A 112134-nucleotide genomic window follows, 5' to 3' on the forward strand; every position below is an offset into this window, starting at 1 on the left:
GACCTTCCCGCCCGCCGTCACCACCCGCCAACGCAAGATCCTCGACGCCCTGAACACCCCACGCGCCACGCACTAACCAATTGAGCCAACTCAGGTCCAGGGACAGGGCGAGGGGCTTTCCCGATCGACCGAAGTGTCCGCGGCCCATGTGATCATCGATTTTGTCACCAAGCCCCCGGAGGAGACGACGGTGTCGACTGACATCTATGGCGTGCGCGTCCTGGCCGTCCACCCCGACGAGCTCAGGATCAGCTTCCGCATCTTCGTGGTCTACTACGACACGCACAGCCAGACGTACGGTCCCGAACCGGACGATCCGACCTTCTTCTTCTCCCTGCTCTGGGAGCGTGGCCCGCTCCATGACCGGATCGACGTCGCCACGAGCTTGGACGGCGAATGGATCGATGCCAACACCCGGCGCTTCGTCTCAGGCGTCGAACGACTCGCCACCCGCAACCACCCCCCGTCCCCGGAGCAGTGGAAGGAGCTGTGCGACTTCTACTACGAGCACGGCGGCTACTGGCAGGACGAGGACCTGCTGGTCCAGTTCGACTACGACGTGTACGTCACCGACCGGCGCTGGATTGAGTCGTTCAGCGAGGGCGACGCCTGGGGGACGACGGCGTTCCCGTACAACGCGGATATGTGGACCGCCGAGGACGCGCCGAACATCCCGGACCTCACCGCCCCCGCCCTTACGGTGAGCCCCTTCGACGTGACGACGGGTGACATCAAGTACGACGGCGTCATCGGGGCGGAGTTCTCCGATGACGGCCGGTACCTGGCGCTGTGCAGCGACAAGGGCCGGGTCTGGGTATACGAGACCACCGGTTGGTCACAGGTCGTCCACGTCTCGTCCGGGGTGGAGTGGATCTTGCCACTGATGGCGTGGGTACCCGGCGAACCCGTCATTACCCTCAAGAACTACTGCTCGAGACCGGACGAAGACGATCGGACGCAGTGGGCCTACCATGTGGACGCCCGCGCCGAAGTCGGAGCCCCATTCCAGCCCGGCCGCATACGCTCACGCGGCGGGGGCTACTGGACAGGCAACTACAACAACCGCGACGGCGGGATCGACATCTGCGCTCCCGACCGTCCTCCCATCCCGACCAGCGTTGCGGGCGACGGCTGGGATCCCATCCAGTGCGAGTCCTTCGCGGGCGATGGCAGCCACCTGTTTCTGGGCGCCAGGGAGAACCTCTACGTCCTCGACCCGGCGACCGGCCGGATCAAGGACAAGGTCATGAAGGCGTCCACCTGCCTCTTCAAGCTCGCCGCCAGCCCGGACGGCGCCTACCTGGCGGCGAGCAGCTTCAGCCGCAAGCTGCCCTACCTGGACGTCTACGGCCACAAACGGCCGCACGAGCTCTGCGTATGGCGGACCTCCGACATGAAGATCATCATGGGCCGGCAGCTCACGACGTGGGTCAAAGCCATGGCCTGGTCACCGGACGGCCAGTGGCTGGCCGTCACCGTGGAACCCACCACGCGGAGCCTGTCCCTCAACGGCAGGTCACAACTCATGATTTACCGAATGGGCCCGAGCCAGCCTCCCTTCCCGGTCGAACAAGCGGACGGCCAAGCCGGTGCAGACAGCAGTGGTGGGGGTACTGGTTCAGCTCCTGGCTGACGGCGCGGATTCCGGGGCGTTCAGCATGGTCTGCGGCAGGTAGGCGGATCGGACGCGCAAGTCCCAGCCGTGCACTTGGACCGCCAGCGCGGCCAGTGCGATGGTCTTGTGCGGCAGGAGGCTGCGGGGCGGCGCATCGGAGGATGTGCTCTCCCGGTACTGGATGAGGCGATGCTCCAGGGCCTGTTCAAAGGCCGCCTGGTCATCTTCCAGGAGCACGCGCAGTAGGCGCTGATCCGGCATCAGTGCATGGAGGGCATCCAGCTGCCGCGTTGCCTGGGCCCGTTCGTCAGGGTTCGGCTTGCACAGCGCAACCGCCGGCCAGTCCCTGGGCGAACGCCCTGTGGCCGGGGTGAGGTAGCCGCACAAGGCGTCCATCTCCGCCAGCTCGCCCGGGTCCGACTCTGATTCCAGGTGCGAACACGGCAAGCCGTTACGGATTTCCGGCGCATAGTCGCCGCGCAGCATCAGCCCGATGACCAGGTCCCGTTCCCAGATCATGCCGCTGATCACAGCCAGAGCGAATGCGTCCAGCCAGGTCCCCGCGGTGACCGCCTGCTCCACTACATGACTGAAGTCCACTTCGGCGCTGCTGAGCGTCTCCTCGATGAGAGTGAAGAAGATCTCTTGATCACCTTTGGGGTAGCACCCCAGGCTCAGGAATCCCATGGCGCACTCGGCCGCGGTGCGCAGGACGACGTCCGAGGGGGCGGTGCGGGGCTCGGGGTCCGCCACCGCGCGGGCGGCCACGTGGTCGAGGAGCTCGTCGCGCATCCGCCGCAGCCGCTCATCGGAGCAGTAGTCGTATTGCATCGTGTGCCAGCGACCAAAGGCCCGCCGCCCCGGGTCCTGCAGAGCCTGCTCGATCCGCTGCCCACTCACCTCATGCCGGGCCACATCGCTCATCGTCACGAGCGCCATCATGGCAGCCGCCACGGACATGGTGAAGCGCAACTTCACTGCTCAGGGCCGAACCGGCGCTACCGGCCAGGGAATCATGCTGATCTCGCCCTGGCGGCGAACCGCCCCCTTCAAGAACCGCAAACCCGGCTCCGCTAAGCTCCACCGGGTGCTGCCGCGCGCCCAGCTGAGCACCGAATGTCGAGTCAGCACCGCCGTTAGCCCGCACACCCGTCCCGGAGGGGTGCGCCCGCGCGAACGGCGAGATCGCGTGACAGGCAATCTCGCGCAGAGTTGCCGGTTGACGACCGTAAGCCACCTATAAGGCGAGCGCAGCGAACCTGCAGCCGACCCGCTAGTGTCTTGAGTCGTTAATTTGTTGGCAGTATGCGGCGAGGGTTTCGAGGATCTCGTCGGCGGTCTTGGTCCACACGAACGGCTTGGGGTTCTTGTTCCACTCGTTGATCCAGCCGCGGACGTCGCGTTCGAGTTCGACGACGCTGCGGTGGGCCGAGCGGCGCAGTTTGCGGTTGGTGAGTTCGGCGAACCAGCGTTCGACCAGGTTGAGCCAGGACGAGCTGGTGGGGGTGAAGTGCAGGTGGAACCGGGGATGGCGCAGTAGCCACTTCTTGACCTGCTCGGTCTTGTGGGTGGCGTAGTTGTCCAGCACCAGGTGCAGCTCCAGATCCTGGGGGACGGCGGCGTCGATGAGCTTGAGGAACCGCAGGAATTCTTGATGGCGGTGGCGGCGGTAGTGCTGGGCGATCACCGAGCCCGACGACAGGTCCAGGGCGGCGAACAGGCTGGTGGTGCCGTGCCGGACGTAGTCGTGGGTCATCCGGGCCGGGGTGGTGGGCATGATCGGCAGGATGGGGGCGGTCCGGTCGATGGCCTGCATCTGCGACTTCTCGTCGACGGCCAGGACCAGGGCGTTCTCGGGCGGGTTCAGGTACAGGCCGACCACGTCGCGGACCTTGTCGACGAACTGGGGGTCGGTCGACAGTTCCAGGTCTGCACGGTGTGCGGCTTGAGTCCGAACGCCCGCCAGATCCGCGAGATCGCCGACTGCGACATCCCGGTCGCCGCCGCCATCGACCGCGTCGACCAGTGCGTGTCGGCACAGGGTGTCTCCTTCAGCGTCGCTGTGACCACCCGCTCGACCTGCTCATCGGTGATCGTGCGGGGCCGGCCCGGCCGCGGCTCATCGGTCAGCCGCTCAAGCCGGCCGGACAGGAACCGTGACCGCCACTTCGACACCGTGTTCCGCGAGGTCCCGGCCTGCTCGGCGACCTGCGATCGTGCCGCCCTCGGCGCACAACAGCACAATCCGAGCCCGCAACGCCAAAGCCTGCGAGGTCTTGCGGCGACGCACCCACCCGGTCAGCACCGACCGCTCCTCGTCGGACAACACCACCGGTTCAAGCTTCGGGCTCGGCATCCCCACAGCCTGCCGACTACCAAAGAATTATTGACTCAGAACACTAGTGCGCCTCTTGCGGCGCTTGTCGATGCAACCTCGTATGCTCGCGGCCACGTTGTCGAAGGGATCTGCCGTGGAAGACCCGACAGGTATCGCAGCGCTGACCAAAATCCTGCCTTCAGATCTCGGTGCGGACGAGGAAATCGATTGGTCGGCAGCAGAGGTGCAATGGGGCACGCGGTTCCCGCGTGACTACATGGCCTTCATGTCCATCTATGGCGCCGGCTCGTTCGGCGCCGCGGACGGACGGGGCGGCGGGGGCGTCGTCCTCATGCCGTTGCCCAAGGAGAGCATCTACCTGGATGATGAGACCTTCGAGGAGGAGACGCACAACGCCCGTGACGCCTGGGAGATGCTGGGAGGTCAGGAAGGCCTCGACATCGACCCGAACCACATCCTCGCCTGGGGCGTCACCTCAGGCCCCGACATCCTGTGCTGGCTGACCACTGATCCCGACCCCGACCAGTGGCCGGTCCTGGTTTGCGGCCGACACACTGACGAGGACTTCACGCTGTTCCCCTGCGGCATGGTGGAATTCCTCCGCATGCTGATCCTGGACGAGCACGACCCTTACCCCCTCAGCATCGACCTGCGGGACGTTTCGCTGCGCTACGTGCACAGGCTTGAAAGACAAAAGCGTTGAGCCGCGTGGTGGACGGATCAGCAAGCCTGAGCACTGCCAGCCGACCGGTCCGGGCACTCGTTCGCGAGAACGGTGCCGGTCGTCCAGATCTTCGAGCGGGACGTGACGGGGCCGTGGTGGCCCGATGACGCCGATCTCCGGCACATTCTGTGGTGTCCCAACGAACCCTGGGATCCACCCGCTCAACAGGCCGATGTCAGCCCCGCCGTGGAGTTGCGGTGGCGTCGAGTGAGCTTCCCCTGGTTCCACGGACACCCGATCTGAGTTGACCTTGATCAACTTGGGAAGGAAGTGTCTCGTGCACCACCTCACCCGCCGGAGTTCGCGCCGCGCCGTCGAGCTGGCCCGGACCGGCGACAAGTCGGTCACCGCGCTGGCCAAGAGTCTCGGTATCAGCCAGACGTGCCTGAGTAACTGGATCCGTCAGGCCGGCATCGACGAAGGCCACCTCGACGGCCTGAGCGCCGGCGAGCACAAAGAGCTGGTCGAGCTGCGCCGAAGGCGCGGCAACCGGAGCTGGAGAACGAGATCCTCATGTTGGCAAAAGCCCCCTTGTGATGATCGCAAGGGGGCTTTGAGCTGGGAGCCGGCGAGGGGACTTGAACCCCTAACCTTCTGTTTACAAGACAGATGCTCTGCCAATTGAGCTACGCCGGCGCGGGCTCGTCCCGCATCGTAGTCGACTTGGTGGGGGGCTCGCTCGGGGTGGCTGACGAAGTTTCGGGTGGGGTGTCGATGTGCGGGGAGGGCGTTCGTGTAGAGGGTGGGAGGCCGGCGGTGGGTCGGCCGTCGCTCTGGAGGGAAACCTCATGGGAAAGCTCGTTCTGGTCGATCATCTGACGCTCGACGGGGTGATGCAGGCGCCCGGGCGGCCTGATGAGGATGTGCGGGACGGGTTCGCGCATGGGGGGTGGGCCGTTCCGGGGAACGACGAGGTCATGGGGTCCGTGTTGGGGAAGGGCATGGGGCAGGGCGGGGCGCTGCTGTTCGGGCGGCGGACGTACGAGGACTTCCATGGGTTCTGGCCCCGTCAGAGCGGCAACCCGTTCACGGACGTGCTGGAGCGGGCGCGGAAGTACGTGGTGTCGAGGACGCTGCGGGAGGCGCCGTGGGGGAACTCGGTTCTGCTGAAGGACGTGGGGGACGTTGAGGGGATCGAGGACGACCTCACCGTGTTCGGGAGCGGGGTGCTCTCGCGGGAGCTGATGCGGCGGGGGCTCGTCGACGAGTGGCTGCTGATGATCCATCCGCTGGTGCTGGGGACGGGGCGCAGGTTGTTCGACGGGGTCGAGGTGGGGCTGCGGCTCGTGGACTCGGTGACCACGACGACGGGGGTCGTCATCGCGACGTATCGGGGCAGGGAGGAAGCATGAGGCTGTACGCGCTGAACATGATCCAGCCGGTGGGCGAGAAGCCGCCGCCGGAGGTGCTGGAGAAGGTGATGGCGGAGCTCGGGGAGATCCGGCGCGACCTGGAGTCGCGGGAGGCGTGGGTGTTCGGGAAGCCGCTGCACGGGCCCGAGGCGAGCACGATGGTGCGGTTGAGGGGCGACGAGGTGGTCGCGACGGACGGGCCGTGGACGGAGGGCAAGGAGTTCATCGGCGGACTCATGATCATCGAGGTGGAGGATCTGGACGCGGCGTTGGCGGTGGCGGCCAGGTATGCGCGGGTGACGGGGCTGCCGATGGAGGTGCGGCCGTTTCAGAGCTGATCGAGAGCGTTTTCCGCGAGGAGCATGGGCGGGCCGTGGCCGTCCTGGTCCGGGTGTTCGGTGATGTCGATGTCGCCGAGGAGGCGGTTCAGGACGCGTTCGCGGAGGCGGTGCGGAGGTGGCCGGTGGACGGCCCGCCGCCCAGCCCGGCGGGGTGGATCATCACGACGGCGCGGAACAGGGCGATCGACCGGCTGCGGCGGGAGTCGGCTCGGGCGGGCAAGCATGCGCAGGCGATGGTGGTCGGCGAAAACGAACCGGTCGAGGAGGGGGTCGTGCTGGACGAGCGGCTCCGGCTCATCTTCACGTGCTGCCATCCGGCGCTGGCGTTGCAGTCGCGGGTGGCTTTGACGTTGCGGCTGCTGGGCGGGCTGACGACGGCGGAGATCGCGCGGGCCTTCCTGGTGCCGGAGAAGACGATGGCGCAGCGGCTCGTGCGGGCGAAGGGGAAGATCCGGGACGCGGCGATTCCGTACCGGGTGCCGGAGGAGGCGGATCTTCCGGGACGGCTTTCCGGGGTGCTCGCGGTCATCTACCTGGTGTTCAACCAGGGATATGGCGGACGGGAGGACCTGGCTGCGGAGGCGGTACGGCTCGGGCGGGTCCTGGCGGAGTTGATGCCGGACGAGCCGGAGGTTCAGGGGCTGCTCGCCTTGATGCTGCTGATCGAGTCGCGGAAGCGTGCGCGGATGGCCGGTGGTGAACTGGTGCTTCTTGCCGATCAGGATCGCGGGTCGTGGGACCGCACGCTTGTGGAGGAGGGGCTGGCGCTCGTCCGGTGGTGCCTGAGGCGGAACCGGCCGGGGCCGTACCAGATTCAGGCGGCGATCAATGCGGTGCACGGTGACGCGGCGCGGGTCGAGGACACGCGGTGGGACGAGATCCTGCAGTTGTACGACCAATTGATGGCGGTGGCGCCGAGCCCGGTGGTGGCCCTCAACCGGGCTGTGGCGGTCGCCGAGGTCGAGGGTGCCGAGGCGGCGTTGGCGGTCGTGGACGGGCTCGATCTCGGCCGCTACTACCTGTTCCACGCGATCCGCGCGGATCTGCTGCGGAGGCTGGGAAGGCGGCGGGAGGCCGCGGCGGCCTACGACGAGGCCATTGAGCGGACGGATAATGAGGCCGAGCTGGCCTTTCTCCGGGGGCGCAGGGTCAGGAGCGGAGGCGGCTGACCTCGTAGAGGGCGATTCCGGCGGCGACCCCCGCGTTGAGGGACTCGGCCTTCCCCGGCATCGGGATCGTGACGAGCATGTCGCACGTGTCGGCGACCAGACGTCCGAGGCCCTTGCCCTCCGAGCCCACGACCAGCACGAACGGACCGGACGCGATCTCCAGGTCGGCCACGGCGACGCCGCCGGCGGCGTCGAGGCCGGCGACGAAGCAGCCCGCCTTCTGGTAGGCCTTGAGCTGGCGTGTGAGGTTCGTGGCCTGCGCGACGGGAACGCTGGCGAGGGTTCCGGCGGACGTTTTCCAGGCGCCCGCGTTGACCCCGGCGGCGCGCCGCTCCGGCACGACGACTCCGGCGGCGCCGAACGCGGCGGCGGACCGGACGATCGCGCCGAGGTTGCGCGGGTCGGTGATCCCGTCCACGGCGACGATCAGCGGCGCGGTCCCGACGAGCAGGTCATCGGGGTGCGCGTACCGGTACGGCTTCACCTGGAGCGCGATGCCCTGGTGGACGGCGCCGTCCGTCAGCCGGTCGAGTTCGTTCTTGCCGGTCTCCAGGAGCGGGACGCGCCGGTCGGCGGCCAGCTGGATCGACTCGCGGACGCGTTCGTCGGTGCTGGACATCACGTAGAGCGCGGTGCCGGGGACCCCCGCGCGCAGCGCCTCGACGACAGGGTTGCGGCCGGTGACGAGTTCGGGGACTTCGCCGTTCGCGCGCCGTGCACCCGCGGGACGTCCCCCGGCACGCTCCTTGGAGTCGGCGGCCTTCGGGCGCCCGCCCGGCCCCAGCGTGTGGGTGCCGGTGCGCTTGGCGCTCTTGACGGCGCGCGCCTTCTGGCGCTTGCCGTGCCAGTGCCGGTCCTCGGCTTTGGGAGTGGGTCCCTTGCCTTTGCGCTTGGCCATTGTCTCGGTACGCCCCTCGCGACGGTTGCGGCTCGCCCTCGTGGCTGTCGGGCGGGTCAGGTCTCTGCGCGACGGCAGCGAACCCCCGCGAACCTCCGATTTTATCCGCCGCGCAAGGTGCGCAATGCACAATGGGCGCCGCGCGGCGGTGTCATTCGTGCTTGAGTTCCCAGCGGGGGCCCTGCGGGGTGTCCTCGACGACGATGCCCGCGTCCGACAGGCCGTCGCGGATGGCGTCGGCGGACGCGTAGTCCTTGCGGGCGCGGGCCGCCTGCCGCTGCTCCAGCGCGACGGCGACGAGGGCGTCCACGACGGGACGCAGGTCCTCGTCGCCGGCCTGGTTCCACTGGGGGGACATCGGGTCGATGCCGAGCACGTCCGCCATCGCCCTGACGTCCGCCAGGTGGCCGCGCACCGCGTCGTGATCACCGGATGCGAGGGCGCTGTTCCCCTCCCGGACGGTCTCGTGCAGTACCGCGAGCGCCTGCGGGACGCCGAGATCGTCGTCCATCGCGCCCGCGAACCCGGCGGGGACGGCCGCGGCGGGCTCGGCGGCGCCGACGACCTCGGACGCCCGCGTCACGAACCCTTCGATGCGCTGGTAGGCGGAGACGGCCTCGGCCAGGGAGGCGTCGGTGTAGTCCATCAGCGACCGGTAGTGCGCCGAGACCAGGTAGTACCGCACCTCGACGGCACGGGCCCTGCCGAGCAGATCGGGCAGCAGGACGACGTTGCCGACGGACTTGCTCATCTTCTCGCCGTCCACGGTGAGCAGCCCGTTGTGCAGCCAGTAGCGGGCGAAGCCGTCGCCGGCGGCGCGGGACTGAGCGATCTCGTTCTCGTGGTGCGGGAAGATCAGGTCGACGCCGCCGCCGTGGATGTCGAACGCGGCGCCGAGGTACTTCGTCGCCATGGCGGAGCATTCCAGGTGCCAGCCGGGCCGTCCGGGGCCCCACGGCGTCTCCCACGTCGGCTCGCCCGGCTTGGCGCCCTTCCACAGCGCGAAGTCGCGCGGGTCGCGCTTGGCGTCCTCGTTGGGGGTGTCGCCGGCGGAGCGCATGTTCTCCAGCCGCTGGTTCGACAGCGCGCCGTACTCGTCGGCCCACGACTTGACGTCGAAGTACACGTCGCCGCCCGCCGCGTACGCGTGCCCCTTCTCGATCAGCCGGCGCATCAGGACGATCATCTCCGGGACGTGTCCGGTCGCGCGCGGCTCGATCGTCGGGGGCAGGCAGCCGAGCAGGTCGTAGCCCTGCGTGAAGACCCGCTGGTTGCCCTCGGCGACGGCGAACCACGGCACGCCCCGCTCCGCCGACACGGCGATGATCTTGTCGTCGATGTCGGTGACGTTGCGCGCGAACGTCACCTCGTAGCCGGACGCGCGCAGCCAGCGCAGCAGCACGTCGTAGATGACGCCGGAGCGCAGATGCCCGATGTGGGGTGAGGCCTGCGGAGTCGCACCGCACACGTACATCCCCACGCGGCCCTCTTCCAGGGGCTCGAACGTGCGGACGCTACGGGTACCGGTGTCGTAAAGGCGCAAACTCACGGGGCCAGGTTATTGGATCGGCGTGCGGCCGTGTGTGCTCTCGGCCGGGAGGGCCGCGTGTCCGGTCAGGCCGAGCAGCGGAGGCTCATGGGCGATCAGCCTTCGCCGTCGGGCCGTGCGGCGTCGAGCCGTGTGTCGTGGAGTCGTGTGTCGTGGAGTCGTGCGGCGCGTGATTCGAGATAGCGCCGTTCGGGGATGCTGGTCGTGCTGCGGGCCGCCTGCCGGTACATCTCCCGCGCGCCGCCCGCATCGCCCGCCATTTCACGAAGGTGGGCCCGGACGGCGGTGAGCCGGTGGTGTCCGGACATGCGGTCGTCGTCGTCCAGGGGCCGCAGGAGTTCGAGGCCCGCCGACGGGCCGTCCACCATCGCCAGGGCGACGGCCTCGTTCAGCGTGACCATCGGGTTCGGGGACACGTGCGCCAGCAGCCGGTAGAGCGCGAGGACCTGCGGCCAGTCGGTGTCCCCGGGCCGCGGCGCCTCCGCGTGGACGGCGGCGATCGCGGCCTGGAGCTGGTACGGGCCGGGCGGCGACCAGGTGAGGGCCTCGGTGATCAACCCGGTCCCCTCCTGCATCGCGTCCCGGTTCCACAGCGCCCGGTCCTGCTCGGTGAGCGGGATCAGCAGGCCGTCCGGTCCGCTCCGGGCCGCACGGCGGGCGTCGGTGAGCAGCATCAGCGCGAGCAGCCCGGCGACCTCGCCGTCGTCGGGCAGCAGCCGGTGCAGCGCCCGGGTGAGCCTGATCGCCTCCGCGGTGAGGTCGGCGCGCTGCAGGTCGGGGCCGCTGGACGCGGTGTACCCCTCGTTGAAGATCAGGTACAGGACGTGCAGGACGGCCCGCAGCCGCTCGTCCCGTTCGTCCGGCGCAGGCATGCCGAACCGCGCCCCCGCCGTCTTGATCCGCTGCTTGGCGCGGCTGACCCGCTGCGCCATCGTCGCCTCCGGGACGAGGAACGCGCGGGCGATCTGCGCCGTGGTGAGCCCGCCGACCGCGCGCAGCGTCAGCGCGACCTGCGATGGCGCCGACAGCGCCGGATGGCAGCACAGGAACAGCAGCGTCAGCGTGTCGTCGTGGTCGCCGGGACGGTCGCCGGCCGGCCCGGGGGCGTCGTCCCGCCCGGACGGTTCCCGGGCGAACACGGCGGCCTCACGGTCGCGGCGGGCCCGTTCGCTGCGCCACTGGTCGGTGAGCCGCCGCGTCGCGACGGTCAGCAGCCACCCGCGCGGATTCTCCGGAACGCAGGCCCCGGCCCCACCGGCCTGTTCTGTCTCCGGGCCATCGGTCCCCGTCTCCCCGGTCGCCGTCTCCCCGGCCGCCGTCCATTGGACGGCGGCGGCGAGCAGGGCCTCCTGGACGGCGTCCTCGCAGGCGTCGAACGCCCCGTGCCCGTGCCGCCGGACGAGCGTGCCGAGCACCTGCGGCGCGAGAGTGCGCAGCAGGTCCTCGACGTCCGGGGGCACGGCCACGGACATCGTCACATCTCCGTCCCGGACTCGTTCATGATCGCCCTGACCTCCATGTACCCGCCGAACCGGACGTCCGGCCAGCGCGACGCGATCTCCACGGCCCGCTCGAGCGACTCGCAGTCGACGGTGATGTGCCCGGCGAAGTGCTCCTTGGCCTCCAGGAACGGCCCGTCGGTCACGGCCGGCTGCCCGTCCTTCCGCCGGACGGTCTTCGTCGTGGACGGGTCGGCCAGCGCGTCCCCGCCGACGAGTTCGCCCGACCCTGTCAGCTCCTCCATGATCGCGCCGACCTCGCCGAACAGCTCGTCGCGCTCCTGCTCGGTCAGCTCCTCGACGAAGCCGGGACGGTTGTAGATCAGCAGCATGTACTTCATGTGTGCACTTCCCATCGGGCTCGGGCGGCGGCCCGGACGGGCCGCTCGTCACAGCAGGATCGGAGCGGCGGACGCGTTCTCGACATCCCACGCGGAAAATCTCAGGAAAGTTCTGTCAGGTTCCTGACGCGGTGGCACAGCGCCGTGAACGCCAGCGCGTCCGGCGTCTGCGCGACGACGGTCACCAGGTCCATCCGGCCGGCGCACGCGTGCACGGTCACCAGGCCGTTGTCGATCGTGACATCGTCGACGGCCTGCCAGGGGAGGCGCTCCCCGTCCTTCTCGACGCCGTCCAGGTCGACGGTGAAGGGTCCGATCCGCACGGCCTCCCCGCCCTTCACCGCCGCCAGGTGACGCGGGAGGATCCGGGCCGTCACCTCCTCGGCGACGGCCACCCCGAGCGCCCGCACGTCCGGGAGATCATCGCCGAGCAGCAGCACGCTGCCGTCGTCCACGACGATCGTGAAGCGCCAGCGGGTGCGCCCACCCGGGCCGGTCCGCACTCCGGACACGGTGACGGAGACCAGTTCGTCCCACGCGTAGCCGGCCTCACCGCCCGCGCCGGACACGGAGATGCCGCCCGTGTGGAGGCGGGCGACACGGTCGCGGACGCGCGGACGGTCGCGTCCCACGATCCAGCCGACGGCACCCGCATACCCCATGGAGAGCAGCAGCGCCGGTACGCCCACCCACCACAGGCGGTCATGCAGGTAGACGATGGCCGCCGGTATGAGCGCCAGCGACGCCAGGCCCAGCAGCAACAGCCAGGCCCACGTGCGGCGGTTGCCGGCCCGGCCGTCGAACGTCCGGACCGGTTCGCCGAGCCGATCCCGGGGAGACGTCACCGTCGCGCCCTATCCGGCCGCGAGGGACCACATCTCACCCACGGCCCCGCCGTCCGGCATCATTGCCTCCCCCGGGCTGTCGACATCCCGAAACGCGTTGCCCACACCGCGCTGCCCCATACCGTACGTCTCCTCCCATATCGCTCGCAGCGAGAAGTGATCATTGGTAAGTGGGGAGCCGCGGCCGTGCCGGGCTGGCTAATCTCGCCTGAGGACCCTCAGGCGCCCTTCCCCGGAACGAGAGACATGCCATCTGATCCCACGCGGCCCGGCGGCCCCCGGTACACCCGCACCCAGCGGCGGCTGCTCACCGCCCTCGCCGGCCTCATCGTCGCCGCGCTGGCGGGCGGCGCCTTCGCGCTGACCTACGACGTGCTCCGCGAGCTGGCCCTCGCCGGCCGCGCCGGCCGCCGCTGGGCGCCGCTGTACCCGGCGATGGCGGACACGCTCACCGCGATGACGATCCTGTCTCTCGTGATCACCCGGAACGCCCGCTGGTGGACGCGGCTGCTGCGCTGGGCACTGCTGCTGCTCCTGGTGTCGGGAGGCGCCGCACTGTCCGTCCAGCGCTCGGTCTGGGGCTTCTCCTCACTCCCCGAGGACGCGGTCCGGGCGGGCGTCGCCGTCGCGCCGCACGTCATGCTGGTGATCGCCGTCTGGCTGTGGCTGACGATGTTCAAGCAGATCCGCGTCGCCCGTCCCGCCGGCGAGGAGATCGCGCCCGCCGAGATGCAGCGCGGCCACGTCAAGGTCCTGGAGCCGGCGGCACCGGAGCCGCTGGCCCTGGCCGCCCCGGCGGAGCCCGAGGAGCCCGAGGACCCCGGACCGCGATCGCCCCTGGCCTTCCTGGACGACCCCGAGCCCGAGCCGCTCATTCCCTTCCCCCGCGACCCCGCGCAGCCCCTCCCGCCGGACCCCGTGCCGCCCGGCGAGGCCCCGGCGACCGACCTGGCAGCGCAGGAACCGCACCCGCACGAACCCGCCGTGGACGAGCCCGTCGCCCACGAACCGGCCGCACCCGAGTCGGCCGGGTTCGAACCCGCCGGGCACGGGGCCGCCACGGGCGAGGACGTGCGGCAGGAGCCCGCGGCGTATGAGGGGTTCGTGATCGAGAGCCTGTCGTCGGAGCCGGCGCCGCCGCCGGACGCACTGCCGGACCCGAGACCGCCCCTGGACGCGCCACCGGACCCGCCGGCCACCCCGCCCGCGCTGCTCCCCACGGACGTCGAACTGGTCAGGAGCCGCGACCGGGACGAACAGGAGGCTCGTCCGGTCGCATCGACGACGCGCCCCGACATCGCCATGCCCGCGGCATACGGCGCGGAAGAGGACGATCACGACACGGCCCCCTCCGATCGCGCCGAGGACCCCGACGCCGGCGAAACCCCGGACCACGAAACCCCGGACGGCGAAACCACGGGCGGCGAAACCACGGGCGGCGAAGGCCGCGAGCCGGTCAAGGACTGGAACCCGCCGCCGTCGGGCAATTTCCGCAGCGGCCCCACCCCACCCGCCGACTGAGCCGCCGCACACGCGAAGCCGCCGCGAACGACGCGAGGTGGGGCGCGTTCGGGGCGTCCGCGGGCCCCGGGCGGATCTGACGGCCGCGGGCCTGATCAGAACGCCGGACACTGGGGAAGATATGTCTCCATGACGTCCGTTTCATGGGTTGAGGTCGATGAGAACAGCGGCTTCGGCGTCGAGAACCTGCCGTACGGTGTCTTCTCCCGGCCGGGGGAGCTTCCCCGTGTCGGCGTGGCCATCGGTGGCCATGTCCTCGACCTGGCGGAGTTGTCCTCCACGGGCCTGGTGGAGGATCGCCGCTGCTTCGCGTCGGGGTCGCTGAACGCCTTCATGGTGGCCGGACGCACCGCCTGGGAGACCAACCGCGCCCGCCTCGTCGAACTGCTCACCGACGAGTCGTACCGCGAGCGGGTGGAACCGCATCTGATCCCGGTCACGGACGTGGAACTGCTGCGCCCCTTCGAGGTCGCCGATTTCGTCGACTTCTTCTCCTCCGAGCACCACGCCATGAACACGGGACGGATCTTCCGCCCGCAGGGCGAGCCGCTGACGCCCAACTGGAAGCGGTTGCCGGTCGCCTACCACGGACGCTCCGGCACGGTGTTCCCGTCGGGGACGCCGATCATCCGGCCGTCCGGGCAGCGCAGGACTCCGGGCGATCCCGAGCCGTCGTACGGGCCGTCGATGCGGCTCGACTTCGAGGCGGAGGTCGGGTTCGTCGCGGGAGTCCCGTCCGTCGCCGGGCACCGCGTCCCGGCCGAGGCGTTCCGCGACCACGTGTTCGGGTTCGTGCTGGTGAACGACTGGAGCGCCCGCGATCTGCAGGCGTGGGAGTCGCAGCCGCTCGGCCCGTTCCTCGGCAAGTCGTTCGCGACGTCGGTCTCGACGTGGGTCGTGCCGGTCGCGGCGCTGGAGCCGGCCCGCGTGTCCCCGCCCGTCCAGGACCCCGTTCCGCTCCCCTATCTGCGGTCCGAGGAGCCGTGGGGCCTGGACCTGCACCTGGAGGTCCTGATCAACGGCCAGGCCGTGGCGCGGCCGCGGTTCGCGTCGATGTACTGGACGCCGCCGCAGCAGCTCGCGCACGCGACGGTCAACGGCGCTCCGCTGCGCACCGGGGACCTTTTCGCCTCGGGCACGGTCTCAGGCCCCGAACGCGACCAGCGCGGCTGCATGCTGGAACTCAGCTGGAACGGCCAGGAGCCCCTCGAACTGGCCGACGGAACCGAGCGCACCTTCCTGGAGGACGGCGACACGGTCACCATCCGCGCCCAGGCCCCGGGCTCGTCCGGCTCCCGCATCACGCTGGGCGAGGTGATCGGGACCGTCCACCCCGCCCGCCCATGATTCCGTCGGGTCGCGGCGAAGATCGGCGGGGTCAGGCCGGGACCACCAGGGCGTTGGCTATGGCGGCCAGGCCCTCGCCCCGGCCCGTGAGGCCCAGGCCGTCGGTCGTCGTGGCCGAGACGGCGACGGGGGCGCCGCCGAGGGCCTCGGCCAGGACCTTCTCGGCCTCCGCCCGGCGTTTGCCGATCTTGGGCCGGTTGCCGATGACCTGGACGGCGACGTTGCCGATGGTGAAGCCGGCCTCGTTCACGAGGCGGGCGACCTCCCTGAGGAGGGTGACGCCGGAGGCACCCGACCAGCGCGGGTCGGCGGTGCCGAAGACGGCGCCGAGGTCCCCGAGGCCGCAGGCCGACAGCAGCGCGTCGCAGGCGGCATGCGCGGCGACGTCTCCGTCGGAGTGCCCGGCGAGCCCGTGGCCCTCACCGGGCCATTCGAGCCCGGCCACCCACAGCGGACGCGGCTGCGACGAGAACGGGTGGACGTCGGTACCGACGCCCACCCGTGGAAGCACTGCGCTCAACTCGTCCGGCCGATCAGCTGGCCAGCACCTCGTCGAGCAGAGCCTCCGCCTTGTCCTCGTTGGTCTTCTCCGCGAGCGCGAGCTCGCTGACCAGAATCTGGCGCGCCTTGGCGAGCATCCGCTTCTCACCCGCCGACAGGCCGCGCTCCCTGTCGCGCCGCCACAGGTCGCGGACGACCTCGGCGACCTTGTTCACATCGCCGGAGGCGAGCTTCTCAAGGTTCGCCTTGTACCGGCGGGACCAGTTGGTGGGTTCCTCGGTGTAGGGGGCGCGAAGCACCTCGAACACCTTCTCCAGACCCTCCTGGCCGACGACGTCGCGGACACCCACGTCCTCAACGTTTTCGACCGGGACCTGCACTGTCAGGTCGCCCTTGTCGACCTTCAAGACCAGATAGGTCTTTTCCTCACCTTTGATGGTGCGAGTCTCGATGGCCTCGATCCGAGCAGCCCCATGGTGGGGGTAGACGACGGTGTCGCCGACCTGGAAAGTCATGTGACAAGTACCCCTTCCGCTAGAACCAGGGTACCACGGAAACCTGCGTGGCCGAACCGGCGTTCCCGGCATATGCGCAGGTCAAGCTGCATATTGGGGTATTGACAAAGCCCTTTAATGGTGCATCGCCATCCAGTTCCCCGTACTCAGGGTAGCCGGAGAACCACCTTGATCTCGCCGGACAACCCTTACCGGTAAGGGGCCCCGGTTACAAGCATCCCCCCTGCCGGCCTCGCGGATGCGGCCCATACTGGAGGTGAGCAAGCCGGGCACTGCGGGTACGAAGCGGCCGGACGACCCGAATGGGACGGCAACCCACGGGAACCACCCCTTAACGGGACGCCGCCCCGGCGGGCACCCGGCTCATGGGAACGGCGGCGCCCGGCGGAACCGGGACGGGAGGCCGGGATGGGAGGTGCGGCGTGAGACCGGACGGCGGCGATCCGGAGCCCGACGACTACGGGCTTCCCCGCATTGACGTCGTCGTGCCCGATGACGCCCGCGAGCTCGAACGCGACATGCTCGCCTACCGCCGTGAGGAACGCCGCAGGCGGCGCCAAGCACGGGTCCGCCGCGTCACCCGTCCGCTGACCCGGTTCGGCGTCGCCATCCCGATCATCGCGGGGGCGCTGCTGATCGCGCTGCTCAGCGGCGTGCTGATGACCACGTTCGGGCCGAAGCCGGCACCGCGCCCGACGAGCGCCCAGCTGGCGCCGCGCCCGTCCGCCGGCCCCGGCGACGTCGGCGGGCTCCTGCCGCACCACGACGTCGACCTGGTGACCGGTGAGCGCACGGTCACGCCGCTGCGCGACCTGCGTCCGGGCGTCATCGGCATCGTCCCTCCCGAGTACGAGTGCGAGAGTGTGGTCGCGGAGCTCGCGGGCAGGACGCAGGAGAGCGTGCTGAACTTCTGGCTGGTCGCCGACCCGCGTCCGGCCGGCGAGCAGAAGGGGACGTCCCTGAAGGAACTGAGGGCGTGCGCGGGCACCGCCCATTACGGAACACCGCTGATCCTCGAAGACCGTGAGGGCGTCCTGGCGGAGGCGTACGCGCCGGCGCCCGGCTCGCCGGGTGCGGCCGCCTCCGGTCTGACGGCCGTGTTCGTGCAGCCGGACGGCGTGGTGAACGAGGTCGTTCAGGCGCCCGAGGCCGGACCGGAACTCTCCGAGAAGGTCCGGGCTCTGAGCGCCGGCTGACGGTCCGGGGTGGTCCCTCGCGCGAGGCGTGCGCGTGTCGGCGACCCCGAGGCGGGACTTGCGGGCGGGTCTCGCTACGCTTCCTCTGGCGTATCTCACGCCACTCTCACAACGCCAGCCTTTGCTGAACGACATTCGCGAGGAGACCGACGCCGTGATCCGAAACAGCCGCCGAATGGTCACGCTCGCCGTCGCGGGCGCCGTCGCCATCGCGCCGGTGATCACCGGCTGCGGCGCCGGCATGGAAGCTCAGTCCGCCGCCCCCACCCGACTGACCGAAGGCGTCAATCTGTCGGTGCCCAAGGGCGACCCCGCGGTGCAGATCAACCTGCGCAACATGTTCGTGCTGGGACCGAAGCCCGGCCAGGCGGTCCCCGCGGGCACGTCGCTGGCGCTCTACGGCGTGCTGATCAACGAGGTCGAGGGCAGGCAGGACCGGCTCGTCTCCGTCTCCTCGCCGCTCTTCGGCTCGGCGAAGATCGACGGCGGCGGGATCGCGCTGCCGCCCGCCGCGCCGGACGGGACGGGCAGCGTGACCAAGCTGCTCGGTGACGCGTCCGCGACCCCCGGCCCCACCCCTCAGGGTCAGACCGCCCGGCCGGGGAGCACGCCGACCGGAGCGCCGACGCAGGAGCCCACCGGCCCAGGCGCCACACCGGACGCGACCTCCAGCCCGACGTCCGGCAACACGGTCGGCCCGGCGGAGAGCGGTCCGCCGGTCATCACGGGTGAGGGGCAGCCGCGGGTGGTGCTGGCCGGCCTCAAGAGAGAACTGCTCGCCGGGGCGCCCATCACGCTGCGGATGCAGTTCGAGAAGGCCGGTGCCGTGGAGTTCCAGGTGCCGCTGATCTCGCAGCAGGGCGAGTACGCCACCTACCCGCTGCCCACGCCCGCCGGCCGGACATCGGCTTCACCGGGCGCCCCGCAGCCGTCTCCGGGCACCGAGCCCGCCCAGCCGGGCGCGTCCGCGTCACCGGGCGCCTCGCAGTCCCCCGGCACCTCGCAGTCCCCCGGCGCCTCGCAGTCCCCGGGCGCGGCCGGCCACTGACCCCGTCTCGCACCGCGAGGACGGCACACCGCCGGACAGAGCAAGAGAAGGAACGGCCCGTATGGCGCTCTCGCCGTACGGGCCGTTCTGCGTGCTCACGAGTTGTGCGTGCTGATCAGGGCTCGAACTTATAGCCCAGGCCGCGGACGGTGACGATGTAGCGCGGCGTTGACGGGACTTCCTCGATCTTGGCGCGGAGGCGCTTGACGTGCACGTCCAGCGTCTTGGTGTCCCCCACGTAGTCGGCGCCCCACACGCGGTCGATCAGCTGCATCCGGGTCAGGACACGGCCGGCGTTGCGCAGCAGCACCTCCAGCAGCTCGAACTCCTTGAGCGGCAGCTGGACGGGTTCACCGGCGACGCTGACCACGTGCCGTTCGACGTCCATCCGGACGGGACCGGCCTCCAGCGTCGCGGGCGACAGCTCCTCGACCTCGCCCTGCCGGCGCAGGACGGCCCGCATCCGGGCGACCAGCTCGCGCGTCGAGAACGGCTTGGTGACGTAGTCGTCGGCGCCGAGCTCCAGGCCGACGACCTTGTCGACCTCGCTGTCCTTGGCGGTCAGCATGATGACGGGGACGCTGGACTTGGCGCGCAGCTCCCGGCACACCTCGGTGCCGGGAAGCCCGGGGAGCATGAGGTCGAGCAGCACGAGGTCGGCACCGTTGCGCTCGAAGATGTCCAGCGCGTCGGGGCCCGTGGCGGCGACGGCCACCTCGAAACCCTCCTTGCGCAGGTTGTACGACAGTGCGTCGCTGAACGACTCTTCGTCTTCCACGACGAGCACGCGGGTCACGGTGTTGCCTCCTGGGCGGTGTTCTGTGGGTCTTCCTCTACGTCCGCGTCTTCCGCCGCGTCCGCGTCCCTTCTCACGTCGGCGTCTCTGCCGGCGGCCGGGCCGATCGGCGCCGCCGCGTCTGCTCCGGCGGCGGGATCCCGGCTCCTCGCGGGGTCTCTTCCCGCGGCCGCGCCGGCGGCACGAGGCGGGACGGCGGCGTCGAGCAGCGGCAGCCGGATCGTGAACGTCGACCCGTGGCCCTCCTTGCTCCACACGGTCACCTCCCCGCCGTGCTTACCGGTGACGTGCTTGACGATGGCGAGCCCGAGGCCGGTGCCGCCGGTCTGGCGGGACCGGGCCGGGTCGACCCGGTAGAAGCGCTCGAAGATCCGCTCCACCTCGCCGTCAGGGATGCCGATGCCCTGGTCGGTCACGTTGACCTCGACCTGCCCGTCGTCGCGCATCCGGGTCGCGACGACGACGCGGGTGCTCTCCGGGCTGTACGCGACGGCGTTGTCGACCAGGTTGCGGAGCGCGGTGACGAGGAGTTCCTGGTCCCCCCGCACCCGCAGGCCGTCCTCGCCGCCGACGGTCAGCTCGATGTCCTTGGCGGACGCCTTGAACTGGCAGCGCTCCAGCGCCTCGGCGGTCACCTCGTCCAGCGTGACGGGACGCAGATCCGGGAGCGGCTCGTCCCCCTGGACGCGCGACAGCGTCATCAGGTCCTGGACGAGGTTCGTCAGCCGCACCGACTCGTACTGCATCCGGCCCGCGAACCGCCGGATCGCCTCGGGGTCGTCGGCGGCGTTCTCGACCGTCTCCGCGAGCAGCGACAGCGCGCCCACGGGCGTCTTGAGCTCGTGGCTGACGTTCGCCACGAAGTCGCGGCGGATCGCCTCGGTGCGGTGCATGTCGGTGAGGTCCTCGGCCAGCACCAGGACGAGCCCGTGCGACCCGAGCGGGGCCACCCGCACCGCGAACCAGCGTCCGTCGGCACGGCTTCGCGCGCCCGTCGGACCGACCTGGATCTCGGCCTCGCGGATCTCCCCGTCCCGCCGGACGAGCCGGGCCATCGCCAGCACCTCGTCCACCACGAGCCGGTCGCCGCTGACCAGCCCGAACGCCCGCGCGGCCGAACTGGCGCGCAGGACACGGTCCTCGCCGTCCACCACGACGGCGGACGACCGAAGGACGCTGAGCACCGAGGCGACGCCCGGCGGCAGACCGCCCACCGGCGCCGCGGGAACCGCCGCATGCTCGGCCCGCTCGCTCACTCGCACCGCCAATCCAGTCGCGAGCCCGATCGCGAGCCCGGCAAGCCCCGTCAGGATCGCGATAATCTCGACCTCCACACCACGGATCGTAAGCGGCATCCGGACTCCTCCCACCCGGAGTCGCTGGTCACGGCGATCTCGTTCCCCGAAAGTTCACCTTCCTATCCGGACGCGTTCACGCCGGCAAGGCAGGCTGTGGCGTGGGCGAGTCCGTCCGAACGTCCCCAACGGCCCCCGGAAACTCCCCGAACCCCCGCCCGTTTCGCCCTCATTCCTACGAAGGATTCTGAATTGCGCGACGCCTATCACGAGGAGCTCGACTCCCTCGCCGACCGGCTGGTGGAGATGACCCGCCTCGTCCGCTCCGCGATGGCCCGCGCGGTGACCGCGCTCCTGGACGCCGACCTGCGCCTGTCCGAGGAGGTCATCAGCGGGGACGACCACGTCAACAAGATCGACGCGGAGATCGAGGAGATCGTCTTCGACCTCATGGCCCGGCAGCAGCCCGTGGCCGGTGACCTGCGCACCCTCATCACCACGCTGCGGATGAGCGGCGACCTCGAACGCATGGGCGACCTCGCCGTCCACATCGCCAAGACCGCCCGCCGCCGGCACCCCGAGTCGGCGGTCCCGCCCGAGCTTCAGGCCACCGTCCTCGAGATGGGGCAGATCGCCGAACGCATGATCGCCAAGGCGGGCAGCGTCATCGCGTCACAGGACGTCGAGATGGGCCTCGAACTGGACGGCGACGACGACCAGATGGACCGCCTCCACCGCCGCCTCTTCGACCTCCTGCTGTCCCCCAAGTGGACGCACGGCGTCGAGCCCGCGGTCGACATCACCCTCGCCGGCCGCTACTTCGAACGTTTCGCCGACCATGCCGTCCACGTGGCGGAGAACGTCGTCTACCTGGTCACGGGCCAGCGCCCCGAAGAGATCAACGACCTCTGACGCGGCCGGGCCCGGGTGCGGAGGGCCGCCGGCGCCCGGCGGCCCTCACCGGCTACTTCCTTCTGCCGCGCCTGGGCTTGGACTTGGACTTGGCGTCCTTCGGGAGCGGCGGGGCGGGGGGCTTGGGGCCGCCCTTCTTCGCGGCGCCCTGGTTCTTGACGGCTTCGATGGCGGCCTTGGCGGCGGCCGGGTCGAGGTACTCACCGCCGCGCTTGAGGGGGGCGAAGTCGTCGTCGAGCTCGTAGACCAGCGGGATGCCGGTGGGGATGTTGAGGCCGACGACCTGCTCGTCGGTGAGGTCGTCCAGGTGCTTGACCATGCCGCGCAGGGAGTTGCCGTGGGCGGCGACCAGGACGGTCTTGCCGGCGGCCAGGTCGGGAACGATCGCGTCGTACCAGTACGGCAGGAAGCGATCGACGACGTCGGCGAGGCACTCCGTACGCGGGATCAGTTCGGAGGGCAGTTCGGCGTAGCGGAGGTCGTTGACCTGGGAGAGCGGGTCGTCGTCCTTGATGGGGGGCGGCGGGGTGTCGTAGGAGCGTCGCCAGGTCATGAACTGCTCTTCGCCGAACTCCTCGCGCGTCTGAGCCTTGTTCTTGCCCTGGAGGGCGCCGTAGTGGCGCTCGTTGAGACGCCAGGAGCGCTTGACGGGGATCCAGAGGAGGTCGGCCACGTCCAAGGCGATGTTGGCGGTGCGGATGGCCCGCTTCAGCAAAGAGGTGTGCACCACGTCGGGGGTGATGTCGGCGTCGAGCAGCAGGTCGCCGCCCTTGGTCGCCTCACCCTCGCCCTTCGCGGACAGGTCGACGTCCACCCAGCCGGTGAACAGCCCTTCCGCGTTCCAGACGCTTTCGCCATGCCGGAGCAATACCAGGGTCGCCATGACATCAGAGCCTATCGGCCCGGTCAGGGTCACCGGCCGTCGGCGGGGTCGCGGTTGGCGGGGTCGGCGAAGGAGGCGAACGCCTGGAGGTTGGCGAGGCTTTCGCCGCGCTTGACGCGCCAGTCCCATTCGCGCTGGATGGACGTTCTGAACCCGCGTTCGAGGGCCTTGTCGAAGTTCTCGTCCGAGTAGGTGAGGACGCAGCCGAGGAGACGGTCGATCTCGTCCGGGGACACCGACTCCAGGGCGACCCTCCCGACGAGGTGGACGTCGCCGACGTCGTCCAGGGCGAACGCGACCCCGTACATGCGGCCGTTCTTCTCCAGGAGGAAGCGGTAGAACTCGGCGTGGTTCTCGTCGGGGCGGCGGCAGAAGAACGCCTCGACGTGCAGGCTGTGCTCACCGACGATCAGCCAGGTCATGGTGGCGAGCTTGTGCTGTCCGGGGAGCTTGACGAAGAACGCGTTCTCGCGGGGTTCGTCGAACTCCAGCCCGGCGGCCTCCAGGGTCTCCCGGATGGTCTCAACCTGATTCACACCTGGCTCCTCGCGGGGAACGACGCCCCCGGTTCACATCGCTCATGCTGTGGCCTCCGCGGTGACGGGTGCGGCCCGGACCGCCGGAATCGACATGGCACCGGTATACACGGCGCCGCTGTACACATCGAGGAGGTTGTCGACCGTGGCGTCCCATCCGAAGCTGTGCCCGTGCCGGACGGCGCCGCGGGAGAGCCGGGCGTGCAGGCCGGGTTCGGCGTGCAGGCGGCGAAGGACGGCGGCGTAGTCGGCGGGATCGTGGCCGCGGATCAGGACGCCGGACTCGCCGTCGGCGACGGCGGTGCACAGGCCGCCGACGCGGGACGCGACGACGGGTGTCCCGCAGGCCTGGGACTCGACGGCGACGAGGCCGAACGACTCGCTGTGCGAGGGGACGACGGTGACGTCCGCGGCCCGGTACCAGTCGGCCAGCTCGGACTGCGGGCTCGGGGGTTCGAACCGCATGACGTCGCTGATGCCGAGTTCGGCCGCGAGGTTCTGCAGGCCCTCGGGGCGGCACCGTCCGGAGCCGCTCGGGCCCCCCACGACGGCGACGACGAGCTGCGAGCGCAGGGCCGGGTCGTCCGCCAGCATGCGGGCGACGGCGCGGAGCAGGACGTCGGGTGCCTTGAGCGGCTGGATGCGGCCGACGAACAGCAGCACGTACGCGTCGCGGGGCAGGCCGAGGCGTCGGCGGGCGGGCGCGGTCCGGTGCGGGAGCAGGCCTGCGCCGCGGGCGAGCAGGGGCGATTCGGGGCGGAAGAGGGAGAGGTCGACGCCGGGGCTGACGGTCGCGACGCGGGACGGGTCGGCGCCGTACAGGTCGACGAGTTCGCGGGCTTCTTTGGCGGTGTTGGCGACGAGCTGGTCGGACGACGCGACGACCTGTTCCTCGCCCAGGACGCGTTCGGCCGGTTCCGCCTTGTCGCCGTCGGCGAGCGCGGCGTTCTTCACTTTGGCCATGGTGTGCATGGAGTGGACGAGCGGGACGCCCCAGCGCTGCTTCGCCGCCCAGCCCGCCTGGCCGGACAGCCAGTAGTGGGTGTGGAGGAGGTCGTAGTGGCCGGGGTCGTGTGCCGCCTCGGCGCGCAGGACGCCGGAGGTGAAGCCGCACAGGTGCCGGGGAAGTTCGGTCTTGTCCAGTTCCTCGAACGGCCCGGCGACGACGTTGCGGACCAGGACGCCCGGCGCCAGCTCGACGACGGGAGGCATGGCGCGGCAGGTCGCACGGGTGAAGATGTCGACCTCGACGCCTCGCGCGGCGAGGCGCTTGGCCACCTCGACGATGTAGACGTTCATGCCGCCCGCGTCGCCGGTACCGGGTTGATCAAGGGGGGAAGTATGAACACTGACCGTCGCAACTCGGTTGATACGACGCGACACCGGACACCACCTCCGGTAGTGCAACCTATCGACCGCGTTGGGTGTTCCCTCAGGAAGGGGGCCAACCGTCACTTCTCGCCACAGTGACCGACCTCACCGGCGCCCCGCCCCCGCGGGCCTGGGAGGCTTGGTCCCATGCGTAAGACCGCGGTAGTGACCGGAGCAAGCAGTGGGATCGGGGCCGCCACGGCCAGGCGCCTCGCGGCGGAGGGATTCAACGTCGTGCTCGCCGCGCGGCGCCGGGACCGGCTGGACGCCCTCGCCAAGAAGATCGCCGAGGACGTGCCGGGCGCCGGCAAGGTCGTCTCGATCACGCTGGACGTGACCTCGCAGGAGTCGGTGGACGCCCTCGCCGCCGCGATCGACGGCTGCCACGTGCTGGTCAACAACGCCGGCGGCGCCATCGGCCTCGACCCCGTCGCCACCGCCGATCTGGGCGAGTGGCAGGCGATGTACGACACCAACGTCCTCGGTCTCGTGCGCGTGACCAAGGCGCTGCTGCCCAAGCTGATCGAGAGCGGCGCCGGGCACATCGTCAACGTCACCTCGCTCGCCGCGCACGTCCCGTACGAGGGCGGCGGCGGCTACAACGCGGCCAAGCACGCCGCCTTCGCGGTCAACGACGTGATGCGGCTCGAACTGGTCGCCGAACCCGTCCGCATCACCGAGATCGCCCCCGGGCTGGTGAAGACGGAGGAGTTCTCGCTGGTCCGGTTCCACGGGGACGAGGAGAAGGCCGCCAAGCCGTACGAGGGCGTCCCGGAGCCGCTGGTCGCCGAGGACGTCGCCGACTGCGTGGCCTGGGCCGTCACCCGTCCCCCGCACGTCAACATCGACCGCATCGACGTCCAGCCGCGCGTGCAGGCCGCCCCCCACAAGCTGCACCGCGAACAGTAGAGGCTCACCTGGGGCGGGGCGCGACCGCCGTCCAGGGGAGGGTCAGTTCGCCGAGGCGCCAGCGGTGCCTGCCGCCGTAGGGCGGGCGGGCGAGGACGGGATGGGTCCGGGCGAGCAGCGTCACCGCCTCGATCCAGCGGGCGCGCGGGCCGAACGCCGAGTGCGGGGCGGCGGCCGCCCAGCAGCGGTCGAACGCCACGAGCAGATCGTGCACGGGCTCGCCGGGGACGTTGCGGTGGATCAGCGTCTTCGGGAGCCGCTCCGCCAGGGCGGACGGGCGGTCGAGCGTCGGCAGATGGGCCGCGAACGTGATCGTCCGCGGACCGCCCGGGGTGAGCGTCACCCAGACCGCGCGGCGTCCGATCTCGTCGCAGGTTCCCTCGACGAGGACGCCGGCCGGGTCGAGGCGGGCGCGCAGTTCGTCCCAGGCGCGCCAGGCCGCGGGCTCGTCGTACTGCCGCAGGACGTTGAACGCCCTGATCAGGACGGGCGGGCGCTCGACCGGCAGTTCGAAGCCGCCGCGCAGGAACGTCAGGCCGCCGTAGGGGTCGTCGTCGCGCCGGGATTCCGCGCCCCGTCCGGCATCGGACGCCCTGAGGGCGGCGAGGAAGTCAAGTCCGGCGGCGACCCGGCCCGGGTCTATCTCGATGCCGGCGACCTCCAGGCGCGGCGAGACGGCGCGGAGCCGGGTGAAGAGCTCGAACGTCGTGATCGGGGAGGCGCCGTAGCCGAGATCGACGGCCAGCGGTGCGGTGTCCCGGCCCGGCTGGGCCCGGCGCGCTGGGGCCGAGCGCAGCGGGCCGGTCTGGGTGGCGGTGATCCAGCGGTCCACGCGGCGCAGCCGGTTGGGGGCGGTGGTGCCGCGGGTCACCTCGCCCCGCGGCTTCTTGACTGGGGGCACCGGGTAATTCTTCCGTCTCGCCCCCTATGCCTGGTACGCCCGATGCCTTGTACGCCCGCGAAAACCCGACCCCGCCGAACGAGATTCGGTAAGCCAGTGGTTACGGTGCTGTCGACACCGTCCCCCGAGGAGTGCCGATGCTCGACCTGGCGACCCTGCACGAGGCCATCGCCGCCGCCGTCCCCGACCGCGAATGCCTGGTCTGGCGCGACCGCCGGATGACCTGGCGCGAGGTGTCCGACCGGACACGGCGGCTGGCGAACGTCCTGCACGGCAACGGGCTCGGCCTGCACGGCGACGGGTCCGGCGCGCGGACGCCCGAGCCGTGGGAGTCGCCCCACGATCACCTCGCCCTCTACCTGCACAACGGGCCGGAGTACCTGGAAGGCCTGGTCGGCGCGCACAAGGCCCGGCTCGCGCCGTTCAACGTCAACTACCGGTACGTGGACGACGAGCTGGCGCACCTCTTCGGGGACGCCCGCCCGGCGGGCGTGATCTACCACGCCCGGTTCGCGCCGGTGATCGGACGGGTGGTCAAGCGGCTCGACCGGGCCCCGCTGCTGCTCCAGGTGGCGGACGAGTCCGGCGAGGAGCTGCTGCCCGGCGCGCTGGACTACGAGGAGGCGCTCGCGCAGGCGTCCTCCGAGCCCCTCCAGGACGTGCGTCCCGAGGCCGGTGACCTGCACATCCTCTACACCGGCGGGACGACCGGGATGCCGAAGGGCGTGCTGTGGCGGATCGGCGACCTGATGCTCGGCCCGCTGGGAATGCGGCACCGCGACGGCTCCCCCGTCACCGATCTCGGTGATGCCGTCGAGATCGCCGTCCGGAGCGAGCACCGCGTGCTCGTCGGCCCGCCCCTCATGCACGGCGCGGGGACGTGGTCATCGCTGGGCGGCTGGTGCGGAGGCGCGTGCGTGATCTTCCCCGACCGGGTGGACGGCCTGGACGCCGCCGACCTGATGGCCACGGCGGAACGCGAGCGCGTCACCCGGATGCCGCTGGTGGGGGACGCCTTCGCCCGCCCGATCGTCGAGGCGCTGGAGGCTCGCGGCCACGACCTCGGCTCCCTGCGGACGTTCGTCAACTCGGCGGCGGCCATCAGCCCCGCCGTCAAGCGGCGGCTCCTCGAACTCCTCCCGCACTCCCGGATCGTGGACATCCTCGGTTCGTCGGAGTCCGGTTTCCAGGTCGCCCGCAGCGGCTCGTCCGCGACGACGTTCATGCCGGCTCCGGGGACGGCCGTCCTCAGCGCCGACCGGTCGCGCCGCCTCGCGCCGGGCGAGGACGAGATGGGCTGGCTGGCCAAGGGCGGCGGCTCGATCCCCCTCGGTTACCTCGGCGATCCGGCGAAGACCGCGGCCACGTTCCGCATGCTGGACGGCGAGCGGCTCGTCGTCCCGGGCGACCGGGCGCGGCTGCTCGCGGACGGAACCGTCGAGGTCCACGGGCGGGAGGCCACGACGATCAACACCGGCGGGGAGAAGGTGTTCGCCGAGGAGGTCGAGAACGTCCTGCGGGGGCTGCCCGGTGTCACGGACGCCCTGGTGGTCGGCCGTCCGAGCGAGCGCTGGGGGACGGAGATCGTCGCGGTGATCCGTCCCGCCGGGGCCTCGGGCGACGAGGAGCTGCGGGCGGGATGCGCCGTCCATCTGGCCCGCTACAAGATCCCGAAGGCGTTCGTCCGGACCGATCACGGCCTGCGCCTGCCCAACGGCAAGGCCGACTACGCCGCCGCCCGCGCCCTGCTCGACTGAACAGGGGCCCGACCGGCAGGGAACTCGACCGGCGGCGGCTCGACCGAACGAAATTCCGTTCTGGACGGACGGCACCGTTCCGCGAGATCCTTGCGGCATGCCGGACCTGCACAGCCTCCTCGCCGACCTGGCCGCCGAGGGCGACTCCGCCGACGCTCTCGTCGCGCCGCTGCCCGCCGCCCGCTGGGCCTGCCCGACACCGGCCGAGGGCTGGACGATCGCGCACCAGATCTCCCACCTCGCCTGGACGGACGCCCAGGCCGTCGTCGCGGCGACCGACGCCGGCGCGTTCGCGAAACTCATCGAGGAGGCCCTGGCCGACCCGGCCGGCTATGTGGAGGCCGGGGCCGCGGAAGGCGCCGCCGAAGACCCCGCCCGCCTCCTCGCCCGCTGGCGGGACGGGCGGCGCCGCATGGTCGGCGCCCTGGCCGCCGTCCCGGCGGGCACGCGCCTCCCCTGGTTCGGGCCGCCGATGAGCGCGGCGTCCATGGCGACCGCGCGGCTCATGGAGACATGGGCGCACGGCGAGGACGTCGCCGACGCGCTCGGCGAACGGCGCGAGCCCACGCACCGGCTCCGGCACGTCGCCCACATCGGCGTCCGGACCCGCGACTTCTCGTTCCGCAATCGCGGCCTTGAGCCGCCCGCCGAGGAGTTCCGCGTCGTCCTGAAGGGCCCGGCGGGCGAGGAGTGGACGTGGGGTCCGCCGGACGCGGCGCAGTCGGTCACCGGCCCCGCGCTCGACTTCTGTCACCTGGCCACCCAGCGGCGCCACCGCGACGACCTCGCCCTCACCGCGTCCGGCGCGGACGCCGACCGCTGGCTGGACGTCGCCCAGGCGTTCGCCGGCCCGCCCGGCCCCGGCCGTTCCCCCGCGACGACCTGAGCCAAGACGTCCACGGCGGACGCCGCACGTGAGATCGGGCACTACTCGGGGCGTTCGCGTTCAGCCCGGCCGGGCTCGGAGATGTGTAGCGGTATGACGATTCTCATTGCGTACGACGGCTCTGACGACGCGCAGGCCGCGATCGAGTTCGCGGCCCGGCACGTCAGGCCCGAGCCGGCCGTGGTCATGACGGTGTGGGAGCCGCTGCTGGCGCAGATCAGCTGGGCGCCGCTCGCCGCCGCGACGCCGGTGGCCGCCTGGCAGGAGGGTGACCGGTACGAGGAGGAGAAGCAGGCCGAGCGGCTCGCGCAGCACGGCGCCGACCTCGCGCTCGCCGCCGGGCTGACCGAGGTGGCGACGCGCGCCGAACGCGGCGGCGGGCCGGTCTGGGCCGCCATCGTGGACGTCGCGGACGAGCTGAACGCCTCGCTGGTCGTCACCGGGTCGCGTGGCCTGGCGGGCGCCCGGTCGGTGATCCTGGGCAGCGTCTCCACGCGTGTTCTTCATCACGTCCGGCGCCCGACGCTGGTCGTGCCGCCCCCGAAGGAGGAGGACTGACCGGGGCCCCGGACCGAGTGGGCTACGGCATGCCGAGGACGCGTTCGAAGGCGGCGTAGGCGTCGGAGGTGAACAGGACGAACCGGACGTCGGTGACCTTCGTCGGGGCGGAGCGGACGGTGCCGACGGCGATGCGGGCGGCGTCGTCCACTGGCCAGCCGTAGATGCCCGCCGACACGGCGGGGAACGCGATGGAATCGACGTCGAGTTCGTCGGCGATGCGCAGGGATTCGCGGTAGCAGGAGGCGAGTTGGGCGGTCCGGTCGTCGGACGCGGAGTAGACCGGGCCGACGGTGTGGATGACCCAGTCGGCGGGCAGCCGTCCGGCGGTCGTCGCGACCGCCTGGCCGATCGGGAGGCCGCCGCCGTAGTGCGACGCGCGCAGCCGGCGGCACGCGTCCAGGATCTCCGGACCGCCCCTGCGGTGGATCGCGCCGTCCAGACCGCTGCCGCCCAGGAGGGACGAGTTGGCCGCGTTCACGACCGCGCCGACCTCCTGCTCGGTGATGTCGCCCTGGATAAGAGTGATCTTCATGTCCGCCGTTCCTCCGCCGCGACCGAACCCCATCAGAGGAGAAGAATTCTCTCCCGGGCCGGTCGCGAAACGCATGCGGGCGGTTCCCGGCGGTACGCTCATGGCGGACGAGGCTCCGGGGGCGGTGCGACTCGTCCGACGTCGTCCGGCCAGGATGCGGGGGTTCGATGCGGAAGGCCGGGCGTGACCACTGAAAGAGTGACTGCCTATCCTGCTGTCAAGACGACCACAAAGGCGTGAAAGTCGTGGAGGTACCCCCTTGAAGATTCTCCTCGCCGGAGCGACCGGAGTCGTCGGTCGCCGGCTGATCCCGCTGCTCGTCCAGGCGGGCCACGAGGTCGCAGGGACGACGCGCCGGCCCGGCCGTGCCGGGATGCTGCGCGACCTCGGCGCCACGCCGGTCGTCGTGGACGTCCTCGACGCCGCCGCCGTGCGCAAGGCCGTCGCGGCCGAGCGTCCGGACGCGGTGATCCACCAGCTCACCGATCTCAGCGACGAGGACTTCGAAGCCAACTCGCATCTGCGGATCGAGGGCACCCGCAACCTCGTCGAGGCCGCCCTGACCGCGGACGTCGAGACCATGATCGCGCAGAGCATCGCGTGGCTGTACCGGCCGGGAGAGGCGCCCGCCGTCGAAGTCGATCCGCTCGACGCGTCGCTGCCGCCGTACGCGGGCGTCGCGGCGCTCGAGAACGCCGTCGCGGAGATGCCGCGCGGCGTCGTGCTGCGGTACGGCGCCCTCTACGGGCCGGGGACGTGGTACGCGCCCGACGGTGCGATCGCCGAGCGGGTGCGGGCGGGCAGCCTGCGCCTGGCGCCCGCGTGGACGTCGTTCGTGCACGCCGACGACGCGGCGTCCGCGGCGCTGGCGGCGCTCGACTGGCCCGCCGGCGCGGTCAACATCGTCGACGACGAGCCGGCGACGACGGCCGACTGGCTGCCGGTCTACAGCGCGGCGCTTGGTGCGCCGACGCCGGGGAGCGCCGGCAAGCACGCCGCCACGACGGGCCGTCCGGTGTCGAACGCCAGGGCTCTGAGCCTCGGCTGGAAGCCGCAGGTCCCGTCCTGGCGCACGGGGTTCTCCCAGATGGACGGCACCGCGGCGATGAACGGCGCCGCCCGGGTCGACTGACACCCCAGGTAGGACATTTTCGGACGGAACGTGACAAATAGGCCGCTGGACGGATCAGCCGGCCGCCGGGCAGGTCAGCCGAACTGGAACGAGCGCTTGGCCAGCCCGAACCAGTAGCCGTCGATGACGGACCGGCGTCCCGCGGGCGTTTCCGCGTCGGCGCCGAGCGCCATGAACAGCGGCGCGAAGTGCTCCGTCCTCGGGTGGGCGATGCGAGCCGCCGGGGCCTTGGCACGGAAGTCGAGCAGGGCGTCGACGTCGCCGCCCGCCACGGCCTTCTCCGCCCACTCGTCGAACTCCGCCGACCACGCGGGCGGCGCGATGTCCGATGGGAGCCCCATATCGATCTCTCGCAGGTTGTGCGTGGTGAAACCGCTCCCGACGATCAGGACACCCTGATCACGCAGGGGTGCGAGGGACCGCCCGACCTCGAAGAGCCGCGAAGGCTCAAGGGTGGGCATGGACATCTGCAACACGGGGACGTCGGCGTCCGGATACATCTCCACCAGCGGCACATAGGCGCCGTGGTCCAGCCCCCGCGTCTCGTCCTGGCGGATGCCGGGGATGAGTTTGCGCACTTCATCGGCCAGTTCAGGGGCACCGGGCGCGTCGTAGCGGACCTTGTAGTAGCGCTCGGGGAAGCCCCAGAAGTCGTACACGAGCGGCACCTGGCGGGTCGCGCCGATGCTGAGCGGCGCCTTCTCCCAGTGCGCGGACACCATCAGGACCGCCTTCGGCTTCGGCAGTCCGGCGGACCAGCGGGCGAGCTCGTCGATCCACACGGGGTCGTCGGCCAGTGGCGGCGCTCCATGGCTGAGATAGAGAACGGGCATCCGGGTCATGTCACTCCCCTTACTTGAGGATTCAACGATACTCCCGAATACTTGAACATTCAAGTCTTGAGTGCTCAACCGATTTCGGTAGGCTGGAGGACATGACGGACACACGATGGCTCGACGCCGACGAGCAGGAGACCTGGCGCGCCTTCCTGTGGACGTCGCGCCTGCTCAACACGGCCCTCGACCGCCAGCTCCAACGCGACTCCGGGATGCCGCACACCTATTACATGATCCTGGCGATGCTGTCGGAGTCACCCGGACGCGCCCTGACCATGACCGAACTGGCGGAGATCGTCTACTCGTCCCCGAGCCGCCTCTCCCACGCCGTCAACCGGCTGGAGGAGGCGGGCTGGGTACGCCGGACCAAGCACGCCACCGACCGCCGCACCACGATCGCCGAACTGACCGACGAGGGCTACGCCGTCCTCGTCGAGGCCGCCCCCGGCCATGTCGCCGAGGTCAGACGCCGCCTGTTCGACCCCCTGAGCCGCGAGCAGACGCTGGAGTTCCGCGCCACCCTCCGCGCCCTCCTCGACGCCCTGGACCCCGACCACGAGGCCCCCTGCGCCCGCGACACCGGCTGATCAACGCCTCCCGCCGGCGGTCACCCGGACGGGGCGCCGAACTCGACCTTGTGGGACTTCGCGTCGGGGTGGGCGGCGGCGAGCAGGCGCATGCCCTCGTCCTCCAGCGCGGCGCGCTCGGGACCGGGGACCAGGGCGAACGGGTCGATGTGCAACGTCGCCTCGCCGCGCTTCTTCTCGATCTTCCATAGGCCGTGGACGAAGCCGTCCACGAGGAACGTCGCCCGGATGATCCCGTTGACGGTGAAGACGCGCTTGCGGTGCTCCTCGGTGATGATCCGGGCCCGGTCCGCGTGGGACAGCAGCAGGTTGTCGAAGTCGGGCACGAACCGGACCGGCGCCGGCGTGTCGGGGCCGGGACGCGGCGCCTCCGGCACGTCGTACAGCTTCCGGCCCCTCTCGTCCTGGAACACCACGAGCTTGGGCATCAGCCGCTCGACGACCTCGCCGAGCCGCGTCAGGCCCGACCAGTGCTGGACGTCCCGGACGCTCGCCGGCCCGAACGCCGCCAGGTAGCGCAGCACCATCTCGTCCAGCACCATCCCGTCCACGGACGGGCCCGGCACCACCGGTCCGCCGAGCCACGCGTCGAGGGTCGTGTGCCTGGCCATCCCCGAGGCGCCCCAGATCCCGCGCGGGGGAACCTGGACGAGCGGCAGGCTGCAGCGAGCCGCCCAGCCGAGAAGCGCGGCGTCCGCGTCCGGCCACCGCTCGGACAGCATCGTCCGCAGTTCCTTGTCGGTGCGCGGCTCGTCCTCCAGCAGGGCCCGCGACGAGGCGGCGAGGGCGGTCAGGTCGATGCCGTCGAGTTCGCGTGCCCTGGTCTTCAGATGGTTGTCCAGGATCACCTGTGTCAGCGGGCGCAGCGCGCGGGCGTCGCGGGCGCTGACCAGGTGGAGCGTCCCGCGCATGAGGACGATCCGCAGCGCCCGGCGGCCGGTCATCAGCTCCCCGACCTCGTCGAAGGCGAACCCGGCGAGGCGGCTCCACAGCCCGATGTACGGCGGGTTGGGCGCCTGCGACTGCAGGCCGACCAGATGCTCGATCGCGTCCAGGGCCGGCATCGCCCGCCGTTCCAGGAGCATCTGCCGCGCCAGCAGCGCCCGGTTCAGCTCCCGCCGTCCCAGCACCGGTACGTCAGTCGTCATAACGGCCCCGCAGCTCCTGCCAGGTGGGCGCAGGGCCCGGCAGTTCCTGTCCGTCCGTCAGGTGCAGCGCGTCCAGCATCAGGGCGAGGTAGCGGTGCTGCAGCCGGTTCATGCGCTCATCGTCGCCGATGCGGATGCCGTGCAGATACTCCAGCATCACCGAGATGTCGCCGACCTCGATCTCGGGACGCAGCACGCCCGCCTCCCGCGTGCGTTCCAGGAGCCGCTTCGTCGCGAGGTGGATCTCCTGCCCCTTGCGGCTCATGTCCTCGGTGACGTCGAAGCTCCCGGCGAGCCGCATCGTCAGGGAGCCGGCGCCGATGTCCAGGCAGCGGCGCATGAACCCGGCGAACGCGTCCCATGCGTCGCCGTCGTCGTCCAGCGCGGCCGTCACCTGGGTGAGGTAGCGGTCCATGCCGTCGATGGCGAGCTTCTGGAGCAGATCCTCCTTGCTCTTGTAGCGGCGGTACAGCGCGCTGATCCCCACCCCGGCGTGTTCGGCGACCGCCGAGATGGGCGCCCCCGGGTCGGCGGTGAACACCGCCCGCGCCGCCTCCCGGATGAGTTCGTCGTTGCGCGCCGCCTGCGCCTTGCGCCCGCTCATGGGCGCCTGTGCCGTGGTCTCCATGCACCCCATATTAGGGGAACAAATAATTCCGTTCTATCCCCTCGACCGCCCGGCCTTGACGCCGGACCTTTGAGCGCTCATTATGAACAGACGTTCATGAACAGACGTTCATACAGGAGGGGACATGGAAGACGGCAAGGCGGAGATCGTCAACGTCGCGCAGTACGAGGCGTGGAACGGGTACGAGGGGCGGCACTGGGCCGACCACTACGACCGGTACGACGCCGGGAACGGCGGGTTCAACGGGTTCCTGCTGGAGGGCGCGGCGATCGGACCGCGCGACCGCGTCCTCGACATCGGCTGCGGAAGCGGGCAGGTCACCCGGCTCGCGGCGGGCCGGGCCCGGCTCGGCGGCGCGACGGGCGTGGACCTGTCCGCGCCCATGCTCGACCGTGCCCGGTCCCTCGCCGAGGAGGAGGGCGTCACGAACGTGGCGTTCGAGCAGGGCGACGCGCAGGTCCACCCCTTCCCCGAAGGCGGCTTCGACGTCGCGGTCAGCCGGTTCGGAATCATGTTCTTCGCCGACCCGGTCGTGGCGTTCGGCAACATCCGGCGTGCGCTGCGCGAGGACGGCCGCCTGGCGTTCCTGTCGATGGCGCCGATCAGCGAGAACGAGATCGGGACGGTCCTGGCCGCCCTTCCGCCGCTGGAGGAGTCCCCGATCGGGCATCACGGGCCGCTGTCGCTGTCGGACCCGGACCGCGTCCACGAGGTCCTGGAGGGGGCCGGCTTCCGGAATGTGGCCTGCCGCTCGGTGAAGGCCGAGCAGATCGAAGGACGGGACGCGCGCGACGCGGGCGAGTTCTTCGCGGGCTGGGGGCCGATCCGCTACAACTACGGCGAGAGCGAGGAACTGGTCGACATCATCACCGAGGCGATGCGGCCGTTCGAGCGGGACGGCGCCGTCAGGCTGCAGGGCGCCGCCTGGCTGGTGACGGCACGGGCATGAGGCGGGTCGTGGTGCTCGGCGGGTACGGGGCGGTCGGCCGCGAGGTCGTCGCCGGGCTGCTCGGGCACGTACCGGAGGTGGTCGCCGCCGGCCGGGATCTCGCCAAGGCCCGCGCGGTGGACGGGGCGATCCCGATGCGGATCGATCTGCGCGGCGACGACCTGGACCGCATCGACGCCGACGCCGTGGTCATGTGCGCCGAGCAGGAGAACGTGCGCGTCGCGGAGGCGGTCCTCGGACGGGGTGTCCACTACGTCGACGTGTCCGCGTCGCATGAGGTGCTGTCCGGGATCGAGGAACTCGACGGGCTCGCGACCGAGCGGAAGGCCACGGCGGTGCTGAGCGTCGGCCTCGCCCCCGGCGTCACGAACCTGCTGGCGCGTGAATTCGGCGGCCGGGACGTCGACATCGGTGTCCTGGTGGGGTCCGGCGAGCACGGGCCGTCCGCCGTGGACTGGACGCTCGACTCGCTCGGCGAACTCGGTGAATCGTGGCGGATGCGGTTCCCGGAGCCGTACGGCATCCGGACCGTGTACCGCTTCCCGTTCTCCGACCAGCACACCATCCCCGGGCGCGTCCGGACGGGCCTGTGCCTGGACTCCCGCGCCCTCACGGCCCTGCTGCCGCGTCTCGTCCCGTTCCGCGACCTGGCCGCGGTGCGGGCCGTGTTCCGCCGGGTGCGCATGGGCGGTGACGGGTTCGCGGTGGCGGTGGCGTCCGGCGGGTCGGTGCGGTCGTTCGCGGGGCGGCGGCAGAGCCGGGCGACGGGCCTGGCCGCCGCGATGGTCGTCCGGCGGCTGGACGGGACGCCACCCGGCGTCCGGCACATCGAGGACGTCGCCGGCCGGGACTTCCTGCCCGAACTCGCCGCACACGGGTTCCGGACGGCTCAATACGATGCGGGGTGATGTCACCTCGAAAAGCGGCCGCGCTGCGCGCGGGCGACCGGACGCTGCGCGAGCATCTGATCGCCACGGCCGAGCAGATGATCTCCGAGCGCGGGACGGCGGGCCTGACCGTCCGGGCGATCGCGCGTGCGGCGGGGGTCGCCGACGGCGTGCTCTACAACCATTTCGCCGACAAGGAGGAGCTGCTCGCCCACGCGATGCGGGCGCGCGTGGCGTCCGTGGAGGGCACGCTGCCGCCGCTGCCCGAGCCCGGCGCCGCGACGGTCGAGGCGAACCTGCGCGTCTACGTCGAGCACGGGCTGATCCTGCACAACGGGATGCTGCCGGCGCTGACGGGCCTGCTCGCGCACCCCGAGGTCCTCACCCGGTTCGCGGCGCTGAGCGGAGGAGGCGAGGACTGGCGCGAGCGGCTCGCCGGCTACCTGCGGGCCGAGCGCGACCTCGGCCGCCTCGCGTCCGACGCCCGGGTGGACGCGGCCACCTCCATGATCGTCGGTGCGTGCCACGAGTCGGTCCTGTCGGTGCTGTTCCAGGGTGAGGGCATCGCGCACGGGGTCTCCGTGGACGTCGTGGACGATCTGGTGACCGCCGTCCTCGCCGGCATCGGCCCGCACTAGGAGGCCATCGCGGTCCTGACCTCGTCCAGGGTGCGGTCCGCCACGGCGTTGGCGCGTTCGTCGCCTTCGGCCAGGACGCGGCGCAGGTGCGTCCGGTCGGCGGCGAGTTCGGCGCGGCGGGCGCGGATCGGGCGCAGGAACTCGTTGACGGACTCGGTCACGGCCTCCTTGAGCGCTGCGGCGCCGCCGTCGCCGATCTCGGCGGCGACGTCGTGGGGGTCGCGGTCCTGGCAGAGCGCGGCGAGCAGCACCAGGTTGGACACCTGGGGCCGGGTTTCGGGCGCGTAGGCGATGTGCCGGTCGCCGTCCGTCACCGCGCGCCTGATCAGCCGGGCGGTCTCGTCCGGCCCGGCGGACAGCGCGATGGCGTTGCCCCGGCTCTTGCTCATCTTCCGGCCGTCGGTCCCGAGGAGGCCCGGCGCGGCCGACAGCAGCGCGTCCGGTACGGGGAAGACGGGCCCGTAGCGTTCGTTGAAGCGGCGCGCGATCGTCCGGGTGATCTCCTGGTGCGGGAGCTGGTCCCTGCCGACCGGGACGAGGTTCGCCTTGCAGAACAGGATGTCGGCGGCCTGGTGGACGGGGTAGGTGAACATCAGCCCGCTGACCGACGTCTGCCGCGACGCCGCGATCTCGTCCTTCACGGTGGGGTTGCGCTGGAGTTCGGCGACCGACACCAGCGACAGGAACGGCAGCATGAGCTGGTTCAGGGCGGGGACGGCGCTGTGCCGGAAGATCGTCGCGGTGGACGGGTCGATGCCGGCCGCGAGGTAGTCGGCGACCAGCCCTTCGACGTGCTCGGACAGGTGGTCGGCGATGTCCCGGTCGGTGAGGACCTGGTAGTCGGCGACCAGCACGAACAGCTCGACGCCGGCGCGCTGGAGCCGGACCCGGTTGGCGAGCGTGCCGAAGTAGTGGCCGAGGTGGAGCGGGCCGGTGGGGCGGTCGCCGGTCAGGACGCGGAAGGCGGCAGGGTCGGCCGCGATGCGTTCTTCCAGCCGGCGGCTTCGGTACTCGGCGTCGGCGCCGGCGGTGGTGCCGGCGGCGTCGGCCGCGGCGGCGGGCGGGGCTTCGGGGATGGTCTCCACGGTTCTCTCCTCGGTCGGATCGGGGCGGCCGTCCCGCCGAACGGGCCTTGTCACCGAAGAGAAAGGGCCGTCCAGCGGACGGCCCGATCGCGTGCGTGGTTCAGGGCCGTCCTAGGACGGCCACCAGCCCAGGCACACGGTGCGTTTCATGGCTCCAGAATAGACGACGAAATGTGGCTGCTCCCGGATAATCTGGAACAAAACCAAATTGGGTACCCTGGACGCATGACCTCCATGGCCCCGCGTACGTCGCCCGCCCGCACGAGCCCCGACCTGTCGTACCTCCTCGACCACACCGGCCACGTACTGAGGAGCCGCATGACGGCCGCACTCGCCGAGATCGGGCTGACACCGCGGATGCACTGCGTCCTGGTGCACGCCCTGGAGGAGGAGCGCACCCAGATCCAGCTCGCGGAGATCGGCGACATGGACAAGACGACGATGGTCGTGACGGTGGACGCGCTGGAGAAGGCCGGCCTCGCCCAGCGCCGGCCGTCGTCCAGGGACCGGCGGGCGAGGATCATCGCCGTCACCGAGGAGGGCGCGCGGGTCGCGGCGCGCAGCCAGGAGATCGCGGACGGCGTCCACCGGGCGGCCCTCGACTCCCTCCCGGCGGACGAGCGGAAGGTGTTCCTGGACGCACTGAACACCCTGGCCACCGGGCATCTGGCGACCCCGTCGGAGAGTGCGCACCCGGTGCGGCGGGCACGCGAGCGGACAAGATAGATCCGACAAGGATCGTCTCTAACAAAACTATCTGCTACGGTCTCGCCTGTGTCCCCGAACCAGGAGAAGACCATGCCCTCCGTGCTCTCCCCGCGCTCCCCGCTCCGATCGCGCTGGGCGGCGCTCGGCGTCCTGTCCACCACGATGCTGATGGCCGTCCTCGACGGCAGCATCGTGACCGTCGCGACCCCCGCCATCCAGGACGACCTCGGCTTCTCCCCCGCCGGGCTCAGCTGGATCATGAACGCCTACCTGATCCCGCTCGGCGGACTGCTGCTGCTCGCCGGACGGCTCGGCGACCTCGTCGGCCGCAGAACGCTGTTCCTGACCGGTAACGCCGTGTTCACCGCCGCGTCCCTGCTCGCGGGCGCCGCCACCTCGTCCGGCCTGCTCATCGCCGCACGGTTCCTGCAGGGCGTCGGCGGCGCGCTCGCCTCCGCCGTGGTCCTCGGCATCCTCGTGACCCTGTTCACCGACACCCGCGAACGCGCCAAGGCCATCGGGATCTTCAGCTTCACCGGCGCCGCCGGCGCGTCCATCGGCCAGGTCCTCGGCGGTGTCCTCACCGACGCGCTGAGCTGGCACTGGATCTTCTTCATCAACCTGCCGATCGGGCTCGCCACGATCGCGCTGGCCCTCCCGGCGCTGCCCCGCGACCGCGGGCTCGGCCTGTCCGCGGGCGCCGACCTCGCCGGGGCGCTCCTCGTCACGTCCGGGCTGATGCTCGGGATCTACACGGTCGTCAAGGTCGAGCGGTACGGCTGGCCGTCCGCGCACACCCTCGGGCTCGGCGCGGCGGCGCTCGCCCTGCTCGCCGGGTTCGCCGTCCGCCAGGCCACCGCCGCGACCCCGCTGATGCCGCTGCGGATCCTGCGCTCCCGCAACGTGTCCGGCGCCTACCTCGTCCAGCTGCTCACGCTGTCGGCGATGTTCTCGTTCCAGGTCGTCGTCGCCCTCTACATGCAGAAGGTCCTCGGGTACGGCGCGCTCGACACCGGCCTCGCGATGCTCCCGGCGGCCGTGGCGATCGGCGCGGTCTCGCTGTTCGTGTCGGCGCGGCTCGCGAACCGCGTCGGCGAACGGCTCGTGCTGATGGCCGGGCTCCTGCTCCTGACGGCCGCGATGCTCCTGCTCACGACCGTGCCGGTGGACGCCGACTACGCCACCGACCTGCTCCCCGTGTTCCTGCTGGTCGCGGGCGCGGGACTGGTCCTGCCGTCGCTCACCGCGCTCGGCATGTCCAGCGCCCGCCCCGACGACGCGGGCCTCGCGTCCGGGCTGTTCAACACCGTCCAGCAGGTCGGGATGGCGCTCGGCGTCGCGGTCATGACCACCCTGGCGGCCTCCCGGATCGAGAACCTGCGGGCCGGCGGGCACGGCGACGCCGCCGCCCTCACCGGCGGCTACCACCTGGCGTTCGGCGTCTCGGCCGGCCTGCTCGCCACCGCGTTCGCCGTCGCATCCTCGTCCTGCGCCACCCGAGACCCCCGGTGGACGCCCCGGCGCCCACCACCACCGCGCCCACCACCACGAAAGCCTGAAGGAGATCACGATGACCGAGTACGGCCCCGGACAGGGACCCGGCCCCAAGCCCATCACGGAGGACGAGCTGGCACGGCTGCTCGGCGAGCAGCAGTTCGCCGTTCTGGCCACGAACAAGAAGAACGGCCACCCGCACGTCTCGACCGTCGTCTACGCCTGGGACCCCGCCGAACGCACCGTCCGGATCTCCACGACGGCCGGCCGCGCGAAGGTGAGGCAGCTCCGCGACGACCCGCGCGCCGCGCTCCACGCGTCCAGCGCCGACCACATGTCGTTCGCCGTCGCCGAAGGCACCGCCGAACTGTCCGACGTCACCGAGAAGCCCGGCGACGCGGCCGGGCGGGAACTGCTCGCCATGACCCCCGGCTTCGACGACCCGGCGGACGAGCGGGCCTTCCTCGAGCAGATGGTGAAGGACCGGCGGCTCGTGATCCGCCTGCACGTCACCCGCCTCTACGGGACCGTCCTGTCCGGTTAGTACGACGGCCGGTACGGCGGCTAGTGCGGCAGGACGAGGAGTAGCAGCGGGAGGCCGGCGATGACCGGGACGGCGACGATGGCGGCGGCACGGGTCCTGCGGGGCAGCGGCTCCGGCTCCAGCAGCCGGTTCACCCGCGCCATCACCGGGATCTTCCCGTGGGTCGCGACGCCGAGCGCGCCGGACGGCGCGGCGGCCGGGCTCGCGGCGGCGAACCGCAGCAGCGCGGTCGCCAGGTCGCGCGGCGGCCGGCCCGAGCGGGCCCGGTCGTCGGCGGCCATCTCGATCAGCAGCTCCACCGCGTCCAGGCACCGCGCGACCAGCCGGAACTGCGGGAACACCTGCCGCAGCGACGCGAACGGCAGCAGCACGATGTCGTGACGCTCACGGACGTGGGCGCGCTCGTGCGCGAGCACCGCGGCGAGCTCGCCGCGGTCGAGCAGCTCCAGCGTCCCGGCGCTGACGACGACCTTGGACGAGCGGACGCCCGGCACGCAGTACGCCGCGGCGCCGGGATGGTCCAGGACGAGCGTTCCGGGCAGGGCCGAGTCCCTGCGCGACACCAGCGCGAGCAGTGCCCGGTGCCGCCGCCGGGCCCGCACGACCCGCACGACCGCGTACATGAGCATGACCAGCAGGACGCCGGTGAGGCTGATCGCGGCGAGCAGCGCCGACACCTGCACCGGGTTGAGCCGGGCGGCCTGGTCGTCGTACAGGCCGGGCAGCCCGCCGAGGACGCCCTTGCCGTACGGCAGCAGCGCGAGGCCGAGCAGCGCCCCGATCGTGGCGACGCCCCAGCAGAGCCCGAGGGCCTGCCAGAGGGCGATGCCGGTGCGCGGCGTCCGCCACGTCCACCGGGCCCGGGACAGCAGATGCGCCCCGCCGACGGTCCCCAGGGAGATCAATGCGAGCAGGGCGGTGCCGGTCATGCCGGTGGTTCCTTGCTCGTGAGACCCGCGAGGGTCTCCCGGATCACGTCGATCTCGTCCCGCGACACCGACCGGACGAAGTGGGCGAGCGCCGCGTCGCGGTCGCCCGTCTCGTTCAGCGCGCCCAGCATCAGCTCGGTCACGTACATCTCGCGGCTCGCCATCGGGTGGTACCGCCATGCGCGGCCGTCGCGCTCGCGTTCGAGGAAGCCCTTCTTGGCGAGCCTGTCCAGCACCGTCATGACGGTGGTGTGCGCGAGGTCACGGTCGCCGGCGAGCGCACGGCTCACGTCACGGGCGGTCGCGGCCTGGTGACCGGCGTCCTCCCGCGCCCACAGAACCTCCATGACCGTGCGTTCGAGCTCTCCCAGACCCTTCACGCCAGCCAGATTATCCGACCGCGGCGAAGGTCACCACGTCAGGTAGTACTACCGCCCGTAGGGGGCGCCACCAGACCCATCTCATAGGCGGTGATCACGAGCTGGACGCGGTCGCGGGCGTCCAGCTTGGCGAGCAGCCGCGCCACATGCGCCTTCGCCGTCGCCACGCTGATGAACAGCTCCCCGGCGATCTCATGGTTGGACATGCCGCGTCCGACGAGCGTCAGCACCTCGCGTTCCCTTTCGGTGATGCCGCCGGGGGGACGACGTGTGGCCGCGACCGCCGGCTCGGGGGCGGGCGGGCCCTCCGGGCGTGCGGCGAACTCCTCGATCAGCCGGCGCGTGACGCTCGGCGCGATCAGCGCATCGCCGCCCGCGACGACGCGGATCGCCGACAGGATCTCCTCCAGCGCCATGTCCTTCACCAGGAAGCCGCTGGCGCCTGCCCGCAGCGCCCCGTACACGTAGTCGTCGTCGTCGAACGTGGTCAGCATCAGCACACGCGCCGCCGTGATCCGCCGGGTGGCCTCGATGCCGTCCATGCCGGGCATGCGGATGTCCATCACGACCACGTCGGGGTGGACGTCCTCGACCAGCCGGACGGCCTCCGCTCCCGTCCCGGCCTCCCCGACGATCTCCAGGTCCGGGGTGTCGGCGACGAGCACGCGCAACCCGGCGCGGATCAACGGCTGGTCGTCCGCCAGGACGACCCTGATCGTCATCGGACCGCCGCCGGCAGGGGGATCCGCGCCGCCACACGGAACCCGCCTCCGGGACGCGGACCGGCGGTGAAGTCGCCGCGCAGCAGACCCACGCGCTCCCGCATCCCCGCGATCCCGTATCCGGTGCCGACGACACCGCCATGCCCGTCGTCGTCGATCTCGATGGACAACTCCTCGTCCCGGTAGTCGACGGTGACCCGGCATTCGTCCGTGCCCGCGTGGCGGACGACGTTCGTCACCGCCTCCTGGACGATCCGGTACGCGGACAGGTCGACGTCCGGCGGCAACGGCCTCCGCTCACCCCGCCTGCTCATGCCGACCTTCACTCCGGCGTCCTTCGCCGCCTCGGCCAGCCGGTCGAGATCGTCCAGGCCGGGGGCGGGGCCGAGCGGCGCGGAGTCCGGGTCGTCCCTGCGCAGAGCGGTGAGCATCCTTCTCAACCCGGACAGCGTTTCGCGGCTGGTGACCTCGATGGCGTTCAGCGCGTTCCGCGCCTCCACCGGCTGGGTGTCGATCACCCGTCCGCCGACGCCCGCCTGGATGGCGATGATGCCGATGCTGTGCGCGACCATGTCGTGCAGCTCACGCGCGATCCGGAGCCGCTCGGCGCTGACGGCCTGCGCCGTGGCCTGCTCCCGTAGCGACTCGGCATGCGCCCGCCGCACCCGGACCGAATTCCCTGCCATCCAGGTGACGGCCATCGCCAGAACCACGGTGAGGATCAAGATGTCGATCGTCGCCGAAATGTTCGCGGACAGGAACGCGAGGGCGGAAAGCAACTGCAGGGCGAGCGTCACGACGGCGACGGTCACCGAGATCCGGCGCCGGCGGCTCGCCGCGATGTAGCCGACACCGAGATCGGTGATCAGGACCAGCAGGCCGGCGACGACCCCGTTCTGCATCTGCACGAGGGCGACGATCCAGGCGAAGAGCAGTATCCCGTGGGCGGGCAGCGGATGCCGCAGGAGGAGAGCCCCGGCCATCACCGTGAGCACCGCCGACGCGAGGACTTCATAAGCGACGAAGTTGCCTGTCCCCTTCGTCACCGTCGCGAAGAGGACGAACGGGTAGACGACGGCCGCGAACCACAGCAGGGCCGTCCAGGTGACGCGGCGCACTCGGCCCACTCGGCTCAGCGGCAAGGCGGACATGCGCCGATCGTAACCGCCGCCCCCTTACCGGCACATTGGCCCACAGGCGTAATCCCGTGGGCCACACGCGCCCTTGGCGAATGTGTCCGATGGCCCGATGCCCACCGGACATGGCCGACTCCACCGTTATTCGCATGAAGCGCTGGCTGATACCCCTCCTGACGATCGAAGTTCTCGGAATCGTGGTCTTCTCCCTCACCTACGATTCACTGGACTTTCGTATCTACTGGCTCGGCGGGAACGCCGTGACGGACGGCACGCGCCTTTATGACGAGCAGCTCGCAGCCCACTGGTACACGAACACGCCGTTCATGGCCACGCTGTTCACCGTCCTGGCCGCCCTGCCCCTCACCCTCGCCCGCCTGCTGTGGCAACTCGCCTCGCTGGCCGCATTCACATGGGCTTGCGCGACCACTCTGAAACTGACCGGCCGCAGCGTCCCCCTCAAAGCCGCGGTGGCCGGCGGCCTGCTTCTGGCACCGGTATGGCACACGTTCTTCCAGGGGCAGGTCAACCTGTTCCTGCTCGCCCTCGTCCTCGCCGACATTCACCGGGTCGCTCAGGGCCGTTCCGCAGGAATCGGCATCGGCATCGCAACGGCGATCAAGCTGACACCGGGCATCTTCATCGTTCTTCTCCTCGTGACGAGACGAACGAAGGACGCCTTCACGGCCGCCGCGACCTTCGCCGTCTGCACCCTCCTGGCGTACGCCATCGCACCGGACGCGTCCCGCCTCTACTGGCTCCACACCTTCTACGACGCCTCCCGCGTGGGCGTCCCGTACATCAGCAACCAGTCCCCGTTGGGCGCACTCACCCGCCTCCTGAGAGGGACGGCCGAGGTCGGCGACTGGTACACGGCCATCCCAGCGGCCATCGGTATCGCCGGACTCCTGATAGCGGCCGCATGGGCAAGGCGCGGCGACTGGCCGGCCGCCATCGCCGTAACGGGCGCGACCGGCCTCCTGGTTTCGCCCATCTCATGGGCGCACCACTGGGTGTGGATCATCCCGGCCCTGGCCGTGCTGGTTCGCAACGGCAACCGAACCATCGCCGTTTGCGGCTACATCCTGTTCGCCCTGTCCCCCATGTGGTGGACACCGTTCAACGCCGACCCGCTCCGCTTCAGCCCGCACCTCCTCCTGGTCCCCGTCGCGAACTGCTACCTGCTGACCGGCCTCTTCTTCCTGGCCCACATGGCACTCCGCCTCCGCCGGGACGCGTCCACCACCACGACCGCTTCCCGGCCTGCCGCGCTCATTGACGTGGCGTCCAATCGGAGTGAGGCTGACCCGGAGGGCGACCGGATGACAAGGGCGACCGGGTGACATGAGGGGGCCTGGTCTCGTGCCGTACCGACGTCTGGCAGGAGTTCCTGGAACGGCGGGACTCCCGTGGCTTCTCCCGCGAGCAGATCATCGCGAACGCGAAGCCGCCAAAGCCGAACGTCTCGCCCCCGCCATCGAGGCCGCCCTCGGCCGCCGCGAACCGCAGACGCGAATCCCGCGTCCCTGCTCATGGACGGCCGCCTCGAACTGCGCGGCGACTTCGAACTGGCACCGCGCCTCAGCGAAATGTTCGGCGGCCCGTCCCCCTACTGACTTTGGGGTGTCCGTGGTCCCCCGGCCTCCACGGCCACCGCACAGTGGGACGTCGTCACCCGCACCCAGGTTCGCGCTCCCCTGGAAAAGATCGATCACGAGTACGCCCAAGCTGAGCTGCATTATCTGGCGGACGGGCGTCCGGCGATGAGGTCGCTCAGCCGATCGCCGAGGCGCTGCACGGGCAGCCGGTACCGGCGTTCACGGACCCGTGCCCGCCGCTCCTTCCGTGAATCGGGCGAGTACCGGCGCCGGGCCCAGGGCGAGTCAGGCCGGGCCAGGCGGACGGCCCCGACCAGCGCGATCACCCCGACGAACAACCCGATGACCCCCGTCCATATCTTGCCCTTGAGCAAGGCGATCACGGCCACGCACGCGTCGAACACGAGAACGAGCATGATGCTCCACAACCCGTCCCCCGCGACCTCGTCCACGCCCAGCGGCCGCAGGCCCAGCAACATCAACCCGCACAGGGCGATCGTGATGAACACGACCTCGACCGACAGCCGGCCCTGATCGCTCCAGTAGACGTCCCGCAGGTAGAGCACCAGCGCGAACTCGTCCAGCACGAGAGCGGCGCCGACCCCGAAGAGCGCCGCGGTCACCGCCGCCCACCCGGACGTTCCGTCCTCGATGGCCAGCCCGCCGACCCCGCCGACGATCATGAACACCAGGCCGAACACCGCGTGATGAATATGCTGCCCGCCCGGCGTGACGTTCCCCGGCCACCAGCGCACCTGCCGCCGGATCATCCGCACGCTGAACCGGATGAACAGGAATCCGGCGATGAACGCGGCAAAGAAGCAGAACAGCCGAAGCCGCCCGGTGTCCGCAATCTCCCGCACGAACCACTCATTCACAACGGAGGCATTCCCGCCGCCGGGCAAGAGCAGGTCAGCCCGGCCCCAACGGTTCCCTACCGAACGTCAGAGGCGGCCGCCGGGTTCAGGTGGGGCCGGAGACCAGGTCCGGTTCGGGGCGGGGGGGTTCGGGCGCGGCGGGGCAGCAGGAGAGGGGTCGTCAGGATGAGGAGGCCGGCCAGCACGATCGCGGTGCGGGGGGTGGTGATGGCGGCGAGCAGTCCCCAGAGTGCGATCAGGGCCGCGGCGGCGGCGTTGTTGGTGACCGACCATGCGGTCAGGGTGCGGGCGACCCGGTCCGGCGGGGTCTGGTGGAGGCGGAAGGTGGCGTACAGCGGGTTGAACACGCCCACGCTGGTGATCAGGCCGAGTTCGACGGTGATGACGAGCACGAGGCCGGTGACGCCGGGGTGGACGAAGGCCAGCCCGAGCAGCCAGCACGCGCGCAGCGCGCCGGCGGTGAGCATGACCGTGTGCTGGTCGAACCGTGTGACGAGCCGGGGCGCCAGGCGTGAGCCGATGAGGCCGCCGACGCAGGGGACCCCGAACGCCAGGCCGTACTGCCACGGGGCGAACCCGAGGCCGCCGAGCATGAGGACGGCCAGCAGCGGCGCGGTCGCGAGGATCAGGCCGTTGACGAGGATCGTGTTGAGCAGCAGCGGGCGCAGCGTCGGATGGGTCAGGATGAACCGCCATCCTTCGAGGAGGTCGCCGGCTCGGAACCGGGGTGCACCGGTCCGGGAGGGGCGTGCTTCCTTTCCGCCGATCGCGCGGACGGCCGCGGCGGACAGCAGGTAGCTCGCCGCATCGGCCAGCACGGTCGTCACCGGGCCGAACAGGCCGATCGCGGCCCCGCCGAGGGGTGGCCCGAGCATGGTGGCGGTCCAGGTCGTGGACTCGAACCGTCCGTTGGCGACGAGCAGGTCACCGGGCGGGACGAGCGCTTTCAGGAAGGCCCCGCTCGCCGCCCTGAAGGCGATGCCGGACGCGGCGACGATGACGGACACGAGGAGGAGATGGACGAAGGTGAGGCGGCCGAGCGCGAAGGCGGTGGGGACGCTCAGCAACGCCGCGAACCGGATCAGGTCCATCGCGATCATCACGCGCCGTTTGCGGCTGTACTCCACCCAGGGGCCGAGCAGCACCGCGACCGCCGCGCCCGCCGCCAGGCCCGCGGCCGACAGCAGGGACACCTCCGCCGGTCCGGCGTCCAGCACGAGGATCGCGATCAGAGGGAACGCGTCGAGCGCGAACCAGGTACCGAGCGTGCTGGCCGCGTACGCGGTCCAGAGCCACCCGAACCGCCGGCCCAGCGACCGTGTGCCCACCTTGCCCCGCCCCCGCCGTTGCCGACAACCTCACGTTGATCGACGTGACCGTAGCCAGCAGGGCTTCCCGGGATCAAACAACTCGGTCGAGGGTGAGCTACAACGGTTCGTTGTAGGTCCGGGGTTTCCGCCGTGTGGGTCTAGGGTTCTGCCCCGTGAATCTCGACGCCGTCCGCACGTTCGTCGCCGTCGCGGACGCGGGGCGCTTCCAGGACGCCGCCGCAGATCTGTCGATCACCCAGCAGGCCGTCTCCAAGCGGATCGCCGTGCTGGAGAAGGACCTCGGCGTGCGGCTGTTCACCCGCACCGCGCGCGGGGCCGAGCTCACCATCGACGGGCAGGCGTTCCTCCCGCACGCCCGCGACCTCCTGCGCGCCGAAGAGCGGGCGGCCGCGTCCGTGCGGCCGGGCCGCCGTGCGCTGCGCGTCGACGTGATCGGGCGGCAGCTCGCACCGGCGGGTCTGCTCCGCGGCTTCCACCGCGCGCATCCGGAGATCGAACTCGATGTCGTGACCCTCTTCGACGCGGGCGCGGCGATCGCGGCCGTCCAGGCGGGGACGATCGACGCGTCCTTCCGCGCCGTCGCCGTGCCCGCACGGCTCCTCCCCGGCGCCGTCGAAACCGCGCGGGTCTCGGATGAGGCGATCCAGCTCCTCACCGGGCCGGCCCACCCGTTCGCGGCCGCCCGCGCGGTCACGCCCGCCGAACTCGCCGGGCACCGGATCTGGATGCCCGGCCTCATACCCGGAACCGAGTGGGCCGCCTACTACGGTGAACTCGCCGCCGCGTTCGGGCTGACCATCGATCGCGTCGGCCCCGGCTTCAACACCGAGCCCCTCCTGGACGTGATCGCCGGCTCTCCGGAGGTGGCGACCCTCGTCGGCGAGCAGACCCGGCTGCTGTGGCCCGCCGACTACGGCTTGCGGCGCGTGACCGTCCATGACCCGACGCCGGTTTATCCGCACTCGCTGATCTGGCGCGGCGACAACCCGCACCCGGCGCTCGGTTCACTCCGCGACCACCTGAGCTCCACGCGGCCCGGCCATCGCGGCACCGTCACCTGGGCGCCGGATTGGGCCGGCATTCCCGGTCACGCGTTTCAGCCGGGCGGTGGACGAACGTGAGGGCGGACGGGCGCTCAGTTGCCCAGGGAGCGGAGTTTCTCCGTCAGGGTGGGGCGTAGCTTCTTCAGGCACAGCGCCGGCAGGTAGGCGCCGTCGCTCGTCATGAAGTGGGTGGCCTCGGCGGGGCATTCCTTCTCGGCCGCCACGCGGCCGACGACCTTGGCGACGGCCTGGGGGCCGCCGCAGTCGGCCTTCTCCGGGCCGCCGATCTTGAAGGAGGGGTCGCCGATGCAGTCGCCGGTGGCCAGGACGCCGCCGCCCGCGCCGAGGCACAGGACCGGGCGCGTGACCTCTCCGCCGCCGAAGGACCGCATCTTCATCGTCTCCAGCGTCTTCGCCGGGCAGGACTGCTCCGTGTCGACCCGGGCGATCACCTTGCCGTACCACTTCGAGCCGGAGCAGGGCGCCTCCTTGCCGAAGCCGACGGAGCCGCCGCTGACGCAGTCGCCCGCGGAGAGCAGCGCGCCGCCCGCGCCCGGGTCGCCCGGGTGCGGGCCCTTGACGTTGCGGACGCACGCCTCGAAGTAGTGCTTGTCGCCGGTCTTGACCGTGACGTTGGTGACGCCGTCGGTTCCGGCGGGGCAGTCGGGCTGGGCCTGCGCGCCGAACCGGTAGGCGGTGGCCTCCCCCTCGCCCGTGACCTTGAGCACCTTGGCCTTGGCCTCGGAGTCATCGCACCGCACTCGTTCACTGGCCGGGACCTTGTTGCCGGCGTCCATCCCGAAGCCGGCGTCGACGCACTGCTCGGCCTTGAGCGGGCCGGTGGGGCCGAGCGCGCTGAAGTTGGCGATGCCGACGGCCGCGACCAGGAGCAGCGCCAGGACGCCTACGCCCACCAGCACGAGCTTCGGGGGCTTCTTGACGGGCGGCGGGGCGGGGGCGCCCGGCGGGGGGAGGGGAAGCGGCGGCTGCCCCTGCCGGTCCGGTGTCTGGCCGTACACGTCCGCGACCTCCTGATCATGGTGAGGATTGAGACGGTATCGGCAGGCACGTATAAAGGCAGCCTGTTGATCATTCCGTGACGAGCCTGGGGACGCGCCCAGGGGCGGGGCCGGATCCGCGCGTCGTCGTGCGTGACGGGCGCTAGGTGAGGAGGTTGGGCGGGGATTCCAGGGCCGTGAGTTCGATGCCGGGGGCGTCCAGGACGACGTCGCCCGCGACGTGCACCGCTTCGACTTCGCCCGTGGACAGGTCCGTGACGTCGTACCGCGTGACCGGAAGCGGTGCGGCATCGGTTTCGTAGGTCGACGTTCCGGCCCGGTGCCATCGCCACGTGGCCGTCAGCGGCGCAAGGGACGGGCCGCTCAACCGGACGAGGCGGACGTCCGTCTCCGCGTCCTCGTCCAGGTCCAGAGAGCGCGCGACCGCGATGAGGAAGCCGGGCGAGTCGGATATGAAGCCGGCCGCCCGTTCGGTGTGTTCGGTGCCCGTCTCACCGGCCGCGCGCACCCAGGCGACCTCGGGGCCCGTGACACCGCCCCGGAGCCACCAGGTCGATGTGACGAGTTCGAGGCGGATCTGGCGCCAGCGCGCGTCCACGACCAGGTCCACGCGGACGCCGTCCGAGCGCTGGGACGTGTAACGCCAGCCGCCGGGGCCCGGAGCGCACTGGAAGCGCTCCTCAAGCTCCTCGTCCAGGTGGAGGTAGGCGCCGGCGGGCATCGGCTCAGGATCCGATGCGCCAGGAGTGCAGGTAGTCCTCCTGGTCTTCGGTCAGCAGGTCGATGGAGATGGACATCGACGCCAGCTTGAGGCGCGCCACCTCCGTGTCGATCTCCTTCGGGACGTCGTGGACGGCCGTGGCCAGCGTCGAGTGGGCGGTGGCGAGCCACGCGCAGGTGAGGGCCTGGTCGGCGAACGACATGTCCATCACGGCGGCCGGATGCCCCTCGGCGGCGGCCAGGTTGACCAGGCGCCCCTCGGCGAGGAGGACGAGGCGGCGCCCATCGGCCAGGACGTACTCGTCGGCCTGCGGGCGGACGCCGCGGTGGACTTCGACGGCCATCTCGGCCAGGGCGCGGACGTCGATCTCGACGTCGAAATGCCCGGAGTTGGCGAGGATCGCGCCGTCCTTCATCACCGCGAGGTGGTCGCGGTTCACGACGTCGCGGTTGCCCGTGACCGTGATGAACACGTCGCCGTCGGCGGCGGCCTCCGACATGGGCTGGACGGAGAAGCCCTGCAGGGCCGCGTCCAGGGCCTTGACCGGGTCGATCTCGGTGACGACGACACGGGCGCCCAGGCCGCGTGCCCGCTCGGCCAGGCCGCGGCCGCAGTAACCGAAGCCCGCGATGACGATCGTCTTACCGGCCAGGAGCGTGTTCGTCGCGCGGATGATGCCGTCCAGGGTCGACTGGCCGGTGCCGTACCGGTTGTCGAACATGTGCTTGGTGTCGGTGTCGTTGACCGCGACCATCGGGAAACGAAGCGCGCCTTCGAAAGCCATCTGATGCAGGCGGATGACACCCGTCGTCGTCTGCTCGCAACCCGCCTTGACCGTGCCGAGCAGATCGGTGCGGTCGATGTGCAACGTGTTGACCAGGTCGCAACCGTCGTCCAGGACGAGGTCGGGCCGGGTCTCCAACGCCTGGTGAATGTGGGCGTAGTAGCCCTCACGGTCGATGCCCGCCCGCGCGAAGACCTCCGCCCCGTACTCCTGGACGAGTGCGGCGGCCGTGTCGTCCTGGGTGGACAGCGGGTTGGACGCGGCGAGTGCGACGCTCGCGCCGCCCGCCTGGAGAGTGCGGATCAGCCCGGCGGTCTCGGTGGTGATGTGCATGCACGCCGCGACCTTCAGCCCGTCCAGTGGACGCTCGTCAGCGAACCGGTCACGGATCTGCCGCAGGACGGGCATGCTCCGGTCGGCCCACTCGATCCGCTTGACGCCCTCATACGCCAGCGAGGCGTCCGCGATATCGCTCATCAACCCCCCTCAATGCACGAACCGCCGCACCACCCACACGACAACACCAGCCGACACACCAGCCACGCGGCGACCCGAACCGTCGCGATTGCGTCCGAAGGCAGGCTTCGAGCCTGCGAGAACCTGATCGCGCAGCGAGCCGCCAGGCGAGCCGGAGCGATGCAGCAATCGCACGCGTTGTTCCGGCTCCGGGCGCCCTCAGCGCCCGGAGCCGGAACAACGCAATGAACTCAGTAACGGTAGTGGTCGGGCTTGTAGGGGCCTTCGACGTGGACGCCGATGTAGGAGGCCTGCTCCTTGGTCAGCTCGGTGAGCTTGACGCCGAGCGCGTCCAGGTGGAGGCGGGCGACCTTCTCGTCGAGGTGCTTCGGCAGGACGTACACGTCGACCGGGTACTCGTCGGTCTTGGTGAACAGCTCGATCTGCGCGATGACCTGGTTGGTGAAGGAGTTGGACATCACGAACGAGGGGTGGCCGGTGGCGCAGCCCAGGTTCATGAGGCGGCCCTCGGCGAGGACGAGGATGGAGTGGCCGTCGGGGAAGCGCCACTCGGCGACCTGCGGCTTGATCTCGATCTTCTCGATGCCGGGGGTCTTGGCGAGGCCGGCCATGTCGATCTCGTTGTCGAAGTGCCCGATGTTGGACACGATCGCCTGGTGCTTCATCCGGCCCATGTGCTCGGCCGTGATGATGTTGAAGTTGCCGGTGGTCGTCACGAAGATGTCGGCGATGTCGACGACGTCGTCCAGGGTGGTGACCTGGAAGCCGTCCATCGCGGCCTGCAGCGCGCAGATCGGGTCGATCTCGGTGACGATCACGCGGGCGCCCTGGCCGCGGAGCGCGTCGGCGCAGCCCTTGCCGACGTCGCCGTAGCCGCACACGACCGCGACCTTGCCGCCGATCAGCACGTCGGTGGCGCGGTTCAGGCCGTCGATCACCGAGTGCCGGCAGCCGTACTTGTTGTCGAACTTCGACTTGGTGACCGAGTCGTTGACGTTGATCGCCGGGAAGGCGAGGGTGCCGGCCTTCGCCATCTCGTAGAGGCGGTGGACGCCGGTCGTGGTCTCCTCGGTGACGCCCTTGATCTCGGCGGCGGTCGCGGTCCAGCGGCCGGGCTTGTCGGCGATGGTGCGGCGGAGGGTGTCGAGGATGACGCCCCATTCCTCGGGGTCCTCGGCGGTGGCGGTCGGGACGGCGCCCGCCTTCTCGTACTCGGCGCCCTTGAGGACCAGCATGGTGGCGTCGCCGCCGTCGTCCAGGATCATGTTCGGGCCGCTGCCGGCCTCGCCGTCGGCCCCCGGCCATTGCAGGGCCTGGTCGGTGCACCACCAGTACTCTTCGAGAGTCTCGCCCTTCCAGGCGAACACCGGAACGCCCTGCGGGTCGTCGGCGGTGCCGTTCTTGCCGACGACGACCGCGGCGGCCGCGTGGTCCTGGGTGGAGAAGATGTTGCAGGACACCCAGCGGACGTCGGCGCCGAGGTCCACCAGCGTCTCGATCAGGACGGCCGTCTGGATGGTCATGTGCAGCGAGCCCATGATCTTCGCGCCGCGCAGCGGCTGGGCGGCGGCGTACTCCTCGCGTACCGCCATCAGGCCCGGCATCTCGTGCTCGGCGAGCCGGATCTCCCGGCGCCCGAAATCGGCCAGCGAAAGGTCGGCGACCTTGTAGTCCATGCTTTCGTTGCTCCCTTGGTGGTGGCGGGTCCGCGGGGTGCGGGGTCGGTGGTGCGGGGTCGGTGGTGCGGGGTCGGTGCGCAATCCTCGTGTGGACGTGGGGCGTCAACGCGTGAGTCTACGGTCGGCGGGCACCGCCTGGCACGACCGGGGGCGACTTCCTGACACAAATTTGTCAGAATTGGCCCCATGCGCATCACGGAGGCCGCCCGGCGGCTCGGTACGTCACCCCGCATGCTCCGCTACCGCGAGGCCCTCGGGCTGCTGCCGGCCACCCGGGAGGCGGTCTCCGGCAGCGGCCGCGCCGGCGGCCACCGCCAGTTCGGCGACGCCGAGCTCCGTGCCGTCGCGCTCGCCCTCGCGCTGGAGAAGCGCTACGACATCGGCCCCGCCGAGCTGGCGTTCGGGTTGCGCGTCCTGGCCGAACCCCAGGTGCAGGCGCACGTGCGGGAGCTGGGCGAACGCATCGGACGGCTGTCCGCGCCGCCCACCCGCGCACTCGACTTCGAGAAGGAGAAGGCCATGCGCCTACTCCGCCGGCGGTAGGGCGCGGGCCGAAATCGCGATCGGCCGGGCCGGGACGGCGATCAACACGCGTTCTCGCCGGGGACGACGACGCCGGACTCGTAGGCGAGCATGACGGCCTGGGCCCGGTCGCGCAGGCCGAGCTTGGTGAAGACCCGCGCGACGTGCGTCTTGACGGTGTGCTCGCTGACGACCAGCCGCTCCGCGATCTCGCCGTTGGACAACCCGCCCGCGATGAGGACGAGCACCTCCGACTCGCGGGCGGTCAGCGTGGACAGCTCCGACGGCGCCTGCGGCCGGTTGCGCCGCTGCTTGGTGAACTCGCGGATGAGCCGTCCGGTGACCTGCGGGGCGAGCAGCGAGTCGCCGCGGGCCACCACCCGGACGGCGGAGACGAGCTCGTCCGCCGTCGCGTCCTTCAGCAGGAAGCCGCTCGCGCCGACGGCGAGCGCCTCGTAGACGTACTCGTCCACGTCGAACGTCGTGAGCACCAGTACCCGGACGCCCTCCGCCCCGGGCAGCGCGAGAATGCGGCGGGTGGCCTCGATGCCGTCCATGCCGGGCATCCGGATGTCCATGACGACGACGTCGGGGCGGCTGCGCTGGGCGATCCGGACCGCTTCGCGCCCGTCGCCGGCCTCGCCGATGACGGTGATGTCGTCCTGCGCGGCGAGCAGGGCGGCGAACCCCGCCCGCACGATCGTCTGGTCGTCGACGATCAGAACATTGATCACCGTTGCCGCCTCACGGGCTCAGCGGCCACCCGGGGGCGCCTCGGAACCGTGTCCACGGGTCGAATTCCCCTCCCTCGTCAGCGGAAGCTCGGCCTCCACCAGGAACCCGCCCTCGGCGGCCGGGCCGGCGGAGAACCGTCCGCCCAGCATCGTCGCACGTTCCCGCATCCCGACGAGCCCGTGTCCGCCACCGGACTCCGGCGCCTCCAGCCGGGTGCGTCCGAGGTCCGCGGACGTCTGGCCCGCGGGGTCCACTATCGCGGTACGGGAGGCGGGGTCGTCGCGGTTCAGGACCCTCGTCGGCGCGGACGCGCCCCGCCCCTCCGGCCCGTGCCCCCGCGGTCCCTGCCCCGCCCGGTCCTGCGCGGGAGGTCCGCTGTCGCGGACGCGGACGGCCAGGCGGTCCGGCAGGAACATCAGGTCGACGTGCACTCCGGAGCCGGGAGCGTGCCGCCTCGCGTTCGTCAGCGCCTCCTGGACGATCCGGTACGCCGACAGCTCCACCGTCGTGGACAGCGCGCGCGGGTCGCCGTGCACGGCGAGGTCGACGCGGCCGCCGGCGCCGCGGTGCTGCTCGATCAGGTCGGGCAGCCGGTCCAGGCGCGGCTGCGGCGAGTTGGCCGCCTCCGGCTCCGGCGCGGCGTCCGCGCGCAGGACGCTGAGCAGCCGCCGCATCTCCACCAGCGCGTCCCGCGCCGTCTTGGCGATCTCGGTGTAGCCGGCGCGGGCCTCGGGCGACAGGTCGTCCATCGTGTACGGGGCCGTCTCCGCCTGCACCGCGATCATGGAGACGGAGTGCGCGACGACGTCGTGCAGCTCGCGGGCGATGCGGGCGCGTTCCCGCATCACCGCCTGCTCCCGCTGGACGGCGGTGAGCCGGGTGAGGGTCTCGTTGGTGCGTTCGGCGGCCTCCGCCTCGGTCCGTCCGGCCGACTCCACGACGCGCCGCGCGTCCCCGAGGCCGATCGCGGCGAGGACGGCGATGAACGCGGCCGGCCACGGGATGTCGTCCAGCGTGTCCGCCGCCAGATAGACGACCGCGAGCGTCGCCACGCTGCCGACCGCGAGGACGCCGGTGGACTGGCGGGGCAGCTGCCGTCCCAGCGCGTACAGCGTGTAGAGGGCCGCGAAACCGGTGGTGATCAGCACGATTTCGCCGGTGAGCAGGTTCGCGGCGACCGCGCCGAGGACCACGGCCGCGACGGGGCGCAGGTTCTCCCGGCGCCAGACCAGCGGGAGCGTCGCCGCGAGCGCGAACCCGGCCGCGAGGCTGATCGGCGAGCCGGCGCGCGGCGCCAGTTCGCCGAGGGCGGCGATGGTGAGGGCGAGACCGGTCAGCGGGGCGAAGTACCAGGAGCCGGCGATCTCCCGCCACGTGTTGATCCACCGGGGCAGCGGCGCCGTCGCCTCCGCGGGGCCGGCGGGCGCTCCGGGGGCACCGGGCATGCCGGGGGACGGGCGGCGTCCCATGCCGCCGTTCAGCCGCACGGCGAGCCGGTCGGCCAGGGGGCGCAGCAGGGTGCCGATGCCGGTCAGTATCCACAGCAGCAGTTGCCCCACACCCGCCACGATCCGGCCGGACAGCCGCCACGCGTGGTGCGCGAGCGCCGGGCCGAACCCCGCGGGGTCGGGTCCGGTCCGGGCCTTGTCGTCGTCGGAGGTCACCCCTCAATAGTGACCGCTGGGGCGTGCGCTTTCCTCACCGCGCGGATGTATGCGGGCGGCGCGAGTCCACCTGGAGTACCACGCGCGTTCCCTCCCTGAGGGGGACGTGCCGGAGAGCGGCGCGAACGTAGTGTCTTAACCGTGACCGCGACGGTGGCCGAGCCGGCGTAGGAGTTTTCGGCAAGGCCACCGCGGTCACACCAGAACCGCCCGGTTTCAGGGGTCCGGGCGGGGAGTCATGGGAGCACCTCGCCGGACGGCCGTGGCATGAGCCTCTTCGGAGGCACTCGCCGGTGTCGCCTGGGCTGGGGTCGACCGGCACGGCGGCGGCCGCCCGGCGAGGGGTCCCATGTTCTTCAGCACGCCTGTTCTTTCAAGCTGTCTTTCAGGACGACGCGGGGCTCTCCGGCGTCGTCGCCTCCGCGTCCGGCTCCTGCGCGTCCGGCTCCTGCGCGTCCGGCTCCTGCGCGTCCGGCTCCTGCGCGTCCGGCTCCTGCGGGCTCGTCGCCTCCGGGCTGTCGGCGGGAGCCGGGACGCTCTTGGTCGAGGGCTCGTTCAGCGCCGGCTCCAGGTAGATCAGCTTCGCCTCCGGGATCCGCGCCCGGATCCGGGCCTCGGCCGCGTCGATGCCCCGCGCCACGTCCGCGGCCGTGTCGTCATGGCTGACGGCGATCTTGGCGGCGATCAGCAGTTCCTCCGGGCCCATGTACTGGGTGCGGATGTGGACGAGATGATCGACCTGGTCCACCGACTCCAGCGCCTCGATGATCTGCCGCTCGGTGGCGGGATCGGCGCCCTCGCCGATCAGGAGGCTCTTGGTCTCGAACGCCAGGATCGCCGCGACCACGGCGAGCAGCACGCCGATCGCGATGGTGCCGACGCCGTCCCACACGCCGTCGCCGGTGGCCACGGCCATCGAGACGCCGAACAGCGCGAGGAACAGGCCGACGAGGGCGGCGAGGTCCTCCAGCAGCACCACCGGCAGCTCGGGGGCCTTGGCGCGGCGGATGAACTCCCACCAGGACTGGTCGCCGCGGACCCGGTTCGACTCCTTGATCGCGGTGCGGAAGGAGAAGACCTCCATGAGGATCGCGATGATCAGCACCCCGAACGCCCAGCCCGCGGACTTGATCTCCTCCGGGTGGGAGATCTTGTGGTAACCCTCGTACAGCGAGAAGACCGCACCGACGGTGAACAGGACGACCGCGACGACGAACGCGTAGAAGTAGCGCTCACGCCCGTATCCGAACTGGTGCTGCTGCGTGCGGTCGCGCTTGGAGCGCTTGCCGCCCACCAGCAGCAGGCCCTGGTTCCCCGAGTCCGCCATCGAGTGGATCGACTCGGCGAGCATCGACGACGAACCCGTGAACGCGAACGCGACGAACTTCGACACCGCGATCCCGAGGTTGGCGGCCAGCGCGGCGACGATGGCCTTCGTTCCGCCCTCAGCACTCATCTTTAGGAGATCCTTGCTTTGAGTTCTTGAATGGCCGGCACCGGAGTGGGGTCCACGCCCAGCGCGATAGCCAAGTAAACCGTGACATAGTCCGCCATCGCGATCAGGGTGGCGATTCTTTCCAGCGGATGTTCGCCCCCGGCCCGGATCTCCGTCACCGCCACACCCCGGTCGCGGGCCATGCCGGCGGACGCCTCGCACCGCTTGCGCACCTGCGGATGCTCTTCCACGTCCCGCATGAGGACCAGGTGCAGGCCGTGCTCCGGATCGTCCGTACGGTCACGGAAGAAATAGTCGTCGTCCGGGGGCGTGGGGGGCGACCCCCACGATGACCCGTCCGGGTCCGCCGGGGAGCCGCCCCGGGCGAAGAAGCCGTCGAACGCCATCACCTGGTTGTGGTCCGCCTCGGGAACCTCGCCGAAGACGCCCGGGTACTTGGCGTTCTCGTTGAGCTGGCAGCACAGCCGGTAGGCCGCCGTCCCGGCGAGCGCCGACGACCCCCACACCAGCGGCACGTCGCCCGCCAGATCGAGTGCGATCCGCTTGGCCGGGTTGACGAACGGCTCGCTGGACGGACGGCACCGGTGTGCGACGTCCTCCAGCAGGACGGCGGTGGACTCCAGCACCGCGTCGGACACGTCCGCCAGGCCCAGTGCGCGGACGGCGAGGATCAGCGGGATCGTCAGGCCCCACAGCGTCGACCGCGGCTGGCCCGCCGACCGCACCGGCACGAACATCCCGCGGCTTCTGTCGGACAGGCCCGCGAGCGGCGAGCCGGCACCGCCGACGAACAGCAGCCTGCATCCCCGGCGGGCGGCCTCCGCGGCGACCTCAAGGGTCTCCTCCGTCTCCCCCGAGCACGACACCGCGATGACGAGGTCGGCGGCGCCCACCCAGCCGGGCAGCCGGTAGCCGCGTACCGTCGTCACCGGGACCGCGCAGCCCACCCCGCACACGGCGGCGAGGACGTCGCCCGACAGGCCCGAGCCGCCCATGCCGGCGACCACGATCGCGCGCGGCCTGCCGTCCTCGGCGAGCCCGGCGACGCCCGCCTCGGCCGCAGCCCGCTGCGCCTCCCGCACCTGCGCCGCCGACGACGCGACCTGCCGCAGCATCCCGCCGGGATCGGCCGCCTCGGCCGCCGCCCCGTCCTCCAGCCGCGAAGGGTCCGGCCCGTCTGTCACGGGGCGGGCGTCCTGGCCTCGTCGACCAGCAGGACGGGGATGTCGTCGCGGACGGGGTAGGCGTAGCGGCACGAGCCGGTGCACACCAGTTCGGCGGCGTCGTCGTCGGCACGGAGGTCGCCGCCGCAGTTGGGGCAGGCGAGGATCTCCAGGAGCCAGGGTTCGAGCTTCATCGTCATCGCAGCGTCACTTTCCTCAGCAGTCATTTCCGGCCGGTCGGTTCCCCGGCCGGTCACTTCTCCCTGACCAGCGCCAGGACCTCGTCACGGATCGCCGCCATGGTCGCGTCGTCGCCCGCCTCCGCGTTGAGGCGCAGCAGCGGCTCGGTGTTGGACGGCCGCAGGTTGAACCACCATCCGGCGGCCTGGTCGCCCACCGTCAGGCCGTCGAGTTCGTCGATCGTCACCCCTGGCCGCCCGGCGAAGGCCTCCCGGACCTTCGCGGCGGCGCCCGCCTGGTCGGCGACCTCGCTGTTGATCTCGCCGGACGCCACGTAGCGGGTGTACTCGCCGAGCAGTTCGGAGAGCGGTCCGTCCTGCCGCCCGAGCGCGGCGAGGACGTGCAGCGCCGCCAGCATGCCGGAGTCGGCGAACCAGAAGTCGCGGAAGTAGAAGTGCGCCGAGTGCTCGCCGCCGAACACCGCGCCCGTCTCCGCCATCGTCTGCTTGATGAACGAGTGCCCGACGCGCGTCCGGACGGGCGTCCCGCCGTGCTCGGAGACGATCTCCGGGACGGCCTGCGAGGTGATCAGGTTGTGCACGATCGAGGAGCCGGGATGCTTGGCCAGCTCGCGCGTCGCGACCAGCGCGGTGATGGCGGACGGGGCGACGATCTCGCCGCGCTCGTCCACCACGAAGCAGCGGTCGGCGTCGCCGTCGAACGCCAGCCCGATGTCGGCGCCCGTCTCGCGGACCTTGGCCTGCAGGTCGCGCAGGTTCTCCGGCTCGATCGGGTTGGCCTCGTGGTTGGGGAACGTGCCGTCCAGCTCGAAGAACAGCGGCACCAGGTCGATCGGCAGGCCCTCGAACACCGGCGGGACGGTGTGCCCGCCCATGCCGTTGCCCGCGTCCACGACGACCTTGAGCGGGCGGATGGACGACAGGTCGACGAGCGTCTTCAGGTGGTCGGCGTAGCCCTTGAGGATGTCGCGCCGGGAGACCGTGCCGGGCTCGCCGTCATAGCGGGGGACGCCCTTCTCGATCATTTCGCGGATGTCGGCGAGGCCGGTGTCGCGGCCGACGGGCCGGGCGCCCGAGCGGCACAGCTTCAGCCCGTTGTACTTGGCGGGATTGTGGCTCGCGGTGAACATCGCGCCGGGCAGGCCGAGGTTGCCGCTGGCGTAGTAGAGCAGGTCGGTGGAGCCGAGTCCGGCCTCGATCACGTCCGCGCCCTGGGACGTCGCGCCCCGCGCGAACGCCTCCGACAGCGGAACCGACGACTCGCGCATGTCGTGGGCGGTGACGATCGCGCTCGCCCCCGTCACCCGGACGAACGCCGCGCCCGCCGCCTCGGCGGTCTCGGCGTCGAGTTCGTCCGGTACGACACCGCGGATGTCGTACGCCTTGAAGATCTTGGCGAGGTCGCCCACTCCTGCTCCCTGTCCAGAAGAACCCGGCCCAGAGGAACCCGGTCCGGAAGAGCCCGACCCGGGCGGACACCGCCCGGAAAGACCCCTGCTTGCATGAACGCCGCCGGAAGAAGCGACAGGGACACGAGCCTACCGAAATGGGCGGCCGCCACCGGCCGGGGCATCGTCGCGGGGGCGGCGCGGTCCCGGGGCGGAGGTCTCCCGTGGTGGTGCGGTCACTCCTGGCCGGGCTGCGTCGCCGCGGGCTCCGAGCGGAGCACCCGCAGGTGGCCGCGGCGGCCGACCTCCGTGCCCTGCCCGACCGGCTCCTGGCCCGGTCCAGGGGCGGGCTTGGCGGCCTCGCGGACGGCGTCGGCGAGGGCCTCCAGGTCGTCCGCGCTGGGCTCGGACTCCTCCTCGACCGGCAGCCGCACCAGTTCCCAGCCCATCGGGGCGGTGAGCCGCTCGGAATGCTCTGCGCACAGGTCGTAGCAGTGCGGCTCTGCGTACGTGGCTAGGGGCCCCAGTACCGCGGTGGAGTCACGGTAGACGTACGTGAGCGTGAACACTGCCGGCGCCTTGCAGGCGGTGCGGGAGCAGGTACGGACGGGGCTCACGATGGCTGACCGTACCTCCCTCCCACCGGCTCCGCCACCACCCGGGCGCACGTGTCGCCGTTACCGGGCGATTTCCGGGGTAACAACTACATTCCGTGTGGTCTCCGACCCTCACCGTGGGGTGTCTGGACGGCGGCGGTGCCCGGACGTAGCCGATGGCCGCTCGCCGGGGACAGGCGGCGGCAGAGGTACTCTTGAGGCGTGCGATCCCGTGTGGCAGGCGTGCGGCGTCGCGATCGGCACGGTCGTGGCGTTCGCGGCCCTCTGACACCCCCGCAGGCGCCGATCTCACGCACCCGGGCGGAACGGTTCGACGACCTCGTGGACGACGAGGTGCGCCGGCTGGGTCTGCGCTGGGGCCGGGAACTGGCGAAGGTACGGTTCACGGTCGAGGAGGTACCGGGCGTCGAGCCGTGGTTCGAGGGGCCCGTCCCGCTCGGCCAGACCATCCCCGGCGACGGCGACCAGACCGGTGACGGCGAGCGGCGGGTGCGCATCGTCGTCTTCCGCCGTCCCATCGAGGCCCGTGCGACCGGCGAGGCCGAACTGGCCCGCATGATCCGCGACCTCCTCGTCGAAGAGGTCGCCGACCTGCTGGGCCTCTCCCCCGAGTTCGTCGACCCCGGCTACGACTCCCCCGACGACTGACGGGCGTCCGACGGCGTCTGACGGCGCCTGGAACCGACAAGACCGGCCCGCCCGATGGGGCCGGTCACTCGCCGGGGATGAGGGCGCTCTGGGAGCCGGCCGTGTCGGGCAGGTGGACGGTCGTGGACGCGGGGACGATCGGCAGGACGGTGAACAGGTACTCGTCGCCCTTGCCCGTGGAGAGGATGCGGGAGGCGTGGACGGGCGCCGAGCCGGGCTTCGGGATGATCACGGCGCCGTAGGCCGCGTCGTCCTCGGCGTCCCCCGACGGGGCGGTCAGTTCGGTCCGCACGGTCCGGCCGGCCGGGATCCTGATCTCCTGCGGGCCGCTCGCGCCTTCGGCGTTCATGGTCCTGATCTGGACGGCCGCCGCGCCGGCCGGGGCGGTCAGCACGAGGGCGGAGTCGAACCGGTTGTCGGCGACGATGCCGGGGCCGGACCCGGTGAGCGGCCGGGTGGCGGCGCCGTAGGCGGCGTCGGCGCCCCGCTCGGCGGCGAAGCCCGCGAGGATCGGGCGGTCGGCGACCAGCCGGACGGCGGCGGTCTTGCCGAGCAGCGCGCGGTCGAGGGCGACGGACGTGACGGTCTTGGCGGGGGCGTCGAGAATGTCCTGGCCCTGCGGCGCGAACGCACCCTCCGGCGTGATCACCTGCACCCTGATCCGCGCGTCGGCCTCGCCGGGCACGGCGACCATCAGGCGGCGTTCGCCCGAGCCGCCCGGGACGCCGGGCAGAAGCAGGGACGAGGCGGGGGCCGGCGACTGCGGCAGCCACTCGATGCCCTTCTCCTCGCCGATCCGGACGCGCAGGGACGCCGCGACGCGGCCGCTGGTGGTGCGGACGCGCAGCGACAGGTCGGCGGCGGTCTTCACGATGTCGCCGAGTCCCTCCGCCGACTCGCCGATCTTCACGACCTTGGTGGTGCGGGGGTCGACGCGGGTGCCGCGGCCGTCGATGGTGTCGAGGGGGCCTTCGCCGGACAGGGCGGTGAGGTCCACGGACGCCGGCTGGGAGTCGACGTTGGTCAGGTAGAGGTCGAGTTCGTCGGCGGAGACGGGTCCGGGGCCCATGAACCACAGGTCGGTGCCGGGTGAGGCGCAGCGGGCGCCGGCGAGACCCCGGTCGTCGCCGTCGTCCCGGTAGGTGGTCTGTTCGGCTTCCAGGCCGGCGGCCATGGCTCCCGTGGCGCGGACGGTGTAGGAATCCCCGCCGGACTCGGTGTCCTTCTCCCAGAGCCGGCCGGGCGAGGACAGGGAAGCGAGCGCGGAGCCGCCCTTGGTCGGCGTCATGGCGACGCTTCCGCCGGCCTTCCTGTCGGGAAGGGACTGGACGGCCAGGCGTCCGCCTTCGTGGCCGGGGCAGACCATCACCGCGGTGGTGACGGGGGCGTCCCGGCCCTTCTCGGAGGCTTGCCCCGGGCGGGAGAACGCCGCGGCCCCGTACAGCGCGGCCAGAGCGACGAGCACGAGGGCGGCGGAGGCGTAGCGCAGGCTGAGGAGGCGCAGGACCTTGTCCAGGTCCACGTCCGGCTTCAGGTTCGGCTTCAGGTTCGGTTTCAGGTTCGGTTTCAGGTTCATGACACCTCCTCCGGGCTTCGCTCTTCGACGGGCTCGGGGGGCGGGTCCTCGTGCCGGGCGCGGGAGTGGCTTCCGCGTCGTCGGCTCCGCCGTACACGGCGCCGTTCGCGTTCACCGGCGAACGGCAGGTTCTCGGCCTGTGCGCCGGGGAGCGCCAGGGCGGCCACCAGCAGGACGGCGATGCCCTGGACGACGAGCCACATGTGGCGCATCGTCATGGACCTGGTCAACCGGAACTCTCCTCCGGCGGCTGGGATGTCGTAGCCCTGCGCCCAGCCGTCCACGGTCCGTTCCTTGACGTCCTTGCCGTTCAGGGTCGCTCGCCACCCGCCGTCGGCGCGTTCGGCCAAGAGGAGGGTGCGTGTGCCCGTTCCCGGGGGTATCTGCACTCGGGCGCCGATCCTGCCTGCGGGAAGCGGAGTGAGGGTGGACCCTTGCAGGAGCATCATCCGGGCGGACGACGACTGGAGTCTCCACACCGCGAACGTCTCCGTACGGCTGAGGCGGGTCAGTTCGGGGGCCGCGTCAAGGACCTTGGTGATGGGATCCGTCCTCGGGTGCGGCACCAGCAGGTACTGGACGCCCATCCGTGTCAGTGCGGGCCCGGCATCGCCCTCCCGCCCGGCGACCAGACCGGCGACGAGGTCGTCCAGGCGGTCGCGGGCCCGGCCGCCGTCCATGACCTCTGATTCACCGATCCTCGGACGTGCGTCTCTGAGGAGCGTGTAGGAGACACGTCCGGTCGGCTCTCTGTGCAGGACCAGTGTCCGTTGCCCGCCGGGGGCGTGCACGAATGCGGGGACCGTGTCCGGGTCGAGTCTGGCGAGCGGGCCGCCCGCGCCCCCGGCGACCCAGAACCCGGCGGCCAGGACGGGGGCGGTGAGCGCGGCGAGGACCACGACCGCCCCTCCGGCCCGGTAGATCAGATGGTTGCCCGCGAGGGCTTCGGTGGCGCGCTGGACGGCCGCGGTCGCGGCGAGCAGGACCCCGGCGCTCGCGAAGACGAGTGCGACACCGGGCCAGGCGGGCGCCTCGTCCGCTCCTTTGGTCACGGTGGCCGCGCTGGTAAGGATCGCGACGAGCAGCCCGAAGATGGCCAGCAGCCAGCCGGCCAGCACGGCGCTCCGGCGGCTGCGCAGCGGCAGCGCGCAGACGGCGACCGCGAGCAGCCCGGCCAGCGCCCACCGCGCGGGGGTGCCGGGGCCGCCCGGGTCGAGCGCGAGGAGGTCTGCCGCGGTGGCGGGCTCGAACCGCCGGTGCAGACCCGCCTCCGTCAGGAACCGCGACGGGTTCAGCAGGAGGCCGGCCGTCCACGGGAGCATCAGCAGCGGCGGGACGCCGAGCGCGATGGCGAGGTTGCGGCGCCCGTTCCGTCCCGGCCGTTCGAACAGCGCCCACACCATCGCCGCGGCCACCACGCCGATCAGCCAGGTGAGCGGGACGAACGCCATCGCGACGGCCAGCAGCAGCGCGACCGTCCACGCGGACCGCCCCTCGCGCTTGCGCCGCGTCCGGACGTCGGAAACGGCGGAGCGCGGGAACCCGTACACGCGGGCGGCGTGCACGGCGATCAGCGGGAGCAGGACGAGGACGACGGCGGTGCCGAGCCGTCCGCCCGCGACGGCTCCGGTGGCGGCGGGCAGCAGCGCGTACACGGCGGCGAACCACGCCCGGACGGCGGTGACGGGGACGCGGCGGCCGCTCGCGCGGGCGCGCCGCCCGGTGCGGGGCGCCTCGGCCACCAGCAGCCGGGACGCGCGGTAGGCGGTGAGTCCGGCGAGCGGCACGCTGCCCAGCAGCAGGACCGACACCGCCAGCCACGGTTTCCCGAACAGCACCGTGGACAGGACGGCGAGGACCCCGATGTAGGGCGGGCTCCCCGCGTCGCTGCCGAGTCCGACCGGATGCCAGCCGGACAGGTACTGCGCCCACAGGTCGCTCGCGCCGCCCCACGCGGGGACGAGCGCGCCGCCGCCGAGGTGTCCGGCGGCGGTGAGCAGGGAGCGTTCGGCGGCGATCGCGACGGCGGTCAGCACCAGGACGAGCATGACGCCGGGACGGGCGAGGAACCGGCGGACCGGGCCCGGTTCGTCGGAGATGCTCTCGTCGGCCGGGTCCTCACCGCCGGGGTGGCGGGCCCCGTCGGATCGGTGGGCCCTGTCGGATCGGTGGGCATCGTCGTGCTCGTGGGCGGCGAAGTACTCCGAGATCGCCTCGACCGTCCGGCGCGCCACGACCCACCGGGGCTGGAAACGCCGGACGCTGCGGTGCACGCGTGTGCGGCCGTCCGCGCGGGCGGCTCGTGCCCGCCGCAGCCGCCCCGGGGCGCGCAGCACGTCGCCGAGCGCGCGAACCTCCTCGCGGGCCGCCACCGGCCGTTTGGTGGCCGCCAGGTAGAGCGCGTGAACGAGCGACGCCCAGATGTTGCGGGCCAGCGCACGCAGCATCGCGGGCATGGGCTGGTTGGCGAGCAGCGTGTGGATGGCGTTGCGGCGGTCGCGGCGGGCCGGATGCTCGGCGGTCATGCCGATCTCACGGAGCCCGCGCCGGGACGCCTCCGCGTGGTACACGACGGCGTCGCTCGCGGTGACGACCCGGTGCCCGGCCGCGTGGACGCGCCAGCAGAAGTCGAGGTCGTCGCGGAAGAGGCCGTACTCGACGTCGAAGCCGCCGAGCCGGTCCCAGACGTCGCGGCGGACCAGCATCCCGGCGCTGCCGACGGCCAGCACGTCGCGGACGCCGTCGTGCTGGCCCTGGTCGAACTCGTGCCGGTCCAGGCCCGTCTCGCGGCGTCCGGCGGCGTCGACGGTGACGCCCAGCTCACGCAGGACGCGCCGGTCGTCCCAGTCGCGGACCTTGGGGCCGAGCACCGCCATGCCGGGGTCGGTGTCCGCGGTCCGCAGCAGCTGGGCGAGGGCGTCGTGGGCGGGCTCGCAGTCGTCGTGCAGCAGCCAGAGCCATTCGGTGCGGGTGTTCCCGGGGTCGTCGTCGGGGACCGGGGCGGACGCGGCGTCCTGGCGCAGCGCCTCCGCGACGGCCTCGCCGTACCCGGTGGTGCGCGGCAGCGTGAGGATCGCGGCCTCGCCGACGACCTCGGCGAGCACGGCGGGCCCCCGGTCGCGGCTTCCGGTGTCCACGATGATGAGGCGCTGCGCCGGCCGCGCCTGCGTCAGCAGCGCTTTCAGCGTCTCCGGGAGCCAGCGCGCACCGTCGTGGGTGACGAGGACGGCGGTGACGACGTGGCGATCGAGAGTGGGGGCCAATGATCGCTCGATCTGTGGGACGACGGGTTCGTGGCTGAAATGTCCGTGCCGGACGACGGTGTTGACCGAAACGACATCAGCCGTGCCGACCCTGGGGCCGGCACGGCTGACAACTGTACGCGTGGCCGCGCGGGGCACGCCTTGGATCCCTGGGATCCGGGTGCGCGGCCGCCGTCACCCGCGGCCGCCGCTAGACGGCCTGGCGCTTCAGCTTGCGGCGTTCCCGCTCGGAGAGCCCTCCCCAGATGCCGAAACGTTCATCGTGCTGCAACGCGTACTCCAGGCACTCCGTACGCACCTCGCATGCCCGGCACACCTTCTTGGCCTCGCGAGTGGAGCCGCCCTTCTCCGGAAAAAACGCCTCCGGATCCGTCTGCGCGCACAGTGCGCGCTCCTGCCAGCCCAACTCTTCACCGTCTGTGCCGTGCGCCAGCGGGATGACCACCTCGCTCACAGCGCACCTCCCTGCCCGTGGAACCCCCTGGTCAATGCCGTCCCTCCGGTTTCTTCCCCCGGGAAGGCATTGAAACTACACGGACGAAATTACACGCGTGTAGCGCCCGCCCCGTCAAGCCGGATAGCCATCCAGGGCGACTTAGCGGGTTATGCCGGGATGCACGGGCTGACCCTTGGCTGAAGATCAGTTAATCCGCCGGTCACCGTCGGAGCAGGTGCCTTACTGCGGAGGCGGGGGACGGTTGTCGCGGTACCAGTCGCCGCCGTCGTCGGGACGCTGCTCGCCGCCGGGCGCGGGCTGGGTCCCCTGCGGGCCCTGGTCCTGGCCGGAGCCGCCGTAGGCCCGGGTCCACTCGCCCATCTCCTCCTGCTCGGAGGGGGGCTGCGCGCCCTGCTGCTGCTCGTAGCCCTGCCCGCCGGACTGGTAACCGCCGCCCTGACCGCCGTACTGCTGGTAGTCCTGCTGGCCGTACTGCTGCTGGGGCTGCTGCCCGTACTGCTGCTGGCCGTACTCGCCCTGCTGCTGCTGACCCTGCTGGCCGTAGTGCTGCTCGTAGCCCTGCTGCGCGGCCTGCCGGCCCTCGGCGCCCTGCTGGCCGTACTCCTGGTACTGCTGGTACTGCTGCTGCCCGTACTGCTGCTGCCCCTGCTGGCCGTAGTCCTGCTGGCCGTACTGCTGCCCCTGCGCGCCGGGCTGGCCCTGCTGCCCCTGCTGGTACCCGAAGTCGGGGTAGCCCTGCTGCATCTGCGGCTGGGCCTGCGGACGCGGCGGCTGCATGCCCTGGAAGACGGTGTAGACGTACCAGCCGCCGACACCGACCACGGCGAGCTTCCCGGCGCCGATCAGGAACGCCGAGAGCTTCGTGAGCGCGCCCGCGGACTCGGAGGCGGCGAGCATCCCGCTGAGCCAGCTGACGACACCGAACAGGGCGATGCCGCCGAGGACCCCGAGCGCCCCCATGACGATCGTCCGGGCCTGCGGCGTGGGACGCTCGCCCCAGGTCACCAGCAGGACCGCGAGGACGAGAAGCCCGACGATCCCGATCTGCAGGAACATCCCGTCACGGGTCTCGAGCAGGGCGCGGAAGGTGAAGGTGCCATCGCCGCCCAAGAGCGTGATGATGCCCGCGAGCAGTTGCACGCCCGCCGAGGCGAGCAGTACCCAGGCGGCCGGTTCGCGCAGGCGCTGGACGGCTTCCTTGTTCACGGTGACATCTCCAGTCCGAGGCAGTGCGATTACACGACAAAGCTTTGCATAGTTCGGCGCCGTTCACCCAGTGGGGGCGCGCCCTTCCGCCGCCCGTTCTCCGGGGGCCGGGGGTTCGGCCTGCCGAGGGCCGGGCGACCCCCGTAGGCTTCCGTCCATGAAGATCGTGGTGCTGGCGGGCGGCATCGGCGGGGCCCGCTTTCTACGCGGGCTCCGGTCGGCGGCTCCCGAGGCGGAGATCACCGTCATCGGCAATACCGGGGACGACATTTCCCTGTTCGGGCTGCGCGTGTGCCCCGACCTGGACACCGTGATGTACACCCTCGGCGGCGGCATCAACGAGGACCAGGGGTGGGGGCGGACCGACGAGACGTTCACGGTCAAGGAGGAGCTCGCCGCCTACGGTGTCGGGCCGGGCTGGTTCGGGCTGGGCGATCGCGACTTCGCGACCCACATCGTCCGGACGCAGATGCTGGGGGCCGGATACAAGCTGTCGGCGGTGACCGAGGCGCTGTGCGACCGGTGGAAGCCGGGGGTCCGGCTGATCCCGATGACCGACGACCAGGTCGAGACGCACGTGGTCGTCGAGGACGAGCAGGGCCGGCGCGCGATCCACTTCCAGGAGTGGTGGGTGCGGCTGCGGGCGTCGGTCCCGGCGCTGTCGATCGCGGCGATCGGCGCCGAGGATTCCACGCCGGCGCCGGGCGTCCTCGCGGCCGTCGAGGCGGCCGACATGGTGCTGTTCCCGCCGTCCAACCCGGTGGTGAGCATCGGGACGATCCTGGCGGTGCCCGGCATCCGGGACGCGATCGCGGCCAAGACGGTCGTCGGCGTCTCCCCGATCATCGGCGGCGCGCCCGTGCGCGGCATGGCGGACGCGTGCCTGACCGCGATCGGCACCGAGACCTCCGCGCGGGCGGTGGCCGAGCTGTACGGGCTCGGGCTGCTGGACGGCTGGCTCGTCGACGACGCGGACGCGGACGTCCGGGTGGAGGGCATCGAGGTCCGGCCGCGGCCGCTGCTGATGAGCGATGAGCAGGCCACGGCCGCCATCGCCCGGGCGGCCGTGGACCTCGCGCTGGAGCTGAAGCGGGCGGAGGAGGCCGGGTGAGGTTCGAGGTGTTCGGGGTCGCGGGGCTGCCGGAGGTCGCGGAGGGCGACGACATCGCGGCGCTGATCCCGGCGGACGCGGTGCGGGACGGCGACGTCCTGGTCGTCACGTCCAAGATCGTCAGCAAGGCGGAGGGGCGGATCCTGGTCGCCGGCGACCGGGAGAAGGCGATCGACGCCGAGACCGTGCGGGTGATCGCGCGGCGGACGCACGCGCGCGGCGAGACCCGAATCGTGGAGACGCGGCAGGGGCTCGTCCTGGCGGCGGCCGGGGTGGACGCGTCCAACACGAAGCCGGGCACGGTGCTGCTGCTGCCTGAGGACCCGGACGCCTCGGCCCGCCGCATCCGCGCGGGTTTGCGCGAGCGGACCGGTGCGGACGTCGCCGTCATCGTCTCCGACACGCTCGGGCGGCCCTGGCGCAACGGTCTGACGGACGCGGCGATCGGCGTCGCGGGCCTGGAGCCGCTCAGCGATCTGCGGGGGCGCGACGACGCGTACGGGAACCGGCTCGACGCCACGATCACCGCCGTCGCCGACGAGATCGCGGCCGCGTCGGAACTGGTCAAGGGCAAGCTCGACGGGGTCCCCGTCGCCGTCGTGCGCGGCCTGTCCGGGCTGGTCACGCGGGAGGACGGGCCGGGTGCGCGGGCGCTGATCCGCCCGCCCGACGAGGACATGTTCCGTTACGGGTCGTCGGAGGTGCTGTACGCGCGGCGGACGATCCGCGAGTTCACCGCCGACCCCGTCGACCCGGCGGCGGTGCGCCGCGCGGTCGCCGCCGCGATCACCGCGCCGGCGCCGCACCACACGACGCCGTGGCGGTTCGTCCTGCTGGAGTCGGCGCGGGCGCGGACGCGGCTGCTGGACGCGATGCGCGACGCCTGGGAGGCCGACCTGCGCCGCGACGGCTTCTCCGACGAGTCGGTCACCAAGCGGCTGCGGCGCGGGGAGGTGCTGCGGCGGGCACCGTACCTGGTCGTCCCGTGCCTGGTCATGGACGGTTCGCACGACTATCCGGACGAGCGCCGGGCCCGGGCCGAGCGGGAGATGTTCGTCGTCGCGACCGGCGCGGGCGTGGAGAACCTGCTGGTCGCGCTGGCCGTGGAGGGGCTCGGTTCGTGCTGGGTGTCGAGCACGATGTTCTGCCGGGACGTCGTCCGCGAGACGCTCGCCCTGCCGGACGACTGGGATCCGATGGGCGCCGTCGGCGTCGGGCATCCGGCCGCGCCGCCGCGCGAGCGCCCGCCGCGCAGCCCGGAGGCGTTCATCGAGGTCCGGTGACCCGGCCGGTGACGCGGGAATAGATCGCGCCCATCCGGGGCTACCACACATGCCGGACAAATCGGGGCCCCGACGCGGTGCAAATTATGACGATTGGCATAGAGTGCCCGCATGGACGCCACGAGCTCCGCGCTTCGCCGGGCACTGGCCCGCGCGCGTGACGGCAAGACACTTGACCGATCCGAGGCCACCACACTGCTGCACGCCCGCGGGGCGCAGCTCGACGACCTGCTCACCTACGCCGCCCGCACCCGCGACGCCGGACTGGACGCCGCGGGCCGGCCGGGTGTCATCACCTACAGCCGCAAGGTCTTCATCCCGCTGACCCGTCTGTGCCGCGATCGCTGCGGGTACTGCACGTTCGCCACCGTCCCCCACAAGCTGGACTCCCCCTATCTGAGCCCCGACGAGGTCCTGGAGATCGCGCGGCAGGGCGCGGAGATGGGCTGCAAGGAGGCCCTGTTCACGCTCGGGGACCGTCCCGAGGACCGGTGGAAGCAGGCCCGCGAGTGGCTGGACGCGCACGGCTACGACGACACGCTCTCCTACGTCCGCGCGATGGCGATCCGGGTGCTGGAGGAGACCGGGCTGCTGCCGCACCTGAACCCCGGCGTGCTGACCTGGCGCGACTTCCAGCGGCTCAAGCCGGTCGCGCCGTCCATGGGCATGATGCTGGAGACGACCGCGACGCGGCTGTTCAGCGAGCGCGGCGGCCCGCACTTCGGGTCGCCGGACAAGGACCCGGCCGTCCGGCTGCGGGTCCTTGAGGACGCCGGGCGGACGAACGTGCCGTTCACGACCGGCATCCTCATCGGCATCGGGGAGACCGTCGAGGAACGCGCGGACGCGATCTTCGAGATCCGGCGGACGATGCGGGAGTACGGGGCGATCCAGGAGGTCATCGTCCAGAACTTCCGCGCGAAGCCCGACACCAAGATGCGCGACACCCCCGACGCGGAACTGGACGAGCTGGCCGCGACGATCGCGGTGACGCGGCTGATCCTCGGCCCGAAGGCCCGCGTCCAGGCGCCGCCGAACCTGGTCGCCGACCAGTACGCGCTGATGCTGCGCGCCGGCATCGACGACTGGGGCGGCGTCTCGCCGCTGACGCCGGACCATGTGAACCCCGAGCGGCCGTGGCCGCAGATCGACGAGCTGTCCGGGCAGACGGCCGCGGCGGGGTTCGAGCTGCGTGAGCGGCTGACGATCTACCCCGAGTACGTGCGGCGCGGCGAGCCGTGGCTCGACCCGCGGCTCATCGGCCACGTGGCGGCGCTGGCCGACCCCGCGACGGGCCTCGCCCGCGAGGACGCCGTCCTGGAAGGACGTCCCTGGCAGGAACCCGACGGCGGCTTCGAGGCGTCCGGACGGACCGACCTGCACACCGAGATCGACACGACCGGCCGCACCAGCGACCGGCGCGACGACTTCGACGAGGTGTACGGCGACTGGGACGCGCTACGCGACCGCATGGCCGCCCCCCAGCGCTTCGACGCCGACGTCAAGGCCGCTCTCGCGCGCGCGGAACAGGACCCTGCGGGCCTGTCGGACGATGAAGCACTGGCCCTTCTGCACGCCGACGGACCGGAACTCGACGCCCTCGCCAAGCTCGCCGACGACCTGCGCCGCGACGTGGTCGGCGACGACGTCACCTATGTCGTCACCCGGAACATCAACTTCACGAACGTCTGCTACACCGGCTGCCGGTTCTGCGCGTTCGCACAGCGCCGCACGGACGCCGACGCCTACACGCTGTCCCTCCGGCAGGTCGGGGACCGGGTGGACGAGGCGTGGGAGGCCGGCGCCACCGAGATCTGCATGCAGGGCGGCATCCACCCCGACATGCCCGGCACCGCCTACTTCGACCTCGCCCGCGAGGTGAAGAACCGCGCACCCGGCATCCACCTGCACTCCTACAGCCCGATGGAGGTCGTGAACGGCGCGTCCCGCGCGGACATGTCGATCCGCGAATGGCTGGAGGGGGCGAAGGAGGCCGGGGTCGACTCACTGCCGGGGACGGCCGCCGAGATCCTGGACGACGACGTCCGGTGGGTGCTGACCAAGGGCAAGCTGCCCACCGACCAGTGGGTCGAGGTCGTCACCACCGCGCATGAGATCGGACTCCCGACGACGTCCACGATGATGTACGGGCACGTGGACACACCGTCGCACTGGGTGGCGCACATCAAACTGCTCCGCTCCATCCAGGAACGGACGGGCGGGTTCAGCGAATTCGTTCTCCTGCCCTTCGTGCACCACAACTCGCCCATCTACCTCGCCGGGCTGGCGCGGCCGGGACCGACCGTCCGGGAGAACATCGCCGTCCATGCCTTGGCGCGCATCCTGTTGCACGGCGCGATCCCCAACATCCAGACGTCCTGGGTGAAGCTGGGGGACGAACTGTGCACGCGCGTCCTGCGGGGAGGCGTGAACGACCTCGGCGGCACGCTCATGGAGGAGACCATCAGCCGCATGGCCGGGTCGGAGAACGGTTCCTTCAAGGCCATCAGCGAACTGGAGGAGATTGCGGCGCGCGCGGGCCGTCCCGCCAAGCAGCGCACCACCCTCTACGGCGAAGTGCCCGCAGAGCGCGTGGAAGCATCCCGCAGGACAGACGGCATAGGCCACTTCGGCGCCCTGAACCTCACGCCCGTCTCTCGTTGATCTGCGGCATGCCGCCCTTGTCCGATCCTCCGCAAGGGCGGCACGCCGCGGGTGAACGCCATGTTCAGAAAGACCGGTAGTCCCGGACGGGCAGCCGGGGGCCGCGTCTCGGCGGGCGCCTCCCGGACGATTCCAGCAGCCGGGTGACCCGGTACCGGTGGCCGGCGTAGGGTTCCAGCAGTTCGAGCATCCCCGCGTCGTCGACCTTGCGTCCGGCCAGCGCCCAGCCGACCAGGCCGGGCAGGTTGTAGTCCCCGGCGGAGACGGCGTCGGGGTCGCCCACCGCCCGCTGCCGCACCTCGGCGGCCGTCCAGACCCCGATCCCCGGCAGGGACCGCAGCCGCGCCTCGCCGGGCTCCTCCTCCAGCCGCGCCGCGACCCGCGCCGCCCCGATGATCGTCCGCGCCCGGACGGCCTCCAGCCCCGACCGGTGCCACTCCCACGAGGGAATCCGGACCCACACCCCCGGCGGCGGCGGAACCCGCATATGCGGCGCCCCCGGCGCGGGAGTACCGAACCTGCGCAGCAGATACCCCCAGCCCCGCCAGGCCTCCTGCGCGAGGACCTTCTGCTCCATCACCGCGGGCACGAGCGCCTCGAAGACCCGCCCCGTCCGGCCGATCCGCAACCCGGGCCGCCTGCGCACCTGCTCCCGGACGACGTCATGCCGAGCAACGAACCCCTCGGGCACATCGCAGGCCCCCAGCAGCTCAGGCACCCCTTGGAGCAACCACTCGGCCCCGTCCCCCCAGGCAGTGGCCTCAACAACGTCCCCGACCAGCCGAAGCCGCAACGTTCCAGGCCCCTCAGGCGTGTACGAAGCGCGCCAGACGGACCCGTCCCGCTCCACCCGAAACGCCGGATCATGAGCCCCCCGCCGATGCGGCGAAAGCGTCCCCACAAGATCCAGCGGCCACCCCGGCCGCCACTCCCGAACCCGGCCGGGACGATGACCAGCGGTCGTCTCCCCGGCCACACCGAACGACGGGTCAGGCAAGCTCAAAGAGCCAACTCATCCCGCTTGATGCGGACGACCAGATCGGCGAAAGTTTCAAAGGGAAGCGCCAGATTTCCCGTCGCGGGGCTCTTGGAGTCCCTGACACCCACGGCCCCCGACAACCGAGCGACCTCCACACAATCGGAGTTGTCGGCCATGCCGCTGTGACTTGACTTCCGCCAACTGGCTCGGGGGTTCATCTCAAGGACTCCATCGTGCGCTCGATCAGTCGTCGCGAGGGGATCTCGGGCAGAGCCTGCGCGCCGATCTGCTCGAAGCCCTTTCCGAAAGTCCGCACCTCGGCGGTATCGAGCACCAGTCTGCCACTGCCCAGTGCATCGACATACGCGACATCGCCCTGTTCGAGAGTGAGGACCTTGAAGGCCCCCATGAGCCCGAAATATGCACCCGTCGACCGAGGGATCACGCGCACGACCATGTTGGGCATCTCGGTGAGCGTGAGGATCCTGGCCAACTGCGCGGCCATGACGCGGCGCCCGCCGATGGGACGATCGAGGACGGCCTGGTCGAGCATGACCCAGACGTCCGGCGGGTCCGCGCGGAAGAGGATCTCCTGCCGAGCGAGCCTCTGCGCCACCTGCTTCTCGATCTGCCTCGATCGGGCGGCGGTGAAGAGGGCGCGCGTGTACTCCTCCGTCTGGAAGATGCCGGGGACGATGGCGAGTTCGAAGATCCGCAGTTCGGACGCCACGGCCTCGTACTTCAGGTGCTGGCGGCGTCCGTTGAGGTCGTAGGCGCGGCGGGCGTACATCAGCAGGCGTTGGAAGTGGCCGCCGGTGTCCCAGCGACGGTCGAGGGCCTTTGCCTGCTCCTCGGTGAGCCTCCGCTCGTTCGCCTCGTAGTTGCATACGGTCTGCTTCGCGGCACCGATGACGCGCCCCAGCCGGGCCTGCGAGATGCCCTCCTTCTGCCGGAGTCTACGCAGGTCATGGGCCATCCAGTGCCAGTGCGAGTCCATCGGGTCGAGCGAGTCTGCGACACCCATCGGGGGGACCTCCTGGTATGCGATGTCCTCTGCTACCTACCGAACATACTTCCGGAGCGTCACACTATGAGCGCGAAACGTGAAATCCGTATCCGGAGTGCGAGGTGTCGATCACTGTGCGGCAACACGATGCTCGCGAGGAGTTCCGATGGGACCTGTTCCCAGTCCCGTCCTCGGTGGGTCTGGGCCGTGACCTGGCCGAGGTCCACCTGAACAAGTGGGGACTAGCGGCCATGGCCGACGACGTGACCCTCATCGTGAGCGAACTGCTCACCAACGCGATCGCGGCCGGTCATGGCATGGTCACGATGCGACTGCTAATCGACCCCGAAGCGCTGACCATCGAAGTCACGGACTCCTCTCCCAGCCGTCCCCGCCGCAAGCGGGCGACGGCGAACGACATCGGCGGCCGGGGCCTGCAGATCATCGAGTTCCTGGCCGAGAGCTGGGGCGACCGGCCGTCCCCGGCCGGAGGCAAGGTCGTGTGGGCCAGGTGCCCGCTCCCATGAACCCACACGAACGCCGGCGTGTGGATCTCCTCGCCTCCGTACAGCTCCTCGTAGACCTCGCGGAGGAAGTTGTGGAAGCCAGAGACCAGCTATGTGCAGCCCGGCCTGCTGGAAACCCAGCACGCCGACGTCCTACGCCGTCTGGGCGACCTGACCGCCGCCCAGGCCTACGTCGAGGAGTCCGTCCGCACCGGGAATGCGACGCACCTTCGAGGCCAAGCCCACCGCTTGGCGACGCTCGCCCAGGTCCAAGGGGAGCGCGGCAGCGCCGATGAGGCCGCCGCGACAGGGCAACGGATGCTGGAACCCCGCTGCTGCGGCGGCTCGCGAGGTAGAGGAGGAGACCGGCTGGCGGCCAGGTCCATGGAGCCACTGACGGTCGTCCATCCCACCCCGGGGATCTCCGACTCGCGGCATCACATCTTCTTGGCCTGCGGCGCCACCCATATCGGCGTTCCTGTGGATGACTGGGAGGCCGAGCGCATTGAGTGGGTGCCGCTCGCCGACATTCAGGGACTTGTCGAGGCCGGTGAGATCGTGAGCGGAACGAGCATGGCGGCGCTGCTGCTGGCGGCTGCGCGCCGCAAGCTGTAGCGCCGCCGGGTTGATACGGAAGTCAGGCGTCGGCGGAGAAGCGGACGGCGGTCGGGGGGAGTTCGATGCCGGGCCATACGCGCAGGCCGTGGCGGAGTTCGTTGCCGGGGCCCACGACCGCACCGTCACCGAGGACGACACCGTCCAGGACGGCCCCGGGGCCGACGCGGGCGCCCCGGCTGAGGACCGAATCGCGGACCGTCGCGCCCTCGGCGACGAACGCGTCGTCCAAGAGCACGCTGCCGATCACGGTGGCCCCGGCCTCGACCACGGCGTTGCGGCCGACGGTCGTGCCGCCGCGGACGACCGCGCCCGGGGCGACGCTCGCGCCGGTGAGGGTGAGCCGCTCGCCCGGCGTGCCCGGCATCGCCGGGGAGACGAGCGTCCCGAGGACCAGGTCGCGGGAGCCTTGGACGAACGCCTCGGGGGTGCCGACGTCCAGCCAGTAGCTGGATTCCACGTGGCCCATGACGACGGCACCGGACTCGATGAGGGCCGGGAACGTCTCCCGCTCGACGGACACGACCTCGTCCTCGGGGATCGCGTCGATCGCCGAGCGGCGGAAGACGTAGCAGCCGGCGTTGATCTGGTTGGTCACCGGATGGGGGGTCTTCTCCAGGAAGGCGGTGACGCGGCCCTGGTCGTCGGTGGGGACGCAGCCGAAGCGGGACGGGTCGTCGACCTCGGTCAGGTGGAGCGTCACCGCGGCGCCGGCCTGCTCGTGCAGTTTGACCTGGGCGCGGACGTCGTGCCCGGACAGGATGTCGCCGTTGAGGATCAGGACCGGGTCGTCGGGGCCGCAGGTCAGGGCACGCGCGGCGTTGCGGATGGCGCCGCCGGTACCGAGCGGCTCGTCCTCGCTCACATAGGCCAGGTCGACGCCGTGCGCGCGGGTGCCGAACGCCGCCTCGAACATCTCGGCGCGGTAGGACGTGGCGAACACGATGCGGGTGACGCCCTCGGCGTGCGCCCGGGCCAGCTGGTGGGCGAGGAACGCCACACCGGCCGTGGGGAGCAGGGGCTTGGGGGTGGAGATGGTGAGGGGGCGCAGGCGGGTGCCCTGGCCTCCCACCAGCAGGATCGCTTCCACTCGGTTCCTCTCTCCACCGGGGCGTGGTGCGAGCGAGCCTAGTGGGTGCGGGAGCCTCGGGATTCTTCGTGCTGGTCGACGGCTCGCCGGTAGGAGGCCAGGTGCGCCTCCGCGGACGCCGACCAGGAGAACTGCCGCGAGCGGACGTGGGCGGCGTCGGCGAGTTCGGCGCGGCGGGACGGGGCGTCGATGAGGGCGTCGAGGGCCGCGCCGATGCCGGGCGGGTCGGGTTCGGTGTAGGCGACCGCGTCGCCGCCCACCTCGGGAAGGGGCCCGCGGCGGGTCGTGAGGACGGGCGCGCCGCAGGCCATGGCCTCCAGGACGGGGAGGCCGAAGCCCTCGCCGCGGCTGGGGAGGGCGACGACCAGGGCGCCGCCGAAGAACCCGGGGAGGGACGGCCAGGGCAGGTAGCCGGGACGCACGACGCGCAGGTCCAGCGGGACGGTGGCGAGGGCGGCGTCGACCTCGTCGTCCCAGCCTCCGCCGCCCGCGAGGACGAGCGCCGGGGCGTCCGGGCGGTCCGCGCAGGACCGCACCCAGCCGCGGATCAGGTTCGGGACGTTCTTGCGCGGCTCCAGCGCGCCCAGGTAGGCGACGTAGGGGCGGCCGTGCAGGCCCAGGCGGTCGGAGACGTGCTTGATCTCGGCCTCGGAGGGCCTGTGGAACACCTTGTGGTCGACGCCGTGGTAGGCGACGTCGATGTTCGCGGGGTCGGCGGCCAGCAGCCGGACGAGTTCGTCGCGGGTCGCGCGGGACGGGGCGATCAGCCGGGTCGCGCGGCGGGCGGCGGTGCGGATCGCCGACTTGATGTAGGTGGTGCGGACCGGGTCGTGCGCCTCCGGTTCGGCGAACTGCGTCACGTCGTGGATCGTCACCACCGTGGGCAGCGCCGCGCTCACCGGCATCGTGTAGGTGGGCAGGTGGATGACGTCCGCGGCGACCTGCTCGGCGACGTGCGGGAGGCCCGACTGCTCCCACGCCAGGCGGGTGGCGCGGTGCGACAGGGCCGCCGGGCCGGCGACGATCCGCGCTCGGGGGACAAGGCCCCCGTAGCGTTCCTCGTCCGCGCGCTGGCAGACGACCGCCAGGTCCGCGCCCTGTGCGTGCAGGGCGCACAGCAGCCCGTCGACGTACCGCCCGAGCCCGCCGCGGTCGGCCGGCACGGCGGTGGCGTCGAGCAGAATCCGAGGCGCCATGGTCGCTCCCCCTCTCGCGGTGGCGTAGATCACTTTTTACTCTTCGAGCCTACGCCCGTGCGCACCCCACTCGGGGCACGTCGTTCAGCGCGTTTCCATCCGGGGGCCGCCCTGCCCCCCCGGAGAACTACCTGTCAATGTGGGGGCCGCCCCCCACACCCCCGGAGAACTACCTGTCAATGTGGGGGCCGCCCCCCACACCCCCGGAGAACTACCTTTTGCGCGCATGGATCAGGACGATGCTGCCGCGTTCGTTCGGGGCCTTGCGGTCGGCGAGGGCGACGAGGGGCGTCAAAGGCGCGGCGGCGTTGAAGCCGACCTTGCCGCCGTAGGTGGAAAGCGACAGGTAGAGGCGTTCCGTGGCGGCCGTGCGGAACTGGTAACTGTGCCGGACGAGGTCCAGGCCCCGCTCGTCCATCAGCTTGCCGAGGCTGTCGTGGGTGTAGGTGTGCTGGACGTGGTACTTGGCCTTGTGCGCGTCGCGCAGCTTCGGCCACGTGTCGGCGCGGCTCAGCACGTCGGCGGACATGAAGACGTCGCCACCGGGCTTGAGGACCCGCGCCATCTCGTCCAGGGATTTTCCGCCGTCGTCGAAGTGCTCGATCGCGCAGACGGACAGGATCGCGTCGAACGAGCCGTCGCCGAACGGCAGGCGCAGCGCGTCGCATTCGATCAGGGCGGGCGCGTGGGCGAGCGTCCGCCCGTACACCATCTTGGTGCGGGCGAGGTCGATCGAGACCGCGTCGGCGCCGCGTCTGCGCGCCCGTCCCGCCCAGTAGCCGTCGCCGCCGGCGACGTCGAGGACGCGCCGGCCGCGCAGGTCCCGCCCCATCCAGCCGAGGAGCGTCCCCGCCTCGCGGTACCGGCACACGTGTACCTGGTGGCCCATGAAGGCGACCACATCCGAGATCTTCATCGTTCCCAACTGTAGGCCGCGCGGACGGCTGCGATGTCGTGTTCGCCTACGCTGGGCGCGTGAAGATGAAGGTCGTCGCCGTGCGGGCGTTGCGCGTGTTCCTCGTGGTGCTCGCGCTGGCGTTCTGCGCCTACAGCGTGGCCTCCCAGTGGGACGCGACGGTGGACGCGTTCCAGCAGATGTCCTGGGTGGCGCTGGCCGCGGCGCTCGCCGTGGGCCTGGCCGGCCTTTTCGTCTGGATGCTCGGATGGCGGGAGTTCCTCAGCGGCCTCGGGTCGCCGCTGCCGGTGCGCGCCATCTTCCGGATCTCCGGGATCTCCCAGCTCGGCAAGTACGTCCCCGGCAAGGTGTGGGCGCTGGTGACGCAGATCGAGATGACGCGGGAGCACGACGTGCCGCCCGAGCGCAGCTTCGGGTCGACGCTGCTGGCGGTGGCGACGTCCACGGCGTGCGGGCTGGCGGTCGCGGCGGTGACGCTGCCGCTGACGTCGGTGGCGGCGCGGGAGACGTACTGGTTCCTGTTCCCGCTGGCGCCCGTCCTGCTGATCCTGCTCCACCCGAAGATCGTGACGTGGTCCCTGGGACTGATGCTCAGGATCATCCGGCGGCCGCCGCTGGAGCGTCCGGTGAGCCTGGGCGTGACGCTCAGGGCCGTCGGCTGGACGGTCCTCGGCTGGGTCCTGTTCGGCGTGCACACCTGGCTGCTGTGCATGGCCGTGGGAGGCGACGGGAAGGGCCTGCCGTTCCTCGCGACGGGCGCGTACGCGCTGGCGTTCGTCGCCGGGTTCCTCGTCTTCATCGCGCCGGGCGGCATCGGGGCGCGGGAGGCCGCGCTGACGGTGGTGCTGACGCCCGTGCTGCCCGCGGGCGCGCCGGTCGTCGTCGCGATCGCGTCCCGGGTGCTGCTGACCGCCGCCGACCTGATCAACGCGGGGGTCGCGTTGCTGCTCGGGCGCACGACGCCGGGCTCGGGGAATGAACCGCCGCCCAAGGAGCTTGTGAGGGGAACGCAGCCAACGAAGGAGGGACCGTGACGGCCCCAGTCACCGTGACCGACGCGACGTTCGCGGATGAGGTCCTCAGCAGCGACACCCCGGTACTGGTCGACTTCTGGGCCGACTGGTGCGGGCCCTGCCGCATGATCGCCCCGGTGCTCGAACAGATCGCCGCGGAGCAGGACGGCAAGATCAAGATCGCCAAGCTGGACTACGACGCGAACCCCGAGACGCCGAACAAGTACAACGTGATGGGCCTCCCGACGCTGCTGCTCTACAAGGACGGCGAGGTCGTCGAGCAGATCGTCGGCGCCAAGCCCAAGCGCGCCCTGATGAAGGTCATCGAACCCCACCTGTGAGCGCGTCGCCTGTGAGCGCGTCGAGATAGGCGGCCCACACCGGGCCGTGGTCGGCCGGGCGGACGCCGGAGCGCAGCCGCTCCGGCTCCCCCGGTGCGTAGAACCGGCCCAGCGCGTCCGTGAGGGACGCCACGTCGCCGGGTGCGCAGATCAGGCCGTCGACGCCGTCGCGGACCTGGTCCGCGAACCCGCCGGCGTCGGTGGCGATCACCGGCAGGCCGTACTCGTGGGCCATCCACACGTTCTGCGACGCGGTGGCCGTCCGGTACGGCAGGACGAGCGCGTCGGCGGCGGCGAACAGCCCCGGGACGTCGGCGGCCGGGACGTAACCCGGGCGCAGCTCCACCCGCGAGGCCAGGTCCAGCGACCGGACGAGCTCGCGCGTCTCGTCCAGCCCTCCCCAGAACTCGCCCGCGACGGTCAGCGCCACGTCGTCCGGGCCTTCGGCGAGGGCGCGCAGCAGGACGTCCAGCCCCTTGTACGGGCGGACGATCCCGAAGAACAGCAGCCGGCGCCGCACCTTTCCGCCGCCCCCGTCGCCGGACGGGCGGGCGGCCGCCACGGGCAGGTGCGCGGGCATCTCCGCGACCCTCACGGGACGCCCGGTGAGCGTGCGCGCCAGTTCCGCCTGCGCCTCGGAATGGACGAGGACACCGTCGGACTTCCGCAGCAGCCGTCTCATCAGCGGCTCGTCGTACGGCTTGCGTTCGTGCGGCAGGACGTTGTGGCACAGCGCCACCACCGGGGCGCCGCGCCGGAGCCCCGACAGGATGCCCAGGTAGGACGGCACCTGAACCGGGCTCAGCACCGCGAGGACGACGAGATCGCAGGCGCGCAGGCCGCGGCCGGTGCGCCACCAGCCGTCCGGGCGGCGCCAGTCGAGCCGGTGCCGGGTGCCGGGGAACGGCTCCCCCTCCGGCTCGGAGATCGTCTGCTGCCCCGGGTACAGGAACCCCGGGTACTGGGCGCGCCACGACTCGATGACCACGTCGTGGCCCGCGGCGGCCAGCCGGTGCGCCAGCTCCGTGGTGTGGTGGGCCCCGCCGCCCTTGTAGGGGAACGCGGGCCCGACGATGGCGATCCGCCGTTTTCCGGGCATCCCGCTAGACGTCGCCGCGCGACCGGACGATCAGGTCGGCGAGCAGCGCCAGGGACGCGATGATCAGCCCCGTCACGAAGATCATGATGGTGTTGTTGGCGAAGTAGCCGAAGTGCACCACCATGTCGAACACGCCCTTGAGCAGCCCGATCACGATCAGCCACAGCGCGGGCGGCATCAGCACCTTGAGCGGGTTGAAGTACATGACCATCCGCAGCACCTGCAGGATGTAGCGGTAGGCGTCCTTGGTGAAGTGGAACTTGGACTTCCCGGCCCGCTTGGCGTAGTCGATCGGCATGTAGTGCACCGGGTGCTGGTTCGACAGGAACGCGATCGTGATCGTCGTGACGCAGGAGAACCCGGGCGGCAGCAGCCGCAGGTACGGCAGCGACACCTCGCGGCGGAACGCGCGCAGCCCCGAGTTCAGGTCGGGGATCCTGCTGTTGGTGAGCCGCTCGGCGACCTTGCGGATGAACCACTTGGCGGGCACCCGCAGCGCCTTGTGCGAGCCCTCCTCGCTCGTGCGCGCCCCCACGACCTGGTCGACGGACGGGTCGGTGTCCAGGAGGTCCACGAGCTCGGGGATCCGCTCGTTGGGGTAGGACATGTCGGCGTCCGTCCACACGACGATCTCGCCGCGGGCCTGCTGGGAGCCGATGCGCCGCACCGTGCCCGACCCGCTGTTGTGCTGGAACGCGATGACCCGCATGTGCGGGAAGCGGGGTGCCGCCTCCCGCAGCCGCGCGAGCGTCGCGTCGGTCGAGCAGTCGTCGACGGCCAGCAGCTCGTAGGTCTTGCCGCCGCCGTCCATGGCCGCGCAGATGCGCTCGACCTCGTCGATCACGTGGTCCTGCTCGTTGTAGCAGGGCAGCACGATCGTGACGTGGACCGGGCCGGACTCCGGCTCGGCCCGCTCCGGCGCGGGCCCGGGCTCGGGCTCGGGTGGCGAGACCTGGGACGCCGGGGCCTGCGGCCCGGGCGGGGCCTCGGGAGCGGGCTGGGCCATCGTCTCGGCGGACTGGGTCTCGGCAGACTGGGTGCTCACGCAGCGCGAGGATACTCGCCCCGGCGCGCTTGGGCCGCCTCAAGCCGGGGAGGGCTCGGCGATCCAGACCTCCATGGCGAGCCCCCAGGTGCTGCCGGGCGGCTCGGTGAGCGTGCGCCCGTCCTGCCGGGTCTTCAGCGACAGGACCCGGGACGGCCGCCCGTACGGGGCCACGTCCCTCGCCTTCGCCCCCATGATCACCGGGCGGCGTCCGGCCTCCCGGACCTTGTAGATGACGCGCCGCAGGTCGGCGGGTGTGGCGGCGTCGGTCGTGCGCGCGGCGGGCACCCCGCACATGCCGCGGACGACCTGCAGGAACCGCTCGGCGGTGGAGCGTTCGACGACCACGACGGAGTCGCCCGGCTTCAGCGCGTCGCACATCCCGTCGACGGCGGCCACCTCGTGCTGCTCCGTCCTGGTCACCAGGTAGCCGCCGGACGTCAGCACGACCGGCACCAGCATCAGCGCGACACCGGCGATGGCGCCGGTCCGCATCGCCCGCGGCGAGTAGCCGAGCCGGCGGACGCGCCGCACCGTCCACGCCGACGCGAACACGGTGAACAGCAGCAGGCCGGGGATGACGAGGCCGATCAGCCGGCGGGACGCCCACGGATGGTCGGGGGTGATCCCCGGCCGGATCAGCACCTGCGTCGTCGTCCAGACGATCATCGCGTAGGGCAGCAGCCACTCCGGGGACCGCCCGCGCATCAGCCGCCGCACCAGCAACGCGGCACCGAACGTCGCGAACAGCAGCGCCGGGACGCCGATGTACCAGGCGACCCAGTGGAGGGAGTTCTCCGAGTACTGGCGGGTGCCGTCGACCGGAAGTTCCTGGATCCGCTGGATCGTCTCGATGAAGCGGACGTTCATCTCGTCGTCCTGCGTGGCCGGGGGACGGCGGACGGTCTGCACCAGCGGCCGGAGCGCGAACCCCAGCATCACCAGGACGGTCAGGACGGCCGCCGCCCCCGGCAGCCGGCCGCGCGCGACCGCCGCCCCGGCGCGGCGCAGCCGCGACCCCGTCACGTCCCAGCGCAGCAGCACCACCATGACCGTCGTCGCCACGAGGATCGCCACCGTGATGGCCAGCAGCGGCGCGAGCGACGCGTACAGGTAGGCCAGGTACGGCAGGGACAGCGTGAAGCCCTCGGTCAGCCCGGCGCCGGCGCCGAGCAGCAGGCCGGCGGCCGTCCAGTAGCCGATCCACCGTGTGCGCGCCACGCAGAACCCGGCGAAGACGAGGACCGGGAGGACGTCCCGCAGCCCGTCGATGCGGACCAGGACGATGAGGCCGAGCGCCAGGCCCGCGAGGAACGCCTTCAGGTCGGCGTGCCGTCCCGTCTCGCGCCGGGAGTCGTGCATCAGCGACAGCCCGCCCAGCAGCAGGACGATCGCGGGCAGTTCGCTGAAGGTGCTGCGGGACACGTAGAGCATCGGCAGCGTCAGCGCCAGGAGCAGCGCGCCCGCCGGAGCCCAGCGGGGCCCGACGAGGCGGGCGACCAGACCGGCGAACGTGAGCACGCAGCACGCGCCGAGCAGCGGCGCCATCAGCAGGATGCCGTGGGTGCCGCCGATCCAGCCGCCGGGCGCCAGCACCAGGGGCAGCCCCGCCATGAACTGGGGGACGATCGCGCCGTCGTGCTGGTAGAAGGCGGGGCTCTCGAAGAAGAGGACGCCGTCGGGGCCGCCGAACGCCTGCTCCATCAGCGGGATCGGCAGCGACCCGTGCTCGGCCAGCCACGTCGCGAACTGCACGTAGGAGGCCGGGTCGCGGCGGACGATGATCTGCTCCGAGCTCATGACGATCTGGAGCACCAGGAACGCCGCCGTGATGCCGAGGACGGCGGCGACGGTCCACCACGGCACCGCGTCCCCGGCGCCGCGGGTGTCGTCACGTGCGTCGTCGGTGGCGCCGGTGCCGGTGTCATCGCCGGTGTCATCGCCGGCGTCGGTGCGCGGCCGGGACCGCAGGCCCAGCCACAGCACCAGGGCCGCCGCGGGCACGAACAGCGCGACCGCCGGGACCGGGCGGAACACGCCCGCCATCAGCAGCGGCAGCGACACGGCCGGCCACGCCACGATGAGCAGCGTCGGGATCACGGTCACCCGCACGAGTAGCCGACCCGCGTTCATGTTCTCGCCTCGTGCTCGTCCGTCGACTCGTTCACCCGTGCGGAGCGTAGCGGTACCGGCAGGGTGCCGCCCCGCGCTTGATCATGTGGGCATACGCTCGGCCCATGAGCGCACACGCCGGGAACGCGGCCGGGCCCGCGGAGCTGCTGCGGCGGCGGGTGGCGGACGACCCGTCCAACCCGCTGGTGACCTTCTTCGACGACGCGAGCGGCGAACGGGTCGAACTGTCCGCGCGCACGTTCGACAACTGGGTGGCCAAGACGGCGAACTTCCTGGTGGACGGGCTGGCCGCCGAGCCGGGCACGCGGGTCGTGCTCGTCCTGCCGCCGCACTGGCAGACCGCGGTGTGGCTGATGGCCTGCTGGTCCGCCGGGCTCGTGGTGGAGCCGGTCGACCCGGAGACGTTCCGGCGCCGCGGCGCTTCCGAGGCGGCGGGCGCCGCCGAACCGATCGGGGCGGCGGGGCCGTACATCCTGGCGGCGGCGCAGGAGGTGCTGGACGACGTGATCACCGACGAGGTGCTGTCGGGCGGGGCCGAGGAGATCGTCGGGTTGTCGCTGCACGCGCTGGGCGGGCCGCTCAGCGAGTGCCCGCCCGGCGTGACCGACTACGCCCTGGAGGTCCGCAGCTACGGCGACCGGTTCGTCCCGGGCCCGGAAGTGACGCCTGAGACGCCCGCGATGAGTGTGACAAAGACCACACTCACCGCCGCGGAACTCGTGGGCGCCGGCCGCGCCGTCGTCGAAGAATGGGAGCTCGACGCACGGGACCGGCTCCTGGTTGACATGTCGTTCGCCACACTCGACGGGGTACTGACGGGCCTGCTTGCACCACTAATCTCGGGTGCTTCCGTCATAATCCAACGAAACTTCGACAAATCGACACTAGATCGTCGTGTGACCGTGGAGCATGTGACGGTGGTCGCCGGTATGCCCGGACCCGATGACGAATCCGGGCACCTGCGACGGCTCGCCTGACCTACGCTCTCCCTTGCCCTCGTCCAGCACCCGACCCCGGAAAGCGGGCGTACGCCTTGTGGGGGACGTCCCCACGCCCCTGGAACTGCCTAGACCCGGACCTCGGAGCCGATGAACAGCAACCCGATGTACATGGAGTACGTCGACGACGTCGATCCCCAACCGGCGCCTCGTCGTGGCTGGCGCATCCTCGGATGGGTGTGCATCGGACTGTCGGTCGTCATGGTCGCCGGATCCCTCGCCGCCTACGGCCTGTACCGCCAGGCGTTCGGGAACATCTCCCACGAGGACGTCAACGCCCAGCTCGGCCCCGACCGGCCGAAGAAGCTGAACGAGGCACTGAACATCCTGCTGCTCGGCTCCGACACCCGCGCGGGCGGCAACGCCAAGTACGGCCGCTCGCTCAAGAACGAACCGCCCCGCTCGGACACGATGATCCTGCTGCACCTGTCCCCCGGCGGCGGCCAGGCGATGGGCATCAGCTTCCCCCGCGACCTGATGGTCCGGATGCCGTCCTGCAAGGGCAGGAACGGCCAGACGATCCCGGCGCAGTCGCGGGCCCAGATCAACTCGGCGTTCACCAACGGCGGCGCGGCGTGCGTCATCAAGACCATCGAGAGCATCTCCAACATCCGCGTCGACCACTTCATGCAGGTCGACTTCAACGGCTTCAAGGCGATCACGTCCGCGATCGGCGGCGTCCCGGTGTGCCTGCCGAAGGCCGTCAACGACCCCAAGTCCAAGCTCAGGCTGTCCAAGGGCAAGCACAACATCAAGGGTGAGCAGGCGCTGGCCTACGTGCGCGTCCGGCACGGCCTCGGCGACGGCTCCGACCTCGACCGCATCAAGCGCCAGCAGAAGTTCATGGGCGCCCTCGCCAGCAAGGCGATGAGCGCGGGCGTGCTCAGCAACCCCAAGAAGCTCATCAGCCTGATGAACGCGGTCACCGAGTCGCTCACCACGGACAAGGAGCTGACGCCGCAGGTCATGATGGACATCGCCCGCGAGATGCAGGGCATGACCTCCGGCAAGCTGCGCTTCGTGACCGTCCCGTCCGGGCCCGACCCTCAGGACCCGAACCGGGTCGCGCTCAGCGACACCGCCCAGCCGTTCTTCGCCGCCGTCCGCAACGACAAGACCGTGCCCAAGGAGCCCAAGCCGGGCGCCACGAAGATCCCGCCGAGCCAGGTGCGGGTGCGGGTCTTCAACGGCAGCGGCATCAACGGCCAGGCGGGCCGCGTCGCGGACGACCTGGAGTCGCAGGGCTTCCAGGTCACGGTCGGCGGCAACGCCCCTTCCGCCACATCCGCCACCAAGGTGCTGTACGGTTCCGGTGCCGACCAGCAGGCGCAGACCCTGGCGGGGCTGATCCCCAGCAAGCCGCAGCCGGCGGCGCGCGGGGAGGGCGGCACGCCGGGCGTCGTCGACCTGGTCATCGGACGGAACTGGACGAACCTGAAGAGCGCCGGCGCGGGGATTCCCAAGCAGCAGGGCGAGATCCGCGCCAGCGACGACATCTGCAAGGAGACCTGACCGGGCAGCCCATGACCTACACCACCAGGCCATCCGGCGCCGAAACGGCACCGCCCCCGCACGGGGCGGCAGCGGCGCCCGGTGGCACCGGGGTGCAGGAGACCCGCCCGCGCAAGCAGCGTGACCCGTTCTTCGACAACGCGAAGTACTTCGCGATTCTGCTGGTGGTGATGGGACACGCCATCGCCAACGTGCGGTCGGACGTCCCCTTCGCCAAGGCCCTGTACATCTTCGTCTACATGTTCCACATGCCGCTGTTCATCGTGATCACCGGCTACCTCTCCAGGAACTGGACGTTCTCCACCGGCAAGGCGCGCAAGCTCATCACCCATGTCGGCGTGCCGTACGTGACGTTCGAGATCGCCTACGCGCTGTTCGCCTGGCTGGCGGGCGGGGAGAGGCTGGAGTTCAGCCTGCTCCAGCCGTACTGGCTCATGTGGTTCATGTGCGCGCTCTTCCTCTGGCGCCTGTCCACGCCGGTGTGGCAGCAGGTCCGCTGGCCGCTCGCGCTGGCCGTGGCGTTCTCGCTGCTGTCCTACATGAGCGACCTCGGCGGGGCGTTCAACATCCACCGGGTGCTCGGTCTCCTGCCGCTGTTCGTCCTCGGCCTCTCGCTGAAGCCCGAGCACTTCGAGATCCTCAAGAGGCCGATCGCCCGGCCCATCGGCGCCGCCGTGCTGGCCGGCGGGCTGGCCGTCGCGTTCTTCGCCAAGGACCGCATGTCGGAGGACTGGGTCTACTGGAAGAACCCGTACGCCGAACTCGGCGTCGGCAACGCCGCGGGCACCGTGATGATCTCGGCCATGTTCATCTGCGCGGTGGTGCTGGTCGCCGCGTTCCTCGCCGTCGTGCCCCGCAAGCGCTACTGGTTCAGCGCACTCGGCGCCACGACGCTGTACACGTACCTGCTGCACGGGTTCGTCGTCCGGCTGCTGGACTACGCCGGCTGGTGGGAGGCGGCCTGGATGCACACGCTTCCGGGGACGTTCGTCATCATCGCCGCCTCCGCCGCCGTCGGCACCGCACTGTGCGCCGGCCCGGTCGTCCGCACCATGAACTGGGCCCTGGAGCCCAGGATGACGTGGGCCTTCACTCCGCTGCGCCGGCCTGACGGCCGCCCCGGGCGACTCCGGTGAGATAAGCGGTAACCACGTAGAGCGAGCATCGGTCGGATACCATCCGTACGGTTTGTCCGCCGCGTTCGTCCAGCCGTAGAGCGGAATCCCCCATCTTGCCGCGCCCTGCCGGAGAGAGTCGTTGTCGCCGCTTCTCAGCATCGTCGTTCCGTTCTACAACGTCGAGGACTACCTCGGCGCCTGCCTGGAGTCCATCGCGCAGCAGACGCTGAGCGACCTGGAAGTCGTCATGGTCGACGACGGTTCGGCCGACACGAGCGCGACGATCGCCAAGGAGTTCGCGGACCGTGACGGCCGCTTCCGCCTCGTCCGCCAGCGGAACCAGGGCCTCGGCCCGGCGCGCAACACCGGCGTGCGGCACGCCCGCGGCCGCTACCTCGCCTTCATGGACTCCGACGACATCGTCCCCCGCTACTCCTACGAGCTGATGGTGGGCTCCCTGGAGCGAACCGGCTCGGACCTGTGCTGCGGCGGCGTGCGGCGGCTCACGTCCGCCGGGCCGCGCCCGTCACCGATGCACACCGAGATCTTCCTGACCCCGCAAGAGCGGACGCACATCACGCGGCGGACCGGCCTGCTGGGCGACCGGACCGCGTGGAACAAGCTCTTCCGCAAGGACTTCTTCGACGCGCACGGCTTCCGTTTCCCGCCCGGCCTGTACGAGGACGCACCGGTGACGATCCCGGCGCACTTCCTCGCCGAGGCCGTCGACGTCCTGAGCGATGTCGTCTACTACTGGCGGGAACGCGAAGGGGAGTCGCAGTCGATCACCCAGCGGCGCACCGAGCCGGGCAACCTCGAAGACCGGGTGCGGACCGTCCGGGCCGTCAACGCCTTCCTGCACGACCGGTCACCGGAACTGTGGCGCCTCCAGATGACCTCGGCGCTGTCCGGGGAGCTGCCGCTGTACGTCGACGTGGCGGGCGAGGGCGGCCCCGAGTACCGGAAGCGGCTGCGCACGCTGGTGACGGCCATCCTGGACGAGGCCGGCGACACCGCACTGCGCGACCTGACGGCGCTGAAGCGGCTCAAGTACCACTTCATCGCCGCGGGGATGTTCGAGGAGCTGCTGGAGCTCATCGGCTTCCAGCAGGCCCGCATGTTCACCGCCGAGGTGGAGCGCAGGGACGACCGCTGGTATGCGCGGTACCCGTTCTTCGGCGACCCGGAGCGCGCGGTCCCCGACGAGCTCTACGACGTCACCGACGAGCTGAGCCTGCGCGGCCGGGCCGACGAGGCCCACTGGGAGGACGGAAAGCTGCACATCTCGGGCCACGCCTACATCACGCGCGTCCCGATGACCGATCCGGACGCCGGGCCGGAGGCGTGCCGGATCCGGGTGTGGCTGAAGCACTCCCGTTCGGACCTGCGGGTGGAGCTGCCCGTGCGGCGTACCCGCCGTCCCGACGTGTCCGCCGACGCGCGCCGGGCGGCCGCCGACTACGACTGGGCCGGGTTCGCCGTCGCCGTCGACCCGGCGGACCTGGGCGCCGGACGCCGGCGTCTCCGCAGGCTGCTCGACCGGCGGCCGCCGCCGGAGACGCTGCGCGCGGGCACCTGGGAACTGCACGCCGAGGTCACCGCGCCGGGCGGGCTGCGCCGCGCCGGGCAGCTGCGGGGCCCCCGGCGCAGCAGCGTGCGCTGGGCGAACGCGTGGCACCCGTCCCCGGACGTGTCGATCCGGCCGGTCACCACGCCCGACGACCGATTCGGCGTCCAGGTGAAGAGGCTCGTCGCGCACGTCACGGCGGCGCGCGCCGAGGACGACGCCATCGTGCTGGACGGCCGCGTCCCCGGCATCGACGCCGCCGCGTCCGGTGAGCTGGTGCTGGCCCGGCAGCAGGGCATGGCCGAGGCGCGGCTGCCCGCGGACGTCGCCGCGGACGGCGGGTTCAGCGCGCGGGTGCCCGTCGACGTGCTCGTCTCGCACGGCGCCGAGACCGCCGCGATGCTGCACGTCTGGGTGACCGAGGGCCTGGACTGGAAGGCTTCGCTGCAGGTGGCCGGGCATGCCAAGCCGGTCAGGCTCACCATCGGCGACGACGTCGAGCTGCGGCACTCCCTCGGCACCGACGAGATCGTCGTCACCCGCACCAGGTTCGGCAACCTGCGCGTCCTGGAGCGTTCGCGGCGGCCGGCGGTGACCGGGGCGGAGTGGACGCGGGACGGGCGGCTCGTCCTCACCGGGGAGATGGCCGGCGCCGGACGGCCGGACCATCTGCTGGTGCGGCTGCGCGACGGCGGCGACACCCACCGCTTCCCCGTGACCTGGGACGAGCGGGGCTTCACCGCGGAGCTGTCCCCGGCCCGGATCCCGCGCTTCGGCGACGAGCTGCCGCTGGCGAGCGGGCACTGGGGGTTCTTCGCCCCGGCCGCCGGGGGCGAGGTCGCGGTCGCCGTCGCCCGCTCGTCCGTGGCGGGGCTCCCCGAGCCGCGCGTGATCGGCGTGCACTCGTTCAGGCTCGCCGCCTACCAGGGCGACGCGCTGCGCCTGGAATCGCTTCCCGCGCTGGACGACGAGGAGCGCGGCGTCCACGGGCTGAAGCGGATCACGCTGCACGACTACCCCCGGTACCTCTCGGAGCCGCTGCGCGACCTGGCCGTGTTCGAGAGTTTCCGCGGCCGGCAGTACTCCGACAGCCCGCGCGCCGTCTACGAGGAGATGGCGCGGCGGCGTCCCGGCCTGGAGTACGTCTGGGTCACCAGGGACGGCCAGTTCACCGTCCCCGAGGGCGTGCGGACCGTCCTGTACGGCAGCCGTGAACATTTCCGCGCCCTGGCCCAGGCGAAGTACGTCGTGGGCAACGACCCGATGCCCGAATGGTTCACCAAGCGGGACGGCCAGCTCTACGTCCAGACCTGGCATGGGACTCCGCTCAAGCGCATCGGCCACGACATCGAGCGGCCCCAGTTCCGCAACGCCCAGGACTATCTGCGCCGGTTCGGCCTCGACGTCGCCCAGTGGGACGCGCTGGTGTCGCCCAACCCGTTCAGCACACCGATCATGAAGCGCGCGTTCCGTTTTGACGGTGAGGTCATCGAGTCCGGCTACCCGCGCAACGACCTGCTGGTCCGCGGTGACGCGGTGCGGGCGGCGCGGGTCCGCGAGCGGCTCGGGATCTCCGCCGGCAAGACGGTGGTGCTGTACGCGCCGACGTGGCGCGACGACCAGGTCCGCCCCGGAACGCACAGCATGGACCTGCGGCTCGACCTCGACGCGGCGCGGAGCGCGCTCGCCGGCGACCACGTGCTGCTGGTGCGCGGCCACTTCAACCTCGGCGGTGGGGTCGCCGGCACCGACGGCTCGTTCGCCGTCGACGTCAGCCGTTACCCCGACATCGCCGAGTTGTACCTGATCTCCGACATCCTGATCACGGACTACTCCTCGGTGATGTTCGACTTCGCGGTGACCGGCCGCCCGCAGCTGTTCTTCACCTACGACCTGGAGCAGTACCGCGACCGGCTGCGCGGCTTCTATTTCGACCTGGAGGCCGAGGCGCCCGGCCCGCTCTGCCGGACCTCGGCGGAGGTCATCGAGGCGGTCCGCGCCGCCGGGACGGCGATGCCGGTCCACTCCGACCGCTACGAGGCGTTCCGGAGCAAGTTCTGCGCGTGGGACGACGGACACGCCGCCGCCCGCGTCGTGGACCGCATGCTGGGCCACCCGTAGGACGGCCCGGCCCCGGCCCGGAGGGCGTGAAAACCCCGACTCCGTGACTTCGTGGGAACCGATCGTGGTCACCAGATACGATCGGTTCCGGCCGTGACGGCCCGAGCATGCGGATCAGGGGGCACGCGCATGCCGTGACCGGTTCCCATATCGAGGTTGCGCCACCACGGCGGAGAAGCCTCGTTCACAATCGAAAGGACACCCCTCTCCATGGCGAACTTCACGCTCGAGGACGTTCGGCAACGGACGTACAAGGCGCGTGACGCATGGTGGACGGTACTGCTGGTCGACCCGCTCGCCGCCCGGCTGGTGAAGTTCACCGCCAACCGGACGAAGGTGACACCGAACCAGCTGACGGTCGGGGCCCTCCTCCTCGGCCTCGCCGCCGGCGCCTGCTTCGCCGTCGCCTCCTGGCCCTGGCTCCTGGCAGGGGCGCTGCTGTACCACCTGTCGTTCACCCTCGACTGCATGGACGGCAAGATCGCCCGCCTGAAGGGCACCGGCTCGGTCTTCGGCGCCTGGCTCGACTACATCTTCGACCGCGTCCGCGTCCTCGCCTGCGCCATCGCCCTCATGGCCGGCCAGTACGCCGCCACCGGCAACGTCGCCTACCTCTGGACCGCCCTCGCCGTCGTCTTCCTCGACATGCTCCGCTACATGGACGCCCTGGAGATCTACAAGGTGCGTTCCCAGATGCGCAGCACGCTCAGGGCGGCCCACGCGGAGGCCGGGGCGCTGCGCCTGGCGGCGAACACCCCCGCCGGTGACACCCTCGGCGCCGCCGGCGCGGACGGGCGACTCGTCGAGGACGCACTGTCCGAGGACCCGGAGGACATGGAGAACCAGGTCCTCACCGATCACCCCAACGTGGTGCTCCAGGCCGGATTCAACCAGCGCTTCCCCTGGTATGCGCGAATCCGCAACGTCCTGACCGCCGGCCGCATCCGCCCCCACCTGATCAGCGGCATCGAGTTCCAGATGGGCGTGTTCATCATCGCCCCGATCGCCGCCGCGATCGTCTCCGGCGCCATGATCCCCGTCATCGCCGTCAGCGGAGCCGGGATGCTCGCCTTCGAACTCGTCATCATCTACAAGTTCTGGCTGTCCAGCCGCGACTACAGCCGGACGATGGCCAGGCTGAACGAGGAGATCGAAGGCCACCGGGAGCGGCTGCCCGCCGAGGTGGTCGAGGCCGTCAGCGGCTCCGGCTGACCCCCCGTCCCCGACGTCACCGCCGAAGGCCCCGCGAGCACGCTCGCCGGGGCCTTCGCCGTCCCGTGCGCGGGGAGGTCAGGACGGCCCGCCGCCGAGGACACGGCGCAGCAACCGGGCCGCCCTCTCCGCCACGACGGCGGGCCGGAGCGGGCCGGGACGCCCGGCGGACGTTTCCGTCCCCGGGGCGGGCGCGACCGCGCTGACGCGCAACGCGAGGGACGACGTCCCGGCCGTCAGATACGGCGTCACCACGGGCCGGCCATCGCCCATCGCCGGGCCTCCGGCCTCCGGGACGGCGATGTCCCCCGCCCCCAGCCGTCCTTCGTGAACGCGTCCCCGGTACGGCGCTGACACGAAGACGTCGTAGCGCCCGGGGGCGTCCGCGGCGGCCAGGGGGTCGATCTCCGCGCCGAGGACGGCGCGTCCGTCATCGGTGGTGCCGACCCGTTCGAACGGCGTCCGGTGCTCGCCCGTCCCGCCCCTCCGGCGCACGACGAGTTCACCGGACCAGGCCGCCGCCTCGCCCAGCGGCTCGGCGATCGCGTACCCGCGGACGGCCAGCCGGCCGTCCCGCCATTCGACACCGCTCAGAAACCATTTCTGCTCCGGCGGCTGCGACACGGCGTACACCTCGTCGGGGACGCCGAGCCGCCCATCGCGAAACCCCGGGTACACCGCGAAGACACGGTCGCCGTCGAGGACGTACCTCTGCGGCCTCTCGGCGCGCACCCGCGCCGCCTCGTCGACCAGTTCGTCCATCCGGTGGCGGAGTGCGTGGCCGATCAGCCGCGCGTACGGCGGGAGGTGCCGCATGATCCCATCGTTGCCGTAGCGCTCCAGCAGCCGGCGGGCCGCTTCCCGAGTGGCGTGCCGCTCCCCGGCGTCGAACGCCTGGTACCGGGGATCGAACCGGGAGAAGACCTCGACGGCGAAATGGCGGCGCAGCAGCCGGTCGCGCACCGGCCCGGGACCCGTCCGCTCCGACACGAAGGCCATCAGCCGGTCGATCTCCGGGAAGTACAGCTCGGCGGGCGCGCCACCGCGCTGCAACGCGCTGGTACCGTCCTCACGGGCGACCCAGTAGTAGCAGTCGTGGTCGGCCACCACGGACACGCCCTTGGCCTCGAAATAAGCGCGGACGGCGAAGATCTGGTCCTCACCGGACAGGACGCCCTCGGGGAAACGGATGTGGTGCCGTTCGAGCAACGCCCGCCGGTAGAGCTTGAGTGCGGTGATGCTGCCGTAGAGGTTCGGCACGGGATCGGAAATCGTGGCGAACTCCACGTTCTCCTTGAACAGTTCCGGATGAACCCGGCGCCCGACCCCCACATATTTGGGGACGACCACGTCCGTACCGTTCTCGTCTGCCATCGCGCAGCAGCGTTCGAGCGCCTCGGGTCCGAGCCAGTCGTCGGCGTCGAGGAAGAAGACGTACTCACCGGTGGCGCGCTCAATCCCCACGTTCCGGGGCCGTCCCGGACCACCGGACGCCGGCTGGTGCACGACCACGAACCCGGGCCGTCCCGCCGCGAGCCGGTCGAGCACTTCCCCGCCGCCGTCGGTCGACCCGTCGTCCACCGCGATGATCTCGATGACCTCGTCCGGCAGCGTCTGCTCGAAGACGGACCGAAACGTCCGGTCCAGTGATCCCGCACAGTTGTGGACGGGCACGATGACGCTGACCTTAGGGGTCCCCATACGACTCCAAGCACACTGACGGCGGCACCGGGTCGACCGTAACGGGGATGCTCATCGGTTTCATCGACTTCGCATCGAATCGCTGCATACCGGCAAGCCACCACACACCGTGTGGGCGCCGCGTGACCGCTCCGCCGACAGGGCTGCACGGGCGAGACCGCCGTACACCATCTCGAACTGCGCAATCTGCTCCGAATCGGTGAGGACGAGGTCGGTGGTCACCGCTTCCAGAGCCACCACCTTCGGGTCACCGCTGAGGATCACCTCGTAAGACGGGCCGTTCGGACGGTGCAGCATCCGCTGCCGACCGACCCGTCCCTTCAGCACACCGGCGACCTCGGCGTCGGGCGGCAACGGCAGCTCGGTGTTGGCCAAGCGCGTGGAGATGAACTCCTCGGTCTGCAACAGCCCTGGGATCAGGTTCTGCTGGTACTCGCGGATCACGTTCGCACCAGCCTCCAGGTTGGCGAACCTGGCCTGGCGCTCACCGATCCCCGAGGACTCCCACCAGCCGTGCGACGCCGCCTCCTGCGGTGATCTGCACGAGCTGGGTCCATTCGTCGCCCTCGACGCCGAGGACGTCCAGGAGCCGCTGCACGTCCTCCTGGCCTGGTGCGACGTGCGCGTTCTCCAGCTTGCTGATCATCTGCCGGTACACGCCGGAGCTCTTGGCCAGTTCCTGCGCCGAGACCCCGGTCCGCTCCCGCAGCTCGCGCAACTCCGCCGCAAGCCGCAGACGACGCACGTACGGACTGATCAACACCCACCCCGCGTCATAGAACACCGACTGCCACCGTACTTGGAACATGCAGCGTATACACGTCCGCCCTCATGGGGCCCTGCTTCATCAACACCGGGAGGGTGCTGAGGGTCTCGGAGTCGGGTGCCCCGCGAGAGTCGTTCGGCCGCCAGGGATCTCGTGTAGGCGGCAGACGAGCTGATGGCCAGCACTCAGTGAGCAAGAAGTCGAGCCCTGCGCACTGCCACGGCGGCTGCCTGATCCGGTGATTCGTCGACCGGGGGTCAACACGACCACTCACCGTGCTCCAGGTAGCGGGTGGCGCCGTCCTGTCTGGCGGCGTGGCCGTGAACGATGCGACGGGCCAGACGGCTGATCGTCAGCTCGTGGGCTTGGCCGACGTTGTGGAAGCCGTAACCGGTCAGCTCGTTCGGGTCGAGCTCGATGGCGGCGAGCTGGTCGTCAGCGAGTGTGCCGCCGTCGAAGATGAACAGGACTTTGTCGCCTTCGGTGTCGTTCGGCGCCCAGTCGGCGACGAGCAGCCGACCGACGGGCGGGTTGATGGCCAGCTCCTCGGTGACCTCACGGCTCGCGGCCTGCCGGGGCGTTTCCCCGTGTTCGATGTAGCCGCCGGGGATGTCGCGATAGTTCTTGTAGGAGGGGTCGACCAGGAGCACCTGGTCACGGTCGTTGAAGAACAGGACGCCTGCGGCCGCTCGGGCGCGGGTGAAGCTGTCGGCTGGGTCGTCGCTCACGGTGTTGAGCGTAGAAGATCCATCAGATGACGTTCATCCGGTGAGCGAGGTCGGCCAGCGGACGGCTGCGGCGGCCGAGCGTGGTGGCGCGAAGCTTCATCACGAGCTGGCGGCTCATCATGTGTGTGCGGACCTGCTCAGGTGCCCGTCGTTCTGCGGCGAGCAGCTCGCCGATCGCCTCGTCGATCTTGTTGCGCGCCCAGTAGGCACTGAACGGAAGGTAAGCGCTCATTGACCGGCCCGTTGCGCTCGGCGTGCGCAACGGGCCGGGTGTGGAGGTGGTCAGGGCCGGCGGCGGGCGGTTGCCAGGAGGTACTCCCAGTCGGTGGACGTGTTCGAGGTGCCGCGGTTGTGGTTGCGGACCAGGTCGGTCAGGGCCTCGTCGAGGGCGGCCACCTTTCCGGGGTCGCCGGCTATGTGGTTGTAGACGGCGATGGTGGGGCCGTAGCGGGTTTTGAAGTAGTCGCGGAAGGCCTCGGGGGTTTCGAAGAGGTCGATCCGGATCTTCTTGCGGCGGAAGGTGAGATCGGTGACCCGGTCGCCGAGGAGTGCCTCGACGTGGCCGGGGCCGCCCCAGAGCGGCGGGGGCTGCGCGCCCGGCGGGGGCGGCGGCGCGAACGGCTTCATCGTCTTGAACATCTCGCCGATGAATCCCTCCGGCGTCCAGCTGAGCAGGCCGATGGTGCCGCCGGGGCGGCAGACGCGGACCAGTTCGTCGGCGGCGGCCTGGTGGTGGGGGGCGAACATGACGCCCACGCAGGACACGACGGCGTCGAACTCGGCGTCGCCGAACGGCAGCGCTTCGGCGTCGGCCTCCCGCCATTCCAGGTGCGCGTCGTGGCGGGCGGCCTCCTTGCGTCCGGCCTCCAGCAGTTCCGGTGTCAGGTCACTGGCCACCACGTCCGCGCCGGCGAGCGCGGCGGCGATCGCGGCGTTGCCCGACCCCGCGGCGACGTCCAGCACCCGGTCGCCGCTTCCGACGCCCGACGCCTCGACCAAAACCCCGCCCAGGTCCCAGATGACCTCGGCGGCCAGCGTCGGGTAGTCCCCGAGCGCCCACATCTTGCGGTGACCGGCCTTGACCGTGTCGATCGTGTCGATCGTGTCCCCCATGGCGGCTCCCCTCGTTTCGTGTGAACCACGCTAGGCACGGGGCGAACCGGCTCCTAGTACAGGATCTGTACTGGTGGCCGGGGCCGCGGCGTCTTAGCCTGCGAAGCATGGGGGCCTCCTATTACCAGTTCTGCCCCGTCGCCAAGGCGATGGAGCTGCTCGACGAGCGCTGGACGCTGCTGATCATCCGGGAGCTGCTGTCCGGGAGCGAGCGTTTCAACGAGGTGCGCCGCGGTGTGCCCCGCATGTCCCCGACCTTGCTGTCCAAGCGGCTGAACCAGCTGGTTCGCGCCGGTGTCGTGGACAAGAGGGTCGCCGGGAACGACGTCAGGTACGTCTTGACTCCGGCGGGTGAGGAGCTGCGGCCGGTGGTCGAGGCTCTCGCCGTTTGGGGAGTCCGGTGGGTGGGAGAGCTCGGGGACCGGGACCTCGACCCGAAACTGCTGATGTGGGACATGCGCCGCGGCATCGACCGCGGCGCACTCCCGGACGGGCGGACGGTCGTCCTGTTCGACTTCCCCGACGTCCCCGCCCGGGACCGCCGCTGGTGGCTCGTGCTCACGTCCGGCGAGGCCGACGTCTGCGACGCGGATCCCGGCTACGAGGTGTCGGTGACGGTGACCACCGGCCTGCGCGACATGGTCCAGATATGGCGCGGCGACATCCGCTGGGAGGACGCGCTGCGGTCCGGCGCGGTCGAGGTCCGGGGGCCGGAGACGCTCCGCCGGTCGGTGTCCGGATGGCTCGGCATGTCGCAGTTCGCCTCGGTGCCCCGGCCGGGGTAGCTCATCCGGCGAGGAGGTCCGTCCATCGGCGGCAGACCTCGTCCAGGCCGTAGGCGGTCCTGACCTGGCTGCGGGCAAGCGCCCGGTCGGTTTCCCAGCGGTCCTGGGAGACGGTCGCGGCGATGGACGCGGCCATGGCGGACGGGGTTTCGTGGATCCAGCGGGCGTCGTAGATGGTGTCGGCGCCCGGCCACGGCAGCAGGGCCGGGACGGCGCCGGACGCCATGCCTTCGGCGGGTGCCAGGTGGAAGCTCTCGTCGTCGCTGGTGGAGAGGACGAAGCCGATGCGGCGCAGCCAGGACGCCACGTCGCGGCCGTAGGAGTCGAAGACGACGCCGCCGGACAGCAGGCGGGAGCGGCGGATGCGGCGGAAGACCTCGTCGTAGTGGGCGCGTTCCTCGTCCTTCTGCCAGATCCACCAGTACTCCCAGGGGAGCTTGGATTTGACGAAGAGCGTGAAGCGGGGGTCGTCGCGGCGGAGTTCTTCGAGGACGTCGAGGGCCAGGTCCAGGCGTTTGCGGGCCGGCGCGATGCCGATCATGCCGAGGTGGTGTTCGGCGCCGGGCAGCTTGTGCCGGTCGAGCTGGGCGTCGTCGACCCAGTTGGGGACGGTGACGACCTTCTCGGCGGGCCAGCCGGTGATCTCGCGGGTCAGGCCGGTGTAGTGGGGGCTGACGCAGACGACCTGGTCGACGGCGTCGATCTTCAGTTGTTTCGGCCAGTGCGCGTACAGCTCGAAGCGGTGCAGCCGGACGACGAGGCGCTGGTCCGGTCGTTTGCGGTCCGCGTACCAGAGGGCGTTCGGGCCGCACCATTCGCAGATGACGACGTCGGCCCAGTCGACCAGGTCCTGGCTGCGTTTCTCGTCGTGGGCCTTCAACGCGGCCCAGTGGTCGACCCGGACCTCCATGTCGGGGCGTGAACGCATGTAGTCGAGGAGGCGGCTGAAGAACTTCAGGTCGTGGCCCGCGACGCCCACGCGGAGCCGGCGGTCCTTCACGGACAGGACGGCCTCGGACGGCTCCGGGAACGTCTGGGACAGGTAGGCGCGGAGGCGGCCGGCGGCGGCGTCCAGGGTGTATTCGGCGGCGGCCGACCGGCAGCGGTCCGCGGCGAGGGTGAAGACGTCGGGGTTCTTGCCGATGAGGGCCAGGGCGTCCAGGACGTCGTCTTCGGTGGCGGCGAACAGGGGGTAGTCGGCACCGAGGAGGCGTTCGTGCATGGGCGTCCGGTTCAGGACGACCGGGACCCCCAAGGTGCCGCATTCCAGAACCTTCGTGGACAGTTCGAGGCTCGCGTCCATCTCGGGGTGCCGCCAGGAGAGGCCCACGTCGGAGGCGGCCGTCAGCCGCATCGCCTCGGCGCGGGGATGGCCGCCGTGCCAGACGACGCCCTCGCCGCTCTCCAGCGCGGTCCGCATCCGGGTCGCGAAGCCCGGGTCGGCGGGATCGTCGTGGATCTTGTCGCCGACCATGTGGAGTTCGGCCTCGACGCCGCGGATGGCGAGCAGGCGCGGCAGGGAGGTCATCTCGTAGGTGTTCCAGCGCGGCGCGAACTTGCCGGTGTAGACGAGGCGGAGCGCGCGGTGGTCCGGTGCCCCGGCGGGGCGGGGCGTCAGGCCCTCCGGGAGGACGACGACGGGCGGGAACAGGACGCTCTTGCCGGCCGCGGCGGGCACGGCGCCTTCCATGAAGCCGCGGAGTTCCTCGGTCTGGCAGAGCAGCACGCGGGACGCGTCGGCGATCCGGCGCAGCTCGCCCTTGGCGGACGCGGTGAACTCGGCGGCGGACTGGGGGACGTCGGTCAGGTACGTCCACAGGCGTCCGGCCAGGGGACCCGCGGCGAGTTTGGCCGCGAGGCGCCGGCCGCGGACGACGACCAGGTCGAACCCGTGCCCCGGCCGGCCGTCTCCGCTCGGCGCGCGCTGCTCGTCGGCGTCGATGCGGGCGAGGATCGTCGCGGCGTGCTTCGGGACGAGGAGGCCGTCGAACATGCCTTCGGCGTGCGGGCTTCGGACGGTGACGCCGGGCAGGGCGCGCAGCGGGTCGACGAGACGTCCGGTCCGGATGGGGGCCTTGAGGACCAGGGTCACCTCGCAGCCGGCGCGGGCGAGGGCCTGGACCATGCCCTGGGCCCAGATCGCCGATCCGTCGATCATGTTGAGATCGACGTCGCCGTAGACGAGGGCGCGTGGTCGCACGGTGGTTCCTTTCAATGGGCCGGTTCAACGATTCGCGCGAGCCGGCCGGGGTCGGTGGCGCCGTCGGCGATCACGGCGTCCCAGGTCAGGCAGGCCAGGGTGGCGGGCGGCGCCTCGCCGCACAGGACGAGCGGGAGCGAGCGGGCGGCGGCGATCCTGCGGACGCCGTCCAGTGCGGCGTCCCGGTCGTACATGCCGGGGACGCCCAGGTACGCCCAGGGGCCGCCGGGTTCGCCGGCCGCCGCGTCCACGACGACCATGTCCACGTCCGCCCGGTCGAGGACGATCGCGGCGTCGTGCGGGTACAGCGGGACGACCTTGGCGTGCTCGGCGAGCCGCGACGCGGTGCGCGGGGTGAGGATGCCCGCGATGATCAGGGTGTCGCACGGCCCGGCGACGAGCAGGCGGTTCTCGGGCCGGTCGATGCGGTCGGCCTCGACACCGCCGCCGGCGGCGGCGGACTTCGCCGCCGCGGCGGGCGCGTTCCGGGTGCGCCACAGCCGGTACAGGTCCTTGGGCAGCCGCCGGCCGCGCCTGGGGTTGCGCGCGGCGCCGGCGACGAGGCGCCCGAACTGCAGGGCCGTCGAGCGCTCCAGCGCTGCGAGCTGCTTCTCCAGTTCGGCGACGCGCGCCTCGCGTTCGCGCAGCGTGGACTTCAGGCGTCCGAGCTGCTGGTACGCCCTCGCCTCCTGCCGCGCCGCGTCCTTCGCCTCGTCACTCACCCAGGAACTCCATGATCACTTCTGCGATGCGGGGGCCGGCGTGGCCGTCCCACAGCGGCGGCTTGCGGTCGCCCGCCCGCGCCTCCGCCTCCAGGACCTTGCGCACCCCGGGAACGAGCTCCTCGAACGTGACGAGGCGGTTCGTGCCGTGGGTGATGGTGATGGGCCGCTCGGTGTTGGGACGGACCGTCAGGCACGGCACGCCGAGGATCGTCGTCTCCTCCTGCAGGCCCCCCGAGTCCGTGACGACCGCCGCCGCCCCGCGCACGGCCGCGATGAAGTCGATGTACCCGAGCGGCTCCAGGATGTGCACGCCGTCGTGGTCGCCGAGGCCGGCGGCCATCAGGTTCGCCCGGCCGCGCGGGTGGACGGGGATGACCAGGTCGGCGAGGTCGGCGACGCCGTGCAGGTGCCGGACGAGGGCCGCCGCCGTCTCGGGTGCGTCCACGTTCGCGGGCCGGTGCATCGTCGCCAGGACGTACCGTTCGGGCAGCCCGTGCGTCTCCCGGACCGCGCCGGTGTCGAACGAGCCGAGGTTCGCCAGCAGCGTGTCGATCATCGGGTTGCCGACGAGGTGGGCGCGCTCGACCGGGACGCCCTCGTTCGCGAGGTGGCCGATCCCCTCCGGGCTCGTGACCAGGCAGAGCGCGGAGAGCTGGTCGGTGACGCGCCGGTTGACCTCCTCCGGCATGGACATGTCGAAGCTCCGCAGCCCGGCTTCCACGTGGGCGACGGGGATCTGCAGCTTGGCCGCGACGAGGGCGGCGGCGATGGTCGAGTTCACGTCGCCGTACACGATGACGAGTGCGGGTGAACGGCTCGTGAACTCCTTCTCCAGCCCGACGAGCAGCGCGGCGGTCTGCTCGGCGTGTCCGCCGGAGCCGACGCCGAGGTTGACGTCGGGTTCCGGCAGGCCCAGCTCGTCGAAGAAGATCTCCGACATCCGGGCGTCGTAGTGCTGGCCGGTGTGGATCACCGTCTGCTCGGCGCCCGCGGCGCCCAGCGCGTGGATCACCGGGGCGGCCTTGACGAAGTTCGGCCGCGCCCCCAGGACGTGCACGATGGGTCCCAACACAATTTCCCTTCTGTTCATCGGGGTTGCCTACGCTCGCCCGCCGTGCCCACAAAGAAACACGTCTATCTGGCGGGGCTCGCCTGGCGGCAGGTCAGGGACGATCCCGGCCGGGCGTTCCGGCTGGCCGTCCGGCTGCTCGCCCGGACCCCGGCCGGGGCCCGGCTGCGGCGTTCCCGGCTCGTCGTCGCGAAACCCCGGGACGTTCAGCGCGAGACGGCCGACCTGCGCCGTCTGCTGGCCCATTCCCCGTCCGCTCGCGCGCGCGGCGCCGCCCCTTCCGGGAAGGCCGCCCCGTCCGGGAGGACGGTCCTGCAGTTCGTGACGAACGCCCTGCCGCGCACGAACGCGGGATACACCGTCCGGACGCACCGGATCGCCCTCGCCCAGCGGGAGGCGGGCCTCGACACGCACGTGGTGACGCGGCTCGGATACCCGCTCAGCCAGGGCGCCGGCGACGCGCGGACGCGGGTGGACGTCGAGGGCGTCCCCTACCACCGGCTGCTCCCGTGGCTGCCGCCGGCCGATCCGCTCCGGGCCGTCGGCAGGAGCGCCGATCTGGCCGGACGCCTCGTCGAGGAGCTGCGGCCGTCCGTCCTGCACGCGGTCAGCAACCATCTGAACGCGGCCGTCGCGCTGGAGCTGGGCCGCCGGCACGGCCTGCCCGTCGTGTACGAGGTGCGGGGATTCCTGGAGGACTCCTGGCTGTCGCGCGACCCCGCGCACAGCGAGGCGGACGACTTCTACCGGCTGACCCGCGAGCTGGAGACGCGCCGCATGGCCGAGGCGGACGCGGTGGTGACGCTGGGCGAGGCGATGCGGGCGGAGATCGCGTCCCGCGGCATCCCCGAGGAAAAGATCTTCACGGTGCCGAACGGTGTGGACGAGGTGTTCCTCGAACCGCTCCCCGACCCCGGCGGCCTGCGCGACCGGCTCGGCATCCCGGAGAGCGCGACGGTCGTCGGCCTCACGTCGTCGTTCTACGGCTACGAGGGCATCGACACGCTCATCGACGCGGCGGCGCTGCTGCGCGACCGCGGCGCGCCCGTCACGCTGCTGCTGGTCGGCGACGGCCCCGAACGCGGCGCGCTCGAACGGCGCGCGGCCGGGCACGGCGTTCACGCCGTGTTCACCGGCCGGGTGCCGATGGGGTCCGTTCGCCGGTTCCATGCCGTCCTCGATGTGTTCGCGGTTCCGCGCCGGGCGGACCGGGTCTGCCAGCTGGTGACGCCTCTCAAGCCGATCGAGGCGATGGCCGGGGGACTCCCGGTCATAGCCAGTGAAGTCGGGGCACTTCGGGAAATTGTGGAACCTGGCGTAACCGGCGCGTTAACAGTTCCGGAAGACCCGGAAGCATGGGCGAATTGCCTGGAAGATCTGGCTTACAGTCCCGAAAGAAGGCTGAAAATCGGGCAGGCGGCCCGGGAATGGGTCCGAGCGGAACGCACCTGGCGCACCGTGACGGCCGGATATCTGGCCGCGTACCCGTTCACATAACGCGCGAAGGGAGCCACCGGCGTGGATCTGGTGGTCATCGGACTCGGCTACGTGGGACTGCCGCTCGTGCGGGAGGCCGTCCGGGCCGGCCTGCGGGTCGGCGGCCTCGACCGCGACGCGCGCGTCGTCGCCGGGCTCAAGGCCGGGCTGTCGCACATCGACGACGTCTCGCCGGCCGACATGGAGGAGATGCTGGAGGCCGGGTTCGTCCCGAGCCTGCAGGAGGACATCCTGGACGGCGCCCGCACCGTGGTCATCTGCGTGCCGACGCCGCTGTCGCCCGAGGGCGGCCCCGACCTCACCGCGGTGCGCGGCGCGGCCGAGACGGTCGCCCGGCACCTGGAGCCGGGGATGCTGGTCGTGCTGGAGTCGACCACGTACCCCGGTACCACCGAGGAGGTCGTCCGGCCGATCCTGGAGACGTCCGGCCTGGTCGCCGGGGACGAGTTCCATCTGGCGTTCTCGCCGGAGCGGATCGACCCGGGCAACCCGGTCTACGGGGTGCGCAACACACCGAAGATCGTCGGCGGGCTCGGCCCGGCGTGCGCGTCGGCGGCGGCGGCGTTCTACGGCAAGTTCGTCGACCGGGTCGTGCAGGCCAAGGGCACCCGCGAGGCGGAGATGGCCAAGCTGCTGGAGAACACCTACCGGCACGTCAACATCGCGCTGGTCAACGAGATGGCGGTGTTCTGCAACGAGCTCGGCATCGACCTGTGGGACGCGATCGACTGCGCGGCCACCAAGCCGTTCGGGTTCCAGGCGTTCCGGCCGGGTCCCGGCGTCGGCGGGCACTGCATACCGATCGACCCGAACTACCTGTCGTACAAGGTCCGCTCGCTGGGCTATCCGTTCCGGTTCGTGGAGCTGGCCCAGGAGATCAACGACCGGATGCCGCGGTACGTGGTGGAACGCGCGCAGCAACTCCTCAACCGCGAGGGACGCGCGCTGAAGGGCGCCCGGGTGCTGCTCCTCGGCGTCACCTACAAGGCCGACATCGCCGACCAGCGCGAGTCGCCGGCCCGCCCGGTGGCCCGGCGGCTGGCACGGCTCGGTGCCGATCTGTCGTTCCACGACCCGCACGTCTCGTCCTGGCAGGTCGACGGGACCGAGGTCGCGAACGCGGGCGACGATCTGCGGGCCGCGCTGGAGGCGGCCGACCTGGCGATCGTCCTGGCCGGCCACGCCGCCTACGACGCGGCGACGCTGACACGGCACGCCCGCCTGCTCTTCGACACCCGCGGCCGAACCCGCAACACCCAGCAGGACACCGTCGAACTTCTCTGACAGGGATGAATCGCCTGGCGGCGTCCATGTCGGGGACAGCGGGAATTCATCGGCAATTTCCATGAGCAACCGAGACTCGGCCGTAGGCATTGATTCGGACCGGAGTGAGAGTAATGCGGGTCTGCGTTTGCACGGTGGTGCACCATCCCGAGGACGCGCGCATTCTGCACCGGCAGATACGCGCGCTGCTCGATGCCGGCCACGAAGTCACATATATTGCGCCATTTCGGGCATGTAATGCGACGCCGTGGCGGGAGATCAGCCCGGTGGACGTTCCGCGCGCCACCGGGCGGCGCCGCCTCCGGGCCCTGCGCGCCGCCCACCGGGCCCTCACCGAACACGCCGCCTACGCCGACGTGATCCTCCTGCACGACCCCGAACTGCTGGTGTCCCTCCCCCGCGAGGTGCGGGCGCGGACCGTCGTGTGGGACGTCCACGAGGACACCGCCGCCGCCCTCAGCGCCAAGGGCTGGGTGCCCGCGCCGGCGCGTCCCCTGCTCCGCCCCGCCGTCCACCGCCTGGAGCGGCGCAGCGAACGGCGGCACCGCCTGCTGCTCGCCGAGGAGGGCTACCGGGCCCGGTTCCGCGACGAACATCCCGTCGTGCCCAACACCACCTACGTCTCCGACGTGCCGCCCGGACGGCCGGACGGCCGCCGCGCCGTCTACGTCGGGCAGTTGTCCCGGGCGCGCGGCGCCCTCGACATGATCGAGATGGCCGGGACGCTGGCCGCCGAGGGCGTCCTGGTCGAACTGATCGGGGCCGCCGACGCCGACGTCAAGGACGCGCTCCGGGGCGCGCAGCGCGAGGGAACCCTGCGCTGGTACGGGTTCGTCCCCAATGACCGGGCGCTGCGCATCGCCGAGGGCGCCATGGCGGGGCTGGCGCTGCTGCACGACGAGCCCAACTACCGGCACTCGATGCCGACCAAGGTCGTGGAGTACATGGCCCGCGGCATCCCGGTCATCACCACGCCGAACCCGCCCGCCGTGGACATCGTCGAACCCGCGGACTGCGGGCTGATCGTCCCGTTCGGGGACCCGGAGGCCGCCGCCAAGGCCGTGCTCCGGCTGCGCGACGACCCGGAGCTGCGTGCCGGCCTCGGCGAGCGCGGCCACCGGGCCGCCCGCGAGCGGTTCCACTGGCCCGTCCACGCCGAGCGTTTCGTCGCCCAGCTCGAAGCGTGGGCGGGCCGCTCCCCCGCCGCGGTCCCGGAACACTTGCCAGAGCCCGAGCCCGTCCCCGAGTACTGAGCCCCGGCGCCGCCGGGCAGCGGCGTCAGGACGGGTTGTGCAGGCGGTAGGCGACGGAGCGGGCCAGGCGGGCGGCGACGCCCGGCGGGCGGTCGGCCTCGACCACCACGACGTACCGGCCGACGCGCAGGGCGATCATGCCGGCGGCCGGGCCGATCTCGTACGCCTCGTCCGCGCCGATGTCGCGGCGTTTGCGGGCCTTCGCCTGCGTGGCCTGGAGGGCGTCCAGCATCTGCGACGCCTCATGATCGGTCCTGGCCACCCAGCGGACGCTGACGGTGAAGCCGCCCACGGTCCGCACCGGATCGCCGCCCTCGCCGGGATCCGCCGTCGGGGACCTCGACCCGGCGGACTCCGCCCCGGTCGGCCGGGGTCCGGCCGATTCGGGTCCGGCCGTCCTGGATGAGGTCGGTTCGGGGCCGGTCGGTTCGGGGCCGGTCGGTTCGGGGCCGGTCGGTTCGGGGCCGGTCGGTCGCGGGGTGGCCGGCTTCGACCGCTTCGGCTCCTCGCCCTCCGGGTCGCCGCCGGACCCGGTGTCCCCGTCGCCGTCCCCGGCGTCCTCGTCCTCTTCCGGCGGCTCGTACCTGCAGGACACCGGGCGCGGCAGCCGGACCGGGCCGGCGGCCGCGTCGGCGGGCTCGTCGACGTGGCCGGCCACGCGCGCCGCGACCAGGTCGGGCTTCTCCAGCAGTGTGCAGGCGTCCGGCCAGTCCGCCTCCGGTACCCCGCCCAGCTCCGCCGGGCCGGTGCCCGCGAGCCCGCCGCGGAGCGCGACGAGCCGCGCGGCGCCGTCCGGACGCGGCGCCGCCTGCGGGACGGCCGCGTACAGCAGCCCGCCCGCCGCCGCCAGCCACGGCCGCGGACCGGGCAGGTCGGGGTTCATCGAGATCGGCGCGGGCGCGGTCGTGGTGTGCCCGTCGCCGGGCTCGACGATGTCGACGGCCGCCGGCAGCAGCCGACCCGACAGCCGGGGACGCAGCGCGTACACGTCGCCGCCCGCCTCCGCGAGCGCCGCGTACGCCGGGGACTCGCGCCGCCACTCGACCTTGCCGGACGGCACCCGTACCGCCTCCATCCAGGTCTCGCCCCGCTTCGCGCCGTCCGGGTGGTAGACGATCACGAGCCGTCCCGACCTCAGCACTCCCGGGCACATGGTGTCGCCGCACACCCCGTCGCCCTCCCAGACGGCGAACTGCTCGCCGTCGGCGTCGAACGCGCGCAGCGCCGTCCCGTCCGAGGCCAGCGTCACGCCGTCGAGGATCGACACCTCGGGTGACTCCTTCGAGCCGAGCCGCCGGTCCCAGCGGACGGCGCCCTTGCCCGGCTCGACGGCCAGCAGCCGGCTGTGCCGCTCCTCGCCGGCGCAGTCCAGGGCCAGCGCCGCGAGATCCTCCCGTGCGGCGGACGGCCGCGCGCCGCCCTCCAGCAGCAGGCAGCCGCGCGGCAGCGGCAGCCGCCACACCTGATTGCCCGTCGCCGCCGAGACGCCGAACAGCGTCCGGCGCTCGTCGTCGGTGGTGAACACGACGTCCGAACCGGCGGGCCACTGCAGCGTCGTCCGGGAGACGGCGGCGGGACGCAGCCCCTCGCGCCGCCACAGCAGACCGCCCGACAGCGCGTCGAACGCGATGATCAGCCGGTCGCCGCGGTCGCCGTCCCTCTCGAAGTAGCCGAACAGCCGGGACCGCGTGGACGCCCAGCCGAGCATCGTCCACCCGGAGCGGCGGTAGCTCCAGCGGCCCGTGCCGGTCCGCGCGTCCCGGACCTCCAGCCCGTGCCCGGACGCCGTCACCACCTGGCCCTGCGCAACCGCGTAGGCGACTCCGTCGTAGCCGGCGACGGACCCGTGGTGCGTCCGGGTCGTGTGCTCCCAGCTCACCGTGAGCGGACCGGGCGGCGGGCCCACCTCACGCTGCGGTGTGACGGGATCGGCGGTCACCGTATGCCGGACCTGCCACCATTCCGCGCCGAGGACGAATCTGTCGACGAGCACGGCGACGAGGGCGATGGCCACCACCCCGGAGATCAGGCCGAGGGCCACCCGGACCCCGCCCACGGACTCCGGCCGGCCACCGGGGCGCTGCCGGCTTTCGCCCACGACCGTGCCCCCTCCTTCCGCGTACCGTGCCTGTGTGCTTTCACTGCCCTAAAGGACGACATCCACCTTGCCCTGTGCGTGGCGTCCGCGCGACTGAACGGAGGAACCGTGGAGGTCTTCACCCACTGGCGAACCTGGGACGAGGCCAGGGCGGGCCTCGCCGCCGGGAAGATCGGCGGCGAGATCGACCTGGACGGCCTCGGCAGGGCCGCGGAGGCCGCCCGGCGCTGGCACGGCGACCAGCTGCGCCCGACCGGCGACCCGTACATCGTGCATCTGCTGGAGGCCCTGGAGGTGCTGACCCGCGGCCCCGGCGTGACCGACCCGGCGATCCTGTCCGCCGCGCTGCTGCACGACGTCGTCGAGGACACCCCGGCCACCCTCGCCGATGTTGAGGCCGAGTTCGGCCCCGAGGTGACCGAACTGGTCGACTGGGTGACCAAGCCGCCCGCCGCCGGTACCGGCCGCCAGGCGAAGCGCGCCGCCAGGTCCGCCTATCTGCGCCGCCTCCGGGACGCCCCGCGCGAGGCCGTGCTGGTGAAGCTCGCCGACCGCGCGAGCAACGTCCAGACCCTCGACCGGATGCCGCCGGACTTCCAGCGCCGCTACTACACGGAGACGCTCACCTACATCGTCCCGCTCGCCGAGACGGAGCCGTGGTTCAGGACCTGGTACGCGTCCTGGCGGCGGCAATTCGCCCACCTGTTGTGACCGGACGGTCATGAAGTGGGAGGATCCGGTCATGGAACGGGAGTGGGTGGTCGAGGAGAGCGTGTCCGTCGCGGCGACGGCGGAGGCCGTGTACGCCGCGGTCGCCGATCCGCGGCGGATGCGCGAGTGGAGCCCGGAGGTGTTCGCCGCGTGGGTGCGCGGGCGGAGCATCGCGCCGGGGACGAGGTTCGTGGGGTTCAACCGGATCGGCTGGCGCGTGTGGTTCACGACGTGCCAGGTGACGGCCGCGGTGCCGGGAGAGGCGTTCGCGTTCCGGGTGTCGAGCTTCGGGATGCCGGTGGCGCTGTGGGGTTACCGCATCGAGGACATCGCGGACGACCCGTCCGAGCCCCGGACCCGGCTCACCGAGTACTGGGAGGACCTGCGGCGCGACGGCCGGGGCGCCGCGTTCGTCTCGCTGCTCGGCAGGCTTTTCACCGGTGTGCCCGCCGACCGGCGCGCCGCCGTCAACCGGGGCGGGATGCGCGCCACCCTTGACCGCATCGGGACGGCCGTCGAGAAGGGCTGACGAGACGGGCCGCCGTCAGTCCTTGGAAGTAAAACGAGAACCTGTTCTACTAAGCGGTGTGACAAGTGCCGTGCACGCCCATGCGATCCAAGGGGAACAGGTCGATCTGCCGGTCCGGATCCGCGAGGCCGCGGTGGCGTCCGCCATGTTCGCCGTGCCCGCGGACGCGGCCCAGGCCGTCATCGCCTACTCCGGGCTCGACGTCGCCGAGCCGCTGCCGGGCAGGGCCGTCTGCTCGCTGGCGTTCGTCCGGTACGCGGACGGGGATCTCGGGCCCTACCACGAGTTCGCCGTCGCGTTCCTGGTCCGGCCGCCCGGGTCGGCGCCGCCGTCCGGGACGCTCGGGAGGCTGCGCGCGTTCACCGGCGGCGGCATGGCGGGGATCGGGGCGTTCATCCACTGGCTGCCCGTCAACCAGGAGTTCACCCTGGAGGCCGGACGGACGATCTGGGGTTTCCCGAAGGAGCTCGCCGACATCCCCATGGACCTGGCGGGACGCGTGAAGCGGTGCGCCGTGCGGCTCGGCGGCCGCACGGCGATCGAGGTGGCGGTCAGGCCGGGCGCGCCGATGCCGAGCGGCTCCGGGACGCCCAGCGTCGAGGCGTACTCGTGCATGGACGGTGTCACACGCCGGACGCCGTGGACGGTCACGCCGTCCGACGTGCGGATGCGCCCGGGAGGGGCGAAGGTCGTCCTGGGCGACCATCCGGTGGCGGAGGAGCTGCGCGGGCTGGGCCTGGACCGGGCGCGGGCGCTGAGCACGAGCACCGTCGGGCACCTCATGATGACCTTCGAGGCCGCCGAGGAGGTGCGCGGATGAGGCGGACGGCGCTGGTGACGGGTGCCGCGCGCGGTCTCGGCGCGCTGGCGGCGCAGCGGCTGGCCGCGGCCGCCTGGGACGTCGTCGCGGTCGACGCGGACGCCGGCGGCCTGGCCGCCACGGCGCTGCGTTCCCCGAACATGCACGTGCGGACGTGCGACGTCACCGACCCCGCGGCCGTCGCGGACGTCGTGACGATGGCGGGTCCCGTGCAGCGGGTCGTCCACACCGCCATGATCGCGCCGGTCGCGCCCGCGCTGGAGCAGCCCCTGGACGAGGTGGAGCGCGTCCTGCGGACCGGCGTCCTCGGCACCGTCCACGTCGTGCGGGCGACGCTGCCCGGCATGCTGGAGCGCGGGCGCGGCGAAATGATCTTCTGTCCGGCCGCGCCGGTGCCCGGCGCGTCGGCCGGTGCCGCCGCCTCCGCGGCCGTCGCGGCCTACACCGAAGCGCTCTGGGCGGAGCACGGCGGGCGGGGCGTGACGTTCCGCTGCACCCGCGCCGCCGCCGATACGCCGGCGCGGCTCGTCCTCGACGCGATCGACCGGTCGCTCGCCCGCCCCGAGGGGGAACTGCACGTCCGCGCGGAGGGCGGCGGCGCGTTCCCGGGCGGTCTGGTATCCCGGCTGGCACGCCGCTCACCTGCCGGAACGTCCGGGCCACGCTGAAGGTCCGGCGGACCGAATAAGCTGTCTCTTTCGCCCCTTCGGGGCGCCGGGGGACGTCCCCGGGCGCGATACACGTGCGAGGAGCAGCCTGCATGTCGTCCCAGGTCACCGGGCGGCCGACCGGCCCCGGCGGCACGGTCAAGGATCAAGAGATCGCCGCCGAGCAGCGCCATGTCGACATCGCCTACGCCCGCCTGGAGGAGATGCGCGCCGACGCCCAGGCCATGATCCAGGAGGGCTACCGCCAGTCGCTCGCCGGCACCAAGGGCTCGCTGGTGGACCGGGACGCGATGGTC

At 71.5% G+C, this 112134-nt stretch carries 105 protein-coding genes, 1 tRNA gene and 2 pseudogenes (1 of these 108 only partly in view); 47 read left to right on the top strand and 61 right to left on the bottom strand.

Annotated elements, in window-relative coordinates:
• Nucleotides 1-190: 190 nt before the first annotated feature.
• Nucleotides 191-1633: a WD40 repeat domain-containing protein gene (locus ACGFIS_RS23215; protein ID WP_392912059.1), complete on the top strand. Its 1443-nt coding sequence runs from the start codon at nucleotides 191-193 to the stop codon at nucleotides 1631-1633.
• Here ACGFIS_RS23215 and ACGFIS_RS23220 read toward each other — a convergent pair.
• Together ACGFIS_RS23220 and ACGFIS_RS23225 are read right to left on the bottom strand one after the other, a co-directional pair.
• Nucleotides 1619-2587: an immunity 49 family protein gene (locus tag ACGFIS_RS23220; protein WP_392972439.1), complete on the bottom strand. Its 969-nt coding sequence runs from the start codon at nucleotides 2585-2587 to the stop codon at nucleotides 1619-1621. The genes ACGFIS_RS23215 and ACGFIS_RS23220 overlap by 15 nt on opposite strands.
• A gap of 301 nt (nucleotides 2588-2888) precedes the next feature.
• Nucleotides 2889-3971: pseudogene (locus tag ACGFIS_RS23225) on the bottom strand (IS630 family transposase).
• A 115-nt stretch (nucleotides 3972-4086) separates the two neighbouring features.
• Here ACGFIS_RS23225 and ACGFIS_RS23230 point away from each other — a divergent pair.
• Nucleotides 4087-4656: an SMI1/KNR4 family protein gene (locus ACGFIS_RS23230; protein ID WP_392912055.1), complete on the top strand. Its 570-nt coding sequence runs from the start codon at nucleotides 4087-4089 to the stop codon at nucleotides 4654-4656.
• A 584-nt stretch (nucleotides 4657-5240) separates the two neighbouring features.
• Here ACGFIS_RS23230 and ACGFIS_RS23235 read toward each other — a convergent pair.
• Nucleotides 5241-5313 (bottom strand) — tRNA-Thr (locus tag ACGFIS_RS23235).
• Between the two features lie 152 nt (nucleotides 5314-5465).
• Here ACGFIS_RS23235 and ACGFIS_RS23240 point away from each other — a divergent pair.
• The 3 genes from ACGFIS_RS23240 to ACGFIS_RS23250 are packed head-to-tail and all read left to right on the top strand — an operon-like array spanning nucleotide 5466 to nucleotide 7539.
• Nucleotides 5466-6029, top strand: coding sequence for a dihydrofolate reductase family protein (locus tag ACGFIS_RS23240; protein ID WP_392912053.1), 564 nt, complete (start codon nucleotides 5466-5468; stop codon nucleotides 6027-6029).
• Nucleotides 6026-6367: a YciI family protein gene (locus tag ACGFIS_RS23245; RefSeq protein WP_392912051.1), complete on the top strand. Its 342-nt coding sequence runs from the start codon at nucleotides 6026-6028 to the stop codon at nucleotides 6365-6367. Before ACGFIS_RS23240 ends, ACGFIS_RS23245 begins: the two co-directional genes overlap by 4 nt.
• The gene (locus ACGFIS_RS23250) at nucleotides 6367-7539 is read left to right on the top strand and encodes an RNA polymerase sigma factor (protein ID WP_392972596.1); all 1173 of its coding nucleotides are present in this window, start codon (nucleotides 6367-6369) and stop codon (nucleotides 7537-7539) included. Before ACGFIS_RS23245 ends, ACGFIS_RS23250 begins: the two co-directional genes overlap by 1 nt.
• On the opposite strand, the gene rlmB is transcribed toward ACGFIS_RS23250, so the two are convergent.
• The 5 genes from rlmB to ACGFIS_RS23275 all read right to left on the bottom strand — a co-directional run bounded on the left by rlmB (nucleotide 7520) and on the right by ACGFIS_RS23275 (nucleotide 12671).
• On the bottom strand, nucleotides 7520-8437 hold the full coding sequence (gene rlmB, locus ACGFIS_RS23255) for a 23S rRNA (guanosine(2251)-2'-O)-methyltransferase RlmB (protein ID WP_392912049.1): 918 nt from the start codon (nucleotides 8435-8437) through the stop codon (nucleotides 7520-7522). The genes ACGFIS_RS23250 and rlmB overlap by 20 nt on opposite strands.
• Before the next feature lie 151 nt (nucleotides 8438-8588).
• Nucleotides 8589-9986, bottom strand: coding sequence for a cysteine--tRNA ligase (gene cysS / locus ACGFIS_RS23260; RefSeq protein WP_392912047.1), 1398 nt, complete (start codon nucleotides 9984-9986; stop codon nucleotides 8589-8591).
• A gap of 95 nt (nucleotides 9987-10081) precedes the next feature.
• Complete coding sequence (locus ACGFIS_RS23265; RefSeq protein WP_392912045.1) at nucleotides 10082-11458, bottom strand: RNA polymerase sigma factor; 1377 nt, start codon at nucleotides 11456-11458, stop codon at nucleotides 10082-10084.
• Nucleotides 11459-11460: 2 nt separating this feature from the next.
• A complete protein-coding gene (locus ACGFIS_RS23270; RefSeq protein WP_392912043.1) occupies nucleotides 11461-11826 on the bottom strand; it encodes a YciI family protein in 366 nt (121 codons plus the stop codon).
• Between the two features lie 101 nt (nucleotides 11827-11927).
• Nucleotides 11928-12671, bottom strand: coding sequence for a DUF6585 family protein (locus ACGFIS_RS23275; RefSeq protein ID WP_392972441.1), 744 nt, complete (start codon nucleotides 12669-12671; stop codon nucleotides 11928-11930).
• A 246-nt stretch (nucleotides 12672-12917) separates the two neighbouring features.
• Between ACGFIS_RS23275 and ACGFIS_RS23280 the strand changes: the two genes are divergently transcribed.
• Both ACGFIS_RS23280 and fahA read left to right on the top strand, forming a co-directional pair.
• Nucleotides 12918-14192 (top strand): DUF2637 domain-containing protein, encoded by a 1275-nt coding sequence (locus tag ACGFIS_RS23280; RefSeq protein ID WP_392972443.1) that lies wholly within the window; start codon nucleotides 12918-12920, stop codon nucleotides 14190-14192.
• Nucleotides 14193-14321: 129 nt separating this feature from the next.
• Entirely contained in the window at nucleotides 14322-15539 is a 1218-nt protein-coding gene (gene fahA, locus ACGFIS_RS23285; protein WP_392972445.1) for a fumarylacetoacetase, read from the top strand.
• 31 nt (nucleotides 15540-15570) lie between these two features.
• Here fahA and ispF read toward each other — a convergent pair whose 3' ends face one another.
• Both ispF and ACGFIS_RS23295 read right to left on the bottom strand, forming a co-directional pair.
• Nucleotides 15571-16038 (bottom strand): 2-C-methyl-D-erythritol 2,4-cyclodiphosphate synthase, encoded by a 468-nt coding sequence (gene ispF, locus ACGFIS_RS23290; protein WP_392912035.1) that lies wholly within the window; start codon nucleotides 16036-16038, stop codon nucleotides 15571-15573.
• Between the two features lie 34 nt (nucleotides 16039-16072).
• Complete coding sequence (locus tag ACGFIS_RS23295) at nucleotides 16073-16555, bottom strand: CarD family transcriptional regulator (protein ID WP_392912033.1); 483 nt, start codon at nucleotides 16553-16555, stop codon at nucleotides 16073-16075.
• A 422-nt stretch (nucleotides 16556-16977) separates the two neighbouring features.
• Here ACGFIS_RS23295 and ACGFIS_RS23300 point away from each other — a divergent pair, with 422 nt between their 5' ends.
• Together ACGFIS_RS23300 and ACGFIS_RS23305 are read left to right on the top strand one after the other, a co-directional pair.
• Nucleotides 16978-17751: a hypothetical protein gene (locus ACGFIS_RS23300; RefSeq protein ID WP_392912031.1), complete on the top strand. Its 774-nt coding sequence runs from the start codon at nucleotides 16978-16980 to the stop codon at nucleotides 17749-17751.
• A 154-nt stretch (nucleotides 17752-17905) separates the two neighbouring features.
• Nucleotides 17906-18799, top strand: a complete 894-nt coding sequence (locus tag ACGFIS_RS23305; RefSeq protein WP_392972447.1) for a hypothetical protein — start codon at nucleotides 17906-17908, stop codon at nucleotides 18797-18799.
• A gap of 115 nt (nucleotides 18800-18914) precedes the next feature.
• Here the strand turns inward: ACGFIS_RS23305 and ACGFIS_RS23310 are convergent, their stop codons facing one another.
• A complete protein-coding gene (locus ACGFIS_RS23310) occupies nucleotides 18915-19595 on the bottom strand; it encodes a winged helix-turn-helix domain-containing protein (protein ID WP_392912027.1) in 681 nt (226 codons plus the stop codon).
• Nucleotides 19592-20929, bottom strand: coding sequence for a sensor histidine kinase (locus tag ACGFIS_RS23315; RefSeq protein ID WP_392912025.1), 1338 nt, complete (start codon nucleotides 20927-20929; stop codon nucleotides 19592-19594). Before ACGFIS_RS23315 ends, ACGFIS_RS23310 begins: the two co-directional genes overlap by 4 nt.
• A gap of 213 nt (nucleotides 20930-21142) precedes the next feature.
• On the opposite strand from ACGFIS_RS23315, the gene phoU reads away from it, so the two are divergent.
• On the top strand, nucleotides 21143-21802 hold the full coding sequence (gene phoU, locus ACGFIS_RS23320; RefSeq protein WP_392912023.1) for a phosphate signaling complex protein PhoU: 660 nt from the start codon (nucleotides 21143-21145) through the stop codon (nucleotides 21800-21802).
• Between the two features lie 52 nt (nucleotides 21803-21854).
• Here the strand turns inward: phoU and ACGFIS_RS23325 are convergent, their stop codons facing one another.
• From ACGFIS_RS23325 to mshA, 3 genes are read right to left on the bottom strand one after another with little or no spacing between them, the layout of a single operon-like run.
• Nucleotides 21855-22685: a phosphoglyceromutase gene (locus ACGFIS_RS23325; RefSeq protein ID WP_392912021.1), complete on the bottom strand. Its 831-nt coding sequence runs from the start codon at nucleotides 22683-22685 to the stop codon at nucleotides 21855-21857.
• A 29-nt stretch (nucleotides 22686-22714) separates the two neighbouring features.
• A complete protein-coding gene (locus ACGFIS_RS23330; protein WP_392972449.1) occupies nucleotides 22715-23221 on the bottom strand; it encodes a YbjN domain-containing protein in 507 nt (168 codons plus the stop codon).
• A 42-nt stretch (nucleotides 23222-23263) separates the two neighbouring features.
• The gene (gene mshA / locus ACGFIS_RS23335; RefSeq protein WP_392912017.1) at nucleotides 23264-24604 is read right to left on the bottom strand and encodes a D-inositol-3-phosphate glycosyltransferase; all 1341 of its coding nucleotides are present in this window, start codon (nucleotides 24602-24604) and stop codon (nucleotides 23264-23266) included.
• A 135-nt stretch (nucleotides 24605-24739) separates the two neighbouring features.
• On the opposite strand from mshA, the gene ACGFIS_RS23340 reads away from it, so the two are divergent.
• Entirely contained in the window at nucleotides 24740-25501 is a 762-nt protein-coding gene (locus ACGFIS_RS23340; RefSeq protein ID WP_392972451.1) for an SDR family NAD(P)-dependent oxidoreductase, read from the top strand.
• A gap of 4 nt (nucleotides 25502-25505) precedes the next feature.
• On the opposite strand, the gene ACGFIS_RS23345 is transcribed toward ACGFIS_RS23340, so the two are convergent.
• Nucleotides 25506-26402, bottom strand: a complete 897-nt coding sequence (locus tag ACGFIS_RS23345; RefSeq protein ID WP_392912013.1) for a class I SAM-dependent methyltransferase — start codon at nucleotides 26400-26402, stop codon at nucleotides 25506-25508.
• 137 nt (nucleotides 26403-26539) lie between these two features.
• Here ACGFIS_RS23345 and ACGFIS_RS23350 point away from each other — a divergent pair, with 137 nt between their 5' ends.
• From ACGFIS_RS23350 to ACGFIS_RS23360, 3 genes are all read left to right on the top strand, one after another.
• The gene (locus ACGFIS_RS23350) at nucleotides 26540-28159 is read left to right on the top strand and encodes an AMP-binding protein (protein WP_392912011.1); all 1620 of its coding nucleotides are present in this window, start codon (nucleotides 26540-26542) and stop codon (nucleotides 28157-28159) included.
• 97 nt (nucleotides 28160-28256) lie between these two features.
• Nucleotides 28257-29045, top strand: a complete 789-nt coding sequence (locus ACGFIS_RS23355) for a TIGR03084 family metal-binding protein (protein ID WP_392912009.1) — start codon at nucleotides 28257-28259, stop codon at nucleotides 29043-29045.
• Nucleotides 29046-29138: 93 nt separating this feature from the next.
• On the top strand, nucleotides 29139-29603 hold the full coding sequence (locus ACGFIS_RS23360; protein ID WP_392912007.1) for a universal stress protein: 465 nt from the start codon (nucleotides 29139-29141) through the stop codon (nucleotides 29601-29603).
• Between the two features lie 22 nt (nucleotides 29604-29625).
• On the opposite strand, the gene ACGFIS_RS23365 is transcribed toward ACGFIS_RS23360, so the two are convergent.
• Entirely contained in the window at nucleotides 29626-30138 is a 513-nt protein-coding gene (locus ACGFIS_RS23365; RefSeq protein ID WP_392912005.1) for an O-acetyl-ADP-ribose deacetylase, read from the bottom strand.
• A 259-nt stretch (nucleotides 30139-30397) separates the two neighbouring features.
• Here ACGFIS_RS23365 and ACGFIS_RS23370 point away from each other — a divergent pair, with 259 nt between their 5' ends.
• Nucleotides 30398-31270 carry an NAD-dependent epimerase/dehydratase family protein gene (locus ACGFIS_RS23370; RefSeq protein ID WP_392912002.1) on the top strand — a complete coding sequence of 291 codons (873 nt, stop codon included), beginning with the start codon at nucleotides 30398-30400 and terminating at the stop codon, nucleotides 31268-31270.
• Nucleotides 31271-31344: 74 nt separating this feature from the next.
• On the opposite strand, the gene ACGFIS_RS23375 is transcribed toward ACGFIS_RS23370, so the two are convergent.
• On the bottom strand, nucleotides 31345-32112 hold the full coding sequence (locus ACGFIS_RS23375; RefSeq protein WP_392972453.1) for a dioxygenase: 768 nt from the start codon (nucleotides 32110-32112) through the stop codon (nucleotides 31345-31347).
• Nucleotides 32113-32204: 92 nt separating this feature from the next.
• Between ACGFIS_RS23375 and ACGFIS_RS23380 the strand changes: the two genes are divergently transcribed.
• Nucleotides 32205-32693 (top strand): MarR family winged helix-turn-helix transcriptional regulator, encoded by a 489-nt coding sequence (locus tag ACGFIS_RS23380; protein WP_392911998.1) that lies wholly within the window; start codon nucleotides 32205-32207, stop codon nucleotides 32691-32693.
• Nucleotides 32694-32713: 20 nt separating this feature from the next.
• Here the strand turns inward: ACGFIS_RS23380 and ACGFIS_RS23385 are convergent, their stop codons facing one another.
• Nucleotides 32714-33841 carry a winged helix DNA-binding domain-containing protein gene (locus tag ACGFIS_RS23385; protein WP_392911996.1) on the bottom strand — a complete coding sequence of 376 codons (1128 nt, stop codon included), beginning with the start codon at nucleotides 33839-33841 and terminating at the stop codon, nucleotides 32714-32716.
• Nucleotides 33831-34469, bottom strand: coding sequence for a TetR/AcrR family transcriptional regulator (locus ACGFIS_RS23390; protein WP_392911994.1), 639 nt, complete (start codon nucleotides 34467-34469; stop codon nucleotides 33831-33833). The genes ACGFIS_RS23385 and ACGFIS_RS23390 overlap by 11 nt, the downstream gene beginning before the upstream one ends.
• 124 nt (nucleotides 34470-34593) lie before the next feature.
• Here ACGFIS_RS23390 and ACGFIS_RS23395 point away from each other — a divergent pair, with 124 nt between their 5' ends.
• The 3 genes from ACGFIS_RS23395 to ACGFIS_RS23405 are packed head-to-tail and all read left to right on the top strand — an operon-like array spanning nucleotide 34594 to nucleotide 36943.
• Nucleotides 34594-35418 carry a class I SAM-dependent methyltransferase gene (locus ACGFIS_RS23395; RefSeq protein ID WP_392911992.1) on the top strand — a complete coding sequence of 275 codons (825 nt, stop codon included), beginning with the start codon at nucleotides 34594-34596 and terminating at the stop codon, nucleotides 35416-35418.
• Nucleotides 35415-36326 carry a saccharopine dehydrogenase gene (locus tag ACGFIS_RS23400; RefSeq protein ID WP_392911990.1) on the top strand — a complete coding sequence of 304 codons (912 nt, stop codon included), beginning with the start codon at nucleotides 35415-35417 and terminating at the stop codon, nucleotides 36324-36326. Before ACGFIS_RS23395 ends, ACGFIS_RS23400 begins: the two co-directional genes overlap by 4 nt.
• Nucleotides 36326-36943 (top strand): TetR/AcrR family transcriptional regulator, encoded by a 618-nt coding sequence (locus ACGFIS_RS23405; RefSeq protein WP_392911988.1) that lies wholly within the window; start codon nucleotides 36326-36328, stop codon nucleotides 36941-36943. The genes ACGFIS_RS23400 and ACGFIS_RS23405 overlap by 1 nt, the downstream gene beginning before the upstream one ends.
• Here the strand turns inward: ACGFIS_RS23405 and trpS are convergent.
• Nucleotides 36940-38019 (bottom strand): tryptophan--tRNA ligase, encoded by a 1080-nt coding sequence (trpS, locus tag ACGFIS_RS23410; protein ID WP_392912144.1) that lies wholly within the window; start codon nucleotides 38017-38019, stop codon nucleotides 36940-36942. The two genes, ACGFIS_RS23405 and trpS, sit on opposite strands and share 4 nt — an antisense overlap.
• Nucleotides 38020-38253: 234 nt before the next feature.
• Here trpS and ACGFIS_RS23415 point away from each other — a divergent pair, with 234 nt between their 5' ends.
• The 3 genes and pseudogenes from ACGFIS_RS23415 to ACGFIS_RS23425 all read left to right on the top strand — a co-directional run bounded on the left by ACGFIS_RS23415 (nucleotide 38254) and on the right by ACGFIS_RS23425 (nucleotide 40774).
• Nucleotides 38254-38754 carry a MarR family winged helix-turn-helix transcriptional regulator gene (locus ACGFIS_RS23415; protein WP_392911986.1) on the top strand — a complete coding sequence of 167 codons (501 nt, stop codon included), beginning with the start codon at nucleotides 38254-38256 and terminating at the stop codon, nucleotides 38752-38754.
• Nucleotides 38755-38904: 150 nt separating this feature from the next.
• A pseudogene (locus ACGFIS_RS23420) lies at nucleotides 38905-40011 on the top strand (MFS transporter); the annotation flags it as partial.
• Nucleotides 40012-40306: 295 nt separating this feature from the next.
• Nucleotides 40307-40774: a pyridoxamine 5'-phosphate oxidase family protein gene (locus ACGFIS_RS23425; RefSeq protein ID WP_392911982.1), complete on the top strand. Its 468-nt coding sequence runs from the start codon at nucleotides 40307-40309 to the stop codon at nucleotides 40772-40774.
• Between the two features lie 20 nt (nucleotides 40775-40794).
• Here ACGFIS_RS23425 and ACGFIS_RS23430 read toward each other — a convergent pair whose 3' ends face one another.
• The 4 genes from ACGFIS_RS23430 to ACGFIS_RS23445 are packed head-to-tail and all read right to left on the bottom strand — an operon-like array spanning nucleotide 40795 to nucleotide 43956.
• On the bottom strand, nucleotides 40795-41703 hold the full coding sequence (locus ACGFIS_RS23430) for a M56 family metallopeptidase (protein WP_392911980.1): 909 nt from the start codon (nucleotides 41701-41703) through the stop codon (nucleotides 40795-40797).
• A complete protein-coding gene (locus tag ACGFIS_RS23435) occupies nucleotides 41700-42083 on the bottom strand; it encodes a BlaI/MecI/CopY family transcriptional regulator (protein ID WP_392911978.1) in 384 nt (127 codons plus the stop codon). Before ACGFIS_RS23435 ends, ACGFIS_RS23430 begins: the two co-directional genes overlap by 4 nt.
• Nucleotides 42084-42121: 38 nt before the next feature.
• Nucleotides 42122-42805, bottom strand: coding sequence for a response regulator (locus ACGFIS_RS23440; protein ID WP_392911976.1), 684 nt, complete (start codon nucleotides 42803-42805; stop codon nucleotides 42122-42124).
• Entirely contained in the window at nucleotides 42802-43956 is a 1155-nt protein-coding gene (locus ACGFIS_RS23445) for a sensor histidine kinase (protein WP_392972455.1), read from the bottom strand. Before ACGFIS_RS23445 ends, ACGFIS_RS23440 begins: the two co-directional genes overlap by 4 nt.
• Before the next feature lie 110 nt (nucleotides 43957-44066).
• Here ACGFIS_RS23445 and ACGFIS_RS23450 point away from each other — a divergent pair, with 110 nt between their 5' ends.
• The gene (locus ACGFIS_RS23450; RefSeq protein WP_392911972.1) at nucleotides 44067-45284 is read left to right on the top strand and encodes a glycosyltransferase 87 family protein; all 1218 of its coding nucleotides are present in this window, start codon (nucleotides 44067-44069) and stop codon (nucleotides 45282-45284) included.
• A 395-nt stretch (nucleotides 45285-45679) separates the two neighbouring features.
• Here ACGFIS_RS23450 and ACGFIS_RS23455 read toward each other — a convergent pair whose 3' ends face one another.
• Nucleotides 45680-46402 (bottom strand): hypothetical protein, encoded by a 723-nt coding sequence (locus ACGFIS_RS23455; protein WP_392972457.1) that lies wholly within the window; start codon nucleotides 46400-46402, stop codon nucleotides 45680-45682.
• Between the two features lie 71 nt (nucleotides 46403-46473).
• The gene (locus tag ACGFIS_RS23460) at nucleotides 46474-47745 is read right to left on the bottom strand and encodes an MFS transporter (protein WP_392911968.1); all 1272 of its coding nucleotides are present in this window, start codon (nucleotides 47743-47745) and stop codon (nucleotides 46474-46476) included.
• A 155-nt stretch (nucleotides 47746-47900) separates the two neighbouring features.
• Here ACGFIS_RS23460 and ACGFIS_RS23465 point away from each other — a divergent pair, with 155 nt between their 5' ends.
• A complete protein-coding gene (locus tag ACGFIS_RS23465; RefSeq protein ID WP_392911966.1) occupies nucleotides 47901-48869 on the top strand; it encodes a LysR family transcriptional regulator in 969 nt (322 codons plus the stop codon).
• A gap of 14 nt (nucleotides 48870-48883) precedes the next feature.
• On the opposite strand, the gene ACGFIS_RS23470 is transcribed toward ACGFIS_RS23465, so the two are convergent.
• The 4 genes from ACGFIS_RS23470 to ahcY (ACGFIS_RS23485) form a co-directional block, all read right to left on the bottom strand.
• On the bottom strand, nucleotides 48884-49810 hold the full coding sequence (locus tag ACGFIS_RS23470; protein WP_392911964.1) for a hypothetical protein: 927 nt from the start codon (nucleotides 49808-49810) through the stop codon (nucleotides 48884-48886).
• Nucleotides 49811-49952: 142 nt separating this feature from the next.
• The gene (locus ACGFIS_RS23475; protein ID WP_392972459.1) at nucleotides 49953-50531 is read right to left on the bottom strand and encodes a hypothetical protein; all 579 of its coding nucleotides are present in this window, start codon (nucleotides 50529-50531) and stop codon (nucleotides 49953-49955) included.
• Between the two features lie 4 nt (nucleotides 50532-50535).
• Nucleotides 50536-51792 (bottom strand): adenosylhomocysteinase, encoded by a 1257-nt coding sequence (gene ahcY / locus ACGFIS_RS23480; RefSeq protein WP_392911960.1) that lies wholly within the window; start codon nucleotides 51790-51792, stop codon nucleotides 50536-50538.
• 230 nt (nucleotides 51793-52022) lie between these two features.
• Nucleotides 52023-53468: an adenosylhomocysteinase gene (ahcY, locus tag ACGFIS_RS23485; protein WP_392911958.1), complete on the bottom strand. Its 1446-nt coding sequence runs from the start codon at nucleotides 53466-53468 to the stop codon at nucleotides 52023-52025.
• A 189-nt stretch (nucleotides 53469-53657) separates the two neighbouring features.
• Here ahcY (ACGFIS_RS23485) and ACGFIS_RS23490 point away from each other — a divergent pair, with 189 nt between their 5' ends.
• Nucleotides 53658-54014 (top strand): MerR family transcriptional regulator, encoded by a 357-nt coding sequence (locus tag ACGFIS_RS23490; RefSeq protein ID WP_392911956.1) that lies wholly within the window; start codon nucleotides 53658-53660, stop codon nucleotides 54012-54014.
• Between the two features lie 41 nt (nucleotides 54015-54055).
• Here the strand turns inward: ACGFIS_RS23490 and ACGFIS_RS23495 are convergent, their stop codons facing one another.
• The 7 genes from ACGFIS_RS23495 to ACGFIS_RS23525 all read right to left on the bottom strand — a co-directional run bounded on the left by ACGFIS_RS23495 (nucleotide 54056) and on the right by ACGFIS_RS23525 (nucleotide 61216).
• Complete coding sequence (locus ACGFIS_RS23495) at nucleotides 54056-54727, bottom strand: response regulator (protein WP_392911954.1); 672 nt, start codon at nucleotides 54725-54727, stop codon at nucleotides 54056-54058.
• A gap of 18 nt (nucleotides 54728-54745) precedes the next feature.
• A complete protein-coding gene (locus ACGFIS_RS23500) occupies nucleotides 54746-56392 on the bottom strand; it encodes a sensor histidine kinase (protein ID WP_392972462.1) in 1647 nt (548 codons plus the stop codon).
• Between the two features lie 385 nt (nucleotides 56393-56777).
• Complete coding sequence (locus ACGFIS_RS23505; protein ID WP_392972464.1) at nucleotides 56778-57848, bottom strand: cation diffusion facilitator family transporter; 1071 nt, start codon at nucleotides 57846-57848, stop codon at nucleotides 56778-56780.
• A 2-nt stretch (nucleotides 57849-57850) separates the two neighbouring features.
• Nucleotides 57851-59032 carry an SIS domain-containing protein gene (locus ACGFIS_RS23510; protein ID WP_392972466.1) on the bottom strand — a complete coding sequence of 394 codons (1182 nt, stop codon included), beginning with the start codon at nucleotides 59030-59032 and terminating at the stop codon, nucleotides 57851-57853.
• On the bottom strand, nucleotides 59029-59211 hold the full coding sequence (locus tag ACGFIS_RS23515) for a Trm112 family protein (protein WP_392911946.1): 183 nt from the start codon (nucleotides 59209-59211) through the stop codon (nucleotides 59029-59031). Before ACGFIS_RS23515 ends, ACGFIS_RS23510 begins: the two co-directional genes overlap by 4 nt.
• Before the next feature lie 53 nt (nucleotides 59212-59264).
• Nucleotides 59265-60620, bottom strand: a complete 1356-nt coding sequence (locus ACGFIS_RS23520; protein WP_392911944.1) for a phosphomannomutase/phosphoglucomutase — start codon at nucleotides 60618-60620, stop codon at nucleotides 59265-59267.
• Between the two features lie 215 nt (nucleotides 60621-60835).
• Nucleotides 60836-61216, bottom strand: a complete 381-nt coding sequence (locus ACGFIS_RS23525) for a DUF3499 domain-containing protein (protein WP_392911942.1) — start codon at nucleotides 61214-61216, stop codon at nucleotides 60836-60838.
• A gap of 213 nt (nucleotides 61217-61429) precedes the next feature.
• Here ACGFIS_RS23525 and ACGFIS_RS23530 point away from each other — a divergent pair, with 213 nt between their 5' ends.
• Nucleotides 61430-61864 (top strand): metallopeptidase family protein, encoded by a 435-nt coding sequence (locus ACGFIS_RS23530; protein WP_392972598.1) that lies wholly within the window; start codon nucleotides 61430-61432, stop codon nucleotides 61862-61864.
• A gap of 64 nt (nucleotides 61865-61928) precedes the next feature.
• Here the strand turns inward: ACGFIS_RS23530 and ACGFIS_RS23535 are convergent, their stop codons facing one another.
• From ACGFIS_RS23535 to ACGFIS_RS23550, 4 genes are all read right to left on the bottom strand, one after another.
• On the bottom strand, nucleotides 61929-63440 hold the full coding sequence (locus ACGFIS_RS23535) for a DUF5719 family protein (protein ID WP_392911940.1): 1512 nt from the start codon (nucleotides 63438-63440) through the stop codon (nucleotides 61929-61931).
• Complete coding sequence (locus ACGFIS_RS23540) at nucleotides 63437-66703, bottom strand: glycosyltransferase (protein ID WP_392911937.1); 3267 nt, start codon at nucleotides 66701-66703, stop codon at nucleotides 63437-63439. Before ACGFIS_RS23540 ends, ACGFIS_RS23535 begins: the two co-directional genes overlap by 4 nt.
• A 190-nt stretch (nucleotides 66704-66893) precedes the next feature.
• Nucleotides 66894-67157, bottom strand: a complete 264-nt coding sequence (locus ACGFIS_RS23545) for a WhiB family transcriptional regulator (protein WP_021594342.1) — start codon at nucleotides 67155-67157, stop codon at nucleotides 66894-66896.
• 222 nt (nucleotides 67158-67379) lie between these two features.
• Nucleotides 67380-68366, bottom strand: coding sequence for a hypothetical protein (locus ACGFIS_RS23550; RefSeq protein ID WP_392972468.1), 987 nt, complete (start codon nucleotides 68364-68366; stop codon nucleotides 67380-67382).
• Between the two features lie 157 nt (nucleotides 68367-68523).
• On the opposite strand from ACGFIS_RS23550, the gene cofD reads away from it, so the two are divergent.
• The 3 genes from cofD (at nucleotide 68524) to ACGFIS_RS23565 (ending at nucleotide 73424) form a co-directional block, all read left to right on the top strand.
• Complete coding sequence (gene cofD, locus ACGFIS_RS23555; protein ID WP_392972470.1) at nucleotides 68524-69477, top strand: 2-phospho-L-lactate transferase; 954 nt, start codon at nucleotides 68524-68526, stop codon at nucleotides 69475-69477.
• Nucleotides 69474-70760: a coenzyme F420-0:L-glutamate ligase gene (locus ACGFIS_RS23560; protein WP_392911928.1), complete on the top strand. Its 1287-nt coding sequence runs from the start codon at nucleotides 69474-69476 to the stop codon at nucleotides 70758-70760. The genes cofD and ACGFIS_RS23560 overlap by 4 nt, the downstream gene beginning before the upstream one ends.
• A gap of 111 nt (nucleotides 70761-70871) precedes the next feature.
• On the top strand, nucleotides 70872-73424 hold the full coding sequence (locus tag ACGFIS_RS23565; protein WP_392972472.1) for a bifunctional FO biosynthesis protein CofGH: 2553 nt from the start codon (nucleotides 70872-70874) through the stop codon (nucleotides 73422-73424).
• A 64-nt stretch (nucleotides 73425-73488) separates the two neighbouring features.
• On the opposite strand, the gene ACGFIS_RS23570 is transcribed toward ACGFIS_RS23565, so the two are convergent.
• The 3 genes from ACGFIS_RS23570 to ACGFIS_RS23580 all read right to left on the bottom strand — a co-directional run bounded on the left by ACGFIS_RS23570 (nucleotide 73489) and on the right by ACGFIS_RS23580 (nucleotide 75427).
• Nucleotides 73489-74142, bottom strand: coding sequence for a DNA-3-methyladenine glycosylase family protein (locus ACGFIS_RS23570; protein WP_392972474.1), 654 nt, complete (start codon nucleotides 74140-74142; stop codon nucleotides 73489-73491).
• Nucleotides 74143-74423: 281 nt separating this feature from the next.
• Complete coding sequence (locus ACGFIS_RS23575; protein ID WP_392972476.1) at nucleotides 74424-74621, bottom strand: DUF397 domain-containing protein; 198 nt, start codon at nucleotides 74619-74621, stop codon at nucleotides 74424-74426.
• Entirely contained in the window at nucleotides 74618-75427 is an 810-nt protein-coding gene (locus tag ACGFIS_RS23580) for a Scr1 family TA system antitoxin-like transcriptional regulator (RefSeq protein WP_392972478.1), read from the bottom strand. Before ACGFIS_RS23580 ends, ACGFIS_RS23575 begins: the two co-directional genes overlap by 4 nt.
• 104 nt (nucleotides 75428-75531) lie before the next feature.
• Here ACGFIS_RS23580 and ACGFIS_RS23585 point away from each other — a divergent pair, with 104 nt between their 5' ends.
• Both ACGFIS_RS23585 and ACGFIS_RS23590 read left to right on the top strand, forming a co-directional pair.
• Nucleotides 75532-75936, top strand: a complete 405-nt coding sequence (locus ACGFIS_RS23585; RefSeq protein ID WP_392911915.1) for an ATP-binding protein — start codon at nucleotides 75532-75534, stop codon at nucleotides 75934-75936.
• 93 nt (nucleotides 75937-76029) lie between these two features.
• On the top strand, nucleotides 76030-76530 hold the full coding sequence (locus tag ACGFIS_RS23590; protein ID WP_392911913.1) for a hypothetical protein: 501 nt from the start codon (nucleotides 76030-76032) through the stop codon (nucleotides 76528-76530).
• Between the two features lie 22 nt (nucleotides 76531-76552).
• Here the strand turns inward: ACGFIS_RS23590 and ACGFIS_RS23595 are convergent, their stop codons facing one another.
• From ACGFIS_RS23595 to ACGFIS_RS23605, 3 genes are all read right to left on the bottom strand, one after another.
• A complete protein-coding gene (locus ACGFIS_RS23595) occupies nucleotides 76553-77620 on the bottom strand; it encodes a sugar phosphate nucleotidyltransferase (protein WP_392911911.1) in 1068 nt (355 codons plus the stop codon).
• A gap of 38 nt (nucleotides 77621-77658) precedes the next feature.
• Nucleotides 77659-78816 (bottom strand): glycosyltransferase family 4 protein, encoded by a 1158-nt coding sequence (locus tag ACGFIS_RS23600; RefSeq protein WP_392911909.1) that lies wholly within the window; start codon nucleotides 78814-78816, stop codon nucleotides 77659-77661.
• Between the two features lie 211 nt (nucleotides 78817-79027).
• Nucleotides 79028-79732, bottom strand: a complete 705-nt coding sequence (locus tag ACGFIS_RS23605; RefSeq protein WP_392911907.1) for a class I SAM-dependent methyltransferase — start codon at nucleotides 79730-79732, stop codon at nucleotides 79028-79030.
• A 65-nt stretch (nucleotides 79733-79797) separates the two neighbouring features.
• Between ACGFIS_RS23605 and ACGFIS_RS23610 the strand changes: the two genes are divergently transcribed.
• Nucleotides 79798-80766, top strand: a complete 969-nt coding sequence (locus ACGFIS_RS23610; RefSeq protein WP_392912139.1) for a lysylphosphatidylglycerol synthase transmembrane domain-containing protein — start codon at nucleotides 79798-79800, stop codon at nucleotides 80764-80766.
• Nucleotides 80763-81086 carry a thioredoxin gene (gene trxA / locus ACGFIS_RS23615; protein ID WP_392911905.1) on the top strand — a complete coding sequence of 108 codons (324 nt, stop codon included), beginning with the start codon at nucleotides 80763-80765 and terminating at the stop codon, nucleotides 81084-81086. The genes ACGFIS_RS23610 and trxA overlap by 4 nt, the downstream gene beginning before the upstream one ends.
• Here trxA and ACGFIS_RS23620 read toward each other — a convergent pair.
• Genes ACGFIS_RS23620 through ACGFIS_RS23630 form a run of 3 tightly spaced genes read right to left on the bottom strand, consistent with a single transcriptional unit; the run spans nucleotide 81067 to nucleotide 85363 of the window.
• Complete coding sequence (locus ACGFIS_RS23620) at nucleotides 81067-82185, bottom strand: glycosyltransferase family 4 protein (protein WP_392911903.1); 1119 nt, start codon at nucleotides 82183-82185, stop codon at nucleotides 81067-81069. The genes trxA and ACGFIS_RS23620 overlap by 20 nt on opposite strands.
• Nucleotides 82186-82189: 4 nt before the next feature.
• Nucleotides 82190-83230 carry a glycosyltransferase family 2 protein gene (locus ACGFIS_RS23625; protein WP_392911901.1) on the bottom strand — a complete coding sequence of 347 codons (1041 nt, stop codon included), beginning with the start codon at nucleotides 83228-83230 and terminating at the stop codon, nucleotides 82190-82192.
• 39 nt (nucleotides 83231-83269) lie between these two features.
• Nucleotides 83270-85363, bottom strand: coding sequence for a hypothetical protein (locus tag ACGFIS_RS23630; RefSeq protein ID WP_392972480.1), 2094 nt, complete (start codon nucleotides 85361-85363; stop codon nucleotides 83270-83272).
• 104 nt (nucleotides 85364-85467) lie between these two features.
• Here ACGFIS_RS23630 and ACGFIS_RS23635 point away from each other — a divergent pair, with 104 nt between their 5' ends.
• The 5 genes from ACGFIS_RS23635 to ACGFIS_RS23655 all read left to right on the top strand — a co-directional run bounded on the left by ACGFIS_RS23635 (nucleotide 85468) and on the right by ACGFIS_RS23655 (nucleotide 93891).
• Nucleotides 85468-86340, top strand: a complete 873-nt coding sequence (locus ACGFIS_RS23635) for a TIGR03089 family protein (protein ID WP_392911897.1) — start codon at nucleotides 85468-85470, stop codon at nucleotides 86338-86340.
• Between the two features lie 111 nt (nucleotides 86341-86451).
• A complete protein-coding gene (locus ACGFIS_RS23640; protein WP_392911895.1) occupies nucleotides 86452-87873 on the top strand; it encodes an LCP family protein in 1422 nt (473 codons plus the stop codon).
• Nucleotides 87874-87884: 11 nt separating this feature from the next.
• Nucleotides 87885-89009, top strand: coding sequence for an acyltransferase family protein (locus ACGFIS_RS23645; protein WP_392911893.1), 1125 nt, complete (start codon nucleotides 87885-87887; stop codon nucleotides 89007-89009).
• Nucleotides 89010-89130: 121 nt separating this feature from the next.
• Nucleotides 89131-92679, top strand: coding sequence for a CDP-glycerol glycerophosphotransferase family protein (locus ACGFIS_RS23650; protein ID WP_392972482.1), 3549 nt, complete (start codon nucleotides 89131-89133; stop codon nucleotides 92677-92679).
• Between the two features lie 210 nt (nucleotides 92680-92889).
• Nucleotides 92890-93891 carry a CDP-alcohol phosphatidyltransferase family protein gene (locus ACGFIS_RS23655; RefSeq protein WP_392911889.1) on the top strand — a complete coding sequence of 334 codons (1002 nt, stop codon included), beginning with the start codon at nucleotides 92890-92892 and terminating at the stop codon, nucleotides 93889-93891.
• Nucleotides 93892-93969: 78 nt separating this feature from the next.
• Here the strand turns inward: ACGFIS_RS23655 and ACGFIS_RS23660 are convergent, their stop codons facing one another.
• From ACGFIS_RS23660 to ACGFIS_RS23685, 6 genes are all read right to left on the bottom strand, one after another.
• Nucleotides 93970-95592, bottom strand: a complete 1623-nt coding sequence (locus tag ACGFIS_RS23660; RefSeq protein WP_392972484.1) for a glycosyltransferase family 2 protein — start codon at nucleotides 95590-95592, stop codon at nucleotides 93970-93972.
• Nucleotides 95593-95652: 60 nt separating this feature from the next.
• Nucleotides 95653-96084, bottom strand: coding sequence for a Scr1 family TA system antitoxin-like transcriptional regulator (locus ACGFIS_RS23665; protein WP_392912137.1), 432 nt, complete (start codon nucleotides 96082-96084; stop codon nucleotides 95653-95655).
• Entirely contained in the window at nucleotides 96077-96337 is a 261-nt protein-coding gene (locus tag ACGFIS_RS23670; RefSeq protein ID WP_392911885.1) for a helix-turn-helix domain-containing protein, read from the bottom strand. The genes ACGFIS_RS23665 and ACGFIS_RS23670 overlap by 8 nt, the downstream gene beginning before the upstream one ends.
• Nucleotides 96338-96615: 278 nt before the next feature.
• The gene (locus tag ACGFIS_RS23675) at nucleotides 96616-97086 is read right to left on the bottom strand and encodes an NUDIX domain-containing protein (RefSeq protein ID WP_392911883.1); all 471 of its coding nucleotides are present in this window, start codon (nucleotides 97084-97086) and stop codon (nucleotides 96616-96618) included.
• A gap of 22 nt (nucleotides 97087-97108) precedes the next feature.
• Nucleotides 97109-97318 carry a hypothetical protein gene (locus tag ACGFIS_RS23680; protein ID WP_392911881.1) on the bottom strand — a complete coding sequence of 70 codons (210 nt, stop codon included), beginning with the start codon at nucleotides 97316-97318 and terminating at the stop codon, nucleotides 97109-97111.
• 50 nt (nucleotides 97319-97368) lie between these two features.
• On the bottom strand, nucleotides 97369-98199 hold the full coding sequence (locus ACGFIS_RS23685; RefSeq protein ID WP_392972486.1) for a class I SAM-dependent methyltransferase: 831 nt from the start codon (nucleotides 98197-98199) through the stop codon (nucleotides 97369-97371).
• Nucleotides 98200-98306: 107 nt separating this feature from the next.
• Here ACGFIS_RS23685 and ACGFIS_RS23690 point away from each other — a divergent pair, with 107 nt between their 5' ends.
• Nucleotides 98307-98984 carry a winged helix-turn-helix transcriptional regulator gene (locus tag ACGFIS_RS23690; protein ID WP_392972488.1) on the top strand — a complete coding sequence of 226 codons (678 nt, stop codon included), beginning with the start codon at nucleotides 98307-98309 and terminating at the stop codon, nucleotides 98982-98984.
• A 1-nt stretch (nucleotide 98985) separates the two neighbouring features.
• Here the strand turns inward: ACGFIS_RS23690 and ACGFIS_RS23695 are convergent, their stop codons facing one another.
• From ACGFIS_RS23695 to wecB, 3 genes are read right to left on the bottom strand one after another with little or no spacing between them, the layout of a single operon-like run.
• Entirely contained in the window at nucleotides 98986-101142 is a 2157-nt protein-coding gene (locus tag ACGFIS_RS23695; RefSeq protein ID WP_392972600.1) for a glycosyltransferase family 1 protein, read from the bottom strand.
• A 53-nt stretch (nucleotides 101143-101195) separates the two neighbouring features.
• Complete coding sequence (locus ACGFIS_RS23700) at nucleotides 101196-101906, bottom strand: hypothetical protein (protein WP_392972490.1); 711 nt, start codon at nucleotides 101904-101906, stop codon at nucleotides 101196-101198.
• Nucleotides 101899-102999, bottom strand: a complete 1101-nt coding sequence (gene wecB, locus ACGFIS_RS23705; protein ID WP_392972492.1) for a non-hydrolyzing UDP-N-acetylglucosamine 2-epimerase — start codon at nucleotides 102997-102999, stop codon at nucleotides 101899-101901. The genes ACGFIS_RS23700 and wecB overlap by 8 nt, the downstream gene beginning before the upstream one ends.
• Before the next feature lie 24 nt (nucleotides 103000-103023).
• On the opposite strand from wecB, the gene ACGFIS_RS23710 reads away from it, so the two are divergent.
• The 3 genes from ACGFIS_RS23710 (at nucleotide 103024) to ACGFIS_RS23720 (ending at nucleotide 107012) form a co-directional block, all read left to right on the top strand.
• The gene (locus ACGFIS_RS23710; protein WP_392972494.1) at nucleotides 103024-104475 is read left to right on the top strand and encodes a glycosyltransferase family 4 protein; all 1452 of its coding nucleotides are present in this window, start codon (nucleotides 103024-103026) and stop codon (nucleotides 104473-104475) included.
• A 21-nt stretch (nucleotides 104476-104496) separates the two neighbouring features.
• Nucleotides 104497-105759 carry a nucleotide sugar dehydrogenase gene (locus tag ACGFIS_RS23715; protein WP_392911869.1) on the top strand — a complete coding sequence of 421 codons (1263 nt, stop codon included), beginning with the start codon at nucleotides 104497-104499 and terminating at the stop codon, nucleotides 105757-105759.
• Between the two features lie 113 nt (nucleotides 105760-105872).
• A complete protein-coding gene (locus ACGFIS_RS23720; RefSeq protein WP_392972496.1) occupies nucleotides 105873-107012 on the top strand; it encodes a glycosyltransferase family 4 protein in 1140 nt (379 codons plus the stop codon).
• 25 nt (nucleotides 107013-107037) lie between these two features.
• Here ACGFIS_RS23720 and ACGFIS_RS23725 read toward each other — a convergent pair whose 3' ends face one another.
• Nucleotides 107038-109110, bottom strand: a complete 2073-nt coding sequence (locus ACGFIS_RS23725) for a PQQ-binding-like beta-propeller repeat protein (protein WP_392972498.1) — start codon at nucleotides 109108-109110, stop codon at nucleotides 107038-107040.
• A gap of 108 nt (nucleotides 109111-109218) precedes the next feature.
• On the opposite strand from ACGFIS_RS23725, the gene ACGFIS_RS23730 reads away from it, so the two are divergent.
• The 5 genes from ACGFIS_RS23730 to ACGFIS_RS23750 form a co-directional block, all read left to right on the top strand.
• Nucleotides 109219-109821: an HD domain-containing protein gene (locus tag ACGFIS_RS23730; RefSeq protein WP_392911863.1), complete on the top strand. Its 603-nt coding sequence runs from the start codon at nucleotides 109219-109221 to the stop codon at nucleotides 109819-109821.
• A 31-nt stretch (nucleotides 109822-109852) separates the two neighbouring features.
• Nucleotides 109853-110350 (top strand): SRPBCC family protein, encoded by a 498-nt coding sequence (locus tag ACGFIS_RS23735; RefSeq protein WP_392911861.1) that lies wholly within the window; start codon nucleotides 109853-109855, stop codon nucleotides 110348-110350.
• Nucleotides 110351-110408: 58 nt separating this feature from the next.
• Nucleotides 110409-111170: an acetoacetate decarboxylase family protein gene (locus ACGFIS_RS23740; protein WP_392972500.1), complete on the top strand. Its 762-nt coding sequence runs from the start codon at nucleotides 110409-110411 to the stop codon at nucleotides 111168-111170.
• Nucleotides 111167-111838: an SDR family NAD(P)-dependent oxidoreductase gene (locus tag ACGFIS_RS23745; protein WP_392972502.1), complete on the top strand. Its 672-nt coding sequence runs from the start codon at nucleotides 111167-111169 to the stop codon at nucleotides 111836-111838. Before ACGFIS_RS23740 ends, ACGFIS_RS23745 begins: the two co-directional genes overlap by 4 nt.
• Nucleotides 111839-111930: 92 nt before the next feature.
• Nucleotides 111931-112134 carry the beginning of a HelD family protein gene (locus ACGFIS_RS23750; protein WP_392972504.1) on the top strand. The gene runs 2343 nt beyond the window's last position, so the window shows 204 of its 2547 coding nt (coding positions 1-204); the start codon lies at nucleotides 111931-111933; its stop codon lies beyond the right edge, outside the window.

The sequence above is a fragment of the Spirillospora sp. NPDC048824 genome (assembly GCF_043198455.1).
Classification (GTDB): Bacteria; Actinomycetota; Actinomycetes; order Streptosporangiales; family Streptosporangiaceae; genus Spirillospora.

What these genes read in the sequence shown, in the direction of transcription:
- ACGFIS_RS23240 (WP_392912053.1), top strand. Translation starts at nt 5,466, where the DNA reads ATGGGAAAGCTCGTTCTGGTCGATCATCTGACGCTCGACGGGGTGATG.
- ACGFIS_RS23245 (WP_392912051.1), top strand. Translation starts at nt 6,026, where the DNA reads ATGAGGCTGTACGCGCTGAACATGATCCAGCCGGTGGGCGAGAAGCCG.
- rlmB (WP_392912049.1), bottom strand. Translation starts at nt 8,437, where the DNA reads ATGGCCAAGCGCAAAGGCAAGGGACCCACTCCCAAAGCCGAGGACCGG.
- ACGFIS_RS23265 (WP_392912045.1), bottom strand. Translation starts at nt 11,458, where the DNA reads ATGTCCGTGGCCGTGCCCCCGGACGTCGAGGACCTGCTGCGCACTCTC.
- ACGFIS_RS23270 (WP_392912043.1), bottom strand. Translation starts at nt 11,826, where the DNA reads ATGAAGTACATGCTGCTGATCTACAACCGTCCCGGCTTCGTCGAGGAG.
- ACGFIS_RS23280 (WP_392972443.1), top strand. Translation starts at nt 12,918, where the DNA reads ATGCCATCTGATCCCACGCGGCCCGGCGGCCCCCGGTACACCCGCACC.
- fahA (WP_392972445.1), top strand. Translation starts at nt 14,322, where the DNA reads ATGACGTCCGTTTCATGGGTTGAGGTCGATGAGAACAGCGGCTTCGGC.
- ACGFIS_RS23295 (WP_392912033.1), bottom strand. Translation starts at nt 16,555, where the DNA reads ATGACTTTCCAGGTCGGCGACACCGTCGTCTACCCCCACCATGGGGCT.
- ACGFIS_RS23325 (WP_392912021.1), bottom strand. Translation starts at nt 22,685, where the DNA reads ATGGCGACCCTGGTATTGCTCCGGCATGGCGAAAGCGTCTGGAACGCG.
- ACGFIS_RS23340 (WP_392972451.1), top strand. Translation starts at nt 24,740, where the DNA reads ATGCGTAAGACCGCGGTAGTGACCGGAGCAAGCAGTGGGATCGGGGCC.
- ACGFIS_RS23350 (WP_392912011.1), top strand. Translation starts at nt 26,540, where the DNA reads ATGCTCGACCTGGCGACCCTGCACGAGGCCATCGCCGCCGCCGTCCCC.
- ACGFIS_RS23355 (WP_392912009.1), top strand. Translation starts at nt 28,257, where the DNA reads ATGCCGGACCTGCACAGCCTCCTCGCCGACCTGGCCGCCGAGGGCGAC.
- ACGFIS_RS23360 (WP_392912007.1), top strand. Translation starts at nt 29,139, where the DNA reads ATGACGATTCTCATTGCGTACGACGGCTCTGACGACGCGCAGGCCGCG.
- ACGFIS_RS23365 (WP_392912005.1), bottom strand. Translation starts at nt 30,138, where the DNA reads ATGAAGATCACTCTTATCCAGGGCGACATCACCGAGCAGGAGGTCGGC.
- ACGFIS_RS23375 (WP_392972453.1), bottom strand. Translation starts at nt 32,112, where the DNA reads ATGACCCGGATGCCCGTTCTCTATCTCAGCCATGGAGCGCCGCCACTG.
- ACGFIS_RS23380 (WP_392911998.1), top strand. Translation starts at nt 32,205, where the DNA reads ATGACGGACACACGATGGCTCGACGCCGACGAGCAGGAGACCTGGCGC.
- ACGFIS_RS23385 (WP_392911996.1), bottom strand. Translation starts at nt 33,841, where the DNA reads ATGACGACTGACGTACCGGTGCTGGGACGGCGGGAGCTGAACCGGGCG.
- ACGFIS_RS23390 (WP_392911994.1), bottom strand. Translation starts at nt 34,469, where the DNA reads ATGGAGACCACGGCACAGGCGCCCATGAGCGGGCGCAAGGCGCAGGCG.
- ACGFIS_RS23395 (WP_392911992.1), top strand. Translation starts at nt 34,594, where the DNA reads ATGGAAGACGGCAAGGCGGAGATCGTCAACGTCGCGCAGTACGAGGCG.
- ACGFIS_RS23400 (WP_392911990.1), top strand. Translation starts at nt 35,415, where the DNA reads ATGAGGCGGGTCGTGGTGCTCGGCGGGTACGGGGCGGTCGGCCGCGAG.
- ACGFIS_RS23405 (WP_392911988.1), top strand. Translation starts at nt 36,326, where the DNA reads ATGTCACCTCGAAAAGCGGCCGCGCTGCGCGCGGGCGACCGGACGCTG.
- ACGFIS_RS23415 (WP_392911986.1), top strand. Translation starts at nt 38,254, where the DNA reads ATGACCTCCATGGCCCCGCGTACGTCGCCCGCCCGCACGAGCCCCGAC.
- ACGFIS_RS23425 (WP_392911982.1), top strand. Translation starts at nt 40,307, where the DNA reads ATGACCGAGTACGGCCCCGGACAGGGACCCGGCCCCAAGCCCATCACG.
- ACGFIS_RS23430 (WP_392911980.1), bottom strand. Translation starts at nt 41,703, where the DNA reads ATGACCGGCACCGCCCTGCTCGCATTGATCTCCCTGGGGACCGTCGGC.
- ACGFIS_RS23440 (WP_392911976.1), bottom strand. Translation starts at nt 42,805, where the DNA reads ATGACGATCAGGGTCGTCCTGGCGGACGACCAGCCGTTGATCCGCGCC.
- ACGFIS_RS23445 (WP_392972455.1), bottom strand. Translation starts at nt 43,956, where the DNA reads ATGTCCGCCTTGCCGCTGAGCCGAGTGGGCCGAGTGCGCCGCGTCACC.
- ACGFIS_RS23450 (WP_392911972.1), top strand. Translation starts at nt 44,067, where the DNA reads ATGGCCGACTCCACCGTTATTCGCATGAAGCGCTGGCTGATACCCCTC.
- ACGFIS_RS23475 (WP_392972459.1), bottom strand. Translation starts at nt 50,531, where the DNA reads ATGCCCGCCGGCGCCTACCTCCACCTGGACGAGGAGCTTGAGGAGCGC.
- ahcY (WP_392911960.1), bottom strand. Translation starts at nt 51,792, where the DNA reads ATGAGCGATATCGCGGACGCCTCGCTGGCGTATGAGGGCGTCAAGCGG.
- ahcY (WP_392911958.1), bottom strand. Translation starts at nt 53,468, where the DNA reads ATGGACTACAAGGTCGCCGACCTTTCGCTGGCCGATTTCGGGCGCCGG.
- ACGFIS_RS23490 (WP_392911956.1), top strand. Translation starts at nt 53,658, where the DNA reads ATGCGCATCACGGAGGCCGCCCGGCGGCTCGGTACGTCACCCCGCATG.
- ACGFIS_RS23505 (WP_392972464.1), bottom strand. Translation starts at nt 57,848, where the DNA reads ATGAGTGCTGAGGGCGGAACGAAGGCCATCGTCGCCGCGCTGGCCGCC.
- ACGFIS_RS23515 (WP_392911946.1), bottom strand. Translation starts at nt 59,211, where the DNA reads ATGACGATGAAGCTCGAACCCTGGCTCCTGGAGATCCTCGCCTGCCCC.
- ACGFIS_RS23535 (WP_392911940.1), bottom strand. Translation starts at nt 63,440, where the DNA reads ATGAACCTGAAACCGAACCTGAAACCGAACCTGAAGCCGAACCTGAAG.
- cofD (WP_392972470.1), top strand. Translation starts at nt 68,524, where the DNA reads ATGAAGATCGTGGTGCTGGCGGGCGGCATCGGCGGGGCCCGCTTTCTA.
- ACGFIS_RS23565 (WP_392972472.1), top strand. Translation starts at nt 70,872, where the DNA reads ATGGACGCCACGAGCTCCGCGCTTCGCCGGGCACTGGCCCGCGCGCGT.
- ACGFIS_RS23575 (WP_392972476.1), bottom strand. Translation starts at nt 74,621, where the DNA reads ATGAACCCCCGAGCCAGTTGGCGGAAGTCAAGTCACAGCGGCATGGCC.
- ACGFIS_RS23580 (WP_392972478.1), bottom strand. Translation starts at nt 75,427, where the DNA reads ATGGGTGTCGCAGACTCGCTCGACCCGATGGACTCGCACTGGCACTGG.
- ACGFIS_RS23600 (WP_392911909.1), bottom strand. Translation starts at nt 78,816, where the DNA reads ATGGCGCCTCGGATTCTGCTCGACGCCACCGCCGTGCCGGCCGACCGC.
- ACGFIS_RS23605 (WP_392911907.1), bottom strand. Translation starts at nt 79,732, where the DNA reads ATGAAGATCTCGGATGTGGTCGCCTTCATGGGCCACCAGGTACACGTG.
- ACGFIS_RS23610 (WP_392912139.1), top strand. Translation starts at nt 79,798, where the DNA reads ATGAAGGTCGTCGCCGTGCGGGCGTTGCGCGTGTTCCTCGTGGTGCTC.
- ACGFIS_RS23620 (WP_392911903.1), bottom strand. Translation starts at nt 82,185, where the DNA reads ATGCCCGGAAAACGGCGGATCGCCATCGTCGGGCCCGCGTTCCCCTAC.
- ACGFIS_RS23630 (WP_392972480.1), bottom strand. Translation starts at nt 85,363, where the DNA reads ATGAACGCGGGTCGGCTACTCGTGCGGGTGACCGTGATCCCGACGCTG.
- ACGFIS_RS23635 (WP_392911897.1), top strand. Translation starts at nt 85,468, where the DNA reads ATGAGCGCACACGCCGGGAACGCGGCCGGGCCCGCGGAGCTGCTGCGG.
- ACGFIS_RS23640 (WP_392911895.1), top strand. Translation starts at nt 86,452, where the DNA reads ATGAACAGCAACCCGATGTACATGGAGTACGTCGACGACGTCGATCCC.
- ACGFIS_RS23645 (WP_392911893.1), top strand. Translation starts at nt 87,885, where the DNA reads ATGACCTACACCACCAGGCCATCCGGCGCCGAAACGGCACCGCCCCCG.
- ACGFIS_RS23655 (WP_392911889.1), top strand. Translation starts at nt 92,890, where the DNA reads ATGGCGAACTTCACGCTCGAGGACGTTCGGCAACGGACGTACAAGGCG.
- ACGFIS_RS23660 (WP_392972484.1), bottom strand. Translation starts at nt 95,592, where the DNA reads ATGGGGACCCCTAAGGTCAGCGTCATCGTGCCCGTCCACAACTGTGCG.
- ACGFIS_RS23680 (WP_392911881.1), bottom strand. Translation starts at nt 97,318, where the DNA reads ATGAGCGCTTACCTTCCGTTCAGTGCCTACTGGGCGCGCAACAAGATC.
- ACGFIS_RS23685 (WP_392972486.1), bottom strand. Translation starts at nt 98,199, where the DNA reads ATGGGGGACACGATCGACACGATCGACACGGTCAAGGCCGGTCACCGC.
- ACGFIS_RS23690 (WP_392972488.1), top strand. Translation starts at nt 98,307, where the DNA reads ATGGGGGCCTCCTATTACCAGTTCTGCCCCGTCGCCAAGGCGATGGAG.
- ACGFIS_RS23695 (WP_392972600.1), bottom strand. Translation starts at nt 101,142, where the DNA reads ATGATCGACGGATCGGCGATCTGGGCCCAGGGCATGGTCCAGGCCCTC.
- wecB (WP_392972492.1), bottom strand. Translation starts at nt 102,999, where the DNA reads ATGAACAGAAGGGAAATTGTGTTGGGACCCATCGTGCACGTCCTGGGG.
- ACGFIS_RS23720 (WP_392972496.1), top strand. Translation starts at nt 105,873, where the DNA reads ATGCGGGTCTGCGTTTGCACGGTGGTGCACCATCCCGAGGACGCGCGC.
- ACGFIS_RS23735 (WP_392911861.1), top strand. Translation starts at nt 109,853, where the DNA reads ATGGAACGGGAGTGGGTGGTCGAGGAGAGCGTGTCCGTCGCGGCGACG.
- ACGFIS_RS23745 (WP_392972502.1), top strand. Translation starts at nt 111,167, where the DNA reads ATGAGGCGGACGGCGCTGGTGACGGGTGCCGCGCGCGGTCTCGGCGCG.